Raw genomic sequence first — 115,343 nt, 5'->3', positions numbered from 1 at the left:
TTAGGGAGATAAACTATAATGCCAATGAACAATATCGAAGTAAACTTCATTGCTAAGAATCGAGCAGGAACGAAGCTAAAAATGGCGCTATATGTTTACAAGCTATACTGCCATATCGATTTGCACTGTACTGCATAATATTAGTCAGCAGCAACTAAGCGCTTACTTTTGATATATTGCAAAGGAGGCAAGCCGTATTTAGCTTTAAATGAATTAGAAAAGTTTCCTGAATTTGAGTAACCAAATTGTTCTGCAACATGCTGAATAGGCTCACCTAATATAAGAAGCTGTTCTGCTTTATAGAGCCGAAAACTAATAACGTATTCTTGCGGGGTTACGTTGAAATATCGACTTATCAGGTTTTTAACCTTACTCTGACTTTGTTGCATATAGTTAATAATATCTGCAAGTGAGTAATCAGTTTTTATATATTTATTTATTGCCTCGTGCCATGAGTTAAATAAATGTAATTCACTTGAACTTAAATTCAAACTGTTAATGATTGTCCTTTGTGCAGTATTTGGGCTATTTAATGATTTAAGATTTAGCAAAGCTTTAATTTGCATTTCAAGTAATTCATTATTTTCATTACTCTTTTCAATAAAGCAGGTGGCATTTTTTAACGCCTTTATTTGAGTAGATGGTTGTGCAGACCCAGTCATAAATAAAATAGGAACATGTTGATCATATTTTTTGCGGACTTGGTTAATAAAAGTTAAACCGTCCATAGGCTGCATTAACCAATCGACAATTATAAGGCTGGGCTTAATTGCGGCAAAACTTTTTAGTGCTTCTAAGGGGTTATTAAATGGGTGACAATCTATTTTGTGATCAAAACAAAATTCAGATAAATAATCTGTCATTGCATGGTTGTCATCAACTATTAATACAGTGTGACTTTTAGCTTGGTTTACTTCAAATTCAGTAAAAAATTTATCAAAGTCCATTTTGTTCTGCTAAAGGAATCTCTATTCTTACTATAGTGCCACAAGGGCTATTTTTTTCAAAACAAATTTCACCGTTGAGTTCATCTATAAGCTGCTTAGTTGTAGTTAACCCTACACCAGTGCCAGTGTATTGTTCACTGTTCTCGCCACGATAATATAAGGTAAAAATATTGCTCAAATCTTTATTAGAAAAACCACAGCCATTATCGCTGATTTCGATGACTAAATTACCTGATACCTTACTAGTTAAAACCTTTACACGACCATCATGTTGAGAGAACTTGATTGCATTTGAAAGTACATTTTCTAAAATTAAATATAAGCACTTTTCACAGGCAAAAATATGATCGAGCTCAGTGATACTCTTATCTTCGATAAAGTTTAGTGACACATTTTTAGACATTGCTAACTCTATCATCAACGCATTAATTTTGACTAATGTCGCTAATATATACTGTTTAGACTTAACTTTTACCACAGGTTGTTTTTGAGTTAATACAATAAATTCATCAATAAGATCTGAAATTTCATTTAGTGCTTTATATAATTTGCTATTTTTTCGCTCGATGGTCGCTTTATCAATATCATTATTGCTTGTTAGCACTGTATCTATTTGTTTTGATAAACCGCGGCAAGCAAATACAGGTGATTTAAAACTGTGTTGAATTTGAAGATATAAATTTTGCTTAAACAGCATATGATTTTCTATTTCATTTTTCTGCTTCGCAATTATTTCATGGTTTGTCAGCAACTCTTTATTAAACTTATGTATGAGTCTATAGCGAACTAAAAAAGTGAGCACAACAGAGAACAAAGCAACATACCCCACCAGTGCCCACCAACTCAATAGTGGATGTGGTTGCTTTGTAATTTTAAGAGAGTTATTGCTTTTTAATGATAAAGGAATGAAATATGAGCCACTTTGTACATTACTTAAGTTGATATTTGTCTGAATGTTAGTACTTTGTATCGGTGTAGCTATAGCAAAGTATGGGTTATTTAACTGAAGAGTAATTTTGTCATCATGCCAGCCAAGGGATAATTCTTTCGCAAGAAAAATAGCGTGTTCATTAGTTACAGGGACCTTATCCCATAATGAGTAATGTTTATTGTCAATAAGCATACTAGACACTAGTCGAGGTTTTATTGAATTTTTAGTTTGACTAAAGTCTTCTGGCTTAAATATAACAAAACCATTAACAGTACCTAACAGCAATTCACCTTGCTTGTTTTTTAAACTTGCATTTAGATTATACTCATTACTAGCAAAGCCATGACTTTCAACAAGTTTTACATACTCCCTTGTAAATGCATCGTAACGATATAAACCGTTATTGGAAGTGACCCAAAAATAGCCTTGATCGTCTTGTGTTAAACCATAGGCATTGCCTTGTGTAATGCCAATATAATCAAAACTTTCATCTGTAGCATTAAACTCGTAAACACCACCATCACTAGCAATTAAAAAACGGTTACCCTTTAAATGATGTATATTAAAAACCCAATGAGATTCTAAACCTGAGTTTTGTTCAGAGTAATTTTTAAAACTATTTAGGTGCAGATCTAAAACACTGAGCCCTTTCGCGGTCCCTATCCATAGCTTATTACGGTGTGAATATAAGGTATAAATTTCAGAGTCAGCCAAACCATCTTTTTTATACCAACTGTTCCACTGGTTACTCTCCAAATTTAACTGGTGCAACCCGGCCGTAGTGCCAAGCCAAATACTCCCGCCAATACGGAGTATTTTATAAATGAAAGCATCACCAATTGGGGAGTTTTCGCTACCGTATCGTTCAATTACCTCTTGATTTTTGATGCTTATTTTATATAAACCACTACGTGTTGCAGCCCAAATATAATTAGAAGTAATCAAAGTATCGTAAATGCTATCGCTCTGTAATTCAGGAAAAGCATAAGCAATTTTATTATCAAAAAGGTATAAACCTTCTTGTGTTCCAACCCAATACTTATCATCTGACTCTTCTGTAAAACTTAAAATATAGTTATTGAAAACATTATTTTTTGCAGCTCGATAAATAGCTGCCCTTTCCCTTTGAACATTAGTTACCGACAATCCCTTATTAGTCCCTACCCATATACGACCTTCACCATCAGTCAATAAACTACGAATCCAATTGTCTGCTAAACTATGTGCGCTGGTATTATGAGAATGATAGTTTTGCCATCCGGTAGTGAAATTGATATTTGTATCATCTAATGAGTTTTTATGACGACTTAAACCATTACGGGTTCCAACTAAAATATCCCCATTACCATCTTGAGCAATAGCCAGAACTCTGTTACTCGCTAATGTGCTTGGGGTGTTTTTGTTGTGATAACTATGCTTGATTCCTTCTTGATACTTGAGGTTTCCGAGGGCGAGATAATGCACACCATAATAAGATGCTATCCATAGTTTATGATAGCTATCTATAAATAATTTTCGTATTGCATTGCCTGCCAAGTAATTTGCATCAACTTGGTGGTATGTAAGGTACTCCTCTAGCTCCATAGCAGAATGAGAGAGTTTCGCTTCAAGGTTAAACTCAAACAGCCCCGTATTACTACCAATCCAAACGGTTTGTTTAATTGGATCAAAAACTAATGTACGAATCTCACTACTGCAACGCTTAGGTGCAGTTGATATTTGACAAAATGATTTATTGACTAAATTATTTTGACCATAATAATCGATAATTTCATGGTCAAGATTCAATATAATAAGGCCAGTTTCGCTGCCTAGCCAAACTTGCTCATTAACTTTAATGACACTGTAGATGACACTATTATTCACGTCAGGGTAACTTTTTTCCCCTGTTAATAGGTTAATGACCACGAGACCATCCGTTGTTGCGACATAAAGCAGATGGTTAATAGCATTAATATCCCTAATAAAACGATATTTAGGGAGTAAAGTTGCACTCAACGGGACTAGCTCAATAGTATGACCATCAAAACGATGTAAACCATCTTGTGTTCCTATCCAAGTAAAGCCAAAAGAATCCTTAGCTAAGCTATAGATAGATCCTTGATTTAAACCTTGTTCAAGTAACAAATTATTAAAATAAAGATCTCTTTGCACCGCAACACTATTAAGTGAAAAAACAAATAGTAAAAAGCCAAAGATAAAAGGCGGTAGACGCATGTTTTTATTCAGTTTATTTTCTTAACAACAACTAAATACCATTATGCATAAAAAAGCACCAAACCGTAACTATTAAAATTACACTTTTTTTTGTGTAGATTTGCTCTTTATTGCATATTTTAACCGCAAGCCATGACTCGCATTGATGTTAACGCTTTTTTGTGTTTTATATTTTTAAAGATAATAATGCTGTTAACTTTTGTATTACTTATGTATTTTCATTTTAAAGGATAAAAAGGATCGTAAAATGCAGCTTAAAAAATCGCTAATCGCTTTAGCACTAACTTCAACTCTTGCCGCTTGTGGCAGCAGCTCAGATGAAGCTGAGATAAAAACAAGCCCGGAAAAGGAAGTACCTGTAGTAACTGAAACCACCATAAATGGTAAAGCTATTAAAGGTGTTTTAACCAATGCCGTAGTAACTGTATATAAATTTGTTGATGGTAACCCCGTAGCCTTAACAGATACGGAGCTGAAAGATGCAAATGTTAGCACTGATGGCGAGGGAAACTATACCTTTACAGTACTAGATTACACGGGTCCAATAAAAGTTGAATTATCACCAAGTACAGATCCAGCCAATCCAACGAAGATGACCTGTGATGCACCTGCCGGTTGTGGTGATGTTGCCTTTGCTCAAGAAATCAATTTAACCAGTGCAGATCCTAGTTTCAAGCTTGCTGCTATTTCGGTAGTGAATCCTGATGAAGAAGTAAAAATAAACGTCTCAGCCTTAACTCACTTGGCGTCAAAACTAATTGAAGCCGATGAAGATGGTATCAATACAACGACCGTTGCAGCACAATCATCTAAAATAGCCAATACTTTTGGTATTACAGGTGATATTACCTTACTAGAGCCAACGGTAACAGATAGCGCAGCAGCCGTTGCAGCTGAAGATAATAATGACGAACTAAAATACGGCTTAATCAATGCGGGCATTATGGCGGCATTATTCTCAGGTGAAACCGACGATGCTGGTATATTATCGGGAAAACTTGCTGAAGTTGCTGCTGATTTAGTTGAAAACGACGGTGCTTTTTTAGTTGCTCAAGATGAAGATGATGGCTTTGAATTAGCCTTGGCAGAAGTCCTAGAAGGTGCTGCTGAGTCAGCCAAAACAGCTGCAGAACAAATTGCTACTGACGATACTTTAACAACAACATTAAACTTAGCACAGCTAGAAACACAGCTTATCAATGAGCAGGTTTATCAGGAAAGCAACGTAGGTGATGATGGCCGTGCCGCAGTAGTTGTTGATGTACTTACCGAAGGTGATGCGGTAGCAAAAGCGAAAGCAATGGTTGAAGATGTACGATTATTTAGCCACTTATTTAATGATACAACTAAAGAAGGTGAAGGTATTAAAAAGCAAGGTGATGAATATGTCGCCTTGTTAGAAGCTGCTGGGACTATGGTTGAAGCAGAGGCCGACAGCTTTGGATTGCTTGCTAAACTTAGTGATGCATTATCCAATATTAGTACTGCCTATGATGACGGTACCATCACTAAAGCAGCAGCTGCTGCAGGCATTAGCATTGCAGCCTATATAGACGGTGCTACCGGCATTGTTACTTTTGAAGAAGAAACTGCCGCAGGTGGTATTCTTTTTAACGTTGACGCAACTTCAGGCAGTGAAAAAGCTCAGTTGAATGTTTCAGCTGAATTTTCAGAAGATAAGAAAAGCATTACCTTAACCATTAATGGTTTAGTTGAATCTGCTGGTGCGAAATTCACATTAAATGAAGGCAGTTTTGCGAAAATAAACTTCGATACAGCAGCTTCACGTGCTGCTTTGGATGATGATACTTTTGAGGGTGAAATTGTTTCTGGCGAGTTAGAGCTAGCCCTATCATTAGCACAAAAAGCAACAGATGCAGTACCGAATCCTGTCACGTTTGAAGGCATGATAAAGACTAAACTACTGCTAGTAGAAGAGCGCATTCTAAATGAAAACTGGGAATGGGACGACCAACAGCAACAGAGCACCCTTAATTATGGTCGCCCTGAACTAGAAGGCTTGGTTCTACCTGAGACATTGACACTTAGTGGCGCCTTTAACTCACTTGAAGGAGATGAAATCAGCGCAACCTTAACTGTTAATATTGATGACTTAGCGACTTATGAAGCGCCAGAGTTTAAGTACATAGGCAAAGAAGTATCAGACGTTATTAACTTTACTTTCTCTGAAGACCTAAACAATATTGTTCTCACAGAAGCAGATAAAACGGTTGATAGTGAACAAATAGTAGAAACACGTACATTTACTCCGGGTAACAAAGTAGGAGAATGGACAGCGACTAACTCAACGGTAACGACTAGTCCTGAAGAACATTACTGGGGAACAGGAATTGAGAGGAAAATAATCAGTAAGCGTATTCCTTCTCCTTCAGGTACAGCCGAAGAAGCGACTCGCTATACTCGCGCTTATATTACCGGTGAAGAAGAAATTAGTTATGGTGCTAAGTCAATACGGATAACTCCTGTAGATAATGATGCCAATGGTTCAATTGACGCTTATAATATTCATAGACTACGTATTTCAAATAATATTAAGGGTACTAGTTACGGCGCTAGCTTTGATTCTATGATGGATGCTAACGGTAACTTATTAAACACTGATGGTAGCCAGTTATCTTGGGATAACGCAGAGTATTTGGGTAATTACACCAGCATTGAAGAGTTTATGAAATATAACTCCTACCAGCTTATCGCGAATCCATTAACCGTTGATAATGGTGCAGAGTTATTGGCTCAAACGATTACTAGTTGGTGGGGTAATAGCTATAGTTTAAATGTAGAAGATGTAGGTACTGTAACAGTATTCTTTAATGACGAAGAACTGGCTGATATTGCTGCTGGTAAGTTTACTGAACTCAACCCAACCGCCTACTTAGTAGAGCCTCTAATTAAAGATGCATTCACCATTACGGTAAGTGCTGATAGCAATACAGTAACGGTTACTGATGAGTCTAATACCAGAACTTATAGCGTAGATTATACCAGCCCAGGCAACTTTGTATTTGATAGAGAAGTCCGAAATATTGATGGTAGCACCATCTCTGATAAAAGAACTTACTCAACTCATGATGTTGGCTTAGATGTAGCAGAAGTGACCATTTTAAGAACTAACAACTCCGGTTATGGTGTTTACCATAGGTTCTTTAGAATTACACCTATAGATACTAATGGTGATAATATTGCTGATTACCTAAATAGATCTATCACATCAGGTGAATACATCAATGCCGAAGGTATATTAACCGATGCCAATGGTGTTGCTCTTGCTGAGGCTGAGTCTTATTATTTTGCAGATTCATACGCTGAGCAAAACTTTGATTACTATAGTCCATTTAACCCAATGACGGTTACCAATGCATTAGAAGCCTATAAAAGTTGGTTGAGCAATGTTCGAGCCTCATCTCTATACACCAATATAGATGAGATAGGCTCTGTTGAAAATACATTATCAGCAGAAGAAGTAGCTGGATTAACGACTGGCAGCACCACTGTGTTTGATGGTTACAATACTGCGGCTGACTCTAATAACTCATTAGAAGACGAAGAAACCTTCCTTGATATTAATGCAGCGCTAACATTAGAAGCCATCCTTGGTGACTACCAAGTTAAAATACAACTATCCGGCGAGAGAAGCGCTCTTGAAGAGGGTACCTTTGATCTTGATATGAGCTATCGTTTGCCTGAGGCTGATACACAGCGTTCATTTACTGCGCATTACAACACCGAAATAGAAGGCCGCTTAACGGCTAATAATGCTGATGGTGTAGTATTAGTACTAAATGAAGCTGATGAAGATGCAACAGGTACACAAGTGCTAGGACAAATACTTGTTGGTCCAACAGCCATTGTTGCTGCAACTATAGAAGATAGAGATGGCGCTATCTTTATTGTTTATGCAGATATTGATAATGATGGTATACAAGAAGAAGAAAGTTTATAAACTTTGCTTCGCTAATAACTACTAAACAATAATCGTTTAGGTTAAGTTAAAATGCCAGTCAGCTATGACTGGCATTTTTTTACGCTAACAAATGAACATTTCTTCCAATAAGGAGCATTAGTGAAGATTAATTTACTTTGTGCTGTTACGTTAACTGCCTTATTTTGCACTGTTTGGGCAAATAAAAGTTACGCTAATAATAAACAATTCAATAATAATATTTCTGCTTATGTACTAAGTGAATCTTATAGTAATATTTTACCGATAAAACAACTTATTGATGACGAATGGAAGCAAGCTCCAGCCACAGATTCAAGTATTGGTTTTACTCAAAATGAAACAGGCTTAAAAGCTTATTGGGGAAACATATCGTTTAATGTTGCCCACCGAATTGATTATTTTGTCTTTACTAACCCCGATACTGCACAAGCTTTCTATTTAGAGCGTACCGATCAACCACTGACTACACAAGCCAGTTATCAGCTTGCATTACAATTACATCACCAACGTAGTAATGGTTTTAGGGTTGGATATCAATGGCAATTTGACGGATTTTCCACTGAGATTAATCTAGGTTACTGGGATGTTAGTGCTAGCAGGGAGTCTCAAATAACCGGTGAAATTTTTGGTGATAATAATAATAATATTACTGGAACTGCCGAGATTACTGAGTATTACAATGATAAAAATTTTTTAAAACACACTAATAATAATAATAAATGGGAAACCGATGGTTATGGTATAACGCTTGATTTAGCTATCAATTGGCAAGTAACTGATAACTTTAATATTGATGTTGATATTAAAGATTTATATACACAGTTTAATATGAAAAGCTTAGGTTTTAGTCAGGGTAACGTCGATACGGATGGCACTTTTATCAATAGCCTTGGTGGTAAGTCATATTTACCCCTATACCGTGGTATTTTTGGTGCTAAAGATTTTGATTTCACCTTACCTGAACAAGTTAATTTAATCGCTAAATATCAAGTAGAAAATTCTATCAATGAGAGCTTCTCTTTAGGCTATCTTGCCCGCTATAAGCGACAAGGAGAGGTTAATTTTTATTATGCCGGTGTAGAGTTTGCATTTGAAAATAGTGCATTGAGGTTTATGTTAGATTTAGAGCACTATTCTCCTGAAATCCAATATAGTAGCTCGTGGTATGCTATCACGTTTGCACTTGATGATATCGAGATAGAGCAAGCTATGCAGTTTTCTTTAGGGCTTTCAGGACACTATGCTTTTTAAAAAGCACTTTTCACTAACTATAAAAGTAAAAAAGGTGCTTATTATAAGCACCTTTTATTAATCTAAAATACGAAATAAAACGTTAGTCAGCTATATACTCTACAACTTCTAAGCCGAAACCTGACAATGAGTGATATTTAGTTTGTGAGCTCAATAAACGCATTTTACTCACACCTAAATTTGCTAGAATTTGTGAGCCGACACCAACATTACGCGAGCCTATGTGGCGATTAACTTCTTTAACCGTTTCACCAGCATCTACTTTGGCATACTTTTCTACCAAGTTGATTAATTCAGCTGCCGACTCGTGTTTGCCTAATAAGACCAGTACACCACCTTCTTTCGCTATTTTTTCTAACGCACTCGCCATAGGCCAAGTGGCAACACTTTCACGCTGACTAAATAACAAGTCTCTGAAAGTGTTTTCTAAATGAACGCGAACTAACGTCGGCTCTTCGGCTTTGATTTCACCTTTAGTTAAGGCAAAGTGGGCTTGCCCATCAATCGTGTCTTTAAATACCGTTAAATCAAACTCACCAAAAGCCGTTGGTAACTTACACTGAGAAACCCGCTCAATCGTGGTTTCAGTTGCATTTCTAAATTCAATTAAATCGGCAATAGTGCCCATTTTAATATCATGTTTTTTGGCAATGATTTCTAAATCAGGGCGACGTGCCATCGTGCCATCTTCATTCAATATCTCAACAATAACAGCAGCAGATTCGAAGCCTGCCATACGCGCTAAATCAACACCCGCTTCAGTATGACCTGCGCGATTAAGTACACCGCCATCTTTAGCGATTAACGGGAAGATATGACCAGGTTGAACAATGCTTAAATTAGTTGCTGTTTTATTTGCAGCAGCAAGTACTGTGGTTGCACGATCGGCAGCAGAAATACCGGTTGTAACACCTGTTGCCGCTTCAATTGAAACAGTAAAATTAGTACTAAATTGTGCATCATTTTTATCTACCATTAAGGGTAGCTTGAGTATTTCACACTTCTCACGGCTCATTGGCATGCAAATTAAGCCGCGACCATGAGTTGCCATAAAATTAATTGCATCTGGGGTCACTTTTTCAGCGGCCATGATAAAGTCGCCTTCATTCTCTCGGTCTTCATCATCCATTAAAATAACCATCTTACCTAAAGCAATATCTGCGATGATTTCTTGTGGGGTATTTAAATTCATTTCGGCCTCTTTAAATGGCTAGCTATGCTGTTAGCCTATTTTAACTATTCTTATTGAGTATATTTTATGAGTTCATGACGTAGCTGAACGCACCGTTTAATCTTTCACTAATATTTATCATTTTTTGCTAAACAGGTTACTTAATAAAACCTGCTTTAGCTAACATGGATTCGCTAATGTTCGACTTAGTTGCATGCTCACTATCATTATTTTTAGTCAATAACCGTTCTAAGTAACGAGCTATTAAATCCACTTCAATATTTACTTTACTTCCTACTTGATACTCAGCAAAGATGGTTTCTTTTACCGTGTGTGGCACTATCGTTAATCGAAACTTACCTTTTGAGCCATTTTCAGCAAGTGAATTCACCGTTAAGCTAGTGCCATCAATAGTCACTGAGCCTTTCTCAGCAATATAATGCGCTAATTCATTTGGCATACTTAACCAGTACTCAATACTATTACCATTGTTATTAATGGCTAATATTTCACTAACGCCATCTACGTGGCCTGAAACCATATGCCCACCAAAACGTGTACTAGCCAACATTGCTTTTTCTAGGTTTACTTTACTACCAACCTTATAGTTGACAAATCCAGTACGCTGCAGTGTTTCATTAGATACATCAGCACTATAGCTGCCATTATTCTTGCTCTTATCAAAATCAACTACCGTTAGGCAAATACCATTAGTTGCAATGGAGTCACCCAGTTTAACATCACTCATGTCCAAGTTATTAGTATCAATAACTAAACGAGCACCTTGGGCATTAACATTGATGGCTGTTATAGAGCCAACAGCTTCGATAATTCCTGTAAACATAGACTTCTCTATTTAATGTTGTGTAAGTTGGCTAGTGATGCGGATATCCCCACCGACCATTCGAATATCACTTATGGTTAATGCCTTGGCTTGCTTTAACTTCGAAATTGAAGGCATTTCCACTAAACTTTTACCATCGCCGCCCATTAGTTTAGGGGCTTGATAAAGAATAAGTTCATTAACTAAGTTTTGCTCAATAAAGGCACCACTTAATTGTGCCCCCGACTCAACTAAAATATCATTGAGCCCTTGCTTGGCTAGATATTCTAACAAAGCCTTTAAATTTATTTTCAATTTACCTTGAGCGTTCTTCACCATAGGTAATTGCACCTGTTCTACGAAATGAGGCCATTTTGGTAAGTTTTCAAGATCTGACTCAACTTTATTTTCAACATGGTCTTGCGCTATGCCATTAACAAGCAAAATTGGCGACTCATGTTCAAATAATGCCAGATCTGGCGTTAACCTGTTCTGACTATCAATAACAATTCGTAATGGCTGGCGAAGAGTTTCCTGTGGGTAGTTATTTTTTAACTCTCCCAGCTCAGACCAGCGTACCGTCATCTTAGCGTTATCAAAAAGCACTGAATTTGCACCGGCAATAATTGCGCAACTCTGTGCGCGTAATCGCTGAACATCTTGTCGTGCGTCTGCTGAGGTAATCCACTTACTTTCACCACTGGCCATGGCTGTTTTTCCATCGAGACTTGCTGCTAATTTACAGCGTACATAAGGAAGCTTATTCACCATCTGATGTATAAAACCGACGTTAAGCTGCCTAGCACTTTGTTCCAACAAGCCAGATTTAACCGTAATGCCCGCCTTTTCTAATATAGCTAAGCCATTACCCGACACTTTTGGATTGGGATCAACCATGGCAGCGATAACCTGGCTCACACCAGCATCAATTAATGCTTGTGCGCATGGTGGTGTACGACCAAAGTGGCTGCAAGGTTCAAGAGTGACATAAGCGGTAGCCCCTTTTAATAAGGTTAAATTATTTGCTTTTGCTTGTGCTAGCGCATTAACCTCGGCATGCCCTTGCCCTGCCTTTTGATGATAACCTTCACCAATAACGTGGCCATTCCCCTCTTTATAGCTTACCAATACACAACCCACTCTAGGGTTGGGAGTTGTTGTGCAGTGCCCTTTTTTAGCTAAACTAATTGCTCTTGACATAAACTTATGATCTTGTTCGGTAAAATCATTTTTAGCAAGTGCTGACTTGTTAGTAGTCCCATGTATTGTCATATTATTTAGCCATTTTTGCTGGTTTAGCTTTTTTAGTTCTACCGTTTTTTTCTTTACCTAATCGTGTGATTTCATCGGCAAATTCACTGATATCTGCAAAGGATAAGTAAACCGAGGCAAAACGTAAGTAGGCAACTTTGTCTAATTCTTTAAGCTGAGCCATAATTAAATCGCCTAACATGCCACTGGTAATCTCTCGCTCGCCAGTGGCACGCATTTGAGACTTTAACTTATTTACCGCCAATTCTATTTGTTCCATGCTGACAGGACGTTTTTCCAATGCCCGAGTCAAACCACTCAGCATTTTATCTTCATTAAACGGCTCTCTGCTCCCATCTCGTTTTATAATTCTTGGCATCACTAATTCAGCACTTTCAAAGGTAGTGTAACGTTCGTGACATGCTAAACATTCACGACGTCGCCTTACTTGATGACCATCAGAAACTAAACGTGAATCGATGACTTTCGTGTCATTCGCTGAACAAAATGGACAATACATGATTTACCTACGGAGATGAAACTAAGTTTACGGACAAAAAAAATGGCCGCTCAAGGCGACCATTTTAATATAAATTCACTGATATTAGTGAATTAGTTTTTCATTCCAGCATTTACTTTTGGTAAACAGGGAAACGAGTACATAATTCTTTAACTTGTGCTTGCACACGTTTGCTTACTTCTTCATCTTCAATATCATCAAGAATGTCACAAACTAAGCCAGTTAATATCTTAGTTTCTTCAGTACCAAAACCACGACGAGTAATCGCTGGAGTACCTAAACGTAGACCTGAAGTAACAAATGGAGAACGAGGATCATTTGGTACTGAGTTTTTGTTCACTGTAATGTGTGCTCGACCTAACGCGGCATCAGCATCTTTACCAGTAATATCTTTATCGATTAAATCAAGTAACAATAAGTGGTTTTGAGTACCGTTAGATACAACTTTGTAACCACGGTCTTGTAGTACTTCTACCATGGCTAAAGCGTTAGCTAAAACACCTTCTTGGTACGCTTTAAACTCTGGAGATAATGCTTCTTTAAATGCAACAGCTTTTGCTGCAATGATATGCATTAATGGGCCACCTTGACCACCAGGGAAAACAGCACTGTCTAATTTTTTATAAATAGCAGCATCATCACAACCTGAAACAATTAAACCACCACGAGGGCCAGCTAATGTCTTATGCGTAGTTGTAGTTACAACATGCGCATGTGGAACTGGGTTAGGGTAAAGACCTGCAGCAATTAAGCCAGCAACGTGAGCCATATCAACAAAGAAGTAAGCGCCAACTTTATCAGCAATCGTACGCATACGTGCCCAGTCAACAACACCTGAGAATGCTGAGAAACCACCAATAATCATTTCTGGCTTGTGCTCTACAGCTAAACGTTCTAATTCTTCGTAATCGATATCGCCAGTTTCAGGGTGTAAACCATACTGAATAGCTTCATAAGATTTTCCAGAAAAGTTAACATGTGAACCATGAGTTAGGTGACCACCATGAGCTAAGCTCATACCTAACACTTTACCACCAGGCTTAACTAATGCTTGGAAAACTGCTGCGTTAGCTTGTGAACCAGCGTGAGGCTGTACGTTAGCATAAGTAGCACCAAATAATTCTTTAGCGCGGTCAATAGCTAATTGCTCAGCGACATCAACATATTCACAACCACCGTAATAACGCTTACCAGGGTAACCTTCTGCGTATTTGTTAGTAAGTTGTGAACCTTGAGCTTCAAGTACACGCGGGCTACAGTAGTTTTCAGAAGCAATTAATTCAATGTGCTCTTCTTGACGAACAACTTCATTGCTCATTGCTTGATAAAGTTCTGGATCAAAATCAGCAATATTCATATCACGAGTAAACATGTTTTATTCCTTAAGTATTTCAGCCCAAGGCTGCAAACGGTGTCCTAGTTAACGACTGAGAAAACTTATTAACTTAGTCAAGTAACTTGGACACACAAAAATTAGTGGCAGTATTTTGCCTGATTTTTGCCTGTATGTACACGGCAAAACGGGCTAGCCTTAGTGCATTTCGCACTCTTTTATAGCGTAAGTTGTTAAGCTACTGAACTTAACAGCACAATAAAAGTTTTCACTAAAGCAAGCAAACAGACTATAACTAATAAAAAAGCAAGTTACAACGAATTTAAAACAGGATGTCAAACAAATAACCGAATTATAAACAACAAGACGAAGAAAACTCAAATTATTAATGGGGCAAAGTTATGCTATTTAAGCACTAACAAGGCAGATCCATTATTAGTGATCATATTGATTAACGGAAGTGATCATAGACTTGACTGCGCAAAGATAAAAATTATATTAATGCCTCTATTGCTAGAGAAAACATGACTAAATTAAGCTAAGTTGGCTCAATTCCTTTGTGCGTTTTATATGGAACCAATGACTGACCAACCACAAACTGACTATGATAATATTAATAATCAAATAAGGCGGCCAAGGTGACTTTTCTGATTCACCAATCATGGCGTAGAGGTACCAATTAACTGCAGGAAACAATAACCAACACGACAGCTTAATTAGTTTAATATATTTAATTGACGATTCGACGCCTGCAATAGCATTAGCAACTGCTTTATCAGGACTATCACAACTGTGCTGCCAGATACGTAAACGTATTTTAATTTCATAATAAACAAAGACAACTGAGGTTATTGCTCCAAATGCAAGGTAAGTAATAGTTGCCCTTCCCCAATCACCTTGATATAGGCCAACTAATAGTGCAATGATTAGCCCTAGCGTAGCAACAACATCAATCACTAATAAAGATTTTGCTAACAAAGTACGTTTTTTAGTTTGTACTAATAAAGCTTGAATATCTGTTTTTTCATAAGGCTGACTTTGCCAATCTTGGCTAAGGCTGAGCCATTGTTCATCAAGCACATTCGACAGTTCTGACTGACTACTCGAGGCAGAATCAGTTTCTTCGTGAGCGCCTTGATAATTTTTATAATTTCCAGACAATTTATCTTTACTCATAAGGCCTCCAACATTTTAGCTAATGCTTGTTTAGCACGCTGTAATCGTACACCAACAAGGTTTGTTGTAATGGCTAAAATCTCCGCTATTTCTTGGTAACTCATGCCTTCTAATGCAAGTATGATCACCTGCTGTTGCTCAAGTTTTAACTGGCGAATAGCTGCGGCTAGCTTCTGTTGTCGTTGACTTCGGTTAAGTGATTGGTAGGGAGTCGGCTGACGCTCATCTTTTTCAACTTCCACACTAATATTACTTAAATCTTGATCCGCTTTAATCGTTTTAACCGCTTTTGCAACGTGCGTCGCTAAGACATTATGAGCAATACGTGCAACAAAGGTTTTTACCGCAGAGTCTTGACGAAATTTAGGTAAAGCACGCCAAATGTTTAATGCTATCTCTTGAAATAACTCATCTTGAATAGCAGCCTTTGCTTCAAAGCCAGTTATGATATGACGCAGTAACTTTTCATGCTCTGACATCCACTGGGTAAATACGACTTGGTGATCCACAACCTGTGGCTCTACTGAATAACAATCCAATACGTTTTCCTGACAGTCTATTCTCTGCACGGTGGCATAAAAAATGTCTGCTTTCGTTATGATTAATTTACTTAAATTTAACATAATATTTACTGTGAGGTAGTCATTTTATCATCAATCTCGTGATATACCCATTATCATTAAGATGTCGATTTCAAAATGCTTGAGCAAGTTCACTTCTTTGATGGGCTTAAAATCGCTTTAAACGGCGTTAGATAATCAAACCATGGAGTGGTTATACTTACATTATTTTCCTTGCCTGCAGACGGTTTTACTTCCTACTGAAATTCTGCTCTTTGATTAGTAACGGGTATAAAGCCAAACCACATGAATAAACAGGCTTCCCATGGCTTGGCAATCAGCTTAACTTAATGCCATCACTACTTTTTCTGATTGCAGTTTTCTAGCTAAGGCTAAAACTAAAGCAACCGTGATAGCAATAGTCACGCCACTGGTCGCAAAAACGGCTAGCCAATCAACGTCAACACCTTTAAAGATATTTTCAATCATCATAGATTGACCTGCAATTGGCAGCCAATTTAGCCACTGAGGTCGATCATCCATCATAGAAATGACAAAAGGGATGAAAGCAGGAATACCAATAAGTATGCCTACCGTCGATTGTGCTTCTTTAAAACTCTTTGTTTGAAAAGCCACGAATAATTGACAAGCTGATGCAAAGAAACAAATAGGTAATAGTAATAACAACAAAACCGCAGCAGTCGACATATCTAAACTAAAGGTTGCACCTATTTTTGTTAAGTCAACGAAGCCCACTGAAACCGAGGTAAGTATCAATATAAGTAATACACCAATGACTGCCACTGTTGAAGCACTTATCAGTTTCGCTAGTACTATTTTCATTGTACTCACGGGTTGGCAAAGCAACATTTCAAGCACATTACGCTCACGCTCACCAGCGCTCGAATCAATAGCGACTGATAAACCAGACATAAATGCAGCTAACATTAAATAAATACCAAGCATCATAGAAATTAGCATAAAGGTTGCGTCAGGCTTTGCCGTATCTTGTTCAACTAATTTAACAGGGTTCAATAGCCGCACATCTACGCCACGAAGTAGTAACCGTTTATAACCAATGGCCATCGAAAAGTTACGCACCGCATTGTTAATCCTTCTTACTGGAGGCTGAACAGCTTTATCAGTAAAGTCAGCTTGTAAATGCAATTTTATTGGCTTTCCTTCTGCCATATCTGTTGCATAATCGGTTGGAATTTCAATAGTGATATTACGTTGTGCCCACGTTGCCTGCTCATCTTTTGGAGCATCGGCAAAATCTAATAAATTACTGTCTGCAAAATGCTTTATTAATTTAGGTGCGTGTTCAGTGCCAATAAACTTTATATAAACAGGCGGCTCATCCACCAATTTTTCGATCATGATCTTTGACATCACCATAATGCCGATAGGCGCTAAAATAGCCATCATCAAAGCAACCATCAGCGCACGCTTATCGCGAAAAGCTTCTCGGTACTCTTTTATCACTAATGCTTTTAACTGGATTAAATCATGACTCATTATGCCGCTACCCCTTCATCTGAACCAATTAATTTAACAAAAGCTTCTTCTAAATTCTGCTCACCTGCTAACTCACATAACTCTTGTGGAGTTCCTTGAGCAGCCAACGTGCCATTGGCAACAATGATGACTCGATCACATAAAGCTGCAACCTCCTGCATGACGTGCGATGAAAACAAAATACAGTGCCCTTTTGCTTTAAATTTAGCTAAATGATTCCGCAAAATTCGGGTACTCATTACATCTAAACCACGAGTAGGCTCATCAAGTACAAAGTTTTGCGGCTGGTGTACTAACGCCTGAGCTAACGTCACTTTCATGCGTTGCCCTTGAGAAAAGCCTACCGTTTTTCGGTGCGCTAAATCAGCTAATTCTAAATCATCAATCACTTGTTCTATCGCTTGTTTTTTAGATTTCCCTGACATGCCATGAAGGCTAGCAAAATAGTCGATTTGCTCATAAGCGGTAAGGCGCTCATACAAACCAAACTTATCGGGAAAAATACCTAATCTTGCACGTGCCGCAAGTGGTTCATCCGTCACGCTAATACCATCGATGGTAGCAAAACCTTCATCTGCTGATAACAGACCATATAAGGTGCGTAAACACGTTGTTTTTCCGGCACCATTTGGACCTAAAATGCCGGTAATTTCACCATCTTTTGCGGTAAAAGAAAGTCCATCAAGCGCTTTTACGGTATTCTTCTTGTCTTTTTTATCAATAAAGCTTTTATGTAAATTATTTACTTCTATCATTATTTTTTCCTTCAAACATAGTTATTTCCTTGCTCGTGCTACGAATACAAGTGCTTTATTGAATGCCATTAACACTGGTCATAAAAGTTTCTTGAGGGATGTCTGTTAAACACGATTCGTCGAGTGCTTTCGGCGTTTTACTGGTTAAAAACTCATTAATAATATCGCTAGCACAGGTACTCATTGCCACCGTATGTGAAGCATTCTCAACAACAATATGATGACTATTAGGTAATGAGTTCGCTGAATATTCACCATTACTTGGTGGTGTCACAGGATCTAAATTACCTGATAAAATCAAGGTTGGAATATCGGCGGTAACACTTTGGTAAAAGTCTTCACTCGGGCGGTATTTAGGGAAGAATGGGCAAACCATATCCCATGCTAACTGACTATCTTTGCCATCAAAGTTATTGCCCGCATCACTAGCTTTATCTGCTTCTGATACCCTTGGTATGTCTTCATTACAGACAATATTGAAAAGTAAGCCGTTATAAACGAGTTGCTCCCCCTCTGTACGTGCCATTAAGCCGATGAGTGGCTGAAAGTTTCCTAAAAAAGCTTGATGTATAACCAATGGCACCATAGAACGCCCTTCCATACCGTAGAGCTGAAAACGTAAGTTACCAGTAAATTTAGTGTCATCAATAACCAATTTTGTCGGGGTGCCTAAACGGGGATGCAAGATATCAATGCTTACCACCTCTTTAGCTAATCGTGCTTTTACCGTCTGAAATTCTTCGGCCAAATTAGGAAAAGCTTTATGACAAGACTCACTGTTTTTGCAGTTTTCAAGCAAGAGTTCAAAAGATCGCGCACCACTTAGACCAAACATGCCAATAGGCACTTCAATAGGGCCAACCGAATCTAATACCACACTTTCGAGCGACTGAGGAAACATGCGCATGTAAACCAAGCCAGCACGGGTGCCGTATGAACCGCCATAAATATTCAGCTTTTCATGACCTAATGCTGAACGAATCGCATCAAAATCCCGAATCGCATTTTCTGAATTATACTGGGTTACATCGCCCTTAAATTGGGCAACACAATCTTTAACGTCTTTTGGGCTCAGCGCATCAGGCAGAGAGCTATAGACATTATCAACCGCCTCAAAATCACATGATAAAGCACTGCTTTCACCTGTACCGCGTTGATCGACAAGAATAATGTCACGGGTTTTACGTACTTCTCTAAATACCCGATTTAATCCTGTTGCTAACTCGACCGCCGCTTGACCGGGTCCACCCGCTAAAAACATTAGCGGTGCTTTGTATTCACTGTTATCGATAGCAGGCAACACAGCAAAATTAATCGATATTTTATCCCCATCAGCTTGCTGATAATTTTCTGGCACCTCAAGATTTCCACACTTTACTTGTGAGCGTATTTCACCTAAATGGCAGTTTTCTAACGTTAATTTATAATCATTTGCCCAACTCATTGTCGTTAATGACAACAAACTTAGTGCTAAAAGGTTTTTCCACATCATATTCATTACATCTTTCCTTAATAAAGCATTGGACAGTTAGTCTGAGGGTTTAATCATTTATTACAGAAAACTTAAAATAAAGTTAATAAGCAATCAATAAGTAAACAAATCGCTACTTTATCCATCACACAACTAAAAAAGTTGAAATAGCCATTCCCAAATGACTGAATAAGCGATATGGTTTAGTTATATCTTTTTTAAATGAGTAGCGGGGTTTTATATGGACTTAAATCAGTGGGTAGATGAATTATTTGAAGTGTTTGATGAAGATAAAGACGGTGTGATAAGTCGTTCTGAATTTGTTGAGCTAATTGATGTTTTATTGCAAGACAAGGGTATTCGTATGTGCGAAACCATTTTCAATCGCTTTGATAAGAATCACAGCAATTCTATCTCTAAAGATGAGCTAAAAGATATGGTTATTGAGTTAGCACTTTAATTAAAGTCTGCTCAACTTTGATACCAAGGCTAAAAACCACTTTAGCCTTAGATAATCTCTATCTTTACTTTGTTTGGTGTTATATCGACACTCGGCGTACGTTCGCACACTAAACTTAATAAAGCAGCTCATTATGACTGATCCGAAAGACAACTCTTCTGCCACCACTACGCCAGCTCCCTACAGTCAAAATGAAGAAAAGCTCAATGTGCTCAGCCATGCTTTAGGCTTATTGTTAAGTTTCATCGCACTATTTTTATTATTGAAAAATAGCCATGGTGAATTTAGCCGAATCGTTAGTTTTAGTATTTTCGCCACCAGTGGCATTCTGCTTTTTCTCGCTTCAACTCTTTACCATAGTTTAACGAATAAGCAGGTTAAACAATTATTTAAGCTGCTAGATCACTGCGCAATCTATTTACTTATTGCAGGCACTTATACGCCACTGTTAGCTATCACCTTAGCAGGGCCGCTTGGTTATACTTTGCTGGCTTTTATTTGGCTATTTGCCTTATTCGGTATACTGTTCAAAATTAAATTTGGCAATAAATACAAAAAAACGTCTTTGGCCACCTATTTAGGAATGGGCTTTATTTCATTAGGAATGCTAGGTGAGTTATATGAAAAGTTACCTGAGCAAGCCATTGGTTTGCTGGCCTTAGGTGGTCTGATTTACACACTTGGGGTGTTTTTCTATGTCAAAAAAACAGTGCCATACACTCATGCTATTTGGCACCTTTTTGTTTTAGGCGGTGTCACTTGCCACTTTTTAATGATTTATTGGTATGTATAATATTCACTAATGCCACATTCGAGAGATTAGGTAATAAGCGCCAAACAATACTTAGGATTAGATTTTGTCTCGAAAACGCCTCAATAAGAGGCTAAAAATTGTTTGCTAAAAATGTGAAGCGTAATCTTTCAAACTGTTTTTAGTCCTGCTTGATTGGCTTATTACTTTTACGTTTCCAAGGATTTTTCACAATATTAATGCCTTTTGAACCTGCACTGGATACTACCCGCTGACCTTCTCCACTATTTAAGTTAAAACCTTTTAACCACTCAAACCTGTCAGAACAATAAATATACCTTAAAGCTGCTTTACTTACTTTCTTGTTTATTTCTTGCAATAGAGAATCACTATATTGGCCAATAACAATCCACTCCTTCGGCCGAGCCGAAGGAGAAAGTATAAGAGCCGTGCTTTTACTTATTGGATATAAGATCTCAGCTGACTTATGTGCTGGGCCAATATTACCGACCCCTGATTGATAAGGGTAGAAAACCACAGGAACATCTCCTGTGATAAAGTTTACTCCATCTGGAGCGTTTACTAACACCCATTCTTTTTTTAGAAACTCTTGCGCTGACAAATTTGCTAAATTTAACATGTGATCCAAACTTACTGTCGAATTAATATCTACGTTAATTACGTTTGACAATCCATTCTTCTTCACTAATTTTTGCAACGCATCGGGTGGATTGGATTTATCCCAAATTTGGTGGAGTATATTTTTAACAATTCCCCCATATGTTTCAGTGACTCCATCACGAAAAGAAGGTCCTCGAAATAACAGTAACGCAATATAGAATGCTAATTCTCCTCGTTCAATACCTGAAATGGATACATAAGGCATAAAGCGTGAAGCTAAAACTTTATCAATAATGTTATTACCGATAGTTTCAACCTCTGAAATACTGTCTTCAAGAGCTATATGATCAATTTCCTTATCAGGTGTTACTTGGTAGTAATAATAATCTTCAGCACAAATTTTCTTAATAGAAGATGTTAATTTTTCGAATTCGCCATAGTCTTTATCAAAAGTCCAAAGTAAAGATTTTTCTCCACCTATAGTGAACCTTTTCAAATGAGATTTTGGTACATAATGTTGATTTTTTTTTGATTTTCTTATTTTGCATACATATCTCAATATTCTATTGTTACAGGTGTTTTATCGGCAACTCAGTTTATTACTGAGACCAATCAGTAACTCACATGATTTATTCATTAGAATAATATAGGGAAAAAGATTAATTACTAGTGTCAGCTTAGCGCACAAAGGAGACCAAATTTATACACGAATTTATCACAGTAATTAGTCCTCTTTGCCACTTGAGTGCAATCTGATTTTTCGTATTACTCGACTAATTAAAGGTAAAAAAAACCCTCTCGAGGAGGGTTTGTTCATTATGAGTTATTTAATACGATTTTTTACTACGACTCCAGCCAAGGCCAACAAGTCCAAGTCCGAAGAGGACCAGAGTGGCTGGTACGGGTATCGTCTCTACCGTGATGGAGGAAAACGAGAAGCCCTCACCATTATGATTGCTGTGCGTCAGTACAATTGCCTGATTCGCCAAGAAAGTATTGCCGGTGTTGCTAAAGGCAAATGAACCTACGGTATTTAGACTCTGCCCGAGTGACTGTAATCCGCCCTGCGTGAGATCGAAAGTCTCCCCTGCGTCGTTATTCCCTAGGATGTAGCTGACTAAACGTACGTCTTCTGAGAAAGTGAAATCAAGGGTGGGTGCAAGCCCTCCGTCTATAAACAGCCCACCCAGAATCATCGCAAAGGTGTTGTCTCCGAAAGTAGTGTTGCCTCGGGGGTTGTCTACTAGAAGTGTAGCTCCACCAGAAGAAAAACTTTTACTAGTGAGATCTCTCTCGCCAGTAGCGGGGAAATCAAATGTGATCAGTGTCGCGTTTGCCGCGCCTACCCATGCAGTAAGTACAAATACAGCTAGTGTTCTTATGAAAATGTTCATATTCGCCTCATTATTATAATCATGCAGACATAAACCACAGCATTAATTGTACCAAAGCAATGAAGTTCTTTGCTAACGGGTGTTGTGGCTAAACGCAAATCCTGTTGCGTCTAAAACTGTAAATAAAACTGGCACAATATGATCCTATGTTATATAGAGCTACATGCTGGGAATATCTCTTCTAAATTGTGAAAGTGGACATACACGAAAGTGATGACTAAGCCTGATGCTGTGCTTTTGTGCTAGTCAAACCTCCGAGTATTATTTCAGTAAATAATATGAATAAATAAAAATGATAAGCTGGCATTTATATGCATTACTATTACAACTGATAATGTCAATAAACCTTCAAAAGTGATCATCCCTAGTCTGAGTACAATATACTGTTTGCTAACACCAAGGCACAAAAAAGCCGCACTATTATTATGAATAATAAAGAGTGCGGCTTTTTTACTATTTACGTTTTGTTGCCTTGTTGTAGGCAATAAAACCTAAAGTAAGTTGTTAATAGCAACTTCTGGGCTAACATCAGCATCGTAATCAACGCCTGCAACATCAAAACCAAACAGTTTTAAGAACTCTTGATGATAAGCAACATAATCTGTTAATTCATCAATAGTATCAGTATCAACGCTATTCCAAATATCAGTAACACGTTGCTGAACGCTATCTTCTAATTCTTTATAGTTTTGACGGAAACGGCCTTCTTCATCTAAACGAGGTGAGTCACTGTAAATGTTTTCTTTGAATAAGTTAGCTATTTGCTCAATGCAGCCTTCATAGGTACCGTCGGCTTTCATCACTTTAAACATCGCAGAGATGTATAAAGGCATGATAGGAATAGCAGAGCTTGCTTGTGTTACTACGGCATTTAATGAGGTAACGCGAGCTTGACCATTTAAGTCAGCGGTTGCGGCGTTAATCGCTGTTGCCGCTCTATCTAAATCTTCTTTCGCTTTACCAATCGTTGCTTTACCATAGATTGGCCAAGTTAATTCTTTACCAATGTATGTGTAAGCTACTGTTTTAACACCTTCAGCTAAAACGCCGGCTTCACCTAAAGCGTTCATCCATAATTCCCAGTCAGCGCCGCCCATGACATCAATAGTGCCTTGAATTTCAGCATCATTTGCTGCTTCAACAGAAACTTCATCAATAACACGCTTTGAAGTATTAAGGTTTTTAGTGGTAACACTTTGACCAATTGGTTTTAAGGTAGAAGAGTATACTTCACCAGTATCAGGATCAGTTCTACGAGGTGACGCTAAGGAATAAACCACTAAGTCAACTTTACCCATATCAGCTTTAATGGCTTCAATTGCTTTGGCTTTTATTTCATGAGAAAAAGCATCGCCATTAATATTTTTAGCGTAAATGCCAGCTTCATCTGCTGCTTTAACGAACGCTGCAGTATTGTACCAACCAGCAGAGCCTGTTTTCTTTTCTGTTGGTGGTTTTTCAAAGAAAATACCTAATGTTTTTGCATCATGACCAAAAGTCGATGTGATACGTGACGCTAAACCGTAACCAGTAGAAGCACCGATAACCAAAACATTTTTAGGACCCGAAGTCGCTGATGTTTGCGCTTTTACATATGCAATTTGCTCATTCACATGCGCTTCACAACCTACTGGGTGAGCATTAGTACAGATAAAACCACGAATTTTTGGCTTGATAACCATAAGTTAACCTTTTTATTTATATTAGTGACTCAGCTACCGTAAGTATATAGCTAAGGTTTGAAAGAAACTTTCAATAATTTGATGTCATTGTACCTTGCCTCAAGTATAAAGAGGTATGACCAGACTACAATGTAATTAAATATTAATTATTCTACTTTCCGCCGCCTAAACAGTTAGGTGAGCTTGGTGTATTAGCAGCATACTGCTCTTGCCATTCTTTTTCTGTGTAGGTATGTAACGCCAGTGCATGAATTTTTTCAGCAAGTTCTTCTGAAAGTATGGCATTAACTAAGCGATGGCGCTTTATTAGTCGTTCACCTTCAAAGGCTTTGGCAACAATCACCACTTTAAAGTGTGACTCACTGCCCGGCGGTACATTATGGTTATTACTTTCATTAATCACATCTAAATGTGGTGGTTGAAATGCATCAAGCAGTTTTTGTTCGATCACAGAGGCAACAGTCATTATTTTCTCGCTGAGTGTAAGAATAAGTACCGAAGTGGTAGGTACTCAATGTGACAAATATTTTAGCTGATTTACGTGGATAGACCAACAATATGTTGTCGATTATGGCACAATAGTCGCCAATTTTTACTGACCTTTAGCCAATTTTTATGATCAGCCCTTTTATTGTTAATGATAAGAACTTATTTCTAAGCCGTTTTCCCGTTGCACAAGTCAATCGTAGCTTACAAGCATGGGATTCTGCCGATGAATACCTAGTAAACCATGTTAATGAAGAAGGTTTAATTAAGGCTAATACAAAGTTGGCTATTTTTAATGATGCATTTGGCGCGTTAACCACAAATTTTTGTCATTCGGCTAATGATGACCCTGACGTTATTTGCATTAATGACTCGTTTATTAGCAGCCAAGGTATTCGTTATAATATTGAGCAGAATGCTCTTGATGACAGTAATATTACTCTGCTAAGTTCTCTTGATAACTTACCGAATGATATTGACGTCATTTTATATAAAATTCCTAAAAGTAAATCATTACTTATTGAACAACTCATTCAAATAAAAAAATCAGTGCCTGCAAACTGTATTTTTATAGCCGCCGATCGTGCCAAAGAAATCCACAGTTCAACGCTTAAAGTTTTTGAAAAGCACTTAGGTACAACCAAAACCTCATTAGCCGTTAAAAAAGCACGCTTAGTTTTTTGCCAATTTGATAATAAGCAAGTACATCAGTCGCCTTTCCCAACAATATGGTCTATTGCCCATAAATCGACAAATGATGCTCCATCACGAGAGCTAATCATTAGTAATCATGCTAATGTTTATGCCCGAGAAAAACTGGATATTGGCGCTCGATACTTTATTGATAACTTACCTAAAGTAGCGGCCAATAGTACCGTGATTGATTTAGGTTGTGGTAATGGTGTACTCGGTCTAACGGTTTTGGCCAATCAAAATAATGCCCATGTTCATTTTATTGATGAATCAGTGATGGCCCTTGCTTCTGCTAAGCAAAATGTCATGACCAACTTACCTGAATTAATTGAGCAATGTGAATTTACCCTTAACGATTGTTTAACCGATATAGAAGGTGGTAGTGTTGATTTAATTTTATGTAACCCTCCTTTTCATCAAAATACTGCAACAACCGATCACATTGCTTGGCAGATGTTTAAAGACAGCCACAGAGTGCTGAAAAAAGGTGGAGAATTACGTATTATTGGAAATAGACAATTAGCCTATCATATTAAATTACAGCGTCTTTTTGGTAACGAAACCTTAATTGCGAGTAATGATAAATTTGTCACCCAATCTGCAATTAAACGATAAGAAAAAGAGACTCGAATGCATATCACTACATTAAAATTAATCACTTTGCTATTATTACTTGCTAGTCTTATTGGCTGTGGTACAGCACCAACACATCTGATCGTTGCTCCCCAAGTTTACCTTTCTCCGTCAAATCAGCTCTCAGGCAAAGAAGCGCAACTGAGTGTTGTCGATATGCGTACTAGTCCTCATATCATTCAGATTTTAGAAAAAGATGAAGCGGCAATCATTCTTTCATCTGAACAACGTCTTGAAGATATTATTCAAGGGCTCATAACAAAGCAGTGGCAACAACAAGGGTTAACCTTCACTAACTCTGCAAATAATAAGATCACTATGACTATAGAGAAGGCGATCATCAGTGTTGAACAGGAAAGTGTCAGTTACAGTACTCAAAGCGAAATTATCATCAAAGTTACAATCGATAATAGCAAACAAACATTAACTAGCAGTTTTAAAAATAGAGCACATAGTGAAGGCGCTCTTAACGCTGATATCGCGGTATTAGAGCGAGAGTTTAATCAGCATTTAAGTACATTGATAAAGCAAGTTTTAATCAGTAAAGATATTAAAACCTTCTTATAGTTGTAGCCAATACAACAAATACTTCTATTCATTGGTAGGTAATTTTGAAAAATATTGTTCACTTTATTATTGCAAGCACCCTTTTAACCTTAAGTAGCTTTAGCTATGCGGTTGATCCAACTAATATTTATCCTAAAGTAAAATTAGAAACATCTATGGGTGTTATTGTGGTTGAACTCGACAGAGTGAAAGCACCAATTACCGTAAATAATTTTCTTGAGTATGTGGTAAAAGGTGAATATAACAACACTATATTCCATCGCATAATAGACGATTTTATTGTGCAAGGTGGTGCTTATGACGCAAAATTTACCGCCAAAGAATTGGGCAAAAACATTATTAATGAGTCAGGAAACGGTCTAAAAAACGAAATAGGTACTATTGCGATGGCAAAAGAAAACCGACCGCATACTGCCAATCGACAATTCTTTTTTAACCTTGCCGATAATACATCGTTAGATCCTGGGAGAAAGTGGGGTTATGCCGTTTTTGGCGCGATTATTGAGGGTGAAGAAGTGCTAGAAGCAATCGCAAAAGTACCAACAGATTATAACGAAGCAATGGCTTGGAATGATGTACCGGTAAAACCAGTTACGTTAATTAAGGCAACATTGTTACCTGCTGACTAATAGGTTTATTTATAATATTCACCTGCTGTCACTTACAAAAAATATAAAAACTTGTTGCGCTTTAGTCGCTAAAACTATCTTGAATTTTCAATACGCGCTAAATAAAAAAGTACTTTTTCTTTGACAAAAAGGCAACTATCACCGATACATAAGTTAGCCAACAAATTTTCTCGCAATTCATTTCAAGCCCAAAAGCAGTAGTAAAGGCCTTAATACTTTTCAGTGAAAATTAAATTTATCGTTAACCATCGTCATCTTCTGTACTAAAAAGTACATGTATTTTAAGGAGACTTCATGATAATTGAACAATTTATCGATCATAAAATACTACAAATGCATACTTACGTGAGCGCAGTCATCCAGCAAAAATTACACTATACTGAACTCGACCATTTTATTGCTGATACTATGTCTGAATGGACATTATTAAAAGTTATTGATGAAACTCCACATAGCGCGAAAGAGCGGGTATTTTGGCACTTGATGCATGAAGTCAGTTTACGGGGTGCCCAAGCCCTAACCCAAGATTTGTTTTTCAAAAGTGAAATGAATACTTGTTTAGATTTTTTTAACGGTGTTGGTAGCTACCCTATAGATTGTATTGGCTGGCGACCTATTCCTTAACGGAGTCAATTGGCGGTACACGACTAAAATATGAGCCAAATAGAGTATACCGCTTCTGCAAACAACAAGCCTCTGATAAACTTAGAAGAAATAAAAACCTAATTTTAAGTTACTCGCTAATGCCGCAAATGCCCACAACTAGCCAAGTACAAAACAGCTCATTTAAAGAAGCTATTTTAAATAAGCGCATGCTTATTTGTATTTTTACTGGTTTTAGTTCCGGTCTCCCCTTATTTGTTTTGTACCAATTAGTACCTGGCTGGTTACGAGATGAAGGAGTAAGCCTCACTGAAATAGGGTTATTTTCATTAATTGGCATCCCGTATGTTTGGAAGTTTCTATGGTCGCCATTAATGGATCGCTATTCACTCGGCATATTTGGTCGTCGACGTAGCTGGATGTTAGCTACACAGCTTTTATTATTGGGATCCATTGCCGCTTTCGGCTTTGTTAATCCCATTATGGATATATGGTCAGTGGCTTACTTAGCTGCAGCAGTCGCTTTTTTTAGTGCAAGCCAAGATATAGTGCTTGATGCTTATCGACGAGAGTTACTGCCCGATAACGAGCTCGGTTTAGGTAACTCAATTCATGTGCAAGCATATCGGCTTTCTGGACTAGTACCTGGTTCACTTGCTTTTATATTAGCTGATCATATGAGTTGGCAATCTGTTTTCGTCATAGTCTCAGCTTTCATGTTATTAGGCGTATTGTTAACCCTTTTTATTAAAGAGCTTGATTCTGAGCATTCTGCTCCTAAAAGCTTACAAGAAGCCGTAGTATTGCCCTTTAAGGACTTCATTCAAAGCAAAGGACTTAAATCTGCAGGTTATACATTATTATTTCTGGTGCTCTATAAATTAGGCGACAATATGGCAACAGCATTGCAAACGCCTTTCTTTATTGACATGGGCTTTAGTAAGACCGAAATAGGCGTAATTGCCAAGACATCATCATTAATTGCCATGACCATTGGTATTGTCGTGGGTGGCCTAGTCATGGTTAAACTTAGCATTAATCGAGCGTTATGGCTGTTTGGTTTTGTCCAAATTCTAAGTATTTTAGGCTTTGCGGCTCTCGCTGAAATTGGGCATAACACCTATGCTTTAGCCATGGCCATGGGCTTTGAATATCTAGGCGTTGGTTTAGGCACAGCGGCTTTTACTGCCTTTATTGCCAAAACAACTAACCCTGCCTTTGCCGCAACACAAATTGCCTTATTTACCGCACTAGCCGTGGTGCCACGTACCTTTGCCAATGCAACGACTGGAGTGATTGTTGAAGCAATTGGTTGGACAAATTTTTATTTCCTTTGCACAGCTTTAGCTGTTCCAGGCATGTTAATGTTGTTTAAAGTTGCTCCTTGGAATGAGACATCCCTAATTCAAGCTCAATCTAATTAGCTTAAACTCATTTTCAACGTGGCTAGTGAATGGAAATACAATGCTTTATTTTTTTACTATTATATAGTGAGGTAGTTTTGCTTAGTTCTGGCTAAGCTTATGCGCCAATAGCTGACCTATTGCAAGTAAACTTAGCGATGAAGTCAGCAAAAATAACCGCTTCAGAAGTATTTATTTAACCAAGCAGAGGTTGCTTTATGATCAAGTTTTTCTTTTTAATGCCTATTATTATGTGTGCCATTTGGGTTTGGTATCTCAACGCTCATAATTACAGCCTTAAAGAGGGTATTAAAGGCTTTACTTATATTCTCGCATTCAATGCTATCTTCATCGGATTTTTCGTGATGATGATTTATATTACGCACTAATTGGCCGTATTTATTTTCCTTCAAAGATCAGTGTCTATCCCCTTAAAAAGTAATAAGCAAAGCATTTGTTTTTTTCCAGTGTATTGAGAAATATCTCCATACAAAAAGCTTCATTAATTTGATGAGGGATATAGCAAGCGGAATTTTAATAACATACACTAACGTAATATTTTTATAGCCTTTTATTAGTTTTATGTTAATTGTTGATCAAAGTGTTTTAGATGATATTGGCCGTGGTTTCTCAGTTCCAGCCCAGCCTAAACTACTGCTCGAGTTACTAACACTTATGGCAGAAGCAAGCCCGGATATTAATGCTATTAGCCGCGCTATTAGTAAAGATATAGCGGTAAGCGCCACTATATTAAAAACCATAAATTCCCCTCTATATGGCCTAGGTAGAACCATCACTGATATTAAAATGTCGGTTAACTATATTGGTATTTTTGGTGTCGTAAGGTTAGTTACGGGTAGTTTACTTAAAAAGAGTTTTGACCCAAAAAACTGCAGTATAAATTTAGAAGATTTTTGGCAAAAAACTTCCGACATTGCAAATATGGCGATGTTGCTAGGCCAAAGGTATAAGCCTGATATTGCTAATGATAGATTTTTCAGTTTAGGATTATTTCATGCCTGCGGCGTACCAGTGATGGCAATGAAATATAGTGACTACCAACAAGTATTAGATAACGCATTAACAACGCCAGAGCTTGCACTAACTGAGGTCGAAGAGAAACATTATGGCGTGAATCATGCGACTATTGGTTATTACGTTGCCAGTTCATGGCGTTTACCTAAAGACGTTTGCCAAATAATTTTACAACACCGTGATCGGCACTTTATTAACAAACTGAATGGCTCACATGAGCAAGATTTATTTGCTGTACTAAAATTGAGTGAACAAATAGTTTCAATAAAGCATTCAGATTGTTCTAGTGCAGACTGGTCCTATGTGCAAGAAAATGTCTGTAAGATTTTAGCAATTGATGAAGAGACTTTACAAAATCTTGTCTTAGAATTTACTAAGAGCAAAAAAGAAGAATAACGGGGTAACCCTATAACCAACTCAGTAAAGATGCTCTCGAAGCATCTTTACTTGGGGTCACCAGTGGTTTATCGCAAACCGTTAGTAAACTTCCCCCAAGAAAGTAATAGCACTCTAAAGTCATCTAAACCACAACTGGCCACTTCATTTTGATCTAGGTGAATATGCTCGTCTGTTAACATATCAGGTAAACCTTCGCCGCTGCCATTTAATGAACCGTTCATGCTCACATTAGTTTGAATTGATACATCTTCATTATTCAGCGTGATAGAGTATTCACTGCCTGCGATAAGCAGTTCTTGAGCCTGACCTGTTTCGATATTATCTATCGCAGTTAATAGCTCAGTAAGCTTAGTAATGCTGTGCCCAAGTTCAACTTCCATCCACGGACCTATAACCTCGTGCTCTAATGAAAAGAGCGCGCGGGCTTCGCCAGTTATAGCGTCGTGTACAAATTCGTATTCCATAGCCTTTCCTATCAATGAGGTATAAAGGAGCCTATACCCAAGTTACTTGAAGAGGCACACCTTCAGGTAGCTTGGGTATATATTAAGTGTAGCAAAGCTTTGCAGCTTTAATAATAAATAGTCTATCTTGGTAAGGGAATTACTGCGCTAACCAGTTGCAGTCAAGTAATACTTTATTATCCGCGAGAGTACCTTGCTGACTCAAATAGACTTGGCCAGTAAAGCGATCATTTCCACCTATAACACCCACACCTTTAGGTGTACCTGTCATGACAATATCGCCATCTTCAAGACTGATAAAGCTTTGTATTTCTCTTAGGATGTCATCAGGTTTTGCCATCATTAAATTAACACCGCCTTGTTGCTTAGGAGCATCATTAATCAAAAGTGATAAATTCAATTGCTGTATATCCTCCTGCTCTATACTGACAAAGTCACTAAAAATAGCTGAGTTATCAAATGCCTTAGCTCGTTCCCAAGGAAGTCCCTTCGCTTTTAATTTCCCTTGTACTTCGCGTTTGGTTAAATCAAGACCAAGTGCCACAGCAGTAAACTTCCCTCCTTGATAAAGAAAGCTTAATTCTGCTTCATAATGTAATACATCCCCGTTGTGCTTAGCAGTAAGCACATTATTAATAGCTGAGTTTGGTTTTAAAAATACCACCATTTCATCAGGAATTTCATTAGCCAGCTCTTTGATATGATCAACATAATTACGACCTATACAAACAACTTTTGAAGGTGTTATCAACTGTGATGATTTTTTAGCTGACACTATGGTGACCGTATTCATATAAAGACCTATTTATCTTACGAAAAGTTAAACCAATTGGACTAATTGATCTTAATAGCGAGCATACTAATCAGTTACGCTGTATTGGACAAGTTAATTTTCTTGTTGACGCTAAAATATAAAGCCATACATTTCATCATTAAAACGAATAACCATACAAACTCAAGCAATAAAAAAAGAGCGAAAATAAAATATAAGCTCGGCATAATGATTACGGCTAATAGTGATAAACCACTCATGATATGCATATAGAAAAGGACTATCCCATGCTTTTTATTTAAAAACTCATGCATATGAGGAATAAATTGCATCGCAGAAAAATCAACCAAACAGCGCTGTTGCAGATGAGTGTAACTCAGAAAGGGTAATATTTTTAGTAACATACCTTGAATAACTGAGAGCAAATAAAAATAAATGAAAATGGCGGTCAGTAACATAGTTTTATCGGGTAATGCCATAAATAAAGGACTGTGCGTTGAGCTATAAAAGCTATCAGGTAAAAAATACAACAGGTTCAACAGTAGCAATGTTGCCGCTGATAGTTTCCAGTACTTAATGCTTGTATCGGGAACCTTACGTTTCCGTTGGTTGATAACATATAATAAGGTAAGAGCAAATCCACCTTGGCTGATAAAAAGTAAACCTAAGGCTAGCTCTGTGTAAAAAATATAAGCGATCAATAAAGTAAAAGTGCAAACACCCAGGTACTGTCGAATGTATTTAGGCATATTAGGAGCTACATGAAACATTGGAAGAACTTGAAAGCTCACAGCAATAATTAATATTCCTGCCCAGCCAACAAGTCCCATGAGTGCATGAATATCGGTCAGGTGTTTATCATACAGAATAAATGGCACTGTAACGCCCACTTTATTTGCTAACAGCAATATTCCGAGTAGTAGCAATATCGTCAAGGATGCTATCGCTAATCGAAAGCAGTTAATAGAATCTCCTTGGCTCATCTTTTTGATTAACACCCAAATAATAGCGCCAAGATAAATGCCTAACCCTAGACTAAGTAGGACTAACGCAGTCAAGGTTAGCCAGTTATTCGCAAGTACAAAGCTTAGCATTAAGGTTATTACGCCAGCACTATACAAAGCGTGGCTCGTCGTCGCAATGAATCGAGGTTTACCGATGCCAATACCGCCAATTACCGGTAATAACTGTAATAATGCACCCATCATCACCATAGTTAAAAACCCTAAGGTAAAACCATGCATAAGCGCCAGCATATTAGGTTGCCAGCGACTAAACCAAAGTATTTCACCTGAAAACAAAACTAACAACGCACAAACGATAATGAAAAGAGGCGCACTCAGGAAAAAGCGAAAAGGTAAGTCGATTGGTGGTAAAGCATTAAATGACAAGCCTGACATATTCATAGCTAGCCTTTGGATTGAAAGTTTCGATCATTAAAATGTTGTTCAAACAATTGTTGTGCTATTTGGCGATAAATAAACAATGAAATATGATCATCGCTATGTACCTGACAGTGGTACGCCCAACCCGCTTGAATCAGTTTTTCATACAAAGGAAAGGGCTGTCGTCTATGGGTGACCAATAAGCAATCACCTTGCTCCAAATTAGCCAAAGCAGTTAATATCACTGTCATTGGCTCAGGTGGAGCGAGTTCACTTACATCTATGGCAACAAACTCCATAATTGCTTAAACGGCTTCGTTGGCTTTGAACCCTTCGATAAGCTGTTCGCCATCGGTTAAGTGTTGCGCCATCATAGGATAAAGCATCATTTCTTCTTTCATATTATGTTGCTGCATCATTACCATCAAGGTTTCAGATAAACCTAAGTATTCATCTTTATCTTTTGCGGCCAGCGCATTATCAAGTGACTGCACCAAAGCACGCATTTGTTGATGTTCCATGCGCATGACTTGTGTCGGCCCACTAGTCATACCAGTAGCTTGTTCGAACTGTGGAAATAAAGTCTCTTCTTCTTGGGCTAAATGTTCAGTTAGTTCACTGGCGAATAGTTGCCATTTAGCTAACGCTAATGACCAATCTTTATCAGCAACAGCGGCTTCTGCTTCAGAAAAGAACTCATCGCACTCTCTATGCTTTTTTGTCATGTACTCTGGAATTGAACTCATTAGTTTTCCTACTCTCTATTATCAATAGGGGCATGTTAAAGCAGGAACTAGGGTTATGTTTTGACCTACAATAATAAAGTATCATGCAAATAAAAAATATTAGCGGTAGCGTATCTATGGGTGTTCGAGATCTAGCTCAATTGACACCATAAGCTCAAATAGAGTTATCGTTTATTGATATTTAATAGGGTGATAGCTATTTTCCAGTGCAATCAAAACGCTCGTCGTTAACTTAGCAGGGGTAATATATGCTTTGCTTGTAATGTAAGTTTATCTTATAACGGGCAAAAAGAATTAGATTAGGCTTTAGCTATCGAGGTGAAGGTCGATGAGGGCTTTATAGTTATCACAGGGGGGCTGAAGTGAATCCTCGCAGATATAAACGAGGATATCTTATTCTAGGCCGCCAAAGTTATTATTTATTGCTCATCCTTTACAGCTAATAGGTTACGAATTGAAATAGTAATTTCTTCAATATTATCGACATCAACTGGAGCAATAAAGATGGTATCGTCTCCGGCAAGTGTACCTAAAATTCCTGCAGACTCACCCATACTATCGAGCATACGAGAAATTAATGGCGCAGCACCTATACCTGTTTTTAAGATAATTTGCATTTGATTATGCTTAACACTCAATACCACTGATTCGATTGATTGCTTTGATTTAGGTACGGCCAATTCATCAGGCAGTATATAAATCATTTCATTATTAGTATTACGTGTTTTAACTGCACCGAGCTTAGATAATAAGCGAGAAATCTTCGCTTGCGACATATCTTCGAACCCCTGCGAAGCAAGTGCTTCAGCTAACTGACCTTGAGAACCATAACACTGTTCTTTCAATAATCTTTTAAATGCTTGAACTAATAGGGATTCTTTCTGCTTTCGGTTGCTCGTCATTTAACTTCTTCATATAAATAATTGGTATATACTAATTCTACACTATTGATACTCAATTAGTGAATACTTATTCAGTAATTATTATGTTTTTTCGGTTAAATTGTCATCATATGATTATCAGAATATATTTCATCAAAAACTGTATTTGCTTGATGATATTTCAAATAGTCTATGCGAAATGCCCCTCACCCTAGAGAAGTTAAGCTATCGGTTAAAACTCTGTGAGTTTTACTTCTCAAAAAGTAATCGATTAGAATTATTGGAACGATAAAGGCTGTTTATTTAAATAAGGTCACAGCTTCAATGTTAAGTAACCCATAGGGGTTAATGCTCAAGTTCTCAGGGCTTGATTGGAGAGTCATTAACAACCAGGCTTGCAAATAATTTTATTATTGGATATTTATACCAATTAAAAACAATTACTTATTCAATAAAGTTGCTGTAAGCACAGCGATTCAAGATAAATAATGGCTAAGTCAGTCCATTATTTATCCTGTTCAATACTATTTCTACAAGTAGCTATAATGACATAACAAAATTTAATAGAGCTTGTCTGTCTGCTTGTGTCATGGCCATAAAATCGGCTTTACTTTGCTCCGCTTCGCCACCGTGCCATAAAATAGCTTCTTCAACAGTTGCTGCTCGGCCATCATGTAGAAACCCAGCAGCCGGATTAACTGTTTTAGTTAACCCTATGCCCCATAATGGTCTCGTTTTCCATTCAACACCCGTTGCTGTGAAGTCACGACGATTATCAGCTAAACCTTCACCTAAATCATGTAACAACATATCAGTGAATGGGTATATTTTTTGACCTTTTAAACCATCTGGTGCTGTTAACCCACCCAGTAATAACTCACCTGTTGCGGTAGTAAATTCAGGTTGATGACAACCAGTACAATTAACCTTATCAAAAAGCTGCGCACCAGCAATTACACTTTCATCTTCAATATTACGTCTTGCTGGTACCGCTAACGTTTCAGCATAAAAGACGACTTCATCAGAAAATTCTTGCGACGCTTCGGTATTACCTTGTGCATCAATACCTGTATCAACAAAGTTTGTCCGTGCTAAATAACTTTCATGTAATGGCGTGTTAGCAATGCTTTCATCTGGAAACAATGGATTGGTTACGCCCATATCACCTCGTAAAGCGCCTAGAGACTGCACACGTACACTGGGTGTACTAGCTTTCCAACCAAAACGGCCTAAAGAGACTGGGCTGGGGTCATTATTTTTTGCTTTAACTGGATCAAAAACCCAATTCGGACGACCAGATATTCCATCTGCATTCGAATCGCTTTCATCGGCAAGAGCCAAAATGTCAGCTTCACTAATCAATTCAAGTAAACCTAAACCAAAAACTGGCATACCATTTCTTGGACTATATCGAACATTCTCTTGCAAAATAGCGCTATCTAAACGATTTTCAGCGCTAACATCATAAGGTTGTTCAATGGTAAAGACTGGTTTTTTAAGTTCAACAGAGCTGCCATCAGCATATTCGACTGTAGAGTATTCATAGGCAAGATAGACATCGGCTTGACCGATGAATGGATTCTCTTGCCAATCATCTCTGGCTTTTAATACACCTCGATGGAATAACTGTGTACCAAAACCGTCAACTCCGGAATTTTTACAATAATTGTTATCTTCAGATGGAGTAGAACACTCGCCATCATCAATACTCATACGTAAGAAAATACCGGCTTCAGGGCCTAACAATATACGCTCTTGACCCTGAGCTAGGGTAATTGTTGAAGATCGGCCATCACGCTGGTGACAAGAATTACAATCTTGATTATTAAAGACAGGCCCTAAACCATCGAGTTCAGGGTGTTCCGTATTAGGGGCCGTAGTGAATGCAGTTTCAAAATGGGCATCACCTGTTAAATGTTTATCCAATTCTTCGCTAGTTAGATTGGGCATTGGTGTTGAAAAACCATGCCCTGAATCACTCGCACTTACAGCGGTAGCTTCACCACCTAATTGACTTACATGGGTATAAGTAACTTGGGATACTTCTTCTTCATCTGAGCTGCTTGAATTACAGCCAGACACAATTATCGCACCGGCGATAATGATGGCCAAGTTTGACCATTTTGCTCTTCTTAAATTTTTCATGGGGAATACTTCCAGGATATTCTTCTAAAAAGTTGTGCATCCGTGCACGACATCCATCCTTGAAAAAACTCACGATTAAGTGGCTAAAAGACTACTGCTGCCATTCTTTCAATTGTGTTAACACATCATTCTCTAACGAAGCTTGCAATGTGGTTAACGTATCAATTGCCGTTTGAATACGAATGCGACCATCTGCATCATTGATAGCTTGTCTAAAAGGTAAGTTATTATCGCCAGCAATAGCTTTAATGGCTGCAATTGCATCAACTATTTCAGTATCTACGCGAGTTGCAATAGCAGTATCTGCTGCAGTAACGAAATCGATAATGCCCGTTTTATCTGCTTGCCCTAGGAATTCACCGCGGTAAACATTTTGAACACCCTGAATATTGTCAGTAAAATCAGCTAGAGAGTTCCAGCTATATTGTGATTCTACTTTTGTGGTATCAATGTTATCAATGCTGCTACCAAAAGGTTCAGCAATTTTACCATTACCAACTTCATCAACTATGCCGATCATGCCGTTAATTAACTCTTCTACTACACCTAACTGAGAAGAGTAAACGGCATTATCTGCTGACAGTAATAAATCTTTATAAGCGGGAGAGTTAGCATCGTTTGGATCATTTGCAACAGTCCAAGCATCAAACAATGTTTGCGTATGCGATTTAAACACCTCTGCAGTAGCCGATAAGTATTCACGTTCTAAAGCTGTCATTTCTCCAATAGCTTTTTCATTGTCGGCAACACCATCACCAAACAACAAAAACTCCATGGTATGGAAACCTTGTACATCATCATTAAATGCCTTTAACTCAGTCGCATTGAAGCCTGATTGCGTATCTAATAAGTCTTGTAAATCACTTGTATTTAATGGCCAAGTATCTAAATGAGGATCAATAGAAAGCGCATCAACAGGGCCGAAGATATGAGATTCACCTTGCTCCCAATGTACTCGAACATCCTTCCAAGCTTTTTGAGCTAGCGCTAAGTTATCTTCCGTGGGTGTATTAACTAAGGTTTGGGTGGCTAACAAGAAAACAGCTGCCTCATCATTAAGGTTTTTGTAACCTGCAACAATCACATCATTGGTTAAATTAGTGATCATTTCTGTTGCTTCAAAGGCGAAGCCTTTTGGTTCCGGCTCTACCACAGTTTCATTTGATGAACTACCGCCACAGCCAGTAAGAAATACGCTCGACAAGGCTAAAGCCAGAAGTGATTTTTTTAACATTTTATTGTGTTCCTTGTTTAAAAATTGATATTGATTAATTAGGGTCTGTTAACCTTTCGCGGTTAAATTTTGTTCGCCTTTTTTAGAGATAAAAGCGTTTTATTCGCGGCGAGTAGTGTGTAACCTAGAATTCTAAGTAAACACTACTTAACAAAGAGTAAAACGTTTTTAGCCGAATCCTTCGGGCAGCGTTTGTAGAGGATTTTTACTGTGTTATCGCCTTTTTATGTGGAATAACCACATGACAAATGCTCTGCCTTGTATAAATACCCAACAATTCGCTGCAAAAACAATCTCGAAAGTTCAACAGACCCTATTATTAAAATTTTATATAGAGAAAAAGTACCCCATCGATAGACTGAAACTTGTGCTGTCATCTAAATTACTTTGTGCATACATTTGCTGCGCAACTTGTGCTTTTAAGACAATGTTTTTTATAGGAAAGTAATTAATACCTAAGGCCACTGACTCTTTATTAAAGCGGTCGGTTGCATTGCCTTGCTCAACTTCTTTAATTGGGTTGGCATATTCATAAGTAGTGTATAAATAGAGAGGATTGCTTAAATTAAAAAGACCTTGACTGTTATAGGCTAATTCAACAAATGACGATTCAGCTTCACTGCCTAATTGTGCAAAGTTACCTGGCTTCAAACCCGGTGTAGTTTTATTAGCATTGGTTATCGCTTGGCTATCATCTAAGGTACCAAAGAGATATTGCCCTCTGATCAGCCAGTTCTCGTAAGTGTAAGCACCGTGAAGACCTATAATAGTGAGGTTTCCGTCACCATCAACCTTAGTGCTATTATTACGGTTTCCTGAAGTATCACCGGTGTAATAACTAACACCAATTCCTTTACCAGCTTTTATATCGCCGTAATCTAAACGAAGAGTTAGTGCTAAATCATCGGCATTGACTTGCTCAAATCTTTTTTGATGTCCTGTAGCGACCCATTGATACGTTCGAAAGTATTCTGAATTTAACCCCGTAGTGATCAAGGTTTGCGCGGTAAATCCCTGCCATTTACTGATCAAGTTAACACCTGTTTCGTGCCATACTTGCGGAATGAGCGACGCTTCGCTCCAATAACGTTGAGTAGTAAAGTACTGACCAGGTTTATGTAAATCTGTACCTAAACCGACAGGCACAAAAATATGCCCCATTTTAATGGTAAAGTTTTCATTGGCGGTATATTTTGCTTGCAGCTTTTCAACAATTACTTCGCCACCTGCTTCAATTTCTGTTTCAAATTCACCGAACTCTTCAAAACCATCATACTCAAGTGTTGATCCCACCCCACCATGCTCATATTCAAGTTCAATTTCGACTTGCCATTTAGCATCAAAGTCGTAGACAAACTCTAAAACAACTCGCTCTAAATCCGTAGTCGCTTTACGCTCTGGGTCAAGATCTTGAATATTACGATAAATTTCTTCGCTTTTATAAAGCACACTACCATAAGAGTTAATTTGCCAGTTTTTATCATTATGACGACTTGCTAATTTGTCCTCATGACGCTGCTCTTGCGCACTAACCATGGATGTTTTCAATTCTGCTAATTGTTTTTCAATTAACTGCAGTTGTTCTTTTTGTTTTGATATTTCGCTCTGTAACTCAGTTTCACTAGCTGCAAAGCTTTGTTGATGAACGAGAAGTAGAGTATTTACGGCTACAAATTTTAGGACGTTATTCATGGAATCACTCAAATAGAAACGAGAATTAATATTATTTGCGCTAATGATAATGACACTTAGTTACAATTACAAGTGAGAATTGTTTTTATTTGTAATTACCGTAAAATAGATCAACTTGTTGCTTAAATTCAAGTGAAGTGCAATAGCGCCTAGCTTTATATCTTGAAATGTAGATTGCTGTTAATGATGAGATTTATACAATGATGGCACTTAGTTAATTATTTCTTGAAACCTATCTTTACAATTGAAATGAATAATTTTTGCTATTTTTTTTGACTAAAACTCATCACTAGCGCACACTTCGTTGTCGATATTTATTATCAAATAATTAACAACTAAATAACATAATATGTAGTCACCATAAATAATTTGATTCGATTCAAAACTGCATAAGAAAAGTAGGATAGCTATGATTAAAATGAAACAGTTTCTGAGCTGGTCAGTAATACTGCCAACACTGGCGCTAAGCGCAGGTTCAGCATTGGCCGATGAAGGCATGTGGCAACCAAATCAATTACCAACTATTGCAAAGGAATTAACCAACGCAGGTTTAAAGTTAAATCCAAATGATTTAACCGATCTTACCGGTTTCCCTATGGGCGCGATTGTGAGTTTAGGTGGCTGCACCGCATCTTTTGTATCTGATCAAGGATTAGTGGCAACGAACCATCACTGTGTTTATGGCTCTGTACAATACAACTCAACTGCAGAAAATAACTTACTTAAAAATGGCTTTTTAGCTAAGGAATTCTCTGAAGAATTACCAGCAACACCTGGGAGCCGTATTTATGTCACAGAAGAGATCACCGAAGTAACTAAACTGGTAAAATCAGGCATTACTGAAAAAATGTCAGGTAGCGATCGATACAAAACAGTTGATACTAATTCTAAAAAATTAGTTGCTGAATGTGAAAATGATGATAGATACCGCTGTAATGTGGTTAATTTTCATGGCGGTTTGGAGTATTACTTATTCAAACAGCTTACTATTCGTGATGTTCGTTTAGTTCATGCACCGGCAAGCAGCATAGGTAAGTACGGCGGCGATATCGACAACTGGATGTGGCCACGTCACACAGGTGATTACGGTTTTTATCGTGCCTACGTTGGTAAAGATGGTCAACCTGCTGATTTCAGCAAAGACAATGTACCTTACAAACCTAAGCATCACTTAAAAGTAAACAAAAGCAGTGTTGATGACGGTGATTACATCATGGTTCTAGGCTACCCAGGTAGAACTAACCGTTACCGTACAGCCTATGAAGTTGAAAACACCTTCTCTTGGACATACCCACACGCAAAAGCTTACCGCGAAGAGATTATTGATTTAATTCATACGCATTCAGAAGTTGGTAGTGAAGCGCGTATTAAATATGAAAGCACATTAGCCGGTCTTGCTAACTATGCTAAAAATTATGGTTCTATGATCCACAGTTACAATAAAGGTACTTTCTTACAACGCAAGCAAGTACTTGAAACAAACTTAACAAACTGGTTAAACAGCAGTGCAAAGCGTAAAGCCCAATATGGCGAAGCATTATCTGGTTTAGATAAGTTAATTAAAAAGGATGATAAACAACAAGCACGTGATCTAATTTTAGGTTATATGCGTTACAGCAAAATGTTATCAACAGCGAAAAGGCTTCACCGCTTAGCGGTTGAAAACACTAAGCCAAATATTGATCGTGAGCATGGTTATCAAGAGCGAGATATCGCTCGTTTTGAACAAAGTATGAAATCTGTTGATCGTCGTTATGATGAAAAAATTGATAAAGAAATTCTTGTTGCCATGTTAACGCACTATGTTGCTTTGCCGAAAGCTGAGCGTTTAAAATCATTCGATAAATTCTTTGGTTTAACAAATATCACAGCTAAAAGCTTTAACGAGAAGAAGCTTCGCAAGCAATTAGATAAAATGTATAAAAACACTAAACTTGATTCACAAGATCAGCGTTTAGCGCTGATGAATAGGTCGGTAAGTGATTTTAATAAGAGTAAAGACCCGTTTATTCAATTAGCTGTTGCTAGCTTTAAAGAACGTAAAGCGATTGAAGATAAATCTAAAGAACTAGCAGGTAATATCCAAGCGTTCCGTCCTAAGTATATGGAAGCCCTTATTGCTTACTTCAACGATAATGATTTGCCTGTATACGCCGATGCTAACAGCACTTTGCGTATTACTTACGGTAATGTAAAAGGTTACTCTCCTCAAGATGGTTTAACCGCCACGCCATATACTACCCTTGAAGGTATTGTTGCTAAAGATACCGGTATTGCACCATTTGATGCACCGCAAAAGCAATTAGATCTTATCAATAAGAAGCAATACGGTGAGTATGCCAAAAAAGCGATCGGTTCAGTACCTGTTAACTATTTAGGAACCCTAGATATTACCGGCGGTAACTCAGGCTCACCAACATTAAACGATAAAGCTGAATTTGTTGGTTTAGTCTTTGATGGTGTTTATGAAAGCATTATTGGTGACTGGGATTATGATACTAAGTTGAATCGCTCAATTCATGTTGATGTGCGCTATATGCTTTGGGTTATGGAGCATGTAGATGGTGCTACAAACCTAATAGAAGAAATGGATATTGTTGAATAACCTTTCTATTATTCAAGTTTACTTTTAAAAAATCCGGCCATGTGCCGGATTTTTTTATGGTCTAGAGATTAATTATTTAAATTGATTTAAGCTTAATGGTATTGTCAAAAGCAGCAGAATCTTCAAGGCTTGTTAAAGCTTCAGCACTTGGTAAAGCATCATTGGAGACAAAGTGAATAACACTTGGGTCAGGCTGACAAAAAAGTATATCGAAAGCTAAGCGATCCAGACCATATAAACCACGATGAATCATATTAGCCGAAAATATTAATAAATCACCCGCGTCGAGCTTTATCACTTTTCCTTGTGATAGTGGTTCGTTATTTTTATGACCCTCTTGTTCTAACCTCACATTAAGTTCTTCAGTAGAATCCCATCGTTTATGAGTACCTGGCACTAATTCAATTCCAGGTTCATCAAGTAAAGGTAGCCGAAAGTGAATAACTTCAGAAGACAAAATAGCCGATTTTTGCTGTTCAATAGTGAGGTGATATTGTGGGTCTCTGTGCCAGTAGTTATTTTGGTTAGTGTTGACCGGATTAAAAAATAATTGCGTATTTAAAAAACAAGGTTGTATAGGAATCAACTTATTAACAATAGACATTACTTTTTCTGAACCAATAAAATCAAACAGCACTTGTCGCTGCTTATCATTTAAGTATTCTCGATTAGTCAGGTAAGCGGAATTTAACGCAGTCTGCGCATAATAACTGGCATTGGCCTTTTGCCATAAACGATGAAACTCTGCTACTACATTATGTAATGTTAAGACTTCATCATCGCTAAGAAAATTTCGCATTAGTAAGTAACCACTTTCACTGTAAAGTCTGTTCATTATCAGCTACTCATCAATATTTATTTTCACATTAACGTCTATTCTTAACATTACTGCTTAACATCAAGCATTAGTAGTAAGCATTTTCTTTTCGCCTGTATAGCGGTGATAGAACTCAAGGTGAGCTATTTTAGAAAAGTTATCATCTCTTATCTCGTATTGAGATATCCATTGTAATAGCATAACTAAATTAGCATCTTGTTCCATTTTAGATGTGTATTTATGCGATTCCCAAGGCCTATTTTTAGCATTAATAATACAATTTTCAACAGGTAAATTCATATAGATAATCTCTGTTGATTTCTGCTCGGCAACCTTTAATAAATCACTATAACAACCTTCAATAACCCAGGAGTCATGCTTTAGCATAAAGCTTTCGATAGTTTTAGCACTCTCAGCTATTGGGGCTCTTGTTGGCGGGTTAGTCGCTTGCCATGCCAGCAGGTCGAGATCTAAGTGCGCTAACTGTTCTGACATAGCCAAGTGCTTAGCTAAAGTAGATTTGCCGCTAGCTGAATTACCAAAAACCAACACCTTTCTCATCATTATTTCCTCCTGGCAGAGAGCCCCACTCAATATGAGCAAAGCTTCTCTCTAAGCACTCCCCTCAAGAAACTTATTTTCAGTGCGCTTAGTGGTGACAATAAGTTTAGATTATATAATATCCCATATTTTCAATGACATTAAAAATAGCTAAGTATTAATGTCCAAGAACACTTCAGTTATTGCGTTAATACTTGCCAAGCTTTCACGGCGTCAGCTTGACCATTTTTAGATTTGATATACAAGTTTAATAACTTCAGTTCGTTACTTTGTCTTGCTTCAATGGGCTTTGCAGGCACTTCAATTAGAGATATCCCAGTTTGCTGACCGCATGCTTTAAAGTATTTTTTAAACTCACTGACACTAGTACATGTTTTGCTTTTACCTTGATAGGCTTTCACTAAACTGTGCACATCAAATTCACTGTCATTGCAGTGATAAATAGCGCCATCACCACTTTTACCTAAGTGAAAAACATTGTTACGCATATACACGATAGTAACATCTGATTTATCCTTTAAAAAATGGATCATTTCATTTAATTGAAAATGAAAACCACCATCACCAATAATCACGACGGCACGTTCAGCTATTTGCTGTGACTTTATCCGTTGAGCAACGACTCTGGCATAGGGTAATGCAGTGCCCATTGCGCCATACCATGGGTTGGTTAGCCATGAACGACCAAGTACTGATTGACGAACTTTCAAGCTGTAACTGGCAAAGTATGAGTTACCCACTTCCGGTAAATACACGTAGGTATTTGCATCTTGTGCCTGAAGATCATTGAGTGTTTGTGCCAAATTATTAAAATCAATATCATCTTCACCTTTGGCCAAGTCATTACTCTCGATATACTGAGCATTGGCAGTGATACTGCGCTCTGGTTGGCCTGAAAAATGAAAGGGGCTTATTTCCTGTTCTAATAAGCTTTCAAAAATAGCTATCAGGTCTTTCTCTAACAATGAACCGCCTTTTAGTAGTGTTTTGTTGTCAAAGCGCTCTATTTTATGCGTGCCGGTACCAAAGGCGATATTGCTGTCTTGCGGGAATATGCTGGTAGCAATATCAATAACATAATCAACTTCTTTTTCAATATATTCACGGCCAGTGGTTTGGGTAAAAATACCATTATAAGCACCTAAACAAAGTGGCGCATATTCATCAAAAAGACCTTTAGCAAACCAAGTTGTTGCATAGGGAATATTAAATTTATTCGCAAAACTAATGATCAAACATTTAAGTTTTTCATTATGCTTTAAGCGATCCCCTAAATAGAGCATAGGTGCTTTCGCGTGGGACAATTTATCTAAAATATTATCAACAATTAGCTCAGTTCCCGCTAAAATATTACTGCCACAGCAAATATTATCCAAAGCACTAGGTAACTTGATAGGCTGAGTTTTAGCAAAGACCTGGTCGCGTGGCACTTCAATAAACACCGGCTGCTTATTCTTATAGGCTTCACTAACAATTTGATAAAAGCGTTGCCCGGCAATATTAGGATGCCCTTCGACCCGTTGCCCTTGCAAACGCTCAACGCGCATACCCAAGGCTGAAAAAGCTTCCAACGCATTATCATATTCCGCTTTCCATGAGGCATTTGGATGAATGGTATGATGAATAGCGACTTGGTTCACTTCACTTTCTGCAGGGGCACCAGAAATGAAAACGACAGGCAACCCCTCAGTTACCGCTAACGCTGCGGCACTGGTACAGGGTAAACTACCCACCATATAGGTCGTTAAGCAAAAACCCATACCGTCAATTTCTGCCTGAGCACAAGCTGAAAACCCTGCATGCATTTCATTACTTGAAGGATTTATTTGAATGCCGTTGTCTTGCTCATTTCTGCCAAGAGCAGCAATTAAATTAGCCGCAAAATCACCACCGACACCATAAATGTGTTGTCCACCAAAAAAGCGAATAACTTCACTCATGGTTTCGCCTAATGTAGGTAACTGTTCATTGTAAGCTTTGCCAAAGTTCATTTCATACGACATGTTTAATCTCTCCTATAAAGTTTATCTCCGTACTTTAAAGGGCTATAAAACAACCAATATGATTAAGATCATCTTTTCTGATCTTAGGATGAAATCACTGTGAAGACGTATGTGCAGTCTTATGTACAGTTTTTGTAAAGTTATCATTGAAGCGTGATGGCATAGTTTATTTAGACCGACGCAATAGCCGAGCTCAGCAATAGATCGAGACTAAACTGATATGTGATCAAGGAAGAATAAAGCTTGATTAGAAAATAAGGAATACTAATATTACTAACAAATAGTATTCCACAAGATCGACATGTACTGTTACTTTTAAGTAAAGTTAAATTTTCTCGAACAACATTACAAAACGGTCTGTTTTGCGGCGTAATTCAGGTACAAAAACTAATTTGGAGTGTTCATCCTTCTTGTTTTCTAAAATTCTAGACGTTTTAATCAACTTAAAACCACGCTTTTCCAAATCTTCTTTAACAAATACACTATCAATTCTATGTAATGACTTAACATCACGAATACCACTATTTTCTGCGGCTTCATGGTCGATGACTAATAATTTACCTCCAGACTTTAGTGAATTAAGTACCTGAGGCATTACCTCATCAGCAGTAAAATTCCAGCTTTCTTCTTGGAAGAACATGTCATGAAAACCTAGGACTAAGAAAGCACTATCATAAGTATTTTTACCTAGCTTCAAATCATCAGCCTCACTAAGTAAATAGGTAACATTTTTTAATCTATCATTAGCAAGCCTAACTTTTATCGATTTTTCTGCATACTTAAGGTATGCCTTAGGAATTTGTAAAGTAACGGCGCCTTTTTCACCCACCACTCGGGATAAAAGTTCCGTGTAATAGCCCCCTCCGGCTAATAAATCGAGTACCTTATCTCCTTTTTTAACACCAACAAAATCGAGTACCTGTGCAGGTTTTCTGCCACTATCTTGCTGAGTGTCATTATCACTTCTACCAGATAAATCAAGAGTCCCTGCTACAAGAGGTGCACTAATAGCAACTATGCTTAATGCCGTTAAGACCGCTAATTTAGTGGTGATTTTCTTTTGAAAGTTCTTCATTTTCATTGATTATTCCCTGTCAGTTATTAAAGCGATAAGGTTATTTAAATCGTTTGGTTGAGTTTACTGCATTGCAAAAATGGCATCTTTAAATGCTTTTACAACGCAATTAATAAGCTAACAGTCTATAACAGCATTTGCGTTGAGCAATAAGTAACTTGTTTCAAGATATGTAACAACGATGTAACCCTTTTATAATTAGTGCAGATTTAGTGCAGGGAGAACTTCGATCCGATTACGACCATTTTCCTTAGCAAGATACATAGCTCTGTCAGCATCATTAATTAATTGGTCTAAATTTTGATGCCGTTCGCTGAGCATAGAAATACCAATACTTAAAGTTACACAAACTTTTTTACCTTCTATTGCTACACAATGCCTAGCAAGCGAATTTTGGATACGATTGGCGGTTTCAATCCCGCCTGCTATATCACAATTTGGCAATACAATAATAAACTCCTCACCACCGTATCTTGCTAAAAAATCAATATCTCGTATTTCTTGACCGCAAATATTACAAATATGAATTAATAACTCATCACCAAATAAATGGCCAAATTCATCATTTACATTCTTAAAAAAGTCACAGTCTAATAGTAATAACGTTAATTTGTTTTTGCTTCTCATCGCCCGAGAAAACTCCATATTGGCGCGTTCAAACAGGGCTCGACGATTAGCCACTTTAGTCAAAGGGTCTGTTTTTGATAATTGTTCTAATACATGTGTTCTTTCATCCACTATTTTTTTCATTTCCGTAAGAGAGATAGTAGATTCACTAAGCTTTTTATTCATGGTATTAAAGGCATCAGCGATACTATCAAACTCTTGAGAGTGGTGAGAAAGCTGTATATTTTGATAGTCACCACAGTGGTTTTTTTCAAAAGCATTTTTCACTTCATTCAATGATTTTCTCACTATAGAAGTCAAGGTAAAAGAACCAAATAACAGAGCGAGAATGCTGACAGCTGAGACTGAAATAATTAAAAGAGCTTGCTTTTTTATCGTGTTGTAAATGTCTTTTTGTGCAATAGCCGACAAATGTAAAGCATCAGAGCGAATAGCTTCGAGTTGTGTCATCAACTTTGCTTTCAAATGCTTTTTTATTATCTCACTGGCATTTTTTAGTTTGTTTTTATTTATTAGAATGAAAAGGCTTTTTAAACTTTCATTTTGATTTTGAAGGCTATTTTGAATGGTTTGTTGTTGTTCTGTTAATTTAGGCGATGACTTAAGCAAAGCTGTCAGTTTTACTTCTAATGTTTGCCAATCATTAATACTGTAATTGTTACCATAAATATTATCATTGGCAACTAACTGTTTTAACGTGTTTGTTTGATTAGTCAGCTGTTGAGCATAATTATTTCGACTAAAAGCAAGTTCTATTGCCTGTGATGACCAGATAACACTGCCAAGTAACAAAATAAACAAAAAACAGCAACCAAGGGTGAAAAAAAAGATACGTTGCAACAGGCTGATATTCATCGTAAATCGTCCTTTATTGTGGGATGTTTACCGCATTAGGCATAACTTGTAACATAGCTCTACTGTCAATAAAGTGTTCTATATTGGGTACTTCTTTAAATTTTGTCATTTGAGTCGCAACAGCCCAAATTGCTTGTGATTCAACACTTAACATTAACGATTGATTAAGGCCAAGTTTGAATATGTAGTCAGACCATACCCAGTCAATAAATTCAGCCGTTAGCTTAAGCTCATCCATCACTATTTGTTTAGATTCCTTGGGGTGAGAGGCAATATAATCCATGGCAATACTCAACCCCTGAATCACGCATTTTGCTTTTTCAACCAGTAAATTATCAGCCGTCACCGAAATTAAATTAAAGCTCAAAGTATTTAAGCCTTTAGTTTTATGAATTTCAATTTGGCCATTAAGTAATTGCGCACTTTGAAAGCCAAAGGGCTCCCAAGGAAGAAAGGCATCTATATCCTTGTTAATAAAGCCATTCACTAGCTGCTCAGGCTTATAATGATAAAGCTCAACATCTTCTGTTGTTAAGCCCTCCAGCGCTAACAATGTACTTAAAAAGTATTCACTCGCGGTACCATGAGTGACCCCAATCTCCTTCCCTTTAAGGTCCATGGTTGAATTAATTTTTGCTGATGCTCTGGTAATGAGTTTGACATCATTATCCGATTGAACAAACATTGCGTGGGTAACAAATGCCTTGTTTGCCAAACTTTGAAAAGCGATAACTGAATCTGAACTCGTGCCAAAGTCAACTTCACCACTCATGACTTTGGCAAACGCCCTTTGACCACCCACAACTTCATCAAATTTGACACTGACACAGGTTTCATCGAATGCACCTATAGCCTTAGCAACATAGAAGGGTGTTGATAATGGGGTTTTAGAAACCGCAATCATTAGTGGGTATTTTGGTTGCTGCCAGTGCGATTCAAAATTTAAATAAAACCAAGCAGCACTACAAAATATAGCCAACGAGATCAAAGACCAAGTAACATTTTTGTTAATCAAAATAATCAATACAAAATAAAGGTTTTTTTAAGTATAGAAAGAAATCAACATTTTGGATCATTGTACGGAACGATAGTTTCCCTCCAAAAACCTAACTCCCCGAATAAACTATAAAGAACATGAGTAACTTTTGATCATTTTGCTTCACAACACAGTCTAGCAATTAAGTGTTATCTATTGCAGCCTTCACGACGGCCCACTAAAACCTGTATTAATTACACTTTCTAACAGTTTTTCCACACTTAGATTACTGATTTGCACATTCGCATTGGTCAAAATTAGTGCATAACACATGCACCTTACACCAAGCGAAAGACAGAGAAGCCAAAATGAACTCAACATCCACCACGCGTATAACAAGCTCGCTCTTATTGTTATTAGCGACACTGCCTGTCAATTCAATGGCAGCATCAACAGAGCCTGACGAAAAAGCTCTAAATGCAAGCAACGCTAAAACTCTCGATAAAGAAGAAACAGATCAAAAAATTGAAGTTATTGAAGTCACCTCCAGACGTAATCAAGCCAATAGTGAAATGACGGAACAAACGGAACAGCTAATGGGAGTTGCTGGGATCGGCAATGACCCTTTAAGCGCCGTTTATAGTTTACCCGGCATTGTATATGCTGGCGGAGATACCGGTTCACCGGCAGTGCGCGGATCGTCTCCTGAAGATAATGCCTTTTATATAGATGATATGCCGGCAGGTTACATATTCCATTTATTTGGTGACAGTATTTTTAATGAGAATCTTATTCAAGACTTTACCCTACATCCTGCCGCATTTGGCAGTGAGTACGGCAATGCCACGGGTGGTGTTTTTGACGTGCAATTACGCGATCCTCGCCAGCAAGACATCACCACTACCCTTGATTTAAGTATGCTAAAAAGTGGCCTGATGGTAGAAGGGGAGACTTTTGAAGATCAAGCTTTTTACCTATCTTATCGACGTAGTCAAATTCACTTATTTTTACCGGAAGGTGAAGAAGATGAAGGCTATACAATATTTAAAGCGCCGATAAGTGAAGATTACCAAGGTAAATATCAGTGGCTTATTGGTGACGCTCACAAACTGTCTTTAAGTGCTTCAGGTGCGAGTGATACTGGAGGCGTTAATATTTCTGAAAAGTCAGAAGAAGGTCGCATTGACCCTGATAGCATTGGTGATTTTAAAATAACAACAAAATTTGATAGCCAAAGCCTGTCATGGCAATACTATGGTGATGATGAGAAAATCATGCAGTTAGTTGCCGGCCACACAGTCAATACCGTTGACCAGATTTATGGTAAGGGACAATTCGTTAAAGTTGATGAAGAGTCATATAATGTACGTTTCTCATCACAAATTACTTGGCTTGATCGTCATAAGTTAGGTTTTGGCTTTGACTACAGCAAATCAGACGTTGATTACAGTTTTGATATGATCCCCTATTACTGTACTGAAAATGATGCCGATTGTAATGAAAAAAAAGGCGACCGAATACAAGATGTTGCCACTCTCACCAATGAAGATATCGCCGTTTATGTACATGACATTTGGCAGTTAAACGATGCTTGGCAACTTACTGTTGGCCTAAGAGCAGAGCGTAACGATTATACCAACCAAGATTTTGTTCACCCTAGGTTTGCCTTGGATTGGTTTGCCACTGATGATTTAACGTTTAAAGCTAAGGCGGGGACTTATAGCCGCTTTCCAGACATTGATACCGCGTTAAATAAACTAGGTAATCCAAAAATAAAGTCTCCCCAAGCAACACATTACTCGCTAGGGATTGATTATGATTTAAATGGAATTTGGTTCACGTCACTGGATATTTATCATAAAGAACTAACCAATTTACCCCGTTCTGTTGATGAAAATACTGCAGTAGAAGATGCTGACTTACATTATACCAATGATACTTCAGGAGACGCTCAAGGCGTTGAGTGGTTAGTGAGACATGAACGACATAACGGCTGGTTTGGCTGGGCGTCACTGAGTTGGTCGCAAAGTCAACGTACTGATGACTTAACCAATATCACTGCTGATTATTACCTAGATACCCCTTTAGTCGCGAACATTGTAGTTAATTATGAATTAGATGAACGTTGGGATTTCGGTTTACGTTTCACTCTACGTAGTGGTGCCAAATATACACCTATCGTTGGTTTGCGTGAAAATCCTGATTATGATGAGCACTTCTTACCTGTTTATGGTGAGCTCAATTCAAAAACCTTACCTGTCTATCATCGTTTAGATTTAGAAGCGAATTACAAAACAAAATACTGGGGATATGATGCAAAATGGACTTGGGCTATTATCAATGCCATGGCACAGAAAAATGTCTCTGGTTACTACTACGACCCAAGTGATAACGATAGTCTGACGGAATACAATGTCTCTGGCGAAGAAGATATTGGCGTATTTCCTTATATTGGTTTAAAGATGACTTTCTAGCTCAACCTTAAAGCCTGCTGTTACCCCCGATACATACTCACAGTATATGTTTGATGGCAACAGGGTTAATTTTACTTACACTTTTTAAACAATAAAAATGAACAGCTAAGCACAAGTAACATTTACACCGTGGTAACATATGATTACTTTTTGTAAATACGCTTTGTGCTTTGCTATGTTCTTTAAAAAAAATACTTTCCGACAACTCCAGAATCAAAGCTTTTCTTGGTTACTTGTCATGTGTTTATTGCTATTTAGCTCTTTAAGCTATGGACAAGAATCCAGTGACAAACAAGATAACAGTGCTAATAAGCCTGTTATTAAGGATGAGTTTGAATGGCAGATCATACTAGATCTCTCGTTGATCTATGATCCTACCATCATCGCGGGCATTGAACAGGAAGAACTATCACATTATCTTTTACCCGGTTTATTGGTTGATATTTCATACAAAGGTTTTTACTTACAAACCAATCAAAGGCGTTCCCACGTATTACTCGGCGGTACCGAACTAGGTTACCAACTATTAATTGAGAATGACTGGCAACTTGATCTAATATTAAAAGCTTATATGCAAGGTTACGATTCTCAATCGTTGATCGATTATGGTGGCGGCGATCCGGAGTTACTGAGCGGATTGAAAGAGCGTGAAGTAACGATAGGTGCCGCTGTCCGTTATTCTCGATATTTTGAAGATGCCCTATTTCGCCTTGATTTTGCTTATGGCAGCTCAGGAGAAGATGAAAACGAAAATCATGTTGGTGGTCTCATCATTGATAGCTTTTACAGCTATTTATTACCTTACAAAAACTGGGATATCTATTTAGGTGCTGGATTAAGTTATTTTAGCCAAGATATAATTAATTATTATATTGGTGTTAGTCCTGATGAAGTCTTAGCAACAAGGCCTGAATATCAGGCTGAAGCAGGCTTAAGAGCGCAAGCTGAAGTTTATGCGCAATATCCAGTATCAGAAAGCTGGTCTTTTCATACCGGTATCACCCACAGTTATTTTTCAAAGAATGTCAAAGACAGTCCTTTGGTTGATACTAACCAAGTTACCCAAGTTACGCTTGGAGTGATGTATGTATTTTAACCTTGGCAAAGGAATTGCCATTGTTTTACCAACACTGCTTTACTGCTTGCTAATAAGTAAGCAACTTAGCGCAAGTGAGCTAACAGTCGCTGAAGATGTTGTTTTCACGGCCCTACCCGAGCAATGTGTGACATTAAGGCAAGGTCGTAGTTGTTTTGCCACTGTAGAGTTACAATGGCAATCACCGTCAAAACAAAGTTTTTGTTTATATCAAGAGGGTGACGAGAAACAATTAGGCTGTTGGAAAAATAGTAATAATGTTCAGATAAAAATAAACTTTGAGTCAAACAAAAGTGTCAAATATCAGCTACGTAAAACGATTAACAATAAAGTTGTCGCCGAAACGCAAGTTGAAGTAAGTTGGCAGCATAAAAATACTGCGCGTAAACGTCGTTGGCGACTATTTTAGTAAAATTATTTAGTTTAACTCCTTTAAAGAAGCGCTTGATTTAACACAGTAGGAATAAGCAAAATGTACAATGTATTATTAGTGGAAGATGATATTAGCCTTGCCGACTGGGTGTGCGAATATTTAACCGAACAAGGCTTTAATGTTACTCATGTTGCTCGTGGAGATTTAGTGCTCAATGTGATTAAAAAAGACACCACAGACATCGTATTACTTGACGTTATGCTACCTGGCCTCAATGGCATAGAAGTCTGTCGACTTATACGCCAGCATGAGCAAAGCAAACAAGTACCCATTATTATGCTTACCGCCCGCGCTGATGAATTTGACGAAGTAATAGGTTTAGAAGCCGGTGCTGATGATTATGTGATAAAACCAGTTCGTCCCCGTGCTTTATTAGCCAGAATAAACCGCCAATTAAGTCATAATGAAAAAATGGAGACGGATCTCAATGCTCCCTTAATTTTTGGTGAACTTACCATCAACCAAGAAGCAAAACGTGTACTTTATCAAGGAAAAGAGGTTGAGTTATCAACAAGCCTATTTGCTTTTCTTACTTATCTAGCCCAGCATGCGGGTAATGTTGTTGATAGGGATTCTGTTTTTAAAGCCCTTAAAAAGCGTGAATATGATGGCCAAGATAGACGCTTTGATGTCATGTTGTCTACGTTACGTAAACTCTTTAACGATGATCCTCAAAAACCACAGAAGTTTAAAACCATTTGGGGAAAGGGCTATTTATTTGTCAGTGATGCATGGCAAGGTAAGCCTGCATGCAATATTGAAGAGTAACTATGCGCAGCCTTTATATTAGTATCATTTTTACTGTCTTAGGTTCGCTATTTTTTATTGGCTGGGGATTAGATGAACTCGTAGAATACTCTACTGAAGATAAGATAACTGAAACACAAGGCACCATTGTATATCGTCAACTGCTCGATGGTTTATCGAGCGAACTTAGCACGCTTAGTTCATCGAAATTAAGCGACAAAGTGAACTTATTTCAACACCACTATCAATTAAAAGCCAGCTTGGCTTCAAGTAAAAATATTGCCCTGCCTAGCTCACTGGTTACCAAATTAAACCAGCCAGGAGGATTACTGTTAGCTTCGAGTCAAAATCAATATTTAGTTAAAAATATTGCCAATCACCCTGACTATCTCCTACGGTTTGAGCTACCGATAGAAACCCTTGATGATGATAATTTCAACTTTTTTCTCACGCTAATACTTTACGTAAGCATTTGCGTAATATTGATTTTATGGTTAATCCCCTTAACAAGGCGCTTATACCTGCTAAACAATGCCGCAGCTAAAATTGGCTCAGGACAACTTGATGCACGGATAGCTAGCAGTCGATTTTCCTATATTAAGATGTTAGAAAAAAGTTTTAATACCATGGCAGGCAAAATAGAAAAATTAGTAGCTGACAATAAAATTCTTGCCCGCAGTTTATCTCATGATATTCGCACACCAATGTCTTGTTTGCGCTTTGGTATCGAAGCAGCGCTTGATAGCAAATCAATGGATAAAAAAAATAGCTATTTAACCCGTATGGATAATGAATTAACGCTGATGGAAGAGATGACCTCGCTATTTCTCGATTACGCCTCCATGGAGCGACAGGCTTTAAACTTAAAAAAACAACAAACTGATATTGCAGCACTAATTACCTCCGCAGTCAAAGATTGCCAAGTACTTGCCAGCCAAAAAGGCATAAAGATCAGCACCATTTTTCCAGATGAGTCGCTTAACTATGAACTAGATTATCATTGGTGTTATCGTGCTATCGTCAACTTAATTAGTAATGCTATTGGTTATGCTGACAGCAATATAGTCATCTTGTTAGAAAGTAACAATAATGCCATTTCTGTGACTGTAGCCGATGATGGCAAAGGCATTAGTGAAGATAAGTTAAAGGTTATTTTTAATCCCTTCGTAAAACTTGATGCAAATAGAACTCGAGAGCAAGGTCACTTTGGTTTAGGTTTAGCTATCTGTAGTAAAGTGATGGATTGGCATCAAGGCAATATTAGCGCAGCAAATGGAACACAACTTTGTGGTGCTAACTTTACCTTAGCCTTCCCTGCTAATTAGACCAATAACACAAATATTTAGCCTGTTTTCAGTTAAAAATATTGGCTTTTACATCAAAATATAAAGCGTTAGTTATTAGGAGTCCTTTAATAACCTTCTCGTTAGCGTTAATCTTGAAGTTACCTTTGTTTCAAGCATACTAATTTATGATTTAACATAGTATTAACCATTAACGAGTGAGAAGTTATCTTTTGAATGCCAACTCAACAATTAATTTCATTAACAACATCGATAAAATAAGTGCTAGTGATTGGCAGTTTTTAAGCACCTCATCCTGTCCTTTTCTTCGTTATGATTTTTTTAATGCCCTAGAAAAAAGTCAGTCTGCCACCGCTACACAGGGTTGGCAAGCCCATCATTTAGTGGCGAATACAGACAGTAAAATAACGGCGGTAATGCCGATGTATTTGAAGAGTCACTCTTGGGGAGAGTATGTTTTTGACTGGGATTGGGCTGATGCCTTTAAACGTCATAACATAGATTATTACCCCAAACTGGTTGCCACTATTCCATTCACTCCTGTAAGCAGTGACAAATTACTCTCTTCGCAAGTACACATAAGTGACTTGATTGAACCGTTAATAAAGCATTGCCAACAAGAAAACATTAATAGCTGGCATATCTTGTATTGTAAGGAAATGAAGGCCGCTTTACCTGAAGATGTTTATCAGCGTAATACGGTACAATTTCATTGGTTTAATCGTGATTATAAATCATTCGATAACTTCCTAAATACATTCACTTCTCGTAAAAGAAAAAATACTCGAAAAGAGAGATTGTCGATCATTGAACAAGAAATTAGTATCCGTCAGTTACAACATGATGAAATCAGCCAGCAAGATATTGAATTCTTTTATTTAACCTATCAACTTACTTATTTGAAACGAGGGCATCAACCACACTTGAGTTATGAGTTTTTCAAAAAGATAGTCGATAACATGGCAGATAACATCTTATTAATCATTGCAAGCCATAAGCAAGAAGATATCGCTTGTGCGCTATTTTTTTATGATGATTCTCAGCTATATGGTAGATATTGGGGCAGCACTAAGCATTATAATAATTTACATTTCGAACTTTGTTATTATCGCGGTATCGAATTTTGCATTCAAAATAAACTGAAAAACTTTAACCCAGGCACCCAAGGAGAACACAAGATTCAACGAGGCTTCGAGCCCGTATTAACGCACTCTTACCACTGGATAAATCATTCAGCTTTTAGACCCGCAATTAAAAACTTTTGTCAACAAGAGCGGCAGCATATGCTAACGTACCAAGAACAATGTCAGCAGCTATTACCCTACAAAAAGATATGATGAATAAGCCCTTTTCCCAAGCATGTGAAAATAATAAACGACCAATTTTAAACATACTATCAAAGGTATTTTCACAAAATAAACAGGTGTTAGAGATTGGCTCTGGAACGGGACAACATGCTGTTTTCTTTGGACAAAATCTACCGCATTTAATATGGCAAACCAGTGATTTACAAGTAAATCATCAAGGTATTAATTTATGGTTAGATGAAACCCTCTTATCGAATGTGCAAAAACCGATTGTGATAGATTTGAATAAAGCTTGGCCGAAACCTGAAAATTATCAGCAAGTTGATGGATTATATACTGCCAATACATTGCACATAATAAGTTGGCCCTTAGTGGTTAAATTTTTTCAAGGCATTGCGAACAACCTAGCCCCTCAGGGCATAGTTTGCATATACGGTCCTTTTAAGTATCAAGGAAAGTATACCAGCGAAAGTAACGCTGATTTTGATCTATGGCTGAAAAATAGAGATATCGATAGCGGTATCCGCGATATGGAAGCAATACTGATATTAGCAAGTTCAGCAGGACTTACCTTAACAGCTGATCATAATATGCCCGCTAACAATCAGCTTTTGGTGTTTTCAAAAAAATAAAGTTGAATGGTCTATGGTATCAAATATTGCCCCATCAACATTTAGTTAATTTCAATTGATATGGCTTCCAGAAAATAGTTCAGTCGGCCACGCAAACCAAGCAATTCATCCTTGATTAGTTTTTAATTATAGAAAGCTAAGGCCTTAAGTTATAACTTATTTCCACCCCAATTTTCATCACTAATTTTCGATAATTTCACTTTCGCCAAAATCATAAGAAATAAGGTAAATACTGAAGTAGATCAATTAATTAAAAGATAGAACATTTTATAATTTTGCACATACATTGACTAAATTATGGATAATTATAAAGAAATGAATAAGAACTGTGAAAAGAGTTTTTCATCTTCCGAAGTTTTACTATCGACAACTGATTTAAACAGCCACATCAAATACGCCAATAACAGCTTTTGTGAAATCGCCGGCTATTCGTTAGAAGAATTAAAGGGGAATCCTCATAATATGGTGAGGCACCCAGATATGCCTAAAGTAGCATTCGAAGATTTATGGTCTAGTATCCAAAATGGAAGCTCATGGATGGGACCAGTTAAAAATAAATGTAAAAACGGTGATTATTATTGGGTCAACGCCTTTGTCACACCAATCAAGGATAGTACTGGAAGTACCGTTGAATATCAGTCAGTCAGAACATTACTGGATGAGACAGTAAAAGAGCGGGCTAATAATATTTACCCTCGCCTTTGTGCGGGAGACTCACTGAAGAAACTAACCATTCACACAGATATAACCGTGTGGATACAAAGTATTTTATTTCTATTAGTCGCCGTTTCAGCGCTGTCACTCGCGCTCACCGACGACCCCTTGTGGCTGTCGCTGCCTAACTTCATTATGGCTGCTGTTGGTGCTGGTATTTTTGCCACTTGGCGTAAGAAGTATAAAAAAGTAGTGCAATCATCTAAAAACATTTTCAATAACAGTTTAATGGCTTATTTATATTCAGGTAATAATGATGATGTTGGTTGTATTGAATTAGCATTAAAAATGCAAGACTCACAATTAAATGCTGTCGTCGGTCGTGTTAGTGATGATTCAGATAATATCACCGTATTAGCTCAACAATCATCAAATACCGGTAATGAAGTTGCTGATATACTTAATCAACAAGCGATGGAAACTGAACATGTTGCTACCGCAATTAATCAAATGTCCGCAACGGTTCAAGATATAGCAAAGATAGTGACACACGCCTCAGAATCATCACAGCAAGGATTAGATATCAGCAATGAAGGTCAAAAAATGGTATTTAAAACAGTTGAGGCAATTAACGAATTATCTGAACAGCTCGCCGATGTAGATAGTGCAATTAGCCGTTTGATTAATGGTACTAAATCAATTGAAACCGTGTTGACCCAAATTAGTAGTATTGCAGATCAAACAAATTTACTTGCGTTAAATGCAGCGATAGAAGCTGCGCGCGCAGGTGAGCAAGGTAGAGGGTTTGCTGTTGTGGCAGAAGAAGTGAGAGCATTAGCCATGCGCTCACAACAATCCACTGAAGAAATTAGTGCCCTATTAGGGCAACTACAAATCGAATCTGATTCAGCCACAGTAGCCATGGAGCAAGGAAATACATTATCTCAAACGTGTGTTGAACTGGCAAATGAAACGGGTGAGTCGTTAGAAAAAATAACTAGCGAAGTATCTGAACTAGCAGATATCAGCGCACAAATTGCAACCGCAGTAGAAGAACAATCAGTGGTCACTTCACAAGTGAGTGAAAATATAGTATCGATCAGTGATATGGCAACCAAAAGTGAAGAGAATGGTCTAGAGGCCGTATCATTGAGTCAGAATTTATTAGAGAAACTTAGTGAACAGCAGAGTTTATTACAACAATTCAGATAATATTCAGCCAAGATTTAACCAACCTTATTTCTCGCTTCTTTTGATCAATCGTGAGGAGCTGCTGATATATTTAAAATAAACGAAATAGCTAATGAGTGATTCGCCCATTAGTTATTTATACTTATTTAACTATTGATTTATAAGGCTGTTGATTCAATTCACATTGCATAACCAAACAGTCCAACTCACTCTGAGCAAGCTCATTGCATTAAGCGTTATTTAAAAACCATTAAAATCAACTATTAATTCGCTCTATCACTTGGGCTGTAACAATGATTTACCGACAACGACAAGAAAAATGAAAAGAGATGCTGTCTTAAAAATATATCATGGTTTAACGAGTTAAGTATTTTCAGTTCTTGTTATATATAAAGAAGATATGTTCTAAATAAATATCGTCATAAACAGTTGTAAACAAGATAGAATCTAGCAATTAAAAATACAATATACTCTATGGAAAGGTCAGCTAGACTCATAACTCATATACAGTTCTTGTCACTTTGCTGATAAAATACTTACTTACTTTAAAAGGCATTTGTTCTCTGATATGGATACTAACAGTTTTATTGCCCTACTCTACAATGCAGCGCTCCTAATTTCTTTAGGCGTTATTTATGATGCTCTAAAACTTGAGTCCATTAACAATAAAAAAGTACGTGACCTTACCTCAGGTTTATTAGTTGGTTTGCTCGGCCTTGCTGTAATGAATACTTCATGGGAACTGGCTCCTGGAATGTTCTTTGACACACGATGGGTACTGATCAGCCTTTGTGGTTTGTTTTTTGGCCTAGTCCCCACGCTAATTGCCGGCGCTATGATGGTTAGCTTAAGGCTGCATATAGGAGGTGCAGGAATTCTTGTTGGTTCACTCTGCGTCATTATCCCCGGTTTTCTTGGTTATATATTCGCGACGGTATTGAAGCGAAAAAACCTGCAGCTTGATTGGTTCAAGCTCTATTCTTTTGGCATGCTGATTCAAATCACGGTATTGGGTTGTATGTTACTCATGCCCGAACATTTACGATTCAAAGTCATCAGCGCCGTTATAAAACCCATCATCTTCGTTTTTCCAATTTGCACTATGGTAGTGGGCTTGATACTCAGTCGCCAACGCGAGCGCAGAAAATCAGAATATGACCTGATTGAAAGCCAAAAACTATTGAGCAGAGAGCAAAGTTTGATGAGAGGATTGATTGGCTCATTGCCTGACTTAATCTCTTTTAAAGATGTGCAAGGACGCTACCTTGGCTGTAACCATGCTTTTGAACAATATGTTGGTCTATCAGAGCAAGAACTGAAAGGAAAAAAGGCTCAAGACCTCAAGGGTAACTTTGGCCCTTCAGACACAACAGAATTTGATGAGCGGAAAATTATCGCCAATGGCAAAGTGTACAGTCAAGATGAGTGGGTCGTTTACCCTGACGGTAGCAAAGTATTACATGAAACGATTAAGAAAACCTTTGATGGACTAGATGGGACTCGCTATGGCTTAATGAGCGTTAGCAGAGATATCACTGAACGAAAAAATCATGAAGAGCAAATCCAACGACTTGCTTTTTATGACTCTTTAACACAGTTACCAAATCGCAGAATGTTGCAAAATAGATTGCAGCTTATGGTTACAACTAGTGCTAATGACGAACGATACAACGCACTTTTTTTCATCGATCTTGATCACTTTAAAACCCTCAATGATACGCAAGGGCATAATATGGGTGATCAATTATTAATAGCTGTTGCCGCCAGAATACAAAACACTGTTAGAGATGAAGATATAGTCGCTCGATTAGGGGGCGATGAGTTTGTTGCCTTGATCTCTAATCTTGGCGATGATGAAACTTCTGCTAGCCATGCTGCCGAAAAAGTCGCAGAAAAAATACGGTTATCCATTTGCCAATCTTACAAATTATCTATCAAAGAAAATGTAAAGACTAAGAACGAAATGAATTTTCACTGCACGCCAAGTATTGGTATTAGTTTATTCAAACCAGACTTAACCAGCCCCGATGAAATCCTCAAGCAAGCTGACGTTGCAATGTACCAAGCAAAAGCAGCAGGTAGAAATGCGATACGCTTCTTTGACCCAGCCATGCAGATCGCGTTAGAAGAAAATGCAGCTATCCTTGCTGAGCTGCACCAAGCGATTGACAATGGTGAACTTGAGCTTTACTACCAAATTCAAATAGATGAAATTAAAGGTATTCAAGGTGCCGAAGTATTATTGCGCTGGTTTCATCCGATACGAGGAATGGTTTCACCAATTGATTTTATTCCTTTAGCGGAAGAAAGCGGCCTTATCATACCCATAGGACGCTGGGTATTAGAGTCGGCTTGCCATCAACTTACAGAATGGGAAAACATCCCTGGCCGAGAAAATTGGCAGATATCCGTAAATGTCAGTGCCTTACAATTTCAACAAGAAAACTTTGTTGAAATTGTCGAAGAGATAATTGTCTTACATAATATAAATCCGCGTGGTTTAAAGCTGGAATTAACCGAAAGTATAGTGCTTGAAAATATCGACATTATCATTGAAAAAATGCATCAATTAAATCAACTCGGCATTGACTTCTCGATGGATGATTTCGGTACGGGATATTCCTCTCTTTCGTGCTTAAAACGCTTGCCGTTAAAGCAATTAAAAATAGATCAATCATTTGTCCGTGATATCACAACAGATCCCGATGATGCCGCAATAGTACAAACAATTATTAACTTATCTAACAGTCTAAAATATGATGTTATTGCGGAAGGTGTAGAAACCCAAGAACAACGTCAATTTTTATTCAAAAATGGCTGCAGTCAATACCAAGGTTATTTGTTTAGTCGCCCTGTACCTATTACCGAGTTTGAACAATTAATAAGCGTTCTATCAGCAGATGTTAGTTCTGCGCTAGGCTAAAAGGTATAAAGCAGGAATACCACATTACCAGAAGGTAAGTACTAACCTACCTGGGTAAATCAAATAGAAAGATATACCTATTTGATTTACCTGGTGCTTTACAATTTACTAAAAAATAAAAAGCAAAAGTAGTTGTCTGACTTCCCAAATGAGCATTCATAAGTTACCAGCAATCCTAACAGAATGTCGGCTTCATACTCTTTAACATTCCATCGTAGACTGTGAGAAATTTGCTAACATAACTCATACTATGGCGCCCATTGTATCTCCATCAATAAGCGATATTTGTTCTTTAGGGATTGTAAAAGTTTAACGAGTTTACCCAACTAACTCAGTGGTAAGCTAAACCGTGTAACCGTGAAATGAAGCTTCATTAACACTTATAACTAATAAATCCCACCCTTGATGGCTTAAGAGCGGGATTTAGTCATCTGCCACTTTATCGTTGAAAGTAAAGCTAGTCTGCAGCACTAATTTTATCAGTTTTTACGTGCCAACATTTCACCAAACAATAAAGTAACGAACAACCCGACACTCACTTGTGCAATGTAACTTAAATCAATTGGCTCCCCTGGTACCCAGAAAAAGAGTAAAATGGCAACTATCAATATCAAGATACACAAACCAGCAAATAGTTTTGCAGATAGCTCTCCTCCTGGCACGCTAAATGGGCGGAATTTATTGGCGTCTCGTTGACGTAGCTTTAAAAAAGAACAGTGCATTGCGATATAGGGCATTAAAAATATTATTGCGCCGAACGAGAACAACGTCCAATACAGCTCTTCTGCATTTTTCGCCATTAAACCATAAATAATTAACATAGCTGCGCAAGTTGACGATAAAATGATCGCAGAGCCAATTGGCATCTCGTGTTTCTTCGTTAAAATACCAAATATACTTGGCATTTCTTTTTCCTGACCCGCTTCGGCCATTGCTGCATTTCCTCCCAAAGTCCAAGCAATCATAGATGCAAAGAAAGTAAATAATGTCATGATACCAAGTACAGAAACTAGCAGGTCGCCCGACTCATTCCCCCCAAATAATTCTCTTAGCGTGACAGCAAAAATACTTACAATTTCAACTTCTCCAGCAGGAACGGCCGCCAATATACCAACGGTACCAAAAATATAAAGAAACGCAGTAATAGCCCCAGATATAAACATAGCTTTAGGAATATTCTTCTCAGGAGATATTATTTTGTTACTTTCTGACATGATAAGCTCAAGACCTAAGCAACCATAAACAATTACCGGAATATAAGCCAAACCACTCGACAAATCAGCCACAGCGGCTGACAAACTCAAGTCATTGGCAAATCCATGTGTTAGGCCATAGTTGATTCCAGCTCCCCCGATAGTCAATACGATCAAGAACTTCATTGGGGTCGCAACAAGTAGTAACCACTTGGTATAATGCAATGGCACACTGTTTGTAATCGCAAGTAAGAAACACAGGAAAATGGCTATAGAGATCTGCGTCCATAAACTCATATCAGGAAAAAATAAAGCCGATAACATACCAGAGAACATGATAAAGACAGAAGGAACCCATAAGGCTATATTTACCCAGTATAACCAAGTAATACGAGCTCCCCAACGCGCACCAAATGCGTCTCTAACCCAGGCATAAATCCCCCCTTGTTCTGGATAAGTAGCGCCAAGCTCTGATGTCACTAAAGTGTTTGGTAACATAAAAAAAATGATTGTAACTAACCACCAAAATACTGCGTAAGGCCCTACAGAGGCAGACATAGCGATTTGCTCAACTAATAAAATAGCTGAAATACAGTAGAAAATCATGTCTTTGTAGCCAAACATGTTTTCAATTTTTTTAAATTGTGTCATGCAGTTAACTCCTAATTATTATCGTTATAGTTATAAAAGAATGCCTGCATTTATTATGTTTTTTGGTGACTTGCTGTTGCATATAAGCATAACAAATCAAGTGCTAAAGACGCTCCAGCGAGTGACGTTATTTCAGCATGGTCATAAGCTGGGGATACTTCAACCAAATCCATACCTATCAAGTTAATCCCCTCAAGGCCACGTAAAATGCGTTGCGCCTGATAAGTAGTTAATCCTCCTACAACAGGTGTACCAGTACCTGGAGCATAAACAGGGTCGAGGCAATCAATATCAAAGGTTAAGTAACATGGATTATCACCGACAATTTTTTTTATTTGTGCCGAGATCTCTTCTGGTTGCTGACTGTGTACGGCGTGATTATTAATAACATTGAAGCCAATAGTGTCATCAATAGCTGTTCGCATGCCAATTTGCACCGAACGTTCCGGTGAAACAATACCTTGCTTAGCCGCATGGTAAAACATGGTGCCATGATCAATCTTACCTTTGGTGTCATTCCATGTATCATAATGCGCATCAAAATGAATGAGAGATATTTCTCCACCAAACTTTTTTGCATACGCCTTTAAAATGGGATAGGTGATAAAGTGGTCACCGCCTAGACATAAGGTTGCGCAATCTTGGTCAAGAATGTGACTAATGTGCTCTTCAATATCCTGTGGAACCTGTTCTGGCATACTGGTATCAATACCACAATCGCCATAATCAACAACAGGTAAGGTTTCAAATGGATCTATTCCCCAGTGAGCTACGGTTCCCCAAGCCAAATTACTCGATGCAGCTCTAATGGCTCGAGGGCCTAAACGGGCACCTGAACGATTACTCAGTGCTAAGTCATATGGAATACCTGTTACAGCAACTTCAGCATGCGTTAAATCTTTACTGTAATTTCGTCGTAAAAAACTTAATATACCGGAAAAAGTCGGTTCAATTTCAGTTCCTAATAGTTCTTTTTTGGTAATGGCAAAATCAGTGGGTCTGGTCATTAATTATTCCTCTTCTGGATTAGTTATGGCAGTATTTCACTAAGTCACGCATTTGTAGATCCCCTTAAATTGGGATCGTATTTAGTGTGAATTAAAGGAACACTACACTGATGAAAAAATCGTCTACAGATTGGAATAAATGGCATCAAGATCTTGCAAAAGCTTTGCATAATACAGATCAAACCAACGGTTTGACTATGTTGTTATATGCGCTGGAGAATCTGGTTGATGCCTCAAGTGGCCTAGTGACGAAATATGTTACGGGTGAAAAACCTGAAATCACTCATCAGAGATTACTGGCTTGTGAAAGTAAGCAATTGCAGATAAGTAGTTACTCAAGTGGCGCTTATTTGTTGGACCCTTTTTATCGCCTTGCCTATGATTTAGAAGAGACTGGAATATTTACCTTGAAACAAGTCGCGCCAAGTGGCTTTACTGAGTCAGAATATTACCGTCGATTTTACTCACAACTCGATATACAAGATGAAGTTTGTCTCATTATTAGACCAGAATGCGATGTAATTTTTAGTATCTCCTTAGCGAGGCTAGGCGGGAAGGTACATTTTTCTGCGCAAGAAGTCTTAACACTTGAAACGGTATTTTCTGTAGTTCAAGCAATATTAACTAACTGGTACCTAGCTAATAACAGCCGAAAAAAAGATCAACTTAGCTGGCAACTTGATGAGGCATTAAAACAATTTGGCAGTTCAGTATTGACTAAAAAGGAATGTGAGGTGCTACATCTCACCTTACAGGGCTATTCGGTGAAATCTATTGCAGACAAGCTGGAAAATGCTATAGAAACAATTAAATACCATAGAAAAAATTTATACCGAAAACTAGACATTAACTCCCAACCAGAACTATTCAATCTATTTATTACCGCACTAAAAGAATTACCGATAGGGCTAACTGTCGATCCTTTAACATTAATTAAATAAGGTATTTAATTAATGAAAAGGTCACTATCCCATACTAATGTAACAACAAAATAGTTCATTTCTCTCAATAAAACTCAATGTTCTTAGTACATTGCGTTAAAAGCATCTGTGAGAGCTGACGTTAGAGTAAATTACGCCCCCTAATAGCAGCGCTCACAATAAAACTATAAGCCGCTTTATTAGTTTATTGTGACACTAAGCTTATTGCCTCGACTCATCAAGCTTGGCATTTCGTCAATTAACAAGTTTTCTTCACGCCTGATTGATTAAGAAAATTTACTCAATATTGACTGACAATATTCACTTTTCAACAAACGAGTCACTTCGTCTTTTTCATTGTTTAGAACATCCAACATCAACTTGTCTGTTGATTGGCGCATCAGCTTTCGACTAGTTTGTACTGAGTCTGCAGGTAATTTGGCTATAGTTTGTGCAACATTTAATGCCTTCGCAATCACTTCACTGGGTTGACAAACCTGATTGACTATACCGTATTGATTGGCTTGCTCTGCGGTGAAGGGCTCCCCTAATACAGCCAACTCAAATGCTCTATTATGACCCACTTTTAATGGCAGCAGTAAACTTGCTCCGGCTTCCAAACAAATACCTAAGTGTGAAAAAGGTAGAATAAATTTACTGTTATTTGCTGCAATAATCATATCGCATTGCAGCAATAAGGTAGTGCCAATACCGACGGCTGGCCCCGCAACAGCTGCAACAATAGGTTTGGTAAAGGTGGCTAGTTGCTCTATAAAGACAAAGGCAGAAAGCTCCTCTTCGTTACCTGACTCAGCAAAATCATTACCGGCCGTAAAGCAACTGTCATCGCCTTGAATCAGCAAACAGTGTATATGCTCTGCTTCATTGGCATAGGTTAACTGCTCACACAGTAATTTATACATGGCAGCGTTAATGGCATTTTTTTTCATCGGTCTATTTAGCGTTATGGTTAAAACGCCTTGCTGCTCGTCAGCTAATACTAAATTTTTCATGGTAGGTTCACTTAATAATAGAAACACTTTTAGTGCATTCAGTTGATTAATAAATTTAAATAAAGAGAGTTTAACGTTAATAAAAAAACTTAACGAAAAAGCGATTTTAATAACTTAACCTTATTGCCATAAGGTGCATATCTGAGCGGTATATCTAGCCAAGTAGCCGATTTAATCACACTTTTTTTATGGCTAAATAAATCAAATGATAACTTGCCATGATAGGAGCCCATACCACTTTCACCAACGCCACCAAAAGGTAAATGGCTATTAACAGCATGCATCAAGGTATTATTTACATTAACTCCGCCACAACGTATTTTTTTCACCAGTGTTTGCTCAAATTGTTTGTCTTCTGTAAAGATATACATAGCTAATGGATGTTGCGGCAGTTTGGCTATTTGTTGACAAACATCAGCGATATCAGAAAACTCTAATACCGGTAAAACTGGACCAAAAATCTCTTCCTGCATGATGTCATCGTCATGGGTAATATCTCTTAACAGTGTCGGAGCAATGAACTTTTCATTCTCATCGGTTTGTCCGCCCACCACTACCCTGTCTTTAGGAATAAGTTCGCTAACTCGTTTGAAGTGACGCTCATTAATTATGCGAGAAAAATCTTTGCTTTTGATAGGGTCTGAGCCATACCAGTCTACAATAACTTCTTTGGCTTTTTCTAGAAAGGCTTCTTTAATATCACGATGAACATAGACATGATCAGGTGCTATACAGGTTTGTCCGGCATTTAAAAAGCGGCCTGATAATATGCGTTTGACGGTCAAATCTAGTTTGCAATCGTTATGCACAATCGTTGGTGATTTGCCGCCTAACTCCAAAGTAACAGGTGTCAAATGCTTTGCTGCCGCTGCCATAATAATACGACCAACATTTGGGCTACCGGTAAAGAAAATATGGTCAAACTTATTTTCAAGTAATTGATTAGTGACTTCCGTGCTTCCCAGCAGGCAACTGACATATTTGTCCGGATAAGTTGCCTTAATAACTTCTGCAATTAAAGCAGAAGTTGCTGGTGTTAAGGATGATGGTTTAACAATGGCGGTGTTGCCTGCAGCAATTGCACCAATTAAAGGCTGAAATGCTAACAACACAGGGTAATTGTAGGGGACTAAAATTAAGACATTACCTAACGGGCAGTATTCAATTCGGCTCTTTCCTGGCTGGCTTAAGAGGTTGGTTTTAACCCGTTGTGGTTTCATCCATTTTTTTAAATGTTTAATAGCGTCTTTTAAATCATCATACAAAATGACTAATTCAAAGTAAGCCTCAAATTCTGGTCGCCCCAAATCTTTATGCAAGGCTTCAACAAACCGCTCTTTGTTTTCTAAAATAACTTTTTGCAATTTTTTCAGCTGAGTAATTCGAAATTCATAAGCATGTGTTTCATTGCTATTAAAAAAATCGCGTTGCCGCGTTACGGCATTATTGATATCAAGGGTTGACATAATTGTTTCTCATTTAATTACATTGGTATTGTTTTTGTCTCAAGCAGCCATAGAACTCTGCCTTTGATAGGCGTATTTATCGGGTTAATGATCAGTAAAGTCATCAAACACTCGGCGTTCTTTGCAAAACAATTTCTCCTTCCACTTCCAATACCGTTTTTCCTTTGGCATTTTTCACATCAAACGTTAACGCTGCATTTCCTCTGTCAATTCGAGTATCTTCGCTTAGTTTAACAATAGTCATGTTTACCGTTAGGCAATCATTAACTAAAACAGGTAATCGAAATTGACACTTTCTGAGCTCTCTCCCTGCAACGATATGCCAATTAACATAAATATTATCAAAAGTTAAACGCTGCATTATGCCTAAAGTATGTATGCCACTAGCACACAGCGCTCCTATAGGTGATACCTTGGCTTTTTCTGGGTCGACATGAAACTCCATAGGATCATAACGCGTGGCAAATTCAATAATCTCATGCGCAGTGACTTGATAATGGCCATAAGAAAACTGCTCTCCTTCTGTAAGGTCATCCCAGTAAATTTTTCGATTTAGTGTTGTTTTGGCTAACTTTACTGTTGACTCGTCTATCACGTCACTCATAGTGAAGCCTCATAATCAGCTAGAATCATATCGGCAGCTTTTTCACCTATCATGATAGTGGGCGCGTTGGTATTACCGCTGACTAATTTGGGCATAATAGATGCGTCCGCTACTCTTATTCCCTTTATGCCATGAACTTTAAGCTCGTGGTCAACCACAGCCATGACATCATTTTCAGAGCCCATTTTACAAGTACAAGCGGGATGGTATTGAGTGTCTGAGCGGTTACGAATGTCCTGCTCTAGTGCAAGCTCATCACCTTTTTCAAGAGGAAACAGCAACTTTTGACGAATACCATCAAAAGGAGTACTTTCAAGAATTGCGCGCATTTTTTTTGCACCGCGTTTGATCAGCTCCAAGTCTTTTTCATTATCAAAAAACTTAGGATCTATCGCTAACGGGTCTTCTGGATTATTACTCTTGAGTTTTACTACACCTGTGCTATCAGGACGAAGCACCGTAATATGACAACTGTAACCATGACCAAAATTCACCGTACGAGCATGATCATCAACGATACCTGGAACAAAAACTAACTGTGCATCTGGCGCAACTACATTCTCTTGTGTACTAAAAAACGCGCCTGATTCAGCCAGCGTACTGGTCACTTTGCCCGAACGCTTATTTTTCCATTCAAACATCGATTTAAGCATGCTGGTGCCACCTTTCAGTGATAAACCAAAAGTATCATCACTACTGGCAACTCTATACGTTTGTACATAATCAATGTGGTCTTGTAAGTTTTGACCTACGCCAGCTAAGTGGTGCACGAGTGGAACTTGTTTGTCCTGTAAGTGCTCTTTTGGACCAACCCCTGAGAGCATTAATACCTGCGGGGAACCAAAAGCACCACCACTAAGAATCACCTCTTTATCACAATGAATATCGACTGATTGTTTATCTTTTTTATACCGGATACCTACGGCTTTTTTACCTTCAAATAATACTTTTTCAGTTAAGGCATGAGTAATGACTGTTAAATTGGGACGGCTTAAATTTGGTGTTAAAAAGGCTTTAGCTGCGCTGCATCGTTCACCGTTCTTCACCGTACGTTGATACATAAAACAGCCTTCTTGTTCAACGCCATTATAATCATCATTATGTTTCAGCCCCTGTTCCTGACAAGAGGCAATAAACATGTCATTGGTATTACTAGCAGCTGTTGCATTTGAGACACCCAAGGGACCGTCTTGATTATGGTATTGGTTAGAAAAATACTCATTACCTTCAGATTTTTTAAAGTAAGGCAGGACTTCTTCATAACTCCAGCCATTATTTCCTAGGGCAGACCAATTATCGTAATCCCATTTATTACCGCGCACATACAACATGGCATTGGTAGAAGAACAGCCACCGAGGGTTTTTCCCCGAGGTTGATAACCTTTACGACCATTTAGACCTTGTTGAGGAATAGTTTCAAATGCCCAGTTATTTATCTTCGTGGGTAACATTGCTGCCACACCTGCTGGAGCATGAATAAAAACACTGTTATCGGGCCCCCCCGCTTCTAATAAACAAACAGAAATATTAGGATTTTCGGTGAGACGCGCAGCTAAAACACAACCTGCAGAGCCAGCACCAACAATAATATAGTTGAACATTTTCTATTCCCCGTCTTCAATTACAACTTACCGCCGTTGTTAGTGATTAAGACTCGAGTAACCGGAGTAATTCGAGTCGTTTTTTTATTTTCCGTACAGCGTGACAACAACAGCCCCACCAAGGCCAACATTATGCTGCAAAGCTAATCTCGCACCTTCCACTTGACGTGCGCCTGCTTGACCACGTAAATGCCAAGTTAGCTCAGTACATTGTGCTAATCCTGTTGCACCTATAGGGTGACCTTTGGACATCAAGCCACCAGATGGACCAATGACAAACTTTCCTCCGTAGGTATTATCACCCTTGTCAATAAACTCCGCAGCACCACCTTCAGGGCAAAGTCCTAAGCCTTCATAACTGATCACTTCATTGGTGGTAAAGCAATCATGTAATTCAATAACATCAACATCTTCAGGACTAATGCCAGCCATGTTATATACTTTCTTAGCGGCAATTTCCGTCATGCCCTTACCCGCCGCATAAATAGGGTCTTGCCATGATTTTTCAGTATCTGTAGCCATCGCCTGCGCTAGAATTTTCACCCCATGAGTAATGCCATGTCTTGCAGCAAATGCTTCGCTACATACAATAGTCGCGGCAGCGCCACAAGTTGGCGGACAAGCCATTGTTCGCGTCATATATCCATCATAAATAACTTTATCATTGAGCACGTCTTGATAAGTCAGTGGTTTGGTAAACATAGAGTAAGGATTATGCACCGCATGACTACGAGACTTTGCTGATACTTTGGCAAAAATATCGGCTTCAGCACCATATAAATCCATGTAATGACGACCTGCAGCCCCAAAGGCTTGCAATGCTAGTGGACCATCAGGAGCATTAAACTTATCTAACACCGGCTTTGCGCGATCAAAAGGACTTTCTCTATCATCCCAACCTGAACCTAGTGCGCCCGGTTGCATCTCCTCAAAACCAAAAGCTAGTGCACAGTCAATTTCACCCGAGAGTATCGCTTGTCTTGCTAAAAATAATGCTGTTGACCCACTAGAACAATTGTTATTGACATTAACAACAGGAATACCACTTTGAATAACATCATAAAATGCATGTTGTGCACAGGTACTGTCACCATAAATATAAGCACCAAAGGCTTGTTGAATTTTTGTTGCGTCAATACCCGCATCAGCTAAGGCAAGATTGACCGCTTTAGCTGCCATTACCCGATAAGGCTCTTGTTGGCCCGGTTTACAAAACTTTGTCATGCCGACACCGGCTACAATAACTTGACTCATTTTTTATCTCCTAAGATTGTTTTCCAAAAATACCATCAGCTTTAAGCTGATCAACTTGTTGTTCACTAAAGCCAAACTCTTGCTGTAAGATTTGGTTGTGTTCACCTAAGCTACACCCTTTAAAATGATACTTGGCAGGGCTAGCTGACATTTTGATTGCACAGCCCACTTGTTTAATACCATCAACCTCGACAATCATTTCTCGGCTATTAATTTGTTCATGCTGACAAGCTTCATCCATGGTTAACACAGGCATCAATTGAACGAAATAATTTTTTCCAATAAGCAAAATCCTGCGACTTAAAAATATCAGTTAATTTAGCTTTAAATGCTTGCTGATCCGCTAATCTAGGGGAAAGGGCTAACTCGACTAATGCTGATTGTCCTACAGCTTCGCACAACGCTTTTTTAAATTGCGGTTCTAATCCACCGACTGATAAATAACGCTCGTCATTCGTTTGGTAGTAATCATAAAACTGTTGACCATTTAGTAATTCTTGCTCAGGCCCAGTTGTTTTTTCTGCGCCTAGGTAGTTTGAGGCAGCAAAAACATTTAAGCTAAAAGCGGCATCAGTAATACTGACATCGATCTGTTGCCCAACACCTGTTTCTAGGCGTTGTATCACCGCAGATAATAAGCCTGCGACTAGGTGCATTGAGCCACCTGCCACATCGGCTATTTGAATACCCGCAGGTACAGGGGCAGTATTGGCTCTGCGGCTATAGTCTTGCGTACCAGCGATTGCCAAGTAGTTATTATCATGACCTCCCCTATCCTTATAAGGCCCTGTTTGGCCATACCCCGTTAATGAGCAATAGATAATTTTAGGATTAATCGCTTTTAACGTTTGGTAACCTAAGCCTAATTTATCCATCACGCCGGGTCTAAATTGCTCAACCACCACGTCATATTCACTGATCAGTTGTTTAACAATCTCAATTGCAGCAGATTTTTTTAGATCTAAACTGATAGATTTTTTCGAACGATTTAAATAACGATGTGCATACGAAGCATCACCATCAAGTTCGCCAATGATACGCGTCAAATCAGTACGGTTTGGCGCTTCAACCCGTAAAATCTGGGCACCTAAATCCGCTAATACTAAAGTGCCAAAAGGTCCCGGTAATAACGTTGAAAAGTCTAAAATTTTTACATTAGCAAGTGCTGACATAACTAACCTTATAAAAGTTAGGAGAGTGATTAGCTCCCCTAGGTTTATTTATCATTTATTGAATACTGATTAAGTGACTATTCAAATAGATAACTAAATTGCAGCGTTACTGTGCTAGGTTGGCTAAAGGAAGCAAATTGTGAACCAGCAAATAGTGGTACATCATTGGCGTAATAAAAATAGCTCTCATCGGTTATATTCTTAAAGATAAGGTCTGTTTTCCAAAGCCCATCAGGTGAAGCGACACTAACTGCTGCATTCCAAACAATATAAGCATCTTGTACCGTAATAGGATCTAAATCTGCAGTAGCAAAGAAATCATCAACATAATTGCTGTCAATCCGGCTGGTGACCACATACTCGTTTATGGCAAACTCATGCTGTAAGCTTAACGATAGCGTTATTTCAGGCACATCTTGGTTTGTTTTACCTGAAAGATCATTGAGCCCAGCAGCAGCACAAGCAGAGCCTGTTAAACCCGAGTCAATTATTTGCTGTGCAGTACAACCTGCATTTTTATAATCATCAAATTCAAAATCAATGTAGCCAAGGTTTGCATCAAGGGTAAATTCATCGTTTATTAACCATCTTAATTCAGCTTCAAGACCACGAGACGTTGCTTTAGCTGCATTTTCAACAACAAACGTCGTTCCGCCGGTAAATAAAGTGGTTTGCATATTGTCATAAGCAACATTAAACAAAGCAGTATTTAGTAATACAGTGCCATCGAAGAACTCAAATTTACCACCTATTTCTGAAGAAATGGCTTCTTCATTTTCGTATTCAATTTCATCTAAGTCTGGTGACATAGCGATGGCATTAAAACCACCCCCTTTAAAACCTTTACTCACAGAAACATAATAACTAGCCGTATCAGAGGCAAGCCAACTCAAACTAGCTGAAGGTGAAAACAAGTTTTCTTCTCGAGATAACGGCACGGAATGCGGGTAGGCTTCCATAATGGCCTGACTCCAAATAAACAGTTCCATTGGGTTCGTTAACGGCAGACCACTCTTACTACCATCACCCGTCCCACCGTATACTTCTACCGTTTGACGACCCGTTTTTTCTTCTTTTGAATAACGCCCTGACAATTCAAGTTTCAACGACTCAGTTAAACCAAAGGTAACTTGTCCAAATACGGCTAAGGTATCTGTTGCTTGTTCAAGTTCATTAAAACGACTAGTTACAGCATGCTCAATGGGAATAGGAAAAGCACCTGCAACAGGCGTACCTGGAGCTGTTGCGAAATCAGCAACCGCATCCACTAATAAGTCACTACTTTGCCAAAAGGCACCAAATAAATATTCAAAGTCATCGTTATCTTCTGACACAAATCTTAACTCTACACTGTTCTGTTCGTAGTCTTCTGACTCACTAAACTGGATAACAGGTAAAGGGCCAAAATCGGCATCTTGAGAACGAATAAAGTCTAGATTAGATTGTGCTATCGTAGCGGAAATGGTGCCTTGTTCTATTTTATAGTCACTTTTTAGCGCATATTCGCTAAAGTTAGCATCCATAAAATAAGGGGTCTCTTCGCCATTAAAACCAAGACCAGGGTAGTTACCGTTAGAGATATTGGTTTTACCATCAACATTGTCTTCGGCGCCAAACATTCTAGCAAGTGCTGTTATTGGTTGGCTGTCTTCCAAGTAGAGAATTTCATATGGAGCACCTTTTGTTTCAAATGTGCCGGTCTCTGCACGCAAGTTAACTTTAAAGTCATCGTTTATCTGCCAATTTAAAATGCCACGTAATGCGCTATCTTCCTTGGTCGGCATAGTTTCACCATTCGCTTCATTTTCAACCCAGCCTTCTTCACTATTTGACCCTTTAAAAGCAAAACGCCCCGTTAACGATCCGCTGTCGTTAAGTGCCCCAGTGATATAACCTGAATAATCGACTTTTTCATACTCAAATTCATAGCCTGCGGTTAGCTTTGCTTCGAAATAGTCTCTTGGCTGGGCTGGTAAAATGCTAATAACACCACCAACGGTATTCTTGCCAAATAAACTTCCTTGAGGACCACGTAATACTTCAATCGCATCAACATCCATAAATGAAAAACGTGATTGCACACCTCGCCCATGATAAACACCATCTAAAAAGATACCAACCGACTGCTCACCGCCTGCCTGAAGATCTGAATTTACCCCACGAATAGAAATAGTATCTTGTACCGCATTTTCAGAAATACTAACGTTAGGCAAAGACTGAGATAAGTCATCTAACTTATTAGTTTTCATTTGACTCAATGATTCACCGCTAATCACACTGACCGAAGCAGGGACTTCACGTAGGGTTTTAACCCTTTGACCACCTCTCACTTCAATCACCTCAACATCTTTAGTATCGATTGTTGACTCTTTTACCTCTTCTGCTACCACCTTATTAACTAATAACGCAGAGGCAACCGAAATTGCGATAATGCTTTTTGCTATTGGTATGATTTTCATAATATCTCCAATTATTCCACTTAAGTGAGCAAGGCTTTTTATTATATTTGTTAGCCTAGTTATTGTAATAATTCGTCATTTTTTCTTATTATTTATATTATTTTTTATTAGTCTTTAATCAGATCTCTACCGATGATTTCTTTCATTATTTCTGAAGTACCACCGTAAATTCGTTGCACACGGGCATCAACAAACTCTCTCGCGATTCGATATTCTGTCATGAAGCCGTAACCGCCAAAAAACTGTAAACATTCATCTGCGACTTTACCTTGTAACTCAGTCACATGTAGCTTGGCCATTGAAGCAGTAACCGCATCGAGCTTATTTTCAGCCAGTAGCGTCACACATTGATCAACAAAGGCTTTTTGTACACGAACGCCTGTCGCAAGCTCTGCCAATTTAAACTGGGTATTTTGAAAGTCTGCCACTCGCTTACCAAAGGCATTGCGCTCTTTCACATACTCTAGTGTGATGTCTAACATACCTTCTGCTGCCGCTTGTCCGCCAACCGCTAATAATAAGCGCTCACGTGGCAACTCTTTCATCATGGCAATAAAACCAGTATTAAGTGGGCCTAATAAAGCATCATCTGGCACGAACATGTCATCAAAAAACAGTTCTGAGGTATCTTGACAATGAATACCCAGCTTCTTAAGTTTTTGACCTTTAACGAAACCTTTGGTATCCGCATCGACAATAAACAATGAAACACCCTTTGCCCCAGCATTGGGATCAGTCTTACATGCCAATACCACAATATCGCAGTGTTGACCGTTGGAGATGAAAGTTTTACTGCCATTTATGACATAACCACCATCAACTTTTTTCGCCGTGGTTTTTAGTGCTTTTAAATCACTACCAGCACCAGGTTCGGTCATGCCAATAGCACCGACACAGGCACCAGTTGCCATTTTAGGTAAGTACTTTTGTTTTTGTGCTTCTGTGCCCATATTTAAAATATAATGACCAACAATACCGGCATGAACAGCAATACCACCACCGGCAATAGCGCCAACACCTCGACGATAAAAAATATCATTTATCAATGCTGCGAATTTAAAATCGACACCAAAGCCGCCGTACTCTTCTGGAATATCAACACATAACAACCCAGCTTCACCTAACTTGTCCCATACCTCCCTTGGCATCCAAGCGTCGTCTTCCCATTTTTCATAGTTGGGAGCAATTTCTTTATCAATAAACTTATTTACCGATTCAGAAAAAATCCGTAAATCTTCGTTAATCCAAGTACAATAAAAGGGGTTCATAGCTGTTCTCCTACATTCTTAAACCACCACCAATAACCACAGTTTGGCCACTGATGTAATTTGATTCTGGTGTACAAAATAAATAAATTCCGTTAGCTGCTTCTTCAGCTGTACCACTGCGACCAAGGGGTATCATTCGCGCAAAACCAGCACTCACTTTTTCAGGAATCCCCACGCCAACTTCGTTGCCATCAACCACAATAGTTTTCTTTACATCGGTTGCTTGGGTTAGACGAGTTTCCACAACACCAAAAGCGACACAGTTAACATTAATCTTCAGGCGACCTAATTCCTTAGAAAGGGTTTTAGTCATACCATTTAAGGCCGACTTCATTGATGAGTAATTGACCTGTCCGATATTGCCGTATTCACCGGCGATCGATGAAATATTGATGATTTTTCGAAACACTTCTACGCCAGCTTCAGCTTCACTTTTTGCCGCTGATGTTACCGCCTTTGTAAAGGCTCGATTGAGCTGAAAAGGGGCTTTAAGGTGAATATCATACATAGCATCAAATTGTTTATCTTCAGCCTTGTGCAGCAATGAATCCCAGGTATAACCCGCGTTATTCACTAAAATATCGGGTGTACCAAATGCCTCTACTGCGGCGGCAATATAATTGTCAGCAAAGCCTTCAGCCGTAACACTACCAACAAAAGCAATAGCTTCCCCGCCAGCAGCTTTGATTTCAGAAACCGTTTCTTGCGCTGGTGCCTCATCTAAATCATTGATAACAATTTTGGCACCTTCACTGGCAAGTTTTAATGCCAGTGCTTTTCCAATACCACGGCCAGAGCCAGTAATTAATGCCACTTTATTTTGTAAATTTTTACTCATCATTGTCTCTTTATTTCAATCGTTAATTAAATTTCTTCGGTTAATGTGATAAAACTCAGTTAAGCGCGATTTCCGCGCTGCCCGAAATTTTAATTTCGCCGTTCTGATCTTTCGCATCAATCATTAGCAGCACTAATTTAGTACCATCACGCTCAAATTTTTCTTTAACAATGCCACTACAGCTAATTTCAGCAAACAGTTGCGTGATAGCGGTGAAGCGTACATTTATTTTTTTAATCGCGGCTTGCTCGACCCAGCCTGTTAACAATCTTGTCAAATAAGCTACCGATAACATGCCATGAGCAAAAACATCATCCATGCCCGCTTTTTGTGCGAAGTCAATATCGATATGCATTGGGTTGTGATCTCCCGAAGCGCCAGCAAATAACGCGAGTGTTGTGCGTGAAATCGCTTTGGTTTGTAATACAGGTAACTCATCACCCACGTGAACGTCATCAAATCCAATCATTTTAAAAACTCTCTCTTATTCAGTTTTGTGCGATTTATTATCGTATTAGTTACGAACAACGAGTGTCGTTGTCATATCAGCAACATGTTGCCCCCGTTGATTTGAGACTTTCGTTTTTTCTACTAAAAACTCTAACGCGCCCGCTTTTTTGTCATAAATATCGGCAACATGGCTTTCAAACGTTAACGAGTCCCCTGCCATCACCGATTGATGATAAACAAAGGCTTGATTTGCATGCAGTATTCTTGCTAGTGACGCTCCTACTTTCTCATAGTTTTCAAATGGATTTGGCACATCCATTTTTAAACTAAAAAAGAAGCTTGGTGGCATTGGTAAAGACTCATAACCGGCATCTTTAGCTGCAGCCTCATCAGTATAAATAGGGTTACTTTCACCTATCGCTTTGGCAAAAAAACGTAAACGACCTTTCTCTACTGCGGCGGTTACCGGTGGAAAGACCTTACCTATATCATTTGTGTTTAACATGCTGTTCTCTCTTAATATTTAACGGGCTATGCATCTAAAATACTGTGTCTCTAAACGTTAAAGAGTAAATATGTGTATTTTGTGATTACCTTAGTTATCTCCTATTAAAACTAGCAAGTTAGCGCATTGTTCTTATATGACAATAAACGTCAAAAATGAAATCAATTGACGTATAAAAACAAAACGAACATGATGTCAGGCTATTTATAATTATTTTTATCGAGCAAATGAGGGAGAAAAAATTGAATCAAAATGATATCTCTGCTGCAACAGGTGAGTTATTTGCCACCAATATATTTGTGAGGGATTTTTGCTTTCTTGGCGAGTCTATAGGCCTTGCAAGAGAAGAATTCGCTAAAAGAATTGGGCTATCATTAAAGTCAATTGAAGATCCCCAAGTGGTTATTTCAAAGCATTACATTGTCAAGGGATATACAATTATTCTTGAGTACGCAGATGATGAATTTCTAGGGGCAGGAACAGCAAAATTGCCACGGGGTTCAGTCGACCTAATGGTTAAATCAGCATGCACTGAGCAAACGTTAGCTCAAGCAATAAAAGCAATTGAGCAGGTCATTAGAATATCTCAAAGTCCAGTGAATTCGACGACGATCATTGAAGGCTCACTTGTACGATGGCGATTTGTCCCCAAAGTAACAGATCGCCGGTTCTCACTACTCATTAGTGCATTATGTACCTGCATGGGACATAAGGTATTGTCGACATTGATTAAAAAAGAAATACCGTTGAAATACAGCCATTTTATCGAAGATAAGCCCAAAAACATCAGTGATTATCAATTTCTTTTTGCTTGTCCAGTGAAGTTTAATCAACAACATTGTGAATTAGCTTTTGATATAAAATGGCTCAAACAACCGATAAAATGTAATTATCAAGAAGTTAAATCCTACCTAGATATTCCCCTCTCATTGATCACATACTCTTTTCAAACTTTAGGCTTTATTCGGCAAATTAAAGACATACTTTCTGCCTGTCCCTATGCCCGATTCCCTAACCAACTCGAACTGGCCGAACAGTTAGGTGTCTCGGTAAGAACGATGCAACGTAAGCTTGATGCAGAAAATTCAAATTACATGCAGATCAAAGATGATATTCGCCAAAGAAAAGCCATTTTTTATTTGGAACATACCGACAAACGCCTTGATGAAGTTGCCGAGCGCTGTGGTTTCAGTGAAATGGCTTCTTTTACCCGCGCTTTCATTCGCTGGACCGGTTACAGCCCTTCTAAGTATAAAAAATAGTCTTTTACCGAACAGGTAAATAGTCTGCTCTTGTCTTTATACGCCAATTCATTTCGATTTTGGCGCTTATTATCATGTTTCTTTTATCACCAAACCGATAGTTTGAATAACAAGATTGAAGCAATATATACCGCAATACATGACGGTAACTATAATAATATCAGTTGCACTAAGCGCCTATTTTATTTTATTCATTAAATAAAATTGCGTTTTTTCAGTTGAAAAAAGAGGTTTTTATGTACTTTTATCAGGCACTACAACGCAATGCGACAATATTTAGTAATAATATTGGCACATCTTTCGGTGATAGAGAGCGGACATGGAAGGAAGTGGAACAGCGAGTTGCCAAACTTGCCGGAGCATTAGTTAAACATGGGGTAGGACAAGAAAATCATGTGGCTATTCTCGCCATGAATTCAGATCAATATTTTGAATATTATAATGCTATTCCATGGATTGGCGGCGTCGTCGTCCCCCTTAATATTCGCTGGTCTATCAAAGAAAACATCTATTCATTAGAAAATTCACAAAGTAGCGTACTTTTTGTTGATGATGCCTTTCTCGACATGGGTAAAGAGTTGGCAAAGCAGTGTGAGAAAATTCAAGTCGTCATTTATATGGGCGACGGTGAAACCCCAGCAGGCATGCTTAACTATGAACAATTAATTGAACATGCAGAAGCCATTGCTCCCGTTGAAAATAACTATAATAACCTTGCCGGTATTTTTTATACTGGTGGCACCACAGGCTTTCCTAAAGGTGTAATGCTATCTCATACGAATTTATGGTCAAGCTCTATCGTGGTTACGGCAGAGATGGGCTTAAACGTAGCAGGAGAGCGTTACCTACACGCTGCTCCTATGTTTCATCTTGCCGATGTTGGCGTAAGTTATGCCATGGTGATTGGTGGTTTATCTCAGGTATTTATCCCCTATTTTGAAGCAACGTCAGTCATTGAAACTATCGAGCACAAACAAATCAACCATGTTTTATTGGTTCCCACTATGGTGACCATGATGCTGGCAACTCCTACACTAGATAACGCTAATTTCAGTAGCCTCAAGCATATTATTTACGGCGCCTCTCCCATGCCAGAGGGCACCTTAATTACGGCGATGGAGAAGATGTCTTCAGTTAAATTTATTCAAGCCTATGGGCAATCTGAATTATCTCCTGTGATATCGATTCTACCTGCTGAATACCACGTTTTAGAAGGTCCAAACGCAGGAAAGCTACGTTCAGCAGGTCGCCCTGCCTATTGTGTTCGTGTTGAAATTAGAGATGAAAACGGCACAGTACTACCGGCAGGTAAAGTAGGAGAAATTGTGGCATCAGGGCCAAACACCATGCTGGGCTATTGGAATAATAGCGACCAAACAACAGCAACACTCATTGATGGCTGGGTAATGACAGGGGATGCGGGTTACATGGACGAGGATGGCTTTATCTTTTTAGTCGATAGACTGAAAGATATGATTGTTACCGGCGGAGAAAATGTTTTTTCTGCTGAAGTAGAAAATGCATTATCTCATCACCCTGCGATTCAAGAGTCAGTTGTTCTAGGTATTCCAAGCAAACAATGGGGCGAGTCAGTGCATGCCATTCTTCGACTTAATGAAGGTCAAAAAGTAACAGACGAAGAAATATTTAGTCACTGCCGTGAATATATTGCGGGTTATAAGATTCCGCAAAGCATTGAAATCAGAACGGAAGCTTTCCCGATCACAGGTGCAGGTAAAATCATGAAAAATGAATTACGTGAACCGTATTGGGCTAATGAAATCAGAGCAATCAACTAATGGATAAATTTTTACCAATGAAAAGTTACTTAACAAAAAATGTCACCAAAATCATAACAATCTGTTTATTAATCACTCCAGGAATGGCTTCTGCAACCACTGATACAGAGCGGCCAAACATATTGGCCATATGGGGAGATGATATCGGCCAAAGTAATATCAGCGCCTATACTCACGGCATGATGGGCTATAAAACCACGAATATTGACCGTATTGCAAAAGAAGGTGTGTTATTTACAGATTATTACGGTGAAAATTCCTGTACTGCTGGCCGCTCTGCTTTTATCACGGGTCAATACCCAGTGCGAACAGGTTTAACCAAGGTTGGCCTGCCCGGCGCAGATAAAGGTTTGCGTGCAGAAGATGTCACCATTGCCGAACTATTAAAAGATAGAGGTTATGTAACGGGTCAATTCGGTAAAAATCATTTAGGCGATAAAGATGAGTTTTTGCCAACTAATCACGGTTTTGATGAATTTCTAGGAAACCTCTATCACTTAAATGCAGAAGAAGAACCTGAGCATCCAGACTACCCAAAAGATAAAGCCTATAAAAAGCGTTTTGGCCCAAGAGGCGTTATTCACTCCTATGCAGATGGCAAAATAGAAGATTCGGGTCCTTTAACTAAAAAACGTATGGAAACCATAGATGATGAGTTTTTAGCGGCCACAACTAAATTTATCAATAAAGCCCATAAAAATAACAAACCTTTTTTCGTCTGGTTTAACTCAACCCGCATGCATATTTGGACACATTTAAAAGACGAGTCACAAGGTTTATCAAAACGTGGCGGCATCTATGGTGATGGTATGATGGAGCATGACTATCAAGTTGGCGTATTATTAGATCAACTAGACAGCTTAGATATTGCTGACAATACGATTGTGCTCTACACAACCGATAACGGCGCTGAAGTTTTTTCTTGGCCCGATGGTGGCACTATTCCATTTAAAGGTGAAAAGAATACCACGTGGGAAGGCGGCTTCCGTGTACCTGCAATGGTGAGGTGGCCAGGTAAAATTGCCGCCGGCGATGCTAAAATAGAAATGGTTTCACATATGGATTGGGCGCCCACTCTTTTGGCTGCTGCCGGTGTCACTGATATTAAAGAAAAGCTAAAAAAAGGCACAACGGTTAATGGTAAAAAGTACAAAGTCCATTTAGATGGTTATAACTTGTTGCCTTACCTTACTGGCGAAACGACTAAGGCGCCAAGACCAAGTTACCTGTATTTTACCGATGGTGGCGATTTATCTGCCGTGCGTTTCGGCGATATGAAACTTCAATACAGTATTCAAGAGTGTGATGGTTTAAATGTATGGATATGCCCATTAACTCAGTTAAGAGCGCCATTATTAACTAATTTACGTCAAGATCCTTATGAGCGAGCTCGCGATGAGTCGGGTAGTTATGAGAAATGGTATGTTGACCATATTTTTGAGTTTTCTCGCGGTATTGCTATCACCGCAAACGAGATGAAAACCTTTGTTGAATTTCCTCCACGTCAAAAACCGGCCAGCTGGAGCGTTGATGCGATGGTAAGTAAAATAATGACTATGTCGAAACCACAATACTAATAACGGTATATCCCCAAACTAGCTGAAGATGCATCTTCAGCTAGTTTGGGGATATGTTTTAAGTGTTAAAAATAACTTTTCAAGTAAACTATTTCTTTTCTTATTTACTTTTTTCGCCAGCCTTACTTCAACATTCGCCAACAACCTATGAAGTAAAGTCCATCTAGAGTTTAGCCTTACGATACATAGCAGGTGCTATGCCTATATTTTTTTTGAACAAACGCGAAAAGTAATAAGTATCATGGTAACCCAGCTCTGATGCAACATGCTTAATAGAGCGTGGCGTGCTATCTAATAGATAACAAGCGCGTTGCATTTTCATACTAATAAAATAGCTAATAGGCGACTCACCCGTGACTTGTTTAAACTTCTTTGAAAAATGATATTTAGATAACTTGGCTGCTTGAGCTAATGAATCAAGATCAAGCTTACTATGAATATGCTCTTGCATCATGGCGCGTATACTCTCTGTATCGAAGGTATTTATCGCATTAGGTTGTCGTTGTTGTACTAATAAAGCGATATAACTTAACAAGGCTTGAACTTGATGACCGCCTTGAATAAATTCCGACAAACTATGACTACTGTGCCTAAGATGTGAGATACCGTCAAAGACTCTAATTACTCGCGGTTGTACGCCAATAGTAAACTTACGATCCACAATATTTAAATGCCTGCAAAAGTCATTTGCTAGCGTGCCATCAAAATGAAGCCAATATAATGTCCATGGGGATTCTTTACTCGCTTGATAACTGTGCTTGGAGCCTGCTGGTAAATAAAAGATATCACCACTGCTAATTGCTATTGTTTTACCCGCTATGGTAAGAAAGCCACTTCCTGCCGTACAGTAAATAAGGATATGATCAGGATGTCCTTTTCGCTCCATAGCATGGCCAGTTGCAGTGGGATAATATCCCATTGCAGTCACGTAAAGCCCCTTTGCTAAGGGGTCTTTTTGCAATCGTTTTACCAATACATGTGGCGTAATAAAACGAATACCGTCTGTGGTAAGTGGCCACCGTGAAGGTTTACTCATATCTCAGTTCTCACTTTACACTTCGCCATTAAAAAAGAACTTTCCTGACCTTATCATGGAAAACAATATAATCCATCAAAAGAATAATATAGTTAATTCACGCCCCTATTTCAATGTGTTTATATAGAGTCAGTAGTTTTATTAAAGCAATAAAGTTCATGCTTTTGCTTTAATAAAATATAAAAACAATACCATCAAGACATACCAGTAACTTTGGTAATGACTCGACATAAGGGCATTTATGAATTTTTTACTGAACGAAGATCAATTAGCCTTTCAAGATGCTGCACGAAGTTTTGCAGTCGGCGAAATGAAGCCATTTGCCAGTGAATGGGATGAAAAGAAAATTTTCCCCAAGGAGATGTTTAAAAAAGCCGGCGAATTAGGATTCATGGGAATGTACTGCCCAGAAGAAGTGGGCGGTATGAATTTACCACGCTTAGATACCTCCATTATTCTTGAAGAGTTAGCCGTAGGTTGTACCTCAACGGCAGCCTTTATTTCTATCCATAATATGGCCAGTTGGATGATATCCACTTGGGGCACTGAGTCGACCAAACAGCAATGGTGTGATGATCTTATCATGGGTCAAAAACTGGCATCATATTGCTTAACTGAGCCAGGCGCGGGCAGTGACGCTGGCTCTTTACGTACCACAGCTAAAAAGGACGGTGATTATTACCTACTTAACGGCAGCAAAATGTTTATTAGTGGTGCCGGCGAAACGGATGTATTGGTTGTGATGGCGCGTACCGGCTCACAAGATGATGGTGCTAAAGGCATTTCAGCCTTTGCCGTTCCAGCTGATCTCGCGGGCGTTAGTTATGGCAAAAATGAAGACAAAATGGGCTGGAATTCTCAGCCAACACGTGCCATTAGTTTTGAGAACGCTAAATTGCCTGCCGATTGTTTATTAGGCGCAGAAGGAGAAGGTTTTAAAATTGCCATGAAAGGCTTAGACGGGGGTCGCATTAACATCGCGAGCTGCTCTATTGGCGCCGCGCAGGCCTGTATTGATTTGTCGCAAGCTTATATGCAAGAACGCAAGCAATTTGGTAAACCATTAGCGGCTTTTCAAGCCTTGCAATTTAAGTTGGCCGATATGGTGACAGAATTAGTAGCTGCGCGACAAATGATCCGATTAGCGGCAAGTAAAATAGATATAAACGATCCCGATAAAACAACTTATTGTGCTATGGCTAAACGTTTTGCAACCGATATTGGTTTTACTGTCTGTAATGAGGCATTGCAACTACATGGTGGTTACGGCTATATCAAAGAATACCCTATTGAGCGATATATGCGCGATGCCCGTGTTCATCAAATTCTTGAAGGCACTAATGAAATTATGCGGGTAATTACCGCACGACGTGTCTTAGAAGAAGGTGCCACAGACATTATTCGTTAGTACCGCATTACAATGATTTAAACCCTATTTTTTAAACAATATTTTTAAGCATTGTTTGTAAACAATGTTTTTTGGAGTTATTAATGAGTGATTTATTAAAAGTAGAAAAACGTGGCCATGTCGCGATTGTGACTTTTAACAACCCACCGGCAAATACTTGGACACCTGAGAGCTTAAATTATCTAAAACAATTAATCACTGTGCTTAATGAAGACAAAGATAACTACTCACTTATTTTAACCAGTGACAGTGAAAAGTTCTTTAGTGCAGGCGCAGATCTCAATAGATTCAATCATGATGATAAAGGTTTATCTTTTGATTTTTCAGCCGCTTTTGGCGGTGCGTTTGAAGCACTGTCGAATTATCAAGGGGTTTCCATAGCAGCGATCACCGGCTTTGCAATGGGCGGCGGCTTAGAAGTTGCTTTATCTTGTGATGTGAGAATATGTGAAGAACAGGCACAAATGGCATTACCTGAAGCTGCTGTTGGTTTATTGCCTTGTGGTTTAGGCTCACAGCAATTGTCATGGTTAATTGGTGAAGGTTGGGCTAAACGCATGATCTTATTAGGTGAGCGTATCAAAGCGCCACAAGCTGAAAAAATAGGCTTAGTCTCTGAAGTAGTCCCTACGGGCACAGCTTTATCACACGCTTTAGCGTTAGCTGAAAAAGTTGAAAGTCAATCGCCTACCTCCGTTGCTTATTGCAAATCATTAATCATGGAAGCGCGCAATGGTGACATCAATGCTGCTTACGCGAAAGAACGTGAACTTTTTGTAAAGTTATGGGATAGCGAAGATCAAAAAGAAGGTGTTAGCGCATTTATTGAAAAGCGTAAACCTCAATGGAAGAATAACTAATGACAAGTCCTGTAATAGTAGAAGAGTTAGCGGTTAAAAATGGCCAGAACATTGGCGTATTGACACTAAACAGTGAAAAAACGTTGAACGCATTAACACTGGAAATGATTGATTTATTATCAACACAGTTAACGCAATGGCAAACAGATGAAAAGATTGCTGCCGTATTAATTCAAGGCGCAGGTGAAAAAGCATTCTGTGCTGGTGGCGATGTACAAGCCTTGTATAAGTCGTCTATTGATCAGCCTGGCGGCCCATGTGAGTATGCAGAAACATTTTTTGAGCGCGAATATCGCCTAGATTATTTACTGCATAATTACCCTAAACCAACCATTGCCTGGGGTCATGGCATTGTGATGGGTGGGGGCTTAGGTGTTTTTGCTGGCTGCGCTTATCGTATTGCCACAGAAAGAACACGTATTGCTATGCCAGAAGTCACCATTGCATTATTTCCTGATGTCGGCGGCAGTTATTTTTTAAATACCATGCCGGGTTATTGTGGTCGATTTTTAGCATTAACAAGCTCCTCTATTAATGCTGCTGACGGTCTTTATGCAGGGATTGCTAACTACGCAATCTCTCATACCAACAAGCAAGCCATTATCGATGAATTGCTCTCTTTAGAATGCGATGCTATTGAAATGAGTAATAGCTTGGATAACATTTTTAACCATCATCAAAGTCAGTGTATTGCAGATATTCCCGCAGGCAACTTAGCAACTCATCAAACATTAATTAACGATTTATGCCGCAGTGATGATGTTGAAACAATTGCCGCTAATTTCTCATCGCTTGAGACTGATGACAAATGGCTTCAACGAGCAAAAAATGGTTTAGCCAGTGGCTCGCCTTTAGCGGTTAAATGGATATTCCATCAGCTTGAGCTTTGTAAAGGCTTAGGTTTAAAAACTGTTTTTGAAAAGGAAGTATTACTTGCCACCACCATCATTCGTCACACTGAATTTGCTGAAGGCGTACGTGCTTTATTGATTGATAAAGACCAAAACCCTGACTGGCAATATAAGCAGTTAAACGAAGTAACCAACGATGTAATAGCGCCATTTTTTCAAGCACCTTGGCAACAAAACCCGTTGGCAGATCTATAATTTTTTGTTAACAATATTAACCTCAGTAATGAGGTTAATATTGTTACTAAATAGCCATTACCTTCAATCAAGACTTTGTCTATAGTCGTTGTTAATTCCAGTAGAATAGTGCAACTTCAAGTCGAAGCTATTGAAAAGTAGTAAACCTATAGTTCCTCTCATTTTTACCTAGATAGTTTCTTGCCTAGCGTCCATACTCCACTCAAATGATAACAATATTCTCTACTCAGAGAGCATAAAAATTATCCTATTCAAACTGTACTTCCCTGTTAATTTTACATAAAGACAAAATAAACTGAATAGTAAAGGTCGTTGACTTTCGCTTACCTCTAAAAGATAGCAAGCTAACCGATGAGAAAGTTACTGTACTATTTGACAAAAAAGAGTAAGATCTTGCGCTAATTTGTTACACGTTAATTTGTCACAGGTTAACGTATTAGCATAAGCTCGCTGTTAACTACTTTCGAGAATTACATTGCTAACAAGATAGTCACTAAAAGATAAGTATTAAAAGCAATGGATAACAAATCAGCATCGCTCCACTCAGATATAGATACCGTTCTAAATAACTATGATTACGACTTTACCGAAGCTGTAATAGTCGTTTTAGGTAATGGTCATATCAATAATACTTATAAGTTGACCACCCCCGATTGTGAATTTGTCTTACAGCAAATCAACCATACTGTTTTCCCCAAAACCACTGAATTAACGAGTAACGCCCAAAAAATAAATCTGCACCTGCAACGACAAAAAACTATCGGTCACTACCCCCTATCCGTTCCACAACAATTATTGAGCAAAACAGGAAAGACCTATTGTAAAGTCGGTGCTAATTATTGGCGTTTAATGGAATTTATTAGTAACTCTTACACATTAGAAGAAGTTGAGTCACCAAAACAAGCTGCACTTGTTGCCAATGCTTTTGCAAAGTTTAGCTGTACGCTAAGTGATTTTCCCGTTGAAGAGCTTGCGGTTATCATCGAAGACTTTCATGATATTACTTCTCGCCTACAACAACTTAACGAAGCCGTTGAAAGCGATCGACAAGATCGATTATCGAGCTGTCTTACATTAGTTAACTTTTGCTTAGCCCAACAACATTTTAGTAAGCATGTTACCGATATCAGCAAAAAATTACCCCTGCATGTTACGCATAATGATACCAAGATAAACAATTTATTATTTACTGAAGGTGACATCCCCTGTGCAGTCATTGATCTTGATACCTGCATGCCAGGTTTACTCATGCATGACTTTGGCGATATGGTGAGAGCATGTTGCAGTAACCTTTCAGAAGATGATACTAATATTAATGAGATGGTTATTAAACTTGATATTTTTGAAGCACTTATTCAGAGCTATCAAAGTGCTTTTGGCGATAAGATGACTGCACTTGAAAAAGACAGTTTAATTGTTGGTGCAAAATTATTACCTTTCAGTCTTGGTACACGTTTTTTAACCGACTACTTAAATGGAGATAACTATTTCCAAGTAAGCCGAGAAAAGCATAATTTAGATCGCGCTCACAATCAAATACGCTTATTTACTTTATTTTGTGAAGCAGAGCCTGAGTTAGTAAAACTGGCTAAATAAACATGGTAAAAAATAGCATAACACCTTAAGCCAAAGTCACGCTTTCTCGTTATAAAAAGTGATTTTCAACTTGTCACATGCTCAATAGATCAGTTACGTTGTATAACATCCATCCTACTGTTACCATAATATAGTTCATTAATTTAAAAGGATATTTTATGAAATATTGCTGTTTTTTTGTCTTCGTTTTTCTACTTTCTGCATGCGGAGAAGGCGGAGGTTCCTCTGATAGTGAGATTTCAAACGATTATTCGGAAGCTCTTTACCTAAATGGCCACTCATTAAATGACATCTTCAAATTAAAGAATGATAGTTTATGGATAATCGTTGGCCTTTCTACAAATGATGGTGTTATCAGTGAAGGCGAAAAAGATGTTATCATTTATAATAATCCAAATGATTTTGGTGAACCAGACCAAGGCGTAAGAGGGCAATATTACGTATTCATTAACAATAGCTCCGATAGTTTTTACATCGATCCTGTTTCACCCCCACGTACTTTGCAAGAAGGTAATGTTGCATTAGCAACACTAGCACTGGGCGCTGTTGTCGTATTGGATGATGACTCTGTATGGAAAGTTCAGGGAATTGATTCGTCAACATTTAGTGGTAGTAGTTTTTTTGATTATACGCTCTATGATATCAATGAAGACTTTCCAAACCTTACTTCCCAACCGACAGAGACCTTGAGTGATTGGTATTTATATAATGAAGAAGCGCCATTTGGCTATTATCTTGAGCCAGTCATTGACGCTAGGATTCAATGGGAAGGTACTCACACTTTTTATCTAGAGGGAGTCAGTGATTCAATATTACTAAGTGATGGTTCATTATGGTTGATTACCGGCACTTTGTCCTCAGCAGCAACGCCTTCTGGTGAGTATTCAATTAAACTAATTAAAAATGTCGCGTCGCTCGACGAGCCATCCACCGGAGTGAGGACTGAAACCATCTTATATTTACAGGGGCATGAGACCACCTTTTATGTAAAAAAAATATAGCCAAGATTAACGTTGAATGAAGAGATGCTGAGATACCTCTTCATTCGATACCTCACTGCAAATATAAGCCTCATCACCCTCCTGACAGATAACGCCTTAGGCTTTTAAAGCCTTGCAGTACTGCTGAAAAAACACATCAGACAATACATGCTTTTTTCTTAGCGTTAACCAAATAGTTAACTGTTTTTTGCTGTGATACTTTTGTGATTAATTCTTCAACAAAAAGTGATAATCGTGTGATCTTCAAGCGATAATTCAGTTCCATACTTTCTTTACTCTAACAAAACCATACCAAACAGATTGGTATAACCTCAAAGGAAAGTATCATGAAAGTAATCAAGAAATCGCCTATCAAATCAACGTTAAGTGTTTTAGCACTTGCACTTGCAAGCTCAAACACCATGGCACAAGACTTATCTATTACAGTGACAAATTTAACGCAAGGTTTGTACTTCACCCCTGTTATTACAGCAGCACATACAAGTGAAAACCATATTTTTATGTCGGGTGAAATGGCGAGTGATGAGCTTCAAGCAATGGCTGAGGGGGGTAGCATTTCAGGTTTATCTAGTATATTAACCAATGCCGATGCGAACATTAATGAAAATCCTGCCGCAGGTTTATTAGCACCAGCAATGTCAGCAAGCTTTGACTTAACAAATGACAGCACCAATACGCACCTGTCACTCGCTGCCATGATTTTGCCTTCCAATGATGGTTTTGTTGGTTTAGACAGTTGGAAAATACCTGAAGAAGCTGGTACATATACCGTCTTTTTAAATGCTTACGATGCTGGTACTGAAGCTAATGATGAACTTCGTGGCAGTGGTGCACCGGGTGAAGCAGGCATGCCTGTACCACCACCTCTAGATCCTCTATTGGGAATGAATGGTACAGGTGTTACTGATATGGAGTCTAATGACAAGGTACATATCCACCGCGGTAGTTTAGGTGATAGTGACATGTCGGCAGGTATAAGTGATATTAACAATAGTGTACAACGCTGGTTAAACCCTGTAGCTAAACTTACCATTACCGTGAAATAAGGGGGCAACATGTTAATCTTTAACGCTCAAAATAAGAGTACAAAAAAATTAGCTAAGCCATTATTTATTGCGGGTTTACTCACTTTAGGTTTAACGGCTTGTAATGATAATGATAACGAAACGCCTCCTCCCGTTGATCCACCTACCGAGTATAGCTATTCAGTAACGCTAACAAATCTAACCTACGCACAGCCCTTGTCACCTGTTGCAGTTTCGCTTCACGGCGATGCTAAAATGTGGCAAGTTGGTGAAGCGGCGTCTGTTGCTTTAGAAAAACTTGCCGAAGGTGGCGATAGTGCTGATTTTATTGCGCTAGAAAATAATTTAGCTACAGCCACTGCTGAAGGCCCGACTTTACCGGGTGCCAGCGTTACTGTTAACATCAGTACAATGGATCCTCAAGCCACTTATTTGACTGTTGCTACTATGTTAGTGAATACAAATGATGCTTTCTCGGGTCTTACTGGTGTAGACATATCAACTTTGACCTTAAACCAAGAGAAATCATGGCGCTTAAATGTTTATGATTCTGGTACCGAAAAGAATAATGAAGCTGCCGGTACTATTCCAGGCCCAGCAGATGGTGGGGTTGGTTATGACTCAACTCGAGATGATATCGACCTAGTTGGTTATCACTCTGGTGTGGTTAGTAAAGATGATGGTCTACCTAGCTCAGTATTAACTCAGGCGCATCGTTTTGATAACCCTGCCGTTAAATTAACTATTACTCGAACTAAGTAGTGTTCTTGGCCAATGAGTGGCTCAGTTCACTCATTGGCCAAACTATGAAAGATAATATTCTAATAATTGAAGACGAAATTGATATTGCCAAACTTATTAAAGTGCATTTATCTGAATTAGATTTAAACTGTGATATTTGTACTCAAGGCGACCAGGCGTTACAACAAGCGTTAACAAAAGACTATCAGCTAATTTTACTTGATGTGATGTTACCAGGTATTAGTGGCTTAGATATTTGCCGGCAGGTTAGACAGGAAAAACCGCTGCAATCCATCATTATGCTAACCTCTAAAACGTCAGAAATAGATCGTATATTGGGGCTTGAGTTGGGAGCTGATGACTATATGACGAAACCTTTCAGTGTTCGAGAATTACAAGCGCGTGTTAGGAGTCAATTACGAAGAGTTCATGCTGTTAGCGCTAAAAATGCCTCTGAGATTAACAGCTCTAAACATGAAAAAATACCAGTACCAGCAGTCGAGCCTGCACACACAGAACAAACAAATACATCGATAGGACAGTTACAGATTGATCATCGATTTCATCAAGTGACTTATAAAAATAAAACGATCAATTTAACAGTGACAGAATTTGAACTAATTGATTTTTTCTGTCAGCACCCTGATCAGGTGTTTTCACGCGCTCAGTTACTCGATGGTGTTTGGGGTTATCATCACAATGGCTATGAACACACAGTAAACTCACATATTAATCGTCTGAGAAGTAAGCTTGAGGAGGATTGTGCTGAGCCCAAAATAATTCAGACCGTCTGGGGAGTTGGTTATAAACTTAATTCAGCCGGCGTAATGCCTTCGAAAGCATTATAAATGAGTAAGGACTTTCCTTCGATGAAAATATCACTTTATCAACGTTTGGCATTAACACTCTGTGCTACTTTCATGATTATGGCTTCATTACTCGTTGCTTGGAGTAATACCTTAGTCCAGCAATCAAAATATCAAGCTGAACAAAAATTGCACGTCAATCTTGCTGAACATCTAGCCCATGATAACCCACTGTTACAAGACGGTGTTTATGATAAAGCAGCCCTAGAAAATCTTTTTCATACACTCATGCTACTAGGTCCCTCTTTTGAATTTTACTTTTTAGATGCTCAAGGAAATATTTTAACTTATTCCGCTGATGCTGAAAAAATTAAGCGCAAATCTGTTTCTTTAATACCGTTGAAAAAATTAATTGATGAACCACAACAAGTACCTATTTTTGGAGATGATCCTCGAGATATAAACAATAAAAAAATATTTTCGGCCTCTCCTGTTTACCAAGGTGATCTGCTGCAAGGTTATTTATATATTATTATTGGTGGTGAAATTTATGACTCAATTTTTAGCCAAGTACAAGCCGATAAAGATTTGCAGAAATATGGTGCATTTATTGTTGCTGGATTATTTCTATTTTTACTGATTTTATTAGCAGTTTTTCGATACTTCACTCGCCCTGTAAGAGAGTTAGCACAACAGATGCAAGCACTTAAAGCGGTGAAATTCGATCAAAGCCAAGTTCAATTGAAACAATGGGGCTCAGAGTCAAGCCGGCATATTGAAAGTAATGAAGTTCACTTTCTCGGAGCTACCTTTAATGACATGGTGGTGCAAATCAACCAGCAGCTTTCGTTATTGACTGAAAACGACCGGATTCGCCGAGAGTTATTAGCACATTTATCTCATGATCTACGGACACCGCTAGCGACAATGCAAGGTTATATTGAATTATTAGCAATTAAAGGTGATGACTTATCCCACGTTGAAAAACAAGACTATTTAACAACAGTTCAGCGTAATGTTAGCCAGCTTAAGCGCCTTATCGACCAAATATTTGAACTAGCCCATTTAGAAAATGGTCAAGTGACTGTTAACTTAGAAACCTTCCCAATTGGTGAGTTATTACATGATATTTTGGCTAAATTTACCCTAAAAGCAGCTGATAAGAATATCGCCTTGAGCCTACAGCCTCAACCTTGCCAATTCATTGTTTATTCTGATATCGCAAAATTAGAGCGGATAATGACAAACTTATTAGAAAATGCCATTAGACATACCGATAATGGTGGCAACATTGTTATGACAGTCACCCAATTATCAACACAAGTTAAAATAAGCGTAACTGATAATGGTAGTGGTATCAGTAAAGAGGATATTGCCTATATATTTGATGCAAGATATAGAGCGAGTAATGCTATAGAAGACAATTCACAGCATGCAGGGTTGGGTTTAGCAATTAGCCAAAAATTATCACAAGTCATCAACTCTGAACTCATGGTTAAAAGTGAATTGGGCAACGGCAGCAGCTTTTCCTTATCAATTCCCATGTTACCTCAGTAATGAAAAAATCACAGAAATAGCCACACCTTGTTAACATTGAGTTTGTGCTGTGAGCGCCAAAATATTTTGTTGTGCGTCAATAAGTTGCTTACTTACTAGCTTTTTGTGTTTAATTGCCTTAGCTAGTGGAATACAGTGCATTGCATTATTTTGTTCTGCCACCATCACAGTAGATTTACCTTCAATAAGTGCTTGCACTGCAGCTACCCCCATTTTAGTGGCTAATATTCTATCTTTAGCAATGGGCGATCCTCCTCGCTGTATATGTCCCAGTATGCAAGGGGTGCACTCAATATCAGCTTGTAGGTGCAATTGTTTCGCTAACTCTGCTGCACCACCTGGCCACAGGTTTTCTGCGATAACAATAATATAACTTGAATGACGATTTTTCTTCGCCGCGGAAATTTCTGCCGCTAAATGCTGTAACTTTAATGATTGCTCATTTGCGTTAAAATTTTCAAAAGATAACACCTGCTCCGCCGCACAAGCAATGCCAACATTAAACGTTATATGACCACAATGTCGCCCCATCAATTCAACAATAAATATCCGTTCAAAAGCATCTGCTGTATCACGAATTTTATCAATTGCTTCTATTCCTGTGTTTACTGCAGTAGCAAAGCCAATGGTGTAATCAGTGCCATCTAAGTCATTATCAATCGTTCCTGGTATACCAATCATCTGACCTGACCAATACTGTTTAAGCGCCAATAGGCCAGAAAACGAGCCATCACCACCGATGACAACAAGGGCATCGATAGTATTGGCATCTAGTGTCTCTGCCGCCAATTTCAAGCCTTTTTCTTCTAACATTAACGGACAGCGAGCACTCTTTAAAATCGTGCCACCAAAGTGAATAATGCCATTCACTTTGATTAGAGAAAGTGATTCAGCCATTCCGATATATTCTTCACATACCAAGCCGTTATAACCATGATAAAAACCAATTACTTCAATATGGTAATGATGAGCTGCTAATACAACTGAACGTATCGCAGCATTCATACCTGGAGCATCGCCACCACTGGTTAATAGGGCAATACGCTTAATTGGCTTAGCTGATTTATTGTGCATTTTATTAACTCTACATTGCGATGAAATTGGATATACCTATGTAAGCTTTATTTAGTAAAGTACAAGATTTCAGCAGTAATTAAAACCCGCTAGAGAAAGTTAGAAGTCCTAACCATTGTATTAATTAACGCAATAGATTTCACTTTAAAATAAGTAATTAAGTTAGCTAGGTAGAAATGAAAACGCCATTGCTAGGCACCGTTCATGGCAATTAGCAATGGCGAGGGATTTGATTTTTCAGTTAGCTTATTGGGCCTGAGCAAGCCCAACTGAAGCAACAGAGTTACGAGCTATAACTCACTCTTACCGGAATAGTTAATACTTGTTTACCTTTATGTTTAAGCCAAAAGTAAATCAAGACAAAGGTCAATAATGCTAAGGCAATGGTAATACTAGCACTTAACGGTGAGGCCAAAAAATTACCTATTTGATAACATAGCGTTGATACCAAATAAGCAAAAACAAAACTCCATATTCCAGCAAAACCGGCCCAGCGACTACCCACTTCATTTTTAATCGCGCCCATAGCAGCAACACAAGGGGTATAAAGTAAAATAAATAACAAGTAACTAAACGCGCCTAGCTGACTAACAAAAGCTATTTGCATACGTTGATATGTCGTTAACTCAACTTCTTGTTCTTGTGCTGCTAGATTTAAATCGCTGACTTCGCCAACACTGATCCCCAAAGGATCATCAGGGGCAATACCAAACAAATTCTCTTTGATACTACCAGTAGCTTCCTGCCAACTCTGCACCAACGACGGCTCATCTTCCCCTTCTGAGGCATGGGGTGAATATAAATTATTAAATGTGGCAACTAAGACTTCTTTAGCAAATATACCAGTGATAATTCCTACACCCGCTTGCCAATTATCTTCTTGAACTCCCATTGGTGCCAATAATGGCATAACAACTTTTGCCCCTTGGCTTAATACTGAGTTTTCACTATCTTGGCTACCAAATTTACCATCAATACCAATAGAGTTAAAAAAGTTAAGTAAACAGACCACAATCACAATGGTTTTGCCTGCTCCGGTAACAAAACTACTCGTACGTTGCCAAACACGCTGACTGAGGGCCGTAATTTTTGGCATCTCGTACGGTGGTAATTCCATTATATTTAATGAAGTTGTACCTGATAACACCGTCTTCTTTAATAAAAATCCAGTAAATATAGCGGCGGCAATACCCACTAAATACAATAAAAATACTAAGTTTTGACCATTGTCCGGGAAGAATGCTGCAGCAAATAGTGCGTAAACAGGTAACCTTGCGCCACATGACATAAAGGGAGACATCATAACAGTGGTAATACGTTCTCGTTCACTATCAAGAATTCTTGCAGACATTACCGCAGGAACAGTACAACCAAAACCAACAATTAAAGGAACAAAAGCTTTACCCGGCAAACCAATTTTTTGCATCAAGCTATCCACAACAAAAGCAGCGCGGGCCAAATAGCCAGAGCTTTCAAGTAGTGATAAACCGATAAATAAACAGGCAATTATAGGAATAAATGTTGCCACCGTTTGCATGCCACTACCTAAGCCTTCCACAATAGTGAGTATCCATTGTGGTAGATCTAATGGGGCAAGAATATGTAATGGATAAGCAACGAATAAAGTACCACTGAGAATATCGAAAAAGTCGATAAAGGCGCTGCCGACATTGATGGCGAACATAAAGAGTAAATACATCATGCCAAGGAATACTGGAATGCCGGTAATAGGATGTAATACGAAGCTATCTATTTTTTCTGAAAAGGGTTTATTGCTAGATGTCGGGTTTGAAAAAGCGGCATTGCTAGCTTCAACACTACTTACACGGGCAAGCATATCCGAAATGTAATCATAACGAGCTTGCATTACCTTTACACTGGACTCTGCTTTATTTTGTGACTCTGTTTGCGAACTTTCAATAATTTTTTGATGAACGTCAGAGAGCACAGCGCTCATTTGACCAAGTGCTTGTTGCACTTTGATAAGTGCATCATCACGCTGTGCACTGATGGCAACAACAGGACAGCCTAATTCAGTTGCCAATTGCGCGGTATCAATATCTAAGTTTTTTTGTCGATCAATTTTATTAAGTACCACTATCATAGGTACCCCAAGCTCTAATAACTGGCTAGTTAAATACAATTGACGACTGAGCTGATTAACATCAACAACATTGACTAAAAAATCAATATCATTGTCTTGCAAAAAAGATTGAGAAATAGTGAGGTCTTTGCCCTGCTCTGCATGCCGTTCCAATGAACTTAGGCCGGGAAGATCTGATAAATAAGCAGCTTGCTTATTTAAGGTTATTTTCGTTTTTTTAGCTGCAACAGTAACACCAGACCAATTACCTACGTTTTGCTTACTCTGCTTTTTATTGCTCTCGCTGTCTGATAATAACAGGTTAAATAGCGTACTTTTGCCTGAGTTGGCAAACCCAACCAGTGCGAAATGTTTTGATTGTGTCACGGAAAAATTCTTTTTGGTTGCTTGGTATGAATAATTAAGTCATTCATGGATTAAAAATTAACGCCAATTTGCTCTGCAACAACACGTTGAATGCTAATTTTAGTATTGTGTAAGCGAAAAGCCATAGGACCATTAAAAGGCGCCTTATGGGCTAATGATACATGTGATCTCAGCGTGAAACCCTGTTCAATTAATTGAGCAGCAATAGTTTCATCTTTCGGCAGCGCACTAATTTTGGCTGGTTTATTTAAGGGAAGTTCAGCTAGCGTCATGATATAAATCCAAAAAATCAAATTCATCTTACTCGAAGGAGTAACCTAAGAGCTAATGATAATTACTATTATTTAGATAATAGCATTTAGTCTCGCAATACAACAGTAAAAGCTGCTTTTCTCGCTTGATTTTGATCAAGTTAGCATTGATAAAAATCTGAGCAACAATAATAGCCGTTGCCCTTTCGCTATACTGACAATGAGTCTAACTCCATGCTTTGATGACTTTACCCTACCCAGTCGACTCAAAATAATGACAAATCCAGCGGCAACCTGAGTTATTAGTGCTTAATTAAACTGCTCAAGCTAACCTCTTTGACTAAATGCTTTTTAGCACCATAAGCAATGCGGTGTGTTCCATGACAACGGGCACATGCTAATACGGCTAATGTTCCAAGGTCGCGCCCTTGTTGTTTAGCTGTGCCTGACTCTAAAGAATTTTTTAAACTTATCAGTGTTTTTTTCATCACTTCGTTAGGATATGGCTTTCGATCTTTTTTATGGCAATCAACACAGGTTTCACCCAGAGTGATCATTTCATCATTAAGACTAGCTAAGGACGATAATGCTAATGATTTATTACCATCTTGTGCTGAAATTTTTATTTGGTTTACTTGTCTTGTCAGTGTATCCATATGTTCAATAAAACTAAGCTCAGGAGTAATTTCAATCTTCGAGAAGTCTGGCGTTCTATAGGTCAACGCCGTCAGGGCTTGATAATCATCATGGCAAGAGTCACAGCTTTGCTGCAATGCTTTATGTTGAATTAAAACCGAAGAGAAATCTTGTCGGGCGCTAGCAAGCTGCAAGTCTTCCATTGTATTTATCGCTAATTTATTTTGCCAAGCCGGCACCATCTCAGCAATTTTAAGGTAATGTTCACTAAGTTGTGCAGACCATGCTTGTAAATGCTCTGCATCTTGCTGGTGCGCATAAAACTCTACCGCCTGCATCTCTCGGCGGAGTTTAAACATATTATGTAGCCAAACTTGGCGCTTATTTTCAGGTTTATACCACTTTGCCAATTCAACCGGTGGGGTTTTAATCAACTTAGCTTTATCATGATGTTTATAAACGAGTCCTGCGATCAGCAGAAATATAATAGCTTGTAAAATAAGAAAATAACGCCAACGCATAACTAATGTACTCTGTTCAATTGATTGCTTTAGTGTAAACAAAATAAGTCTTTTGGTTATTGATCTAGTATAAAAAAAGAGCCGAGATACTCTTTTTTACACCAGTATTTGAAACATGGGTAACTTAACTACTTAGAATGAAAAGCGTACACCAATCGCGCCATCAACATTGAATTTAAAGCCATCGTCAAAATCTGCAACCGGTTGTACTTGACCATATAAATCCCAGCCTTTAGCAAAGTACCAAGAAATCCCCACAGGAGCGCGAACGCCAAAGCCGTCATCCCATTCAGTCCAGCCGCCAGCTGCAAAATACCAAGATAGCGGTGCTGTATTTTCAAACTGTCCGGTTTTAATTAGGTAATCAACCGCAAAGCCGCTATCACCCAAGACAATATTATAACGATCTATCTGTGCGACTAGGCTTAAATCCATATCAATTGCAGCACCAATTTTCATGTCTGCTTGCACAAAGCGGGGCACAGATGAAAGCAGTATAAAAATTGCGACTAATAGGAGTTTTTTCACATGTATTCCTTAAATTTATCGGAGTAGTTTAATAAAATTATCGCTATTTTAGTGCCTTTCTATATCAAAGCAAGCGAACGATTAAAACATAATGACACGGGAGAAACAGGCTTGCCTACGAGATTTTGCTCTATATCTCCCCTGTTATCAGCGTTATTGAGCAATTTAAAGAAACACCAGCAATTTCCTCTAGGTTACTAAAGTGTAACGGCTACTTGTTAACAACCATCACAGTCTTTACTATAAGCGACAAATTCGAACTATTGATACAAACTCAGGTTGTCCATGTTTACACAAATAACAAAAAAAAATATTAAAAGTCTTTGTGCCCTTGCCGGCATAGCCACGTTAAGTTTAGGGCTTGCTAACACAGCTAATTCGACTATTGTGGAAATTAAAACATCATTGAGCGATGAAAGTATTGAAGTTAATTTGTTTGATAAAACAACACCTGCAACAGTAGCAAACTTTCTCAGCTATATAAAAAATGAGCATTACAATAACTCTGTGGTGCATAGAGTTTCACCTAATTTTGTTGTGCAAGCGGGTGGCTATCAATTTACGGGTGCATGGCCATTAACAGCGCTAGCACCCAATGCCGCCGTCGTAAACGAACCGATTTACTCTAATGTAAAAGGTACGATTGCCATGGCTAAAAAAGGCAATGATGTTAACAGCGCCACCAACCAATGGTTTTTTAATTTAAAAGATAACAATGACACCTCAGAATCTAATAACTTAGATCGGCAAAATGGTGGTTTCACCGTCTTTGGTCAAGTTATCAAAGGTTTTGATATCATCGAAAAAATAGCCCTGATACAAAACCTCTGTACAAATGGCGCTTTACAGGGCATTCCTATGATAATTGAAAGTAATGAAACATGTACTGATATGGACGTCCCGGGTACGGAAAATTTTGTTGTCATTGAACGAGTAGCAGTGAAAGATCCATCAAACGTAACAGACAGCGACTTAAATCCTCTACTATCAAAATATCCTGATAGTGACGGAGATGGCGTAAAAGATATTGACGATGCTTTCCCAAGTGATCCGAATAAAACAGTGCCTGATGCAGAAGACAGTGGCGGTTCAATGACTTGGTTTACCTTGGTAATGCTAGGTATATTCGCAAGTCGAAAACGTTTTTTAAAAGCCTAACCCACAAAAAAAGCAGCGTATCGTCTAATGATATCGCTGCTTTTGTTAATTGGGGTAATTAATAACTTAACGATAGATTATTAAGCATGAGCCAGTAATCTATTAGGTTAACTTAGCCTCTGGTAAACTCTGGGTATGCTTCCATACCACAATCAGAGATATCAACACCTTCATACTCTTCTTCAGCACTCACTCGAATACCAATTATTTTCTTCAAGCTAAACCAAACGATGAAACTCGTTACAAATACCCAGACAAAAATTGTTGCAGCGCCAATAAGCTGACCGCTAAAACTAGAAGCTGAATTTGTAATAGGAACAATCATTAGACCAAAGAAACCCACGACACCGTGAACTGAAATAGCGCCCACAGGATCATCAATCTTGATTTTATCTAACGCTAAAATTGACATTACAACAATAACGCCAGCAATCGCACCAAACAGTGTTGCTTGTAATGGCGATGGCGTTGATGGTTCCGCAGTAATCGCAACCAAACCTGCTAAGGCGCCGTTCAATGTCATAGTTAAATCCGCTTTTTTGAACAGTATTTTAGCAAAAATAAGCGCTGAGATTGCACCTGCCGCTGCCGCTGCATTGGTATTTAAAAACACCATAGCGACTGAGTTTGCACTATTAATGTCAGCAAGTTTCAATACTGAACCACCATTAAAACCAAACCAACCCATCCATAAGATAAAGGTACCTAATGTTGCCATAGGTAAGTTAGCACCGGGAATAGCATTCACTTTCCCGTCTTTACTATATTTTCCTTTACGAGCACCAAGTAATAAAACACCTGCTAATGCGGCAGAAGCGCCAGCCATATGAACAATACCTGAACCCGCGAAGTCTGAGAAACCTAAGTCGCCTAAAGTGTATAAACCAAATACAGCATCACCATTCCAAGTCCAGCTACCCTCCATTGGGTAGATGAAACCCGTTAATACAACAGTAAATGCTAAGAATGCCCATAACTTCATACGCTCAGCGACGGCACCCGAAACAATCGACATCGCAGTAGCTACGAAGACTACTTGGAAGAAAAAGTCAGAAGCATTAGAGTAAACTGCACCGCCATCGAAACCTGCTTCTGCAGATTCTGCTAAAACAGCACCAACAAGCGCTTCAGCATCACTAGCGCCATCTAGAGCGATACCATTTAAAAAGATACCGCCACCATACATGATATCGTATCCAACAATAAGGTACATCACGCAAGCTATCGCATAGAGTGAGACGTTTTTAGTCAATATTTCAGTGGTATTTTTAGCTCTCACTAAACCCGCTTCAAGCATTGAGAAACCTGCAGCCATCCACATAACTAAAGCGCCACACATTAGGAAGTAAAAGGTATCTAATGCATATTGTAATTGAAAAATATTTTGTTCCATTATCATTCTCCTTAAAGTGCTTCAGAATCTAGCTCGCCCGTACGAATACGAATAGCTTGCTCTAGGTTATAAACAAAAATCTTACCGTCACCGATTTTTCCGGTATAAGCCGCTTTTGTAATGGTTTCAAGTAAGCGTTCAACAAGATCATCATTGACTGCAATTTCCAGCTTCACTTTAGGTAAGAAATCAACTTGATATTCAGCGCCACGATATAATTCGGTATGTCCTTTTTGACGGCCAAACCCTTTAACTTCACTCACTGTAATGCCTTCAACGCCTACTTCAGAAATAGCCTCTCTCACATCATCTAATTTAAATGGTTTTATGATTGCGCTAATTAATTTCATGGTTAACCTCTAGTTATCGTATTTTATATATCTGATAACTAGACAATACAATTCACATGCCAAAATAAATAAACATTCAAAATCAGCGGGTTAGCTAACTTAGGTGTATTTACCTTAATGTATTCGCACCAAGAACGTGCAGGAATTTACCCCGCTGATATTATCTGGTGCAATATGGGGTAGAGAGGAAAGGATAAAGAAGAGGGAATTAACTTAGTCGTATTAAATTATGATCTAACCGCATGTACAAGTGAGTAGAGAAAATCAATCAAGTCATCAGCCTTAAACCTAATAGATTGTGATGTGATGACTCATATTTTTACTATTAGCTATTATAAAGTTCGGTAAATGCTTTGACTGAAAACCCGTTAAGCAGTTGATCACCTACCTTTAGCACAGGTACACCACGTAAACGCGTTGCCGCAAACTCTTTTTGCCCCTTTGCTGTCTTAATATTACACAACCTAAAAGCAATACCTTGTTGTTCAAGGTAACGTTTTGCTGTTTGGCAATGAGGACACTTTTCCATGGTATATAAAACAACTCTTTTCATTTTTTTTACCTTAATAAATTCGACCTAACTACCTTTAGAACTTAGGATATTTCCTGTGCAACAAGTCATGGCATGATGCTTGCTATTTTATCCTAAGCATAGCTAAACTAGGTAATACTTTCTTAGATACAGTTTTCATTAAAACAAATCTTTAAGCGAGAAGAGTACCAACAATAGGAATCAGTTCTTAAGTTGAAGCTAAGCTTGATTTAAATCAAGTTAGTAAACCTATTAAAATACATATATTAACAACTTGATTTAAATCAAACTATTCATTCTGATGCAGTGCAAAACTCCCCTCATCAGTTACCTATAACAATAATAATAAAGTTAACGTACCATCTTAAAAACATGAAATTAGGATATTATTATGAAAACAGTAGTAAATAAGTTTACCTTATCATTGATCAGCGCAGCAATTTTAGCAGCTCCTTCCGCCTTTGCAGGTGAAACAGCACATGGCAAAAGTATTACCGAAGCACTTAGCGATAGCACAGTTAAAGTTAATTTACGTGCTCGTTACGAAGGCGTAGATCAAGATGGTAAAGCAAAAGATGCTTCAGCGTTAACACTAAAAAGTCGTATCACAGTTAATACGGGCAGTTACAGCAACTTCTCGCTTGGCTTAGAAGTTGATAAAGTCGATGCCCTAGTTGATGACTATGCTGTGCCAGGTGAAGCTTCTGAATATCCAGTAGTTGCAGATCCGCAGGGTACTGACGTAAACCAAGCATTCATCAAATACGCCAATAGTGGTTTTAGTGCCGTAGTTGGTCGTCAACGTGTTTTACATAACAATCAACGCTTTGTTGGTGGTGTAGGTTGGAGACAAAACGAGCAAACTTATGATGGAGTTCGTGCACAATATGCAGCTGGTGCTTTCTCTGTTGATTATAGCTACATCCATAACATCAACAGCATTACTTCTGCCGATGTAAAAGGTGAATTCAATTTAGTTAATGCAAAATACAAGATTAACAAAAACCATAAACTAGCGGGTTTTGCTTACCTTTTAGACTATGAAGCGGCTGCAAACGATAAAAACTCTAGCAGCACAGTAGGTGCTTTGTATAATGGTAAGTTTGGCAAGTTTTTAGTAAACGCGAGTCTTGCAAGTCAAAGCGACAATGGTGATAACCCAATGAATTACTCAGCTATGTATATCAATGCTGAAGCTGGTTATAACTTTGGTCAAGTGACTGTTATCGGTGGTTATGAGTTATTAGGTAGTGATGACGGTAAGGTAGCGTTCAATACACCATTAGCAACGAAACATAAATTCAACGGTTGGGCTGATAAATTTTTAGGCACACCAAAAGAAGGTCTACAAGACGTTTATTTAACTGCTAAAGGTAAAGTTTCAGGCGTTAAATGGGCAGCAACTTACCATGACTTCTCATCTGATGAAGGTAGCATTGACTTTGGCAATGAGATTGATTTAGTTGCCACTTACCAATTTAACAAAAACTACGGTGTTTTAGTTAAAGCTGCTAACTACAGTGAAGGTGATGCAGGCACAGCGCAAACTGATACCAATAAACTTTGGGTTCAAATGACGGCTAAGTTCTAAGAAACCAAAAAGCTATACAATAAGAAGCTAGCAACTTGCTAGCTTCTACTCAAAGCAACGGAATATGCAGGTTTCCGCTGGAATTAGAAACACCTCTATCTTGAATTATTTAACCGAGCTGAAACACGCGCTTTCAAGTGGCTTGGCTATATTATTTTTTCTCCCTTCATTGCATTGCCCCATTCCAATAAAAGCATTAGAATAGCCGCGAATTTCACTAGCTGTTAGGCGACTTTTTTTGTTATTAATGATCGACAATTACGACTCCTTTACTTTTAATTTAGTGCATTATTTTCAAGCACTAGGTCAAGAGGTTGTGGCCTATAGAAATAATGAAATTAGCCTCAAAGAAATTGAGCAATTAAAGCCTCAATATATTGTTATATCTCCTGGTCCTTGTGACCCTGATTCGGCCGGTATCTCCCTTAGCGTTGTCAAAGAGTTTGCCGGTAAAATACCTTTATTAGGCGTGTGTTTAGGCCACCAATGCATTGCACAACATTTTGGCGCAACTGTCGAAAAGGCCAAAAAGGTAATGCATGGCAAAACATCAAAAATATCACATAATCAGCAAGGTTTATTTGCTGAATTAAATCACCCATTACAAGTAACACGTTATCACTCACTAATTGTTAACAAACAATCATTGCCAGCAGAGTTGATCATGACAGCCTGGAGTCATAACGAACAAGGTGAAGTAGATGAAGTTATGGCACTAGAACATGAAACCTTAGCGATAAGCAGCGTACAGTTTCATCCGGAATCCATACTTACCGAGCAAGGACAATGTTTATTAAAGAATTTTATCAAGCAATTTAAAAATCATCCGATAAACTAATAACAAGAGCTTTTTAGAGTAAAGCCATATAAAGTAGTGTTTTACTGCCTTGTAGTAATTAAAACACTAGACTTAACGCATACAATGCTCAATTTTATTTTCTAGGTAAGCAATAAAACCTTTATGCAAATTTTTGAAAACAATCAGACAGTCGCCACAATCTATCAACGCGCTATCAGCCTATCTATCTGTAAAGATTTTGCGGAAAAGCAAAGTGGTAAAGTTTCTATGGTTGACCATCAAGGTAGCGAGCAAGAAAACCGTCGCCGAGAATTGTTATCTGTTGAAGTGCAAGCCCAACAAGAGAAAATTATTGCCGAACATGGTGAAGAGCATTTTAGAAAACAAACTAAACAGAACTTCTTCAATCGGCTTGGTACTGAAATTAATAGTGACTTTGATAATAAAGAACACCTATACCATTACGTCTTAGGCATTGAAGATGCCTGCCCTGCTATCCTTGATATTTTATCTGCTCGCGCCGCATCGGTAAACCAAATCAAAGATCTTGCTGCCTCATTACCCTGGTTAACCATTGATTTAATTAGCTTAGTAAATAAACCACAATATAGAAAACGTGCTGACGTACAAGTTACTGATGCCAAGCTAGCATTAAGTTACATTGGCTTAGATAATTTAAAATTAGTCATGCCAACATTTACTTTGAAACATTGGTTACCAACAAGTACGGCTCCTTATGGTTTAATGAAACGCAAGCTTTGGAACGATAGCTTATCTATTGCACTAGCTTCGAGCGTATTAGCCAAAGAACAAGGACTTGATGAGTTTACTGCTTTTACAACAGGCATGCTGTCAAATATTGGCAGGCTTGCCGTAACCCGCTGTTATTTAACTAAGTTTAGTGAAATGCATAAAAAGGAATTACGCAAAGCATTTGAACAAAAAGATAAACGTTTACATAATGTATTATCCAAAATAGAGACCAGTGAAGAACTGCTCCTGGAACAACTCGTTATGCGAAGTTCGCAACTCTCTGCTGATTTAATTGAAAAGATGCATTTTAAACGCCTACCAATAACCGAGCCAATTTTTGATTTAGCTTATGCAGAAAGTATTGAAAAAATGCACCCTATTGCGCAGCTTGTTGCTAAAGCTAAAGCTTATATTGCTTTTCGTGCTTTGGCAAAAGAAGAGCTTATTGACGCTGAAGAAAGTAAAAAATTACTTAATACGGTTAATTTGACACCCACTGAGATAGCTTTATTGAAAAAAAGCGATATCGATCACATCAAGTTGAACTTCAATTAAAAGAAAAAACAGCCCTAAAAGCGCCTTTTCTTCTATTTTTTAGTTCAATTGCCACAAAATTCAGTTTTTTTCATGATTTTTTTCTGATTATTTATTAAAAAATAGCGCTGATGGCTGACATCAATCAAGCGCCTACTCACTCACTTATCTTTATATCTCTACAAAATAATATGAGACAATAAATATTCACCTTTTTTGAATAAAGTTAGCTAAGCCTTTGTTTCTTCTGGGCTACAGGCTAGCAGAGCAAGACAAGCCGACTATTTCCTGTCATACTATTCCTCTAATTTTTAACGCACTGTATTTATTTTTTACAATAATTAGATATTCATTAAGCTTTATCAAGATTATGCAGTAAGCTATTAAAAAAATTACCCACTAATTAATGAGGATTTAAAAAATGTCAGAACATTTTTCGGTTGAACGCGGCTTATTTGATGATGTAATGGTGCCAAATTATGCACCTTCAGCGGTTATTCCTGTTCGCGGTCAAGGCTCTCGAGTGTGGGATCAGCAAGACAAAGAATATATCGATTTTGCCGGCGGAATTGCTGTAAGTGCTTTAGGTCACTGTCATCCTGCTTTAGTGGGTGCATTAAAAGAGCAAGGCGAAAAAATATGGCATTTATCTAATGTTCAAACCAATGAGCCCGCTTTACGTTTAGCAAAAAAGTTAGTTGATAATACTTTTGCTGAAAAAGTATACTTTTGTAATTCAGGTGCTGAATCAAATGAGGCAGCACTTAAGTTAGCTCGTCGTTGGGCATTAGATGTACATGGTGAAGATAAATCACAAATCATTGCTTTTAAACAAGGTTTCCACGGCCGTACTTTCTTTACTGTAACGGTTGGCGGTCAAGCTGCTTATTCTGATGGATTTGGTCCAAAACCAGGTGATATCGACCATGCAGAATATAATAACCTTGATAGTTTGAAAGCATTAATCTCAGATAAAACATGTGCTGTAATGATTGAACCATTACAAGGTGAAGGCGGTATTGTTTCACCAACAGATGAATTTATTAAAGGTGTTCGCACTTTGTGTGATCAACACAACGCCTTATTAATTTTTGATGAAGTACAAACAGGTGTTGGCCGTTTAGGTGAATTGTACGCCTATATGGATCTAGGTGTTACGCCAGATATTTTAACGTCAGCTAAAGGTTTAGGTGGTGGTTTCCCTATTGGTGCAATGCTTACGACTACTGAAATTGCTAAACATCTTAAAATTGGTACTCACGGCAGTACTTATGGTGGTAATCCACTAGCATGTGCTGTTGCAGAAGCCGTATTAAATACTGTCAATACACCAGAAGTTTTAGCAGGTATAAAAACTAAAGCTAAGCTTTACGTTGATGGCTTAAACAGCATTAACGCTAAATATAATGTTTTCTCTGAAATCCGTGGTAAAGGTTTATTAATTGGTGCGGTATTAAACGAAAAATACCAAGGCCAAGCTAAAAACTTCTTAAATGCGGCAATGGACGAAGGTGTCATGGTATTAGTTGCAGGCGCAAGCATTGTTCGCTTTGCACCATCACTTGTTATTTCTGATGAAGATATCACTCTTGGTTTAGCACGCTTTGAAAAAGCAATCGCAAACTTAGTTTAATCAAGTTAATGCTAATAGTTACCTGTTCATTCTCTCTAGAGTTTGAGCAGGTTTCCACTTCTTTTCATCGAGAGCATTTATGATCATTGTACGTCCTATTAAAAAAAGTGACTTGAAAGCCCTACACCAAATCGCAATAGATTCTGGTCATGGATTTACTTCACTACCAGTAAATAAGCAATTACTTCAACAGCGCATTAGCCTTGCTGAAGAATCCTTTTCTAAAGATGTAAGCCAAGCGGGAAGCGAAGGTTATCTTTTTGTTATGGAAGATACCGAAACAGGTCAGGTTGTTGGTACCAGTGGTATTGAAGCTGCTGTTGGTTTAGATGATGCTTTTTATCATTATCACTTAGGCAAAGTAGTCCATAGCTCACGTGAACTGAATATTTACAATACCGTAGAAACTTTATCACTGTGTAATGATTACACCGGTGCCAGTGAGATTTGCACGTTATATTTAAGTGACAGCCATCGCAAAAATAATAATGGTCGTTTTCTATCGCGTTTCCGATTTCTTTTTATCGCGGAACATAAAGAACGTTTTTCTGACACAATTATTGCTGAAATGCGTGGCGTTTCAGACAATGAAGGCCGCTCCCCATTTTGGAACTGGCTTGAAGAGCATTTTTTCTCAATGGACTTTCCTACTGCCGATTACTTAACCGGAATAGGTAAAAAAGAGTTTATTGCTGAGTTGATGCCTAAATATCCAATTTATGTGAATTTACTCAGTAAAGAAGCACAAGACGTTATTGATAAGGTCCATCCACAAACAGTTCCAGCACTTCGTTTATTAGAAGCTGAAGGTTTTGCTAGACGTGGTTATGTTGATATTTTTGATGCCGGTCCAACAGTTGAATCTAATGTTAATAATATTAGATCCGTTAGCCAAAGTAAGCGTTGCCAAGTGATTATCGACGAAGTGCAATCAACTGATAATTACATAATATGTAATAGTCAAGTTGAAGACTTCAGAGCCACTCAAGCTCCACTGTCATTACGTGACACCGCTAATCAAGTTGTGATTAGCCAAGCTGTTGCCGATGCTTTGATGGTAAGCGCCGGTGATTGGGTTCGTATAATATCCAATTAACTCCTGCCACTTTGTCTTAGCACAGCAACATATAAATTTAGCGTGGCTATCACTAGTCACTCATCAAATTATTAAGGGTGATAGCAAAATTTCTCTATCACCACTATCAATGAGAAGGAAATACCATGTCTCACACAAATCCAGTTCAATTTATTAATGGTCAATGGCAAGCAGGCTTAGGTCATGATGTTAGTTCATCTAACCCTGCTCGTAATGAAGTTATTTGGCAAGGTAAAACTGCCAGTGCAGATCAAGTGAATGATGCTGTATTAAGCGCTCGACAAGCATTTGAAAGCTGGGCAAATATTAGCCTAGAAGCACGAGTTGCTGTCGTGACTAAATTTGCTGAGTTATTAGCCGAAAATAAAGATGCATTAGCAACAACTATTGCCTTAGAAACAGGCAAGCCTAAATGGGAAACTACAGGTGAAGCTGGCGCAATGGTCGCTAAAGTAGCTATTTCATTGAAAGCTTACCAAGAACGTACTGGAACGGTTGAAAACCCAATGCCAGGTGCTAAGGCCTTTATTCGTCACAAACCTCATGGTGTTGTGGCTATTTTTGGTCCATATAACTTCCCAGGACATTTACCAAATGGCCACATAGTGCCTGCCTTAATAGCGGGTAATACTATTGTATTTAAACCAAGTGAATTAACTCCCCGTGTTGCAGAAGAAATGCTAAAACTATGGGAGCAGGCAGGTTTACCTAAAGGTGTTATTAACTTAGTTCAAGGTGAAGTCGACACAGGTAAAGCATTAGCTAGCCATAAACTTATTGATGGCTTGTTTTTCACAGGTAGCTCTACTACAGGTCATTTATTGCATGAGCAATTTGCTGGGCAACCGGGCAAAATTCTTGCGCTTGAAATGGGGGGTAATAACCCACTTGTTATTAAAGATGTCAGCGATATTGATGCCGTTGTACATGACATTGTGCAATCTGCTTTTGTCACTACTGGCCAACGTTGTACCTGTGCACGTCGTTTGTTCATTGAAGCTAATGAACAAGGTGATGCTATTTTAGCTCGCCTTATCGAAGTAACTAAAAACTTAACAATTGGTTACTACGATGATAAAGAACAGCCATTTATGGGTTCTATGATCTCTGAGAAAGCAGCGTTAAGTTTAGTCGATGCACAAGTAAAATTGACTGCCTTAGGTGCAAAATCAATTGTAGAACTTAAGCACTTAGAAGCAGGTACAGGTTTTGTTTCACCAGGTATCATCGATGTAACTGACATTGCAGCTGACGTACCTGACGAAGAGTACTTTGGTCCATTAGTGAAAGTTTATCGTTATAACGACTTCGACAAAGCCATTGATGAAGCAAATAACACTGGATTTGGTCTATCAGCAGGTTTATTGTCTGATAGTGAAGAGTCATATAACCACTTCTTTACTCGTATTCGTGCTGGTATTGTTAACTGGAATAAACCAATTACAGGTGCAAGCAGCGCTGCACCATTTGGTGGCATCGGTGCTAGTGGTAACCACAGAGCCAGTGCCTTTTATGCCGCGGATTATTGTGCATACCCAATTGCCTCAGTTGAAGCAGAGAAGGTGAGCCTACCTGCAACTTTAACGCCAGGTATGAAATTCTAAATGCAATACAATAATACTCTTACAGCAGAAACATCAAACCTTACTGATATTACATCTGATAGCTTTACCCAAGCTTATCAACAATTTATTGCACAAGGTGACTTTATCGCGTTAACACGCCAGTTTGAGCAAGGCTTTGTCCAAACTGGCATAGAAAACCAATTAAGTTTTAACGTCAAGCAAGCAAAAGTTAGCTTACTCGATACCGGTGTTTTATTGGTAGAGCCGACAAAGTGGGCAACACCAAGTAAGAGTATTGTTATTTCATCGGGTATTCATGGCAATGAAACCGCACCAATCGAAATTGTACAGCATTTGATTAGTGACATTATTGCGCAGAAAACCCAAGTTATGCACCGTACCCTATTCATTATGGGTAACCCTGTAGCAATGAATATTGCTAAGCGCTTTAAAACTGAAAATTTAAACCGCTTGTTCTGTAAAAAGCACCAAGAGTTAACCCCTTGTTATGAAAAGTACCGCGCAGCAAAATTAGAAAACTATGTCAGTGATTTCTTTAACACTGGCAAGGTTAAAAGCACGAATAAAAATGACGGTGGCAATACCAGCGAGACCCAAGTCACTAACTATCACTATGATTTACATACTGCCATTCGTGATTCTAAATATGAAAAATTTGCCATTTACCCTTATCAAGCAGGAAAACCATGGGATAAAGAACAATTAAGCTTCATGGCTAGTTGTGGCGTTAATACTATTTTATTTGGTCATGGTCCTAGTGGCACATTTTCCTATTTCAGTAGTGCCAATTTCTGTGCACACGCGTTTACCATTGAATTAGGTAAAGTAAGACCTTTTGGTGAAAATGACATGGCTAATTTTCAAGCCATGACGGACAATTTAAGCGCATTAGTTAGCGGTGAAGAAATAGTTCTGAAAAGTTTTGAAAATAAAGATTTTAATTTATTTGAAGCATTAGGTGATATCACTAAAATAAGTGATAAATTCGAACTTTTTATTGCAGATAATGCGAGTAATTTTACTGATTACCCTGTCGGCACTCTGCTGTCGACTGATAGCGAGCAAGAATACCGTACTAGCTTACCAGGTGAGAGTATCGTATTCCCTAATGCTAATGTCGGTAACGGTCAACGTGCTGTTTTGATGGTTGTCCCTACAACACTCAAATAAACGCCCAGATACTTTACAGCCCTTTATCATAATCTTTTAAAGTGATAACGGGCTATAATAGCTATCGTATTCATTATCACTCATTAAAAACACAAAACTTCCTGCTATACTCAAACACAAGTACTACTCTTCTACATAGGTAAATTAAGATATTATGGTTACAGACACTGACGGCTATATTCAGATTATTGAATATCTTACCGAGCACCTCAGTTTATTTGAAAACTCTATAGCACCAACTCAAGTCACTGAAACCGTAATGTCAGCCATTGAAATTGAATTGTGTGATCAAATTATTACTGTTTGCAGTCAAAATCAAAGCCTGACGTTTAATCAACGTAATGCCATAATCCGAGAAGTAGATGCAATCGTGTATGATCTTGAAGAAATATTATCTGGTGTCATTAATAACCCGGTTAATGCTGAGCAACGAGCTTTCATAACTGAATTTGCAGGTTTAATCAAAAACCTCTTTGATACTGTAATCCACAAAGCATAAGCTAACTTCAGTTCATTATCATTACTGTTGCTCACTATTAATTAGTCATCTGCACGTTAGAAAAACGCTATTAACCTGAACTCGGCTTAAGCGATGTTTGACCGTCCACACAAACTATTCCAAAGAGTTTCTAGCTTGATAGTTTTTCTTAATTCAAGGCAAATTTCACGTTATTAGCTGGTCTATTACATATAACAACTGGTGAAGGAGCTTCATCTTCGATAGAATCCCTTCCCTATTAATGGCAAAAAGAGTCGATAATGAAAGCACAAGTAAAATGGTTAGGCGAAGAGTTATTCATGGGCACCTCAGAAAGTGGTCACACCATGGTGTTAGATGCAAACAGTGGTAATTTAGCCCCAAGCCCTATGGAAGGTGTACTCATTTCACTTGGTGGCTGCTCTTCGGTAGATGTAGTGAGTATTTTGCAAAAAGCGCGTCAAAATATAACCGGCTGTCATGTTGAACTTTCAGGTACGCGTGTTGATAGTGTGCCTGCTCTTTTTGAAACAATTCACCTTCGTTTTGTTATCAAGGGAACTGATGTAGCTGCTAAACATGTTGAACGAGCAGTAAACTTATCTGCAGATAAATATTGCTCTGTTGCCTTAATGTTGAACGCTAAAGTTAACATTACTCACGATTTCAAAATTATTGCTCCATAACCATACTGCCTTATGGAAACAGATAATAAAATCCCCTTGTGTGGTTTTAATAATTTAACGAAAAGTTTAAGCTTTTCGTTATATAGGGTGCATTATTTACCCTTTAATCAATCCATTGATAGTTATAATACCTACATCAATCAAACCTATAACAGTGAGTTGCTCGAAATATTGCTTACTAAGATTTGTCACGCTATTGGTGGTAATGTATTGAACATTGCAAGCCAGGATTACACCCCTCAAGGGGCGAGTGTGACGCTAATGATCTCAGAAGAAGCAAAGCCAGAGTCGTTAGTGGCTCATTTAGATAAAAGCCATTTATGCATTCATACCTATCCAGAAGAAACTGCAAAGAAGGGTGTTGCCATTTTCAGAGCCGATATTGAGCTATCGACCTGTGGCGTTATTTCTCCTTTAAAAGTTCTAGATTATGTCATAGAGGCCTTCTCAGCTGATGTTATTGATATAGACTATCGTGTCCGAGGCATGACTCGCGATCATCGTGGTAAAAAACACTTTAGTGATCATAAAATTAGTTCAATTAGCGAGCACTTAGCTAAAGGTACACGTAATGCGTATCGTGTTAGAGATAGTGTAATGACAACTCACAATTTATTTCATTGTAAGCTTGTAAGGCAGTCGATCAATTTGCAGCAACACATATTTACTCTAGATTCTAGCCTCTGTCAGCAGCAAATTTTAGAGCAAGATAAAGAGCAAATAAAAGAGCTACTAACTAAAGAATTAAGCGAACTTTTTGACAGTAAATAGTTCACATCCCCGACAAAGTTGTCGTCATTACTTCGACGAAACTTTGCAGTACTTTCAAAGATCTATTTTTCTTGATATCGTCAGGTTATGTCACCAAAAATGACTCACAGTAACAACTCTCTACACTGCAAAAATCTTTCTAAGTAGAACAAACTGTTTAGTGTCGTTGATGGTATAATGCGTTAATTATGATGGAATAGGAGTATTTTTTGTTCATTAAGCAGTTTCTTCTTACTTCATTCATTTTTGCAAGTTACCTTAGCAGTATATTTATCTGTTTATCCGTTGACGCTACTGAAAACAAACGTGCTGATACCA

General features: G+C 38.3%; 99 protein-coding genes and 1 pseudogene (1 of these 100 only partly in view). 46 read left to right on the top strand and 54 right to left on the bottom strand.

Going from position 1 to position 115,343, the window contains the following annotated elements; translation table 11 throughout:
- Positions 1-140: 140 nt before the first annotated feature.
- On the bottom strand, positions 141-947 hold the full coding sequence (locus ND2E_RS06010) for a response regulator transcription factor (protein ID WP_033094830.1): 807 nt from the start codon (positions 945-947) through the stop codon (positions 141-143).
- Complete coding sequence (locus tag ND2E_RS06015) at positions 937-4,095, bottom strand: ligand-binding sensor domain-containing protein (RefSeq protein WP_033094829.1); 3,159 nt, start codon at positions 4,093-4,095, stop codon at positions 937-939. The genes ND2E_RS06010 and ND2E_RS06015 overlap by 11 nt, the downstream gene beginning before the upstream one ends.
- Before the next feature lie 247 nt (positions 4,096-4,342).
- Between ND2E_RS06015 and ND2E_RS06020 the strand changes: the two genes are divergently transcribed.
- Together ND2E_RS06020 and ND2E_RS06025 are read left to right on the top strand one after the other, a co-directional pair.
- The gene (locus tag ND2E_RS06020) at positions 4,343-8,056 is read left to right on the top strand and encodes a hypothetical protein (RefSeq protein ID WP_033094828.1); all 3,714 of its coding nucleotides are present in this window, start codon (positions 4,343-4,345) and stop codon (positions 8,054-8,056) included.
- A 120-nt stretch (positions 8,057-8,176) separates the two neighbouring features.
- Positions 8,177-9,307, top strand: a complete 1,131-nt coding sequence (locus tag ND2E_RS06025; protein ID WP_033094827.1) for a hypothetical protein — start codon at positions 8,177-8,179, stop codon at positions 9,305-9,307.
- Positions 9,308-9,389: 82 nt separating this feature from the next.
- On the opposite strand, the gene ribB is transcribed toward ND2E_RS06025, so the two are convergent.
- From ribB to ND2E_RS06075, 10 genes are all read right to left on the bottom strand, one after another.
- Positions 9,390-10,499, bottom strand: coding sequence for a 3,4-dihydroxy-2-butanone-4-phosphate synthase (gene ribB / locus ND2E_RS06030; RefSeq protein ID WP_033094826.1), 1,110 nt, complete (start codon positions 10,497-10,499; stop codon positions 9,390-9,392).
- Positions 10,500-10,635: 136 nt separating this feature from the next.
- Positions 10,636-11,322 (bottom strand): riboflavin synthase, encoded by a 687-nt coding sequence (locus tag ND2E_RS06035; protein ID WP_033094825.1) that lies wholly within the window; start codon positions 11,320-11,322, stop codon positions 10,636-10,638.
- 12 nt (positions 11,323-11,334) lie between these two features.
- On the bottom strand, positions 11,335-12,573 hold the full coding sequence (ribD, locus tag ND2E_RS06040) for a bifunctional diaminohydroxyphosphoribosylaminopyrimidine deaminase/5-amino-6-(5-phosphoribosylamino)uracil reductase RibD (protein WP_052056763.1): 1,239 nt from the start codon (positions 12,571-12,573) through the stop codon (positions 11,335-11,337).
- Position 12,574: 1 nt separating this feature from the next.
- Complete coding sequence (nrdR, locus tag ND2E_RS06045; RefSeq protein ID WP_033094824.1) at positions 12,575-13,072, bottom strand: transcriptional regulator NrdR; 498 nt, start codon at positions 13,070-13,072, stop codon at positions 12,575-12,577.
- 112 nt (positions 13,073-13,184) lie between these two features.
- Complete coding sequence (gene glyA / locus ND2E_RS06050) at positions 13,185-14,444, bottom strand: serine hydroxymethyltransferase (RefSeq protein WP_033094823.1); 1,260 nt, start codon at positions 14,442-14,444, stop codon at positions 13,185-13,187.
- 489 nt (positions 14,445-14,933) lie between these two features.
- Positions 14,934-15,581, bottom strand: a complete 648-nt coding sequence (locus ND2E_RS06055; protein WP_033094822.1) for a hypothetical protein — start codon at positions 15,579-15,581, stop codon at positions 14,934-14,936.
- Complete coding sequence (locus ND2E_RS06060; protein WP_223303656.1) at positions 15,578-16,204, bottom strand: RNA polymerase sigma factor; 627 nt, start codon at positions 16,202-16,204, stop codon at positions 15,578-15,580. Before ND2E_RS06060 ends, ND2E_RS06055 begins: the two co-directional genes overlap by 4 nt.
- A 279-nt stretch (positions 16,205-16,483) precedes the next feature.
- A complete protein-coding gene (locus ND2E_RS06065) occupies positions 16,484-17,659 on the bottom strand; it encodes an ABC transporter permease (protein WP_033094821.1) in 1,176 nt (391 codons plus the stop codon).
- The gene (locus ND2E_RS06070) at positions 17,659-18,414 is read right to left on the bottom strand and encodes an ABC transporter ATP-binding protein (protein WP_033094820.1); all 756 of its coding nucleotides are present in this window, start codon (positions 18,412-18,414) and stop codon (positions 17,659-17,661) included. The genes ND2E_RS06065 and ND2E_RS06070 overlap by 1 nt, the downstream gene beginning before the upstream one ends.
- Positions 18,415-18,469: 55 nt before the next feature.
- Positions 18,470-19,912: an alpha/beta hydrolase gene (locus ND2E_RS06075; protein WP_033094819.1), complete on the bottom strand. Its 1,443-nt coding sequence runs from the start codon at positions 19,910-19,912 to the stop codon at positions 18,470-18,472.
- A 214-nt stretch (positions 19,913-20,126) separates the two neighbouring features.
- Between ND2E_RS06075 and ND2E_RS06080 the strand changes: the two genes are divergently transcribed.
- Positions 20,127-20,345 carry an EF-hand domain-containing protein gene (locus ND2E_RS06080; RefSeq protein WP_011041571.1) on the top strand — a complete coding sequence of 73 codons (219 nt, stop codon included), beginning with the start codon at positions 20,127-20,129 and terminating at the stop codon, positions 20,343-20,345.
- A gap of 133 nt (positions 20,346-20,478) precedes the next feature.
- Entirely contained in the window at positions 20,479-21,138 is a 660-nt protein-coding gene (gene trhA / locus ND2E_RS06085; protein WP_033094818.1) for a PAQR family membrane homeostasis protein TrhA, read from the top strand.
- A gap of 139 nt (positions 21,139-21,277) precedes the next feature.
- On the opposite strand, the gene ND2E_RS06090 is transcribed toward trhA, so the two are convergent.
- The 4 genes from ND2E_RS06090 to ND2E_RS06105 all read right to left on the bottom strand — a co-directional run bounded on the left by ND2E_RS06090 (position 21,278) and on the right by ND2E_RS06105 (position 25,259).
- Positions 21,278-22,276, bottom strand: a complete 999-nt coding sequence (locus ND2E_RS06090; RefSeq protein WP_033094817.1) for a DUF4238 domain-containing protein — start codon at positions 22,274-22,276, stop codon at positions 21,278-21,280.
- Positions 22,277-22,544: 268 nt separating this feature from the next.
- A complete protein-coding gene (locus tag ND2E_RS06095; protein ID WP_033094816.1) occupies positions 22,545-23,111 on the bottom strand; it encodes a PEP-CTERM sorting domain-containing protein in 567 nt (188 codons plus the stop codon).
- Between the two features lie 491 nt (positions 23,112-23,602).
- Entirely contained in the window at positions 23,603-24,793 is a 1,191-nt protein-coding gene (fabV, locus tag ND2E_RS06100) for an enoyl-ACP reductase FabV (RefSeq protein WP_033094814.1), read from the bottom strand.
- Between the two features lie 151 nt (positions 24,794-24,944).
- Entirely contained in the window at positions 24,945-25,259 is a 315-nt protein-coding gene (locus tag ND2E_RS06105) for a BolA family protein (protein WP_033094813.1), read from the bottom strand.
- Between the two features lie 149 nt (positions 25,260-25,408).
- On the opposite strand from ND2E_RS06105, the gene ND2E_RS06110 reads away from it, so the two are divergent.
- From ND2E_RS06110 to ND2E_RS06135, 6 genes are all read left to right on the top strand, one after another.
- Positions 25,409-26,587, top strand: a complete 1,179-nt coding sequence (locus ND2E_RS06110; protein WP_033094812.1) for a methyltransferase — start codon at positions 25,409-25,411, stop codon at positions 26,585-26,587.
- 15 nt (positions 26,588-26,602) lie between these two features.
- Positions 26,603-27,172 (top strand): YajG family lipoprotein, encoded by a 570-nt coding sequence (locus ND2E_RS06115; protein ID WP_033094811.1) that lies wholly within the window; start codon positions 26,603-26,605, stop codon positions 27,170-27,172.
- A gap of 53 nt (positions 27,173-27,225) precedes the next feature.
- On the top strand, positions 27,226-27,801 hold the full coding sequence (locus tag ND2E_RS06120) for a peptidylprolyl isomerase (RefSeq protein WP_033094873.1): 576 nt from the start codon (positions 27,226-27,228) through the stop codon (positions 27,799-27,801).
- 294 nt (positions 27,802-28,095) lie between these two features.
- The gene (locus ND2E_RS06125) at positions 28,096-28,425 is read left to right on the top strand and encodes a hypothetical protein (RefSeq protein ID WP_033094810.1); all 330 of its coding nucleotides are present in this window, start codon (positions 28,096-28,098) and stop codon (positions 28,423-28,425) included.
- Between the two features lie 119 nt (positions 28,426-28,544).
- Entirely contained in the window at positions 28,545-29,828 is a 1,284-nt protein-coding gene (locus ND2E_RS06130) for an AmpG family muropeptide MFS transporter (protein ID WP_223303655.1), read from the top strand.
- A 561-nt stretch (positions 29,829-30,389) separates the two neighbouring features.
- Positions 30,390-31,238, top strand: a complete 849-nt coding sequence (locus ND2E_RS06135) for an HDOD domain-containing protein (RefSeq protein ID WP_033094809.1) — start codon at positions 30,390-30,392, stop codon at positions 31,236-31,238.
- Positions 31,239-31,306: 68 nt separating this feature from the next.
- Here the strand turns inward: ND2E_RS06135 and ND2E_RS06140 are convergent, their stop codons facing one another.
- The 8 genes from ND2E_RS06140 to ND2E_RS06175 all read right to left on the bottom strand — a co-directional run bounded on the left by ND2E_RS06140 (position 31,307) and on the right by ND2E_RS06175 (position 38,868).
- The gene (locus ND2E_RS06140; protein WP_033094808.1) at positions 31,307-31,705 is read right to left on the bottom strand and encodes a YacL family protein; all 399 of its coding nucleotides are present in this window, start codon (positions 31,703-31,705) and stop codon (positions 31,307-31,309) included.
- A gap of 139 nt (positions 31,706-31,844) precedes the next feature.
- Positions 31,845-32,498, bottom strand: a complete 654-nt coding sequence (locus tag ND2E_RS06145) for a fumarylacetoacetate hydrolase family protein (protein WP_033094807.1) — start codon at positions 32,496-32,498, stop codon at positions 31,845-31,847.
- A gap of 74 nt (positions 32,499-32,572) precedes the next feature.
- Positions 32,573-33,883, bottom strand: a complete 1,311-nt coding sequence (locus tag ND2E_RS06150) for a hypothetical protein (protein ID WP_033094806.1) — start codon at positions 33,881-33,883, stop codon at positions 32,573-32,575.
- A gap of 2 nt (positions 33,884-33,885) precedes the next feature.
- Positions 33,886-34,161 (bottom strand): DUF2249 domain-containing protein, encoded by a 276-nt coding sequence (locus tag ND2E_RS06155; protein WP_033094805.1) that lies wholly within the window; start codon positions 34,159-34,161, stop codon positions 33,886-33,888.
- Between the two features lie 6 nt (positions 34,162-34,167).
- Positions 34,168-34,608 carry a hemerythrin domain-containing protein gene (locus tag ND2E_RS06160; RefSeq protein WP_033094804.1) on the bottom strand — a complete coding sequence of 147 codons (441 nt, stop codon included), beginning with the start codon at positions 34,606-34,608 and terminating at the stop codon, positions 34,168-34,170.
- Between the two features lie 419 nt (positions 34,609-35,027).
- Complete coding sequence (argR, locus tag ND2E_RS06165; RefSeq protein WP_033094803.1) at positions 35,028-35,510, bottom strand: transcriptional regulator ArgR; 483 nt, start codon at positions 35,508-35,510, stop codon at positions 35,028-35,030.
- Positions 35,511-36,029: 519 nt separating this feature from the next.
- Positions 36,030-37,634 (bottom strand): di-heme oxidoredictase family protein, encoded by a 1,605-nt coding sequence (locus tag ND2E_RS06170; RefSeq protein WP_033094802.1) that lies wholly within the window; start codon positions 37,632-37,634, stop codon positions 36,030-36,032.
- A 91-nt stretch (positions 37,635-37,725) separates the two neighbouring features.
- On the bottom strand, positions 37,726-38,868 hold the full coding sequence (locus ND2E_RS06175) for an imelysin family protein (protein ID WP_033094801.1): 1,143 nt from the start codon (positions 38,866-38,868) through the stop codon (positions 37,726-37,728).
- A gap of 129 nt (positions 38,869-38,997) precedes the next feature.
- Between ND2E_RS06175 and ND2E_RS23360 the strand changes: the two are divergent.
- Positions 38,998-39,225 (top strand): annotated as a pseudogene (locus tag ND2E_RS23360) (hypothetical protein).
- Here the strand turns inward: ND2E_RS23360 and ND2E_RS06180 are convergent.
- Entirely contained in the window at positions 39,196-40,560 is a 1,365-nt protein-coding gene (locus ND2E_RS06180; RefSeq protein ID WP_033094800.1) for a hypothetical protein, read from the bottom strand. The pseudogene ND2E_RS23360 and the gene ND2E_RS06180 overlap by 30 nt on opposite strands.
- A gap of 409 nt (positions 40,561-40,969) precedes the next feature.
- On the opposite strand from ND2E_RS06180, the gene ND2E_RS06185 reads away from it, so the two are divergent.
- A complete protein-coding gene (locus ND2E_RS06185) occupies positions 40,970-43,165 on the top strand; it encodes a S46 family peptidase (RefSeq protein ID WP_190277851.1) in 2,196 nt (731 codons plus the stop codon).
- Between the two features lie 76 nt (positions 43,166-43,241).
- On the opposite strand, the gene ND2E_RS06190 is transcribed toward ND2E_RS06185, so the two are convergent.
- The 6 genes from ND2E_RS06190 to ND2E_RS06215 form a co-directional block, all read right to left on the bottom strand.
- The gene (locus tag ND2E_RS06190; RefSeq protein WP_033094799.1) at positions 43,242-44,000 is read right to left on the bottom strand and encodes a phytanoyl-CoA dioxygenase family protein; all 759 of its coding nucleotides are present in this window, start codon (positions 43,998-44,000) and stop codon (positions 43,242-43,244) included.
- Between the two features lie 63 nt (positions 44,001-44,063).
- Positions 44,064-44,543, bottom strand: coding sequence for a P-loop NTPase family protein (locus ND2E_RS06195; protein ID WP_033094870.1), 480 nt, complete (start codon positions 44,541-44,543; stop codon positions 44,064-44,066).
- A 179-nt stretch (positions 44,544-44,722) separates the two neighbouring features.
- Entirely contained in the window at positions 44,723-46,546 is a 1,824-nt protein-coding gene (locus ND2E_RS06200) for a thiamine pyrophosphate-dependent enzyme (protein ID WP_223303654.1), read from the bottom strand.
- Between the two features lie 325 nt (positions 46,547-46,871).
- Positions 46,872-47,627, bottom strand: a complete 756-nt coding sequence (locus ND2E_RS06205; RefSeq protein ID WP_223303653.1) for a class I SAM-dependent methyltransferase — start codon at positions 47,625-47,627, stop codon at positions 46,872-46,874.
- A gap of 192 nt (positions 47,628-47,819) precedes the next feature.
- Positions 47,820-49,103: a sensor domain-containing diguanylate cyclase gene (locus tag ND2E_RS06210; protein WP_033094798.1), complete on the bottom strand. Its 1,284-nt coding sequence runs from the start codon at positions 49,101-49,103 to the stop codon at positions 47,820-47,822.
- 13 nt (positions 49,104-49,116) lie between these two features.
- Positions 49,117-50,118, bottom strand: a complete 1,002-nt coding sequence (locus ND2E_RS06215) for an ABC transporter substrate-binding protein (protein WP_223303652.1) — start codon at positions 50,116-50,118, stop codon at positions 49,117-49,119.
- A 329-nt stretch (positions 50,119-50,447) separates the two neighbouring features.
- On the opposite strand from ND2E_RS06215, the gene ND2E_RS06220 reads away from it, so the two are divergent.
- The 9 genes from ND2E_RS06220 (at position 50,448) to ND2E_RS06260 (ending at position 62,840) form a co-directional block, all read left to right on the top strand.
- Positions 50,448-52,553 (top strand): TonB-dependent receptor, encoded by a 2,106-nt coding sequence (locus ND2E_RS06220; protein ID WP_033094796.1) that lies wholly within the window; start codon positions 50,448-50,450, stop codon positions 52,551-52,553.
- Between the two features lie 238 nt (positions 52,554-52,791).
- Positions 52,792-53,649, top strand: a complete 858-nt coding sequence (locus ND2E_RS06225) for a MipA/OmpV family protein (RefSeq protein ID WP_223303651.1) — start codon at positions 52,792-52,794, stop codon at positions 53,647-53,649.
- Positions 53,639-54,058 carry a DUF3019 domain-containing protein gene (locus tag ND2E_RS06230; RefSeq protein WP_033094794.1) on the top strand — a complete coding sequence of 140 codons (420 nt, stop codon included), beginning with the start codon at positions 53,639-53,641 and terminating at the stop codon, positions 54,056-54,058. The genes ND2E_RS06225 and ND2E_RS06230 overlap by 11 nt, the downstream gene beginning before the upstream one ends.
- A gap of 54 nt (positions 54,059-54,112) precedes the next feature.
- Complete coding sequence (locus tag ND2E_RS06235) at positions 54,113-54,850, top strand: response regulator (RefSeq protein WP_033094793.1); 738 nt, start codon at positions 54,113-54,115, stop codon at positions 54,848-54,850.
- A 2-nt stretch (positions 54,851-54,852) separates the two neighbouring features.
- Positions 54,853-56,154, top strand: coding sequence for a HAMP domain-containing sensor histidine kinase (locus tag ND2E_RS06240; RefSeq protein ID WP_033094792.1), 1,302 nt, complete (start codon positions 54,853-54,855; stop codon positions 56,152-56,154).
- A gap of 191 nt (positions 56,155-56,345) precedes the next feature.
- The gene (locus ND2E_RS06245; RefSeq protein ID WP_033094791.1) at positions 56,346-57,470 is read left to right on the top strand and encodes a GNAT family N-acetyltransferase; all 1,125 of its coding nucleotides are present in this window, start codon (positions 56,346-56,348) and stop codon (positions 57,468-57,470) included.
- Entirely contained in the window at positions 57,470-58,072 is a 603-nt protein-coding gene (locus tag ND2E_RS06250; RefSeq protein ID WP_033094867.1) for a DUF938 domain-containing protein, read from the top strand. The genes ND2E_RS06245 and ND2E_RS06250 overlap by 1 nt, the downstream gene beginning before the upstream one ends.
- Before the next feature lie 297 nt (positions 58,073-58,369).
- Positions 58,370-59,938 (top strand): methyl-accepting chemotaxis protein, encoded by a 1,569-nt coding sequence (locus ND2E_RS06255; RefSeq protein ID WP_223303650.1) that lies wholly within the window; start codon positions 58,370-58,372, stop codon positions 59,936-59,938.
- Between the two features lie 547 nt (positions 59,939-60,485).
- Positions 60,486-62,840, top strand: coding sequence for an EAL domain-containing protein (locus ND2E_RS06260; protein ID WP_052056761.1), 2,355 nt, complete (start codon positions 60,486-60,488; stop codon positions 62,838-62,840).
- A 479-nt stretch (positions 62,841-63,319) separates the two neighbouring features.
- On the opposite strand, the gene ND2E_RS06265 is transcribed toward ND2E_RS06260, so the two are convergent.
- Positions 63,320-64,684 carry an APC family permease gene (locus ND2E_RS06265; protein WP_052056759.1) on the bottom strand — a complete coding sequence of 455 codons (1,365 nt, stop codon included), beginning with the start codon at positions 64,682-64,684 and terminating at the stop codon, positions 63,320-63,322.
- A gap of 53 nt (positions 64,685-64,737) precedes the next feature.
- Complete coding sequence (gene speB / locus ND2E_RS06270) at positions 64,738-65,691, bottom strand: agmatinase (protein WP_033094790.1); 954 nt, start codon at positions 65,689-65,691, stop codon at positions 64,738-64,740.
- 110 nt (positions 65,692-65,801) lie between these two features.
- Between speB and ND2E_RS0121700 the strand changes: the two genes are divergently transcribed.
- The gene (locus tag ND2E_RS0121700; protein ID WP_052056757.1) at positions 65,802-66,632 is read left to right on the top strand and encodes a helix-turn-helix transcriptional regulator; all 831 of its coding nucleotides are present in this window, start codon (positions 65,802-65,804) and stop codon (positions 66,630-66,632) included.
- Between the two features lie 266 nt (positions 66,633-66,898).
- Here ND2E_RS0121700 and ND2E_RS06275 read toward each other — a convergent pair whose 3' ends face one another.
- From ND2E_RS06275 to ND2E_RS06320, 12 genes are all read right to left on the bottom strand, one after another.
- On the bottom strand, positions 66,899-67,624 hold the full coding sequence (locus ND2E_RS06275; protein WP_033094789.1) for an enoyl-CoA hydratase-related protein: 726 nt from the start codon (positions 67,622-67,624) through the stop codon (positions 66,899-66,901).
- Between the two features lie 89 nt (positions 67,625-67,713).
- Positions 67,714-69,090: an aldehyde dehydrogenase gene (locus ND2E_RS06280; protein ID WP_033094788.1), complete on the bottom strand. Its 1,377-nt coding sequence runs from the start codon at positions 69,088-69,090 to the stop codon at positions 67,714-67,716.
- A gap of 103 nt (positions 69,091-69,193) precedes the next feature.
- The gene (locus tag ND2E_RS0121695) at positions 69,194-69,694 is read right to left on the bottom strand and encodes a MaoC family dehydratase (RefSeq protein ID WP_052056755.1); all 501 of its coding nucleotides are present in this window, start codon (positions 69,692-69,694) and stop codon (positions 69,194-69,196) included.
- Positions 69,691-71,295: a GMC family oxidoreductase gene (locus tag ND2E_RS06285; RefSeq protein ID WP_033094787.1), complete on the bottom strand. Its 1,605-nt coding sequence runs from the start codon at positions 71,293-71,295 to the stop codon at positions 69,691-69,693. Before ND2E_RS06285 ends, ND2E_RS0121695 begins: the two co-directional genes overlap by 4 nt.
- 84 nt (positions 71,296-71,379) lie before the next feature.
- On the bottom strand, positions 71,380-72,549 hold the full coding sequence (locus ND2E_RS06290; RefSeq protein ID WP_033094786.1) for a lipid-transfer protein: 1,170 nt from the start codon (positions 72,547-72,549) through the stop codon (positions 71,380-71,382).
- 10 nt (positions 72,550-72,559) lie between these two features.
- Positions 72,560-72,790 carry a hypothetical protein gene (locus ND2E_RS23355; RefSeq protein WP_223303649.1) on the bottom strand — a complete coding sequence of 77 codons (231 nt, stop codon included), beginning with the start codon at positions 72,788-72,790 and terminating at the stop codon, positions 72,560-72,562.
- Positions 72,783-73,721: a CaiB/BaiF CoA transferase family protein gene (locus ND2E_RS22200; protein WP_223303648.1), complete on the bottom strand. Its 939-nt coding sequence runs from the start codon at positions 73,719-73,721 to the stop codon at positions 72,783-72,785. The genes ND2E_RS23355 and ND2E_RS22200 overlap by 8 nt, the downstream gene beginning before the upstream one ends.
- Before the next feature lie 77 nt (positions 73,722-73,798).
- Positions 73,799-76,180 (bottom strand): TonB-dependent receptor, encoded by a 2,382-nt coding sequence (locus ND2E_RS06300; protein WP_033094785.1) that lies wholly within the window; start codon positions 76,178-76,180, stop codon positions 73,799-73,801.
- Between the two features lie 107 nt (positions 76,181-76,287).
- Positions 76,288-77,448, bottom strand: a complete 1,161-nt coding sequence (locus tag ND2E_RS06305; protein ID WP_033094784.1) for an acyl-CoA dehydrogenase family protein — start codon at positions 77,446-77,448, stop codon at positions 76,288-76,290.
- A 10-nt stretch (positions 77,449-77,458) separates the two neighbouring features.
- Positions 77,459-78,289, bottom strand: a complete 831-nt coding sequence (locus ND2E_RS06310) for an SDR family NAD(P)-dependent oxidoreductase (protein WP_223303647.1) — start codon at positions 78,287-78,289, stop codon at positions 77,459-77,461.
- Between the two features lie 52 nt (positions 78,290-78,341).
- Positions 78,342-78,755, bottom strand: a complete 414-nt coding sequence (locus tag ND2E_RS06315; RefSeq protein ID WP_033094782.1) for a MaoC family dehydratase — start codon at positions 78,753-78,755, stop codon at positions 78,342-78,344.
- A 45-nt stretch (positions 78,756-78,800) separates the two neighbouring features.
- A complete protein-coding gene (locus ND2E_RS06320; protein ID WP_033094781.1) occupies positions 78,801-79,241 on the bottom strand; it encodes a MaoC family dehydratase N-terminal domain-containing protein in 441 nt (146 codons plus the stop codon).
- A 242-nt stretch (positions 79,242-79,483) separates the two neighbouring features.
- Here ND2E_RS06320 and ND2E_RS06325 point away from each other — a divergent pair, with 242 nt between their 5' ends.
- The 3 genes from ND2E_RS06325 to ND2E_RS06335 all read left to right on the top strand — a co-directional run bounded on the left by ND2E_RS06325 (position 79,484) and on the right by ND2E_RS06335 (position 83,879).
- Positions 79,484-80,503: an AraC family transcriptional regulator gene (locus tag ND2E_RS06325; protein WP_033094780.1), complete on the top strand. Its 1,020-nt coding sequence runs from the start codon at positions 79,484-79,486 to the stop codon at positions 80,501-80,503.
- 236 nt (positions 80,504-80,739) lie between these two features.
- Positions 80,740-82,302: a long-chain-fatty-acid--CoA ligase gene (locus ND2E_RS06330; RefSeq protein WP_033094779.1), complete on the top strand. Its 1,563-nt coding sequence runs from the start codon at positions 80,740-80,742 to the stop codon at positions 82,300-82,302.
- Complete coding sequence (locus ND2E_RS06335; protein ID WP_081962073.1) at positions 82,302-83,879, top strand: arylsulfatase; 1,578 nt, start codon at positions 82,302-82,304, stop codon at positions 83,877-83,879. The genes ND2E_RS06330 and ND2E_RS06335 overlap by 1 nt, the downstream gene beginning before the upstream one ends.
- Positions 83,880-84,042: 163 nt before the next feature.
- Here the strand turns inward: ND2E_RS06335 and ND2E_RS06340 are convergent, their stop codons facing one another.
- Positions 84,043-84,915, bottom strand: a complete 873-nt coding sequence (locus ND2E_RS06340) for an AraC family transcriptional regulator (protein ID WP_033094778.1) — start codon at positions 84,913-84,915, stop codon at positions 84,043-84,045.
- 241 nt (positions 84,916-85,156) lie between these two features.
- On the opposite strand from ND2E_RS06340, the gene ND2E_RS06345 reads away from it, so the two are divergent.
- The 9 genes from ND2E_RS06345 to ND2E_RS06385 all read left to right on the top strand — a co-directional run bounded on the left by ND2E_RS06345 (position 85,157) and on the right by ND2E_RS06385 (position 95,015).
- Positions 85,157-86,323 carry an acyl-CoA dehydrogenase family protein gene (locus tag ND2E_RS06345; protein WP_033094777.1) on the top strand — a complete coding sequence of 389 codons (1,167 nt, stop codon included), beginning with the start codon at positions 85,157-85,159 and terminating at the stop codon, positions 86,321-86,323.
- 83 nt (positions 86,324-86,406) lie between these two features.
- The gene (locus ND2E_RS06350) at positions 86,407-87,183 is read left to right on the top strand and encodes an enoyl-CoA hydratase (protein ID WP_033094776.1); all 777 of its coding nucleotides are present in this window, start codon (positions 86,407-86,409) and stop codon (positions 87,181-87,183) included.
- Complete coding sequence (locus ND2E_RS06355; protein ID WP_033094775.1) at positions 87,183-88,289, top strand: enoyl-CoA hydratase/isomerase family protein; 1,107 nt, start codon at positions 87,183-87,185, stop codon at positions 88,287-88,289. The genes ND2E_RS06350 and ND2E_RS06355 overlap by 1 nt, the downstream gene beginning before the upstream one ends.
- Before the next feature lie 516 nt (positions 88,290-88,805).
- Positions 88,806-89,885, top strand: coding sequence for a phosphotransferase enzyme family protein (locus ND2E_RS06360; protein WP_052056753.1), 1,080 nt, complete (start codon positions 88,806-88,808; stop codon positions 89,883-89,885).
- A gap of 158 nt (positions 89,886-90,043) precedes the next feature.
- The gene (locus tag ND2E_RS06365; RefSeq protein ID WP_033094774.1) at positions 90,044-90,886 is read left to right on the top strand and encodes a hypothetical protein; all 843 of its coding nucleotides are present in this window, start codon (positions 90,044-90,046) and stop codon (positions 90,884-90,886) included.
- Between the two features lie 326 nt (positions 90,887-91,212).
- A complete protein-coding gene (locus ND2E_RS06370) occupies positions 91,213-91,932 on the top strand; it encodes a spondin domain-containing protein (RefSeq protein ID WP_190277850.1) in 720 nt (239 codons plus the stop codon).
- 9 nt (positions 91,933-91,941) lie between these two features.
- Complete coding sequence (locus ND2E_RS06375; protein ID WP_081962072.1) at positions 91,942-92,673, top strand: spondin domain-containing protein; 732 nt, start codon at positions 91,942-91,944, stop codon at positions 92,671-92,673.
- A 44-nt stretch (positions 92,674-92,717) separates the two neighbouring features.
- A complete protein-coding gene (locus ND2E_RS06380; RefSeq protein ID WP_033094857.1) occupies positions 92,718-93,500 on the top strand; it encodes a response regulator transcription factor in 783 nt (260 codons plus the stop codon).
- A 21-nt stretch (positions 93,501-93,521) separates the two neighbouring features.
- Positions 93,522-95,015 carry a sensor histidine kinase gene (locus ND2E_RS06385; RefSeq protein WP_033094856.1) on the top strand — a complete coding sequence of 498 codons (1,494 nt, stop codon included), beginning with the start codon at positions 93,522-93,524 and terminating at the stop codon, positions 95,013-95,015.
- A gap of 30 nt (positions 95,016-95,045) precedes the next feature.
- On the opposite strand, the gene ND2E_RS06390 is transcribed toward ND2E_RS06385, so the two are convergent.
- The 5 genes from ND2E_RS06390 to ND2E_RS06405 form a co-directional block, all read right to left on the bottom strand.
- On the bottom strand, positions 95,046-96,089 hold the full coding sequence (locus tag ND2E_RS06390; RefSeq protein ID WP_033094773.1) for a 6-phosphofructokinase: 1,044 nt from the start codon (positions 96,087-96,089) through the stop codon (positions 95,046-95,048).
- A 283-nt stretch (positions 96,090-96,372) separates the two neighbouring features.
- The gene (gene feoB / locus ND2E_RS06395; RefSeq protein WP_033094772.1) at positions 96,373-98,559 is read right to left on the bottom strand and encodes a ferrous iron transport protein B; all 2,187 of its coding nucleotides are present in this window, start codon (positions 98,557-98,559) and stop codon (positions 96,373-96,375) included.
- A gap of 50 nt (positions 98,560-98,609) precedes the next feature.
- Complete coding sequence (locus tag ND2E_RS06400) at positions 98,610-98,831, bottom strand: FeoA family protein (protein ID WP_033094771.1); 222 nt, start codon at positions 98,829-98,831, stop codon at positions 98,610-98,612.
- A gap of 281 nt (positions 98,832-99,112) precedes the next feature.
- The gene (locus ND2E_RS0121690) at positions 99,113-100,009 is read right to left on the bottom strand and encodes a hypothetical protein (protein ID WP_052056751.1); all 897 of its coding nucleotides are present in this window, start codon (positions 100,007-100,009) and stop codon (positions 99,113-99,115) included.
- A 90-nt stretch (positions 100,010-100,099) separates the two neighbouring features.
- Positions 100,100-100,495, bottom strand: a complete 396-nt coding sequence (locus tag ND2E_RS06405; protein WP_033094770.1) for a hypothetical protein — start codon at positions 100,493-100,495, stop codon at positions 100,100-100,102.
- Positions 100,496-100,780: 285 nt separating this feature from the next.
- Here ND2E_RS06405 and ND2E_RS06410 point away from each other — a divergent pair, with 285 nt between their 5' ends.
- The gene (locus tag ND2E_RS06410; RefSeq protein ID WP_052056749.1) at positions 100,781-101,653 is read left to right on the top strand and encodes a peptidylprolyl isomerase; all 873 of its coding nucleotides are present in this window, start codon (positions 100,781-100,783) and stop codon (positions 101,651-101,653) included.
- Positions 101,654-101,765: 112 nt separating this feature from the next.
- On the opposite strand, the gene ND2E_RS06415 is transcribed toward ND2E_RS06410, so the two are convergent.
- The 3 genes from ND2E_RS06415 to ND2E_RS06425 form a co-directional block, all read right to left on the bottom strand.
- Positions 101,766-103,046 (bottom strand): ammonium transporter, encoded by a 1,281-nt coding sequence (locus ND2E_RS06415; RefSeq protein ID WP_033094769.1) that lies wholly within the window; start codon positions 103,044-103,046, stop codon positions 101,766-101,768.
- Between the two features lie 11 nt (positions 103,047-103,057).
- Entirely contained in the window at positions 103,058-103,396 is a 339-nt protein-coding gene (gene glnK, locus ND2E_RS06420; protein ID WP_033094768.1) for a P-II family nitrogen regulator, read from the bottom strand.
- Positions 103,397-103,721: 325 nt separating this feature from the next.
- Positions 103,722-103,949 carry a glutaredoxin family protein gene (locus tag ND2E_RS06425; protein WP_033094767.1) on the bottom strand — a complete coding sequence of 76 codons (228 nt, stop codon included), beginning with the start codon at positions 103,947-103,949 and terminating at the stop codon, positions 103,722-103,724.
- A 370-nt stretch (positions 103,950-104,319) separates the two neighbouring features.
- Here ND2E_RS06425 and ND2E_RS06430 point away from each other — a divergent pair, with 370 nt between their 5' ends.
- The 11 genes from ND2E_RS06430 to ND2E_RS06480 form a co-directional block, all read left to right on the top strand.
- Positions 104,320-105,519 (top strand): alginate export family protein, encoded by a 1,200-nt coding sequence (locus ND2E_RS06430; protein WP_033094766.1) that lies wholly within the window; start codon positions 104,320-104,322, stop codon positions 105,517-105,519.
- Between the two features lie 238 nt (positions 105,520-105,757).
- Complete coding sequence (locus tag ND2E_RS06435) at positions 105,758-106,357, top strand: anthranilate synthase component II (protein WP_033094765.1); 600 nt, start codon at positions 105,758-105,760, stop codon at positions 106,355-106,357.
- A gap of 123 nt (positions 106,358-106,480) precedes the next feature.
- Positions 106,481-107,626 (top strand): HDOD domain-containing protein, encoded by a 1,146-nt coding sequence (locus tag ND2E_RS06440; RefSeq protein WP_223303646.1) that lies wholly within the window; start codon positions 106,481-106,483, stop codon positions 107,624-107,626.
- A gap of 400 nt (positions 107,627-108,026) precedes the next feature.
- Positions 108,027-109,238: an aspartate aminotransferase family protein gene (locus ND2E_RS06445; RefSeq protein WP_033094764.1), complete on the top strand. Its 1,212-nt coding sequence runs from the start codon at positions 108,027-108,029 to the stop codon at positions 109,236-109,238.
- Between the two features lie 79 nt (positions 109,239-109,317).
- On the top strand, positions 109,318-110,334 hold the full coding sequence (astA, locus tag ND2E_RS06450) for an arginine N-succinyltransferase (RefSeq protein ID WP_033094763.1): 1,017 nt from the start codon (positions 109,318-109,320) through the stop codon (positions 110,332-110,334).
- Between the two features lie 125 nt (positions 110,335-110,459).
- Positions 110,460-111,938, top strand: coding sequence for a succinylglutamate-semialdehyde dehydrogenase (gene astD / locus ND2E_RS06455; protein ID WP_033094762.1), 1,479 nt, complete (start codon positions 110,460-110,462; stop codon positions 111,936-111,938).
- Positions 111,939-113,090: a succinylglutamate desuccinylase gene (astE, locus tag ND2E_RS06460; protein ID WP_033094761.1), complete on the top strand. Its 1,152-nt coding sequence runs from the start codon at positions 111,939-111,941 to the stop codon at positions 113,088-113,090.
- A 154-nt stretch (positions 113,091-113,244) separates the two neighbouring features.
- Positions 113,245-113,589 (top strand): DUF3802 family protein, encoded by a 345-nt coding sequence (locus tag ND2E_RS06465; RefSeq protein WP_033094760.1) that lies wholly within the window; start codon positions 113,245-113,247, stop codon positions 113,587-113,589.
- Positions 113,590-113,849: 260 nt separating this feature from the next.
- Positions 113,850-114,254, top strand: coding sequence for an OsmC family protein (locus ND2E_RS06470; RefSeq protein WP_033094759.1), 405 nt, complete (start codon positions 113,850-113,852; stop codon positions 114,252-114,254).
- 12 nt (positions 114,255-114,266) lie between these two features.
- Positions 114,267-115,025 carry an adenosylmethionine decarboxylase gene (speD, locus tag ND2E_RS06475; RefSeq protein WP_033094758.1) on the top strand — a complete coding sequence of 253 codons (759 nt, stop codon included), beginning with the start codon at positions 114,267-114,269 and terminating at the stop codon, positions 115,023-115,025.
- Between the two features lie 209 nt (positions 115,026-115,234).
- Positions 115,235-115,343 carry the 5' end (the start) of a tetratricopeptide repeat-containing diguanylate cyclase gene (locus ND2E_RS06480; RefSeq protein WP_052056747.1) on the top strand. It continues 1,775 nt past the right edge of the window, so the window shows 109 of its 1,884 coding nt (coding positions 1-109); its start codon is at positions 115,235-115,237; the stop codon falls past the right edge of the window.

Origin of the sequence: Colwellia psychrerythraea, assembly GCF_000764225.1 — a bacterium.
Taxonomy (GTDB): domain Bacteria; phylum Pseudomonadota; class Gammaproteobacteria; order Enterobacterales; family Alteromonadaceae; genus Colwellia; species Colwellia psychrerythraea_D.
This window is presented reverse-complemented; position numbering and strand designations above follow the sequence as displayed.

Coding starts and splice junctions, on each gene's coding strand:
- ND2E_RS06020 (WP_033094828.1), top strand. CDS start 4,343: ATGCAGCTTAAAAAATCGCTAATCGCTTTAGCACTAACTTCAACTCTT.
- ND2E_RS06360 (WP_052056753.1), top strand. CDS start 88,806: ATGGATAACAAATCAGCATCGCTCCACTCAGATATAGATACCGTTCTA.
- ND2E_RS22200 (WP_223303648.1), bottom strand. CDS start 73,721: ATGTCAGCACTTGCTAATGTAAAAATTTTAGACTTTTCAACGTTATTA.
- ND2E_RS06195 (WP_033094870.1), bottom strand. CDS start 44,543: ATGAGAAAGGTGTTGGTTTTTGGTAATTCAGCTAGCGGCAAATCTACT.
- ND2E_RS06370 (WP_190277850.1), top strand. CDS start 91,213: ATGAAAGTAATCAAGAAATCGCCTATCAAATCAACGTTAAGTGTTTTA.
- ND2E_RS06410 (WP_052056749.1), top strand. CDS start 100,781: ATGTTTACACAAATAACAAAAAAAAATATTAAAAGTCTTTGTGCCCTT.
- glyA (WP_033094823.1), bottom strand. CDS start 14,444: ATGTTTACTCGTGATATGAATATTGCTGATTTTGATCCAGAACTTTAT.
- ND2E_RS06200 (WP_223303654.1), bottom strand. CDS start 46,546: ATGTCGTATGAAATGAACTTTGGCAAAGCTTACAATGAACAGTTACCT.
- ND2E_RS0121700 (WP_052056757.1), top strand. CDS start 65,802: ATGAAAAAATCGTCTACAGATTGGAATAAATGGCATCAAGATCTTGCA.
- ND2E_RS06105 (WP_033094813.1), bottom strand. CDS start 25,259: ATGACTGTTGCCTCTGTGATCGAACAAAAACTGCTTGATGCATTTCAA.
- ND2E_RS06145 (WP_033094807.1), bottom strand. CDS start 32,498: ATGAATACGGTCACCATAGTGTCAGCTAAAAAATCATCACAGTTGATA.
- ND2E_RS06035 (WP_033094825.1), bottom strand. CDS start 11,322: ATGTTTACAGGAATTATCGAAGCTGTTGGCTCTATAACAGCCATCAAT.
- ND2E_RS06375 (WP_081962072.1), top strand. CDS start 91,942: ATGTTAATCTTTAACGCTCAAAATAAGAGTACAAAAAAATTAGCTAAG.
- ND2E_RS0121695 (WP_052056755.1), bottom strand. CDS start 69,694: ATGAGTGACGTGATAGACGAGTCAACAGTAAAGTTAGCCAAAACAACA.
- ND2E_RS06390 (WP_033094773.1), bottom strand. CDS start 96,089: ATGCACAATAAATCAGCTAAGCCAATTAAGCGTATTGCCCTATTAACC.
- ND2E_RS06080 (WP_011041571.1), top strand. CDS start 20,127: ATGGACTTAAATCAGTGGGTAGATGAATTATTTGAAGTGTTTGATGAA.
- ND2E_RS06255 (WP_223303650.1), top strand. CDS start 58,370: ATGGATAATTATAAAGAAATGAATAAGAACTGTGAAAAGAGTTTTTCA.
- ND2E_RS06425 (WP_033094767.1), bottom strand. CDS start 103,949: ATGAAAAGAGTTGTTTTATATACCATGGAAAAGTGTCCTCATTGCCAA.
- ND2E_RS06230 (WP_033094794.1), top strand. CDS start 53,639: ATGTATTTTAACCTTGGCAAAGGAATTGCCATTGTTTTACCAACACTG.
- ND2E_RS06385 (WP_033094856.1), top strand. CDS start 93,522: ATGAAAATATCACTTTATCAACGTTTGGCATTAACACTCTGTGCTACT.
- ND2E_RS06180 (WP_033094800.1), bottom strand. CDS start 40,560: ATGAATAACGTCCTAAAATTTGTAGCCGTAAATACTCTACTTCTCGTT.
- ND2E_RS06210 (WP_033094798.1), bottom strand. CDS start 49,103: ATGAATATCAGCCTGTTGCAACGTATCTTTTTTTTCACCCTTGGTTGC.
- ND2E_RS06310 (WP_223303647.1), bottom strand. CDS start 78,289: ATGATGAGTAAAAATTTACAAAATAAAGTGGCATTAATTACTGGCTCT.
- ND2E_RS06400 (WP_033094771.1), bottom strand. CDS start 98,831: ATGACGCTAGCTGAACTTCCCTTAAATAAACCAGCCAAAATTAGTGCG.
- ND2E_RS06300 (WP_033094785.1), bottom strand. CDS start 76,180: ATGAAAATCATACCAATAGCAAAAAGCATTATCGCAATTTCGGTTGCC.
- trhA (WP_033094818.1), top strand. CDS start 20,479: ATGACTGATCCGAAAGACAACTCTTCTGCCACCACTACGCCAGCTCCC.
- ND2E_RS06280 (WP_033094788.1), bottom strand. CDS start 69,090: ATGTCAACCCTTGATATCAATAATGCCGTAACGCGGCAACGCGATTTT.
- ND2E_RS06175 (WP_033094801.1), bottom strand. CDS start 38,868: ATGTTAAAAAAATCACTTCTGGCTTTAGCCTTGTCGAGCGTATTTCTT.
- ND2E_RS06415 (WP_033094769.1), bottom strand. CDS start 103,046: ATGGAACAAAATATTTTTCAATTACAATATGCATTAGATACCTTTTAC.
- ND2E_RS06225 (WP_223303651.1), top strand. CDS start 52,792: ATGTGTTTATTGCTATTTAGCTCTTTAAGCTATGGACAAGAATCCAGT.
- argR (WP_033094803.1), bottom strand. CDS start 35,510: ATGACGAGCAACCGAAAGCAGAAAGAATCCCTATTAGTTCAAGCATTT.
- ND2E_RS06465 (WP_033094760.1), top strand. CDS start 113,245: ATGGTTACAGACACTGACGGCTATATTCAGATTATTGAATATCTTACC.
- ND2E_RS06155 (WP_033094805.1), bottom strand. CDS start 34,161: ATGGAGTTTGTTGCCATAGATGTAAGTGAACTCGCTCCACCTGAGCCA.
- ND2E_RS06240 (WP_033094792.1), top strand. CDS start 54,853: ATGCGCAGCCTTTATATTAGTATCATTTTTACTGTCTTAGGTTCGCTA.
- ND2E_RS06345 (WP_033094777.1), top strand. CDS start 85,157: ATGAATTTTTTACTGAACGAAGATCAATTAGCCTTTCAAGATGCTGCA.
- ribD (WP_052056763.1), bottom strand. CDS start 12,573: ATGACAATACATGGGACTACTAACAAGTCAGCACTTGCTAAAAATGAT.
- ND2E_RS06140 (WP_033094808.1), bottom strand. CDS start 31,705: ATGGAATACGAATTTGTACACGACGCTATAACTGGCGAAGCCCGCGCG.
- ND2E_RS23355 (WP_223303649.1), bottom strand. CDS start 72,790: ATGGATGAAGCTTGTCAGCATGAACAAATTAATAGCCGAGAAATGATT.
- ND2E_RS06305 (WP_033094784.1), bottom strand. CDS start 77,448: ATGAACCCCTTTTATTGTACTTGGATTAACGAAGATTTACGGATTTTT.
- astD (WP_033094762.1), top strand. CDS start 110,460: ATGTCTCACACAAATCCAGTTCAATTTATTAATGGTCAATGGCAAGCA.
- astA (WP_033094763.1), top strand. CDS start 109,318: ATGATCATTGTACGTCCTATTAAAAAAAGTGACTTGAAAGCCCTACAC.
- ND2E_RS06290 (WP_033094786.1), bottom strand. CDS start 72,549: ATGAGTCAAGTTATTGTAGCCGGTGTCGGCATGACAAAGTTTTGTAAA.
- ND2E_RS06205 (WP_223303653.1), bottom strand. CDS start 47,627: ATGAAAATGAAGAACTTTCAAAAGAAAATCACCACTAAATTAGCGGTC.
- ribB (WP_033094826.1), bottom strand. CDS start 10,499: ATGAATTTAAATACCCCACAAGAAATCATCGCAGATATTGCTTTAGGT.
- ND2E_RS06285 (WP_033094787.1), bottom strand. CDS start 71,295: ATGTTCAACTATATTATTGTTGGTGCTGGCTCTGCAGGTTGTGTTTTA.
- ND2E_RS06350 (WP_033094776.1), top strand. CDS start 86,407: ATGAGTGATTTATTAAAAGTAGAAAAACGTGGCCATGTCGCGATTGTG.
- ND2E_RS06335 (WP_081962073.1), top strand. CDS start 82,302: ATGGATAAATTTTTACCAATGAAAAGTTACTTAACAAAAAATGTCACC.
- ND2E_RS06110 (WP_033094812.1), top strand. CDS start 25,409: ATGATCAGCCCTTTTATTGTTAATGATAAGAACTTATTTCTAAGCCGT.
- ND2E_RS06275 (WP_033094789.1), bottom strand. CDS start 67,624: ATGAAAAATTTAGTATTAGCTGACGAGCAGCAAGGCGTTTTAACCATA.
- fabV (WP_033094814.1), bottom strand. CDS start 24,793: ATGGTTATCAAGCCAAAAATTCGTGGTTTTATCTGTACTAATGCTCAC.
- ND2E_RS06015 (WP_033094829.1), bottom strand. CDS start 4,095: ATGCGTCTACCGCCTTTTATCTTTGGCTTTTTACTATTTGTTTTTTCA.
- ND2E_RS06065 (WP_033094821.1), bottom strand. CDS start 17,659: ATGAGTCATGATTTAATCCAGTTAAAAGCATTAGTGATAAAAGAGTAC.
- ND2E_RS06445 (WP_033094764.1), top strand. CDS start 108,027: ATGTCAGAACATTTTTCGGTTGAACGCGGCTTATTTGATGATGTAATG.
- ND2E_RS06330 (WP_033094779.1), top strand. CDS start 80,740: ATGTACTTTTATCAGGCACTACAACGCAATGCGACAATATTTAGTAAT.
- ND2E_RS06470 (WP_033094759.1), top strand. CDS start 113,850: ATGAAAGCACAAGTAAAATGGTTAGGCGAAGAGTTATTCATGGGCACC.
- speD (WP_033094758.1), top strand. CDS start 114,267: ATGGAAACAGATAATAAAATCCCCTTGTGTGGTTTTAATAATTTAACG.
- ND2E_RS06125 (WP_033094810.1), top strand. CDS start 28,096: ATGATAATTGAACAATTTATCGATCATAAAATACTACAAATGCATACT.
- ND2E_RS06190 (WP_033094799.1), bottom strand. CDS start 44,000: ATGAACAGACTTTACAGTGAAAGTGGTTACTTACTAATGCGAAATTTT.
- ND2E_RS06320 (WP_033094781.1), bottom strand. CDS start 79,241: ATGTTAAACACAAATGATATAGGTAAGGTCTTTCCACCGGTAACCGCC.
- ND2E_RS06170 (WP_033094802.1), bottom strand. CDS start 37,634: ATGAAAAATTTAAGAAGAGCAAAATGGTCAAACTTGGCCATCATTATC.
- ND2E_RS06365 (WP_033094774.1), top strand. CDS start 90,044: ATGAAATATTGCTGTTTTTTTGTCTTCGTTTTTCTACTTTCTGCATGC.
- ND2E_RS06430 (WP_033094766.1), top strand. CDS start 104,320: ATGAAAACAGTAGTAAATAAGTTTACCTTATCATTGATCAGCGCAGCA.
- nrdR (WP_033094824.1), bottom strand. CDS start 13,072: ATGTATTGTCCATTTTGTTCAGCGAATGACACGAAAGTCATCGATTCA.
- ND2E_RS06160 (WP_033094804.1), bottom strand. CDS start 34,608: ATGAGTTCAATTCCAGAGTACATGACAAAAAAGCATAGAGAGTGCGAT.
- ND2E_RS06250 (WP_033094867.1), top strand. CDS start 57,470: ATGAATAAGCCCTTTTCCCAAGCATGTGAAAATAATAAACGACCAATT.
- glnK (WP_033094768.1), bottom strand. CDS start 103,396: ATGAAATTAATTAGCGCAATCATAAAACCATTTAAATTAGATGATGTG.
- ND2E_RS06055 (WP_033094822.1), bottom strand. CDS start 15,581: ATGAGTAAAGATAAATTGTCTGGAAATTATAAAAATTATCAAGGCGCT.
- ND2E_RS06150 (WP_033094806.1), bottom strand. CDS start 33,883: ATGAATATGTCAGGCTTGTCATTTAATGCTTTACCACCAATCGACTTA.
- ND2E_RS06075 (WP_033094819.1), bottom strand. CDS start 19,912: ATGAATATGATGTGGAAAAACCTTTTAGCACTAAGTTTGTTGTCATTA.
- ND2E_RS06115 (WP_033094811.1), top strand. CDS start 26,603: ATGCATATCACTACATTAAAATTAATCACTTTGCTATTATTACTTGCT.
- ND2E_RS06220 (WP_033094796.1), top strand. CDS start 50,448: ATGAACTCAACATCCACCACGCGTATAACAAGCTCGCTCTTATTGTTA.
- ND2E_RS06340 (WP_033094778.1), bottom strand. CDS start 84,915: ATGAGTAAACCTTCACGGTGGCCACTTACCACAGACGGTATTCGTTTT.
- astE (WP_033094761.1), top strand. CDS start 111,939: ATGCAATACAATAATACTCTTACAGCAGAAACATCAAACCTTACTGAT.
- ND2E_RS06380 (WP_033094857.1), top strand. CDS start 92,718: ATGAAAGATAATATTCTAATAATTGAAGACGAAATTGATATTGCCAAA.
- ND2E_RS06135 (WP_033094809.1), top strand. CDS start 30,390: ATGTTAATTGTTGATCAAAGTGTTTTAGATGATATTGGCCGTGGTTTC.
- ND2E_RS06070 (WP_033094820.1), bottom strand. CDS start 18,414: ATGATAGAAGTAAATAATTTACATAAAAGCTTTATTGATAAAAAAGAC.
- ND2E_RS06130 (WP_223303655.1), top strand. CDS start 28,545: ATGCCGCAAATGCCCACAACTAGCCAAGTACAAAACAGCTCATTTAAA.
- ND2E_RS06315 (WP_033094782.1), bottom strand. CDS start 78,755: ATGATTGGATTTGATGACGTTCACGTGGGTGATGAGTTACCTGTATTA.
- ND2E_RS06440 (WP_223303646.1), top strand. CDS start 106,481: ATGCAAATTTTTGAAAACAATCAGACAGTCGCCACAATCTATCAACGC.
- ND2E_RS06265 (WP_052056759.1), bottom strand. CDS start 64,684: ATGACACAATTTAAAAAAATTGAAAACATGTTTGGCTACAAAGACATG.
- ND2E_RS06185 (WP_190277851.1), top strand. CDS start 40,970: ATGATTAAAATGAAACAGTTTCTGAGCTGGTCAGTAATACTGCCAACA.
- ND2E_RS06010 (WP_033094830.1), bottom strand. CDS start 947: ATGGACTTTGATAAATTTTTTACTGAATTTGAAGTAAACCAAGCTAAA.
- ND2E_RS06095 (WP_033094816.1), bottom strand. CDS start 23,111: ATGAACATTTTCATAAGAACACTAGCTGTATTTGTACTTACTGCATGG.
- ND2E_RS06060 (WP_223303656.1), bottom strand. CDS start 16,204: ATGTTAAATTTAAGTAAATTAATCATAACGAAAGCAGACATTTTTTAT.
- ND2E_RS06260 (WP_052056761.1), top strand. CDS start 60,486: ATGGATACTAACAGTTTTATTGCCCTACTCTACAATGCAGCGCTCCTA.
- ND2E_RS06355 (WP_033094775.1), top strand. CDS start 87,183: ATGACAAGTCCTGTAATAGTAGAAGAGTTAGCGGTTAAAAATGGCCAG.
- speB (WP_033094790.1), bottom strand. CDS start 65,691: ATGACCAGACCCACTGATTTTGCCATTACCAAAAAAGAACTATTAGGA.